This window comes from Leifsonia sp. KNZ13-11D (genome assembly GCF_056754895.1).
In genome coordinates, this window is sequence record NZ_JBPGWU010000001.1 from 1,117,060 (window position 1) to 1,226,364 (window position 109,305).

General features: G+C 69.5%; 113 protein-coding genes, 2 tRNA genes and 1 pseudogene (2 of these 116 cut by a window edge). 61 read left to right on the plus strand and 55 right to left on the minus strand.

The features are described from left to right. Nucleotides 1-67 carry the start of a YciI family protein gene (locus ACR9Y5_RS05660; RefSeq protein ID WP_481297043.1) on the minus strand. The gene continues 278 nt to the left of window position 1, outside the view, so only the first 67 of its 345 coding nucleotides appear in the window; the start codon lies at nucleotides 65-67; its stop codon lies off the left edge, out of view. A 222-nt stretch (nucleotides 68-289) separates the two neighbouring features. Here ACR9Y5_RS05660 and ACR9Y5_RS05665 point away from each other — a divergent pair, with 222 nt between their 5' ends. Then, nucleotides 290-1,249 (plus strand): siderophore-interacting protein, encoded by a 960-nt coding sequence (locus ACR9Y5_RS05665; protein ID WP_481297044.1) that lies wholly within the window; start codon nucleotides 290-292, stop codon nucleotides 1,247-1,249. Nucleotides 1,250-1,279: 30 nt separating this feature from the next. On the opposite strand, the gene lepB is transcribed toward ACR9Y5_RS05665, so the two are convergent. After that, on the minus strand, nucleotides 1,280-2,014 hold the full coding sequence (gene lepB, locus ACR9Y5_RS05670; RefSeq protein ID WP_481297045.1) for a signal peptidase I: 735 nt from the start codon (nucleotides 2,012-2,014) through the stop codon (nucleotides 1,280-1,282). A gap of 277 nt (nucleotides 2,015-2,291) precedes the next feature. Between lepB and ACR9Y5_RS05675 the strand changes: the two genes are divergently transcribed. Together ACR9Y5_RS05675 and ACR9Y5_RS05680 are read left to right on the plus strand one after the other, a co-directional pair. Further along, nucleotides 2,292-3,611 carry a M23 family metallopeptidase gene (locus ACR9Y5_RS05675; protein ID WP_481297046.1) on the plus strand — a complete coding sequence of 440 codons (1,320 nt, stop codon included), beginning with the start codon at nucleotides 2,292-2,294 and terminating at the stop codon, nucleotides 3,609-3,611. Nucleotides 3,612-3,699: 88 nt separating this feature from the next. Further along, nucleotides 3,700-5,037 (plus strand): maltokinase N-terminal cap-like domain-containing protein, encoded by a 1,338-nt coding sequence (locus ACR9Y5_RS05680; protein ID WP_481297047.1) that lies wholly within the window; start codon nucleotides 3,700-3,702, stop codon nucleotides 5,035-5,037. Nucleotides 5,038-5,064: 27 nt separating this feature from the next. Here ACR9Y5_RS05680 and ACR9Y5_RS05685 read toward each other — a convergent pair whose 3' ends face one another. The 6 genes from ACR9Y5_RS05685 to paaA are packed head-to-tail and all read right to left on the minus strand — an operon-like array spanning nucleotide 5,065 to nucleotide 9,572. Beyond that, nucleotides 5,065-5,835 carry an enoyl-CoA hydratase/isomerase family protein gene (locus ACR9Y5_RS05685; protein ID WP_481297048.1) on the minus strand — a complete coding sequence of 257 codons (771 nt, stop codon included), beginning with the start codon at nucleotides 5,833-5,835 and terminating at the stop codon, nucleotides 5,065-5,067. A gap of 13 nt (nucleotides 5,836-5,848) precedes the next feature. Next, nucleotides 5,849-6,937 (minus strand): 1,2-phenylacetyl-CoA epoxidase subunit PaaE, encoded by a 1,089-nt coding sequence (gene paaE, locus ACR9Y5_RS05690; RefSeq protein ID WP_481297049.1) that lies wholly within the window; start codon nucleotides 6,935-6,937, stop codon nucleotides 5,849-5,851. A gap of 10 nt (nucleotides 6,938-6,947) precedes the next feature. Continuing rightward, nucleotides 6,948-7,430 carry a 1,2-phenylacetyl-CoA epoxidase subunit PaaD gene (paaD, locus tag ACR9Y5_RS05695; RefSeq protein ID WP_481297050.1) on the minus strand — a complete coding sequence of 161 codons (483 nt, stop codon included), beginning with the start codon at nucleotides 7,428-7,430 and terminating at the stop codon, nucleotides 6,948-6,950. Beyond that, the gene (paaC, locus tag ACR9Y5_RS05700) at nucleotides 7,424-8,293 is read right to left on the minus strand and encodes a 1,2-phenylacetyl-CoA epoxidase subunit PaaC (RefSeq protein ID WP_481297051.1); all 870 of its coding nucleotides are present in this window, start codon (nucleotides 8,291-8,293) and stop codon (nucleotides 7,424-7,426) included. Before paaC ends, paaD begins: the two co-directional genes overlap by 7 nt. Continuing rightward, on the minus strand, nucleotides 8,290-8,577 hold the full coding sequence (gene paaB / locus ACR9Y5_RS05705) for a 1,2-phenylacetyl-CoA epoxidase subunit PaaB (RefSeq protein ID WP_481297052.1): 288 nt from the start codon (nucleotides 8,575-8,577) through the stop codon (nucleotides 8,290-8,292). The genes paaC and paaB overlap by 4 nt, the downstream gene beginning before the upstream one ends. After that, nucleotides 8,574-9,572 carry a 1,2-phenylacetyl-CoA epoxidase subunit PaaA gene (gene paaA / locus ACR9Y5_RS05710; protein ID WP_481297053.1) on the minus strand — a complete coding sequence of 333 codons (999 nt, stop codon included), beginning with the start codon at nucleotides 9,570-9,572 and terminating at the stop codon, nucleotides 8,574-8,576. Before paaA ends, paaB begins: the two co-directional genes overlap by 4 nt. 87 nt (nucleotides 9,573-9,659) lie before the next feature. Between paaA and ACR9Y5_RS05715 the strand changes: the two genes are divergently transcribed. Next, entirely contained in the window at nucleotides 9,660-10,253 is a 594-nt protein-coding gene (locus ACR9Y5_RS05715) for a TetR/AcrR family transcriptional regulator (RefSeq protein WP_481297054.1), read from the plus strand. Nucleotides 10,254-10,384: 131 nt separating this feature from the next. On the opposite strand, the gene ACR9Y5_RS05720 is transcribed toward ACR9Y5_RS05715, so the two are convergent. Continuing rightward, nucleotides 10,385-11,143, minus strand: a complete 759-nt coding sequence (locus ACR9Y5_RS05720) for a hypothetical protein (protein WP_481297055.1) — start codon at nucleotides 11,141-11,143, stop codon at nucleotides 10,385-10,387. Nucleotides 11,144-11,543: 400 nt separating this feature from the next. Between ACR9Y5_RS05720 and ACR9Y5_RS05725 the strand changes: the two genes are divergently transcribed. The 4 genes from ACR9Y5_RS05725 (at nucleotide 11,544) to ACR9Y5_RS05740 (ending at nucleotide 15,264) form a co-directional block, all read left to right on the plus strand. Beyond that, complete coding sequence (locus ACR9Y5_RS05725) at nucleotides 11,544-11,831, plus strand: hypothetical protein (protein WP_481297056.1); 288 nt, start codon at nucleotides 11,544-11,546, stop codon at nucleotides 11,829-11,831. Beyond that, nucleotides 11,821-13,836, plus strand: a complete 2,016-nt coding sequence (locus ACR9Y5_RS05730; protein ID WP_481297057.1) for an alpha/beta hydrolase — start codon at nucleotides 11,821-11,823, stop codon at nucleotides 13,834-13,836. The genes ACR9Y5_RS05725 and ACR9Y5_RS05730 overlap by 11 nt, the downstream gene beginning before the upstream one ends. A 128-nt stretch (nucleotides 13,837-13,964) precedes the next feature. Then, nucleotides 13,965-14,453, plus strand: coding sequence for a hypothetical protein (locus ACR9Y5_RS05735; protein ID WP_481297058.1), 489 nt, complete (start codon nucleotides 13,965-13,967; stop codon nucleotides 14,451-14,453). A gap of 214 nt (nucleotides 14,454-14,667) precedes the next feature. After that, nucleotides 14,668-15,264, plus strand: coding sequence for a hypothetical protein (locus ACR9Y5_RS05740; protein ID WP_481297059.1), 597 nt, complete (start codon nucleotides 14,668-14,670; stop codon nucleotides 15,262-15,264). 1 nt (nucleotide 15,265) lies between these two features. On the opposite strand, the gene paaZ is transcribed toward ACR9Y5_RS05740, so the two are convergent. Further along, nucleotides 15,266-17,353, minus strand: coding sequence for a phenylacetic acid degradation bifunctional protein PaaZ (paaZ, locus tag ACR9Y5_RS05745; RefSeq protein WP_481297060.1), 2,088 nt, complete (start codon nucleotides 17,351-17,353; stop codon nucleotides 15,266-15,268). 36 nt (nucleotides 17,354-17,389) lie between these two features. Between paaZ and ACR9Y5_RS05750 the strand changes: the two genes are divergently transcribed. Then, a complete protein-coding gene (locus tag ACR9Y5_RS05750) occupies nucleotides 17,390-17,791 on the plus strand; it encodes a PaaI family thioesterase (protein ID WP_089876846.1) in 402 nt (133 codons plus the stop codon). Here ACR9Y5_RS05750 and ACR9Y5_RS05755 read toward each other — a convergent pair. From ACR9Y5_RS05755 to ACR9Y5_RS05770, 4 genes are all read right to left on the minus strand, one after another. Continuing rightward, a complete protein-coding gene (locus ACR9Y5_RS05755) occupies nucleotides 17,766-18,653 on the minus strand; it encodes a 3-hydroxyacyl-CoA dehydrogenase family protein (RefSeq protein WP_481297061.1) in 888 nt (295 codons plus the stop codon). The two genes, ACR9Y5_RS05750 and ACR9Y5_RS05755, sit on opposite strands and share 26 nt — an antisense overlap. Then, nucleotides 18,650-19,390, minus strand: coding sequence for an enoyl-CoA hydratase/isomerase family protein (locus ACR9Y5_RS05760; protein WP_481297062.1), 741 nt, complete (start codon nucleotides 19,388-19,390; stop codon nucleotides 18,650-18,652). Before ACR9Y5_RS05760 ends, ACR9Y5_RS05755 begins: the two co-directional genes overlap by 4 nt. Continuing rightward, on the minus strand, nucleotides 19,387-20,571 hold the full coding sequence (locus ACR9Y5_RS05765) for a thiolase family protein (protein WP_481297063.1): 1,185 nt from the start codon (nucleotides 20,569-20,571) through the stop codon (nucleotides 19,387-19,389). The genes ACR9Y5_RS05760 and ACR9Y5_RS05765 overlap by 4 nt, the downstream gene beginning before the upstream one ends. 547 nt (nucleotides 20,572-21,118) lie before the next feature. Further along, nucleotides 21,119-21,547 carry an Lrp/AsnC family transcriptional regulator gene (locus ACR9Y5_RS05770; RefSeq protein ID WP_481297064.1) on the minus strand — a complete coding sequence of 143 codons (429 nt, stop codon included), beginning with the start codon at nucleotides 21,545-21,547 and terminating at the stop codon, nucleotides 21,119-21,121. A gap of 127 nt (nucleotides 21,548-21,674) precedes the next feature. On the opposite strand from ACR9Y5_RS05770, the gene pdhA reads away from it, so the two are divergent. The 4 genes from pdhA to ACR9Y5_RS05790 all read left to right on the plus strand — a co-directional run bounded on the left by pdhA (nucleotide 21,675) and on the right by ACR9Y5_RS05790 (nucleotide 26,533). Next, nucleotides 21,675-22,952, plus strand: a complete 1,278-nt coding sequence (gene pdhA, locus ACR9Y5_RS05775) for a pyruvate dehydrogenase (acetyl-transferring) E1 component subunit alpha (RefSeq protein WP_481297065.1) — start codon at nucleotides 21,675-21,677, stop codon at nucleotides 22,950-22,952. Next, nucleotides 22,949-24,001 (plus strand): alpha-ketoacid dehydrogenase subunit beta, encoded by a 1,053-nt coding sequence (locus ACR9Y5_RS05780; protein ID WP_481297066.1) that lies wholly within the window; start codon nucleotides 22,949-22,951, stop codon nucleotides 23,999-24,001. Before pdhA ends, ACR9Y5_RS05780 begins: the two co-directional genes overlap by 4 nt. Then, nucleotides 23,998-25,368, plus strand: a complete 1,371-nt coding sequence (locus ACR9Y5_RS05785; protein WP_481297067.1) for a dihydrolipoamide acetyltransferase family protein — start codon at nucleotides 23,998-24,000, stop codon at nucleotides 25,366-25,368. Before ACR9Y5_RS05780 ends, ACR9Y5_RS05785 begins: the two co-directional genes overlap by 4 nt. A 214-nt stretch (nucleotides 25,369-25,582) precedes the next feature. After that, nucleotides 25,583-26,533, plus strand: coding sequence for a DMT family transporter (locus ACR9Y5_RS05790; RefSeq protein ID WP_481297068.1), 951 nt, complete (start codon nucleotides 25,583-25,585; stop codon nucleotides 26,531-26,533). A 21-nt stretch (nucleotides 26,534-26,554) separates the two neighbouring features. Here ACR9Y5_RS05790 and ACR9Y5_RS05795 read toward each other — a convergent pair whose 3' ends face one another. Both ACR9Y5_RS05795 and msrB read right to left on the minus strand, forming a co-directional pair. After that, nucleotides 26,555-27,157, minus strand: coding sequence for a nitroreductase family protein (locus ACR9Y5_RS05795; protein WP_481297069.1), 603 nt, complete (start codon nucleotides 27,155-27,157; stop codon nucleotides 26,555-26,557). Continuing rightward, complete coding sequence (msrB, locus tag ACR9Y5_RS05800) at nucleotides 27,157-27,582, minus strand: peptide-methionine (R)-S-oxide reductase MsrB (RefSeq protein WP_481297070.1); 426 nt, start codon at nucleotides 27,580-27,582, stop codon at nucleotides 27,157-27,159. Before msrB ends, ACR9Y5_RS05795 begins: the two co-directional genes overlap by 1 nt. 193 nt (nucleotides 27,583-27,775) lie before the next feature. Here msrB and ACR9Y5_RS05805 point away from each other — a divergent pair, with 193 nt between their 5' ends. The 4 genes from ACR9Y5_RS05805 to groL all read left to right on the plus strand — a co-directional run bounded on the left by ACR9Y5_RS05805 (nucleotide 27,776) and on the right by groL (nucleotide 30,842). After that, nucleotides 27,776-28,087: a DUF3263 domain-containing protein gene (locus tag ACR9Y5_RS05805; protein ID WP_481297071.1), complete on the plus strand. Its 312-nt coding sequence runs from the start codon at nucleotides 27,776-27,778 to the stop codon at nucleotides 28,085-28,087. 22 nt (nucleotides 28,088-28,109) lie between these two features. After that, nucleotides 28,110-28,670: a LytR C-terminal domain-containing protein gene (locus ACR9Y5_RS05810; protein ID WP_481297072.1), complete on the plus strand. Its 561-nt coding sequence runs from the start codon at nucleotides 28,110-28,112 to the stop codon at nucleotides 28,668-28,670. Between the two features lie 168 nt (nucleotides 28,671-28,838). Further along, entirely contained in the window at nucleotides 28,839-29,042 is a 204-nt protein-coding gene (locus tag ACR9Y5_RS05815) for a cold-shock protein (protein WP_115695343.1), read from the plus strand. 180 nt (nucleotides 29,043-29,222) lie between these two features. Continuing rightward, nucleotides 29,223-30,842 carry a chaperonin GroEL gene (gene groL, locus ACR9Y5_RS05820; RefSeq protein ID WP_481297073.1) on the plus strand — a complete coding sequence of 540 codons (1,620 nt, stop codon included), beginning with the start codon at nucleotides 29,223-29,225 and terminating at the stop codon, nucleotides 30,840-30,842. Nucleotides 30,843-30,930: 88 nt separating this feature from the next. Here the strand turns inward: groL and ACR9Y5_RS05825 are convergent, their stop codons facing one another. The 3 genes from ACR9Y5_RS05825 to ACR9Y5_RS05835 form a co-directional block, all read right to left on the minus strand. Beyond that, nucleotides 30,931-32,196 (minus strand): MFS transporter, encoded by a 1,266-nt coding sequence (locus ACR9Y5_RS05825; protein ID WP_481297074.1) that lies wholly within the window; start codon nucleotides 32,194-32,196, stop codon nucleotides 30,931-30,933. A gap of 84 nt (nucleotides 32,197-32,280) precedes the next feature. Next, nucleotides 32,281-33,984, minus strand: coding sequence for a sensor histidine kinase (locus tag ACR9Y5_RS05830; RefSeq protein ID WP_481297075.1), 1,704 nt, complete (start codon nucleotides 33,982-33,984; stop codon nucleotides 32,281-32,283). 81 nt (nucleotides 33,985-34,065) lie between these two features. Then, a complete protein-coding gene (locus tag ACR9Y5_RS05835; protein WP_018191755.1) occupies nucleotides 34,066-34,758 on the minus strand; it encodes a response regulator transcription factor in 693 nt (230 codons plus the stop codon). A gap of 104 nt (nucleotides 34,759-34,862) precedes the next feature. Between ACR9Y5_RS05835 and ACR9Y5_RS05840 the strand changes: the two genes are divergently transcribed. From ACR9Y5_RS05840 to ACR9Y5_RS05855, 4 genes are read left to right on the plus strand one after another with little or no spacing between them, the layout of a single operon-like run. Next, nucleotides 34,863-36,086 carry an NAD(P)/FAD-dependent oxidoreductase gene (locus ACR9Y5_RS05840; RefSeq protein ID WP_481297076.1) on the plus strand — a complete coding sequence of 408 codons (1,224 nt, stop codon included), beginning with the start codon at nucleotides 34,863-34,865 and terminating at the stop codon, nucleotides 36,084-36,086. Further along, a complete protein-coding gene (folP, locus tag ACR9Y5_RS05845; protein WP_481297077.1) occupies nucleotides 36,040-36,984 on the plus strand; it encodes a dihydropteroate synthase in 945 nt (314 codons plus the stop codon). Before ACR9Y5_RS05840 ends, folP begins: the two co-directional genes overlap by 47 nt. Continuing rightward, complete coding sequence (locus tag ACR9Y5_RS05850) at nucleotides 36,977-37,729, plus strand: pyrimidine reductase family protein (RefSeq protein ID WP_481297078.1); 753 nt, start codon at nucleotides 36,977-36,979, stop codon at nucleotides 37,727-37,729. Before folP ends, ACR9Y5_RS05850 begins: the two co-directional genes overlap by 8 nt. Then, nucleotides 37,716-38,588: an aminoglycoside phosphotransferase family protein gene (locus tag ACR9Y5_RS05855; protein WP_481297079.1), complete on the plus strand. Its 873-nt coding sequence runs from the start codon at nucleotides 37,716-37,718 to the stop codon at nucleotides 38,586-38,588. The genes ACR9Y5_RS05850 and ACR9Y5_RS05855 overlap by 14 nt, the downstream gene beginning before the upstream one ends. A gap of 531 nt (nucleotides 38,589-39,119) precedes the next feature. Here the strand turns inward: ACR9Y5_RS05855 and ACR9Y5_RS05860 are convergent. The 3 genes from ACR9Y5_RS05860 to ACR9Y5_RS05870 form a co-directional block, all read right to left on the minus strand. Continuing rightward, nucleotides 39,120-40,763: a DNA repair helicase XPB gene (locus ACR9Y5_RS05860; RefSeq protein WP_481297080.1), complete on the minus strand. Its 1,644-nt coding sequence runs from the start codon at nucleotides 40,761-40,763 to the stop codon at nucleotides 39,120-39,122. Between the two features lie 78 nt (nucleotides 40,764-40,841). Then, entirely contained in the window at nucleotides 40,842-42,725 is a 1,884-nt protein-coding gene (locus ACR9Y5_RS05865) for a helicase-associated domain-containing protein (RefSeq protein ID WP_481297081.1), read from the minus strand. A 24-nt stretch (nucleotides 42,726-42,749) separates the two neighbouring features. Continuing rightward, nucleotides 42,750-43,061 carry a hypothetical protein gene (locus tag ACR9Y5_RS05870; protein ID WP_481297082.1) on the minus strand — a complete coding sequence of 104 codons (312 nt, stop codon included), beginning with the start codon at nucleotides 43,059-43,061 and terminating at the stop codon, nucleotides 42,750-42,752. A gap of 56 nt (nucleotides 43,062-43,117) precedes the next feature. Between ACR9Y5_RS05870 and ACR9Y5_RS05875 the strand changes: the two genes are divergently transcribed. Both ACR9Y5_RS05875 and ACR9Y5_RS05880 read left to right on the plus strand, forming a co-directional pair. Next, a complete protein-coding gene (locus ACR9Y5_RS05875; protein WP_020077081.1) occupies nucleotides 43,118-43,498 on the plus strand; it encodes a cold-shock protein in 381 nt (126 codons plus the stop codon). Next, nucleotides 43,491-44,204: a DUF3027 domain-containing protein gene (locus tag ACR9Y5_RS05880; protein WP_481297083.1), complete on the plus strand. Its 714-nt coding sequence runs from the start codon at nucleotides 43,491-43,493 to the stop codon at nucleotides 44,202-44,204. Before ACR9Y5_RS05875 ends, ACR9Y5_RS05880 begins: the two co-directional genes overlap by 8 nt. Here ACR9Y5_RS05880 and ACR9Y5_RS05885 read toward each other — a convergent pair. Together ACR9Y5_RS05885 and serC are read right to left on the minus strand one after the other, a co-directional pair. Next, the gene (locus ACR9Y5_RS05885; protein ID WP_481297084.1) at nucleotides 44,157-44,378 is read right to left on the minus strand and encodes a DUF2530 domain-containing protein; all 222 of its coding nucleotides are present in this window, start codon (nucleotides 44,376-44,378) and stop codon (nucleotides 44,157-44,159) included. The genes ACR9Y5_RS05880 and ACR9Y5_RS05885 overlap by 48 nt on opposite strands. Nucleotides 44,379-44,386: 8 nt before the next feature. After that, on the minus strand, nucleotides 44,387-45,502 hold the full coding sequence (gene serC / locus ACR9Y5_RS05890) for a phosphoserine transaminase (protein ID WP_481297085.1): 1,116 nt from the start codon (nucleotides 45,500-45,502) through the stop codon (nucleotides 44,387-44,389). 131 nt (nucleotides 45,503-45,633) lie between these two features. On the opposite strand from serC, the gene ACR9Y5_RS05895 reads away from it, so the two are divergent. The 4 genes from ACR9Y5_RS05895 (at nucleotide 45,634) to ACR9Y5_RS05910 (ending at nucleotide 48,438) form a co-directional block, all read left to right on the plus strand. Continuing rightward, nucleotides 45,634-46,326 (plus strand): iron-dependent transcriptional repressor DtxR, encoded by a 693-nt coding sequence (locus ACR9Y5_RS05895; protein ID WP_481297086.1) that lies wholly within the window; start codon nucleotides 45,634-45,636, stop codon nucleotides 46,324-46,326. Between the two features lie 309 nt (nucleotides 46,327-46,635). After that, complete coding sequence (locus ACR9Y5_RS05900) at nucleotides 46,636-47,448, plus strand: C40 family peptidase (RefSeq protein WP_481297087.1); 813 nt, start codon at nucleotides 46,636-46,638, stop codon at nucleotides 47,446-47,448. Between the two features lie 372 nt (nucleotides 47,449-47,820). After that, nucleotides 47,821-48,336 (plus strand): HNH endonuclease, encoded by a 516-nt coding sequence (locus tag ACR9Y5_RS05905; protein WP_310130575.1) that lies wholly within the window; start codon nucleotides 47,821-47,823, stop codon nucleotides 48,334-48,336. Nucleotides 48,337-48,366: 30 nt separating this feature from the next. After that, a tRNA-Arg gene (locus ACR9Y5_RS05910) sits at nucleotides 48,367-48,438 on the plus strand. Between the two features lie 200 nt (nucleotides 48,439-48,638). Here ACR9Y5_RS05910 and ACR9Y5_RS05915 read toward each other — a convergent pair. The 3 genes from ACR9Y5_RS05915 to ACR9Y5_RS05925 form a co-directional block, all read right to left on the minus strand. After that, nucleotides 48,639-49,235 (minus strand): hypothetical protein, encoded by a 597-nt coding sequence (locus ACR9Y5_RS05915; RefSeq protein WP_481297088.1) that lies wholly within the window; start codon nucleotides 49,233-49,235, stop codon nucleotides 48,639-48,641. A gap of 30 nt (nucleotides 49,236-49,265) precedes the next feature. Then, entirely contained in the window at nucleotides 49,266-49,583 is a 318-nt protein-coding gene (locus ACR9Y5_RS05920; protein ID WP_481297089.1) for a GNAT family N-acetyltransferase, read from the minus strand. Nucleotides 49,584-49,665: 82 nt separating this feature from the next. Further along, nucleotides 49,666-50,250, minus strand: coding sequence for a hypothetical protein (locus ACR9Y5_RS05925; RefSeq protein ID WP_481297090.1), 585 nt, complete (start codon nucleotides 50,248-50,250; stop codon nucleotides 49,666-49,668). Nucleotides 50,251-50,788: 538 nt separating this feature from the next. On the opposite strand from ACR9Y5_RS05925, the gene ACR9Y5_RS05930 reads away from it, so the two are divergent. The 8 genes and pseudogenes from ACR9Y5_RS05930 (at nucleotide 50,789) to ACR9Y5_RS05965 (ending at nucleotide 59,508) form a co-directional block, all read left to right on the plus strand. Next, nucleotides 50,789-51,109: a transposase gene (locus ACR9Y5_RS05930; RefSeq protein ID WP_481297091.1), complete on the plus strand. Its 321-nt coding sequence runs from the start codon at nucleotides 50,789-50,791 to the stop codon at nucleotides 51,107-51,109. Between the two features lie 8 nt (nucleotides 51,110-51,117). Continuing rightward, nucleotides 51,118-51,648: an IS3 family transposase gene (locus ACR9Y5_RS05935; protein ID WP_481299524.1), complete on the plus strand. Its 531-nt coding sequence runs from the start codon at nucleotides 51,118-51,120 to the stop codon at nucleotides 51,646-51,648. Then, nucleotides 51,645-51,983 carry a transposase gene (locus ACR9Y5_RS05940; protein ID WP_481297092.1) on the plus strand — a complete coding sequence of 113 codons (339 nt, stop codon included), beginning with the start codon at nucleotides 51,645-51,647 and terminating at the stop codon, nucleotides 51,981-51,983. Before ACR9Y5_RS05935 ends, ACR9Y5_RS05940 begins: the two co-directional genes overlap by 4 nt. A 318-nt stretch (nucleotides 51,984-52,301) precedes the next feature. After that, a pseudogene (locus ACR9Y5_RS05945) lies at nucleotides 52,302-52,610 on the plus strand (integrase core domain-containing protein); the annotation flags it as partial. Nucleotides 52,611-52,873: 263 nt separating this feature from the next. After that, complete coding sequence (locus ACR9Y5_RS05950) at nucleotides 52,874-54,454, plus strand: type I restriction-modification system subunit M (RefSeq protein ID WP_481297093.1); 1,581 nt, start codon at nucleotides 52,874-52,876, stop codon at nucleotides 54,452-54,454. Further along, nucleotides 54,441-55,247 (plus strand): hypothetical protein, encoded by an 807-nt coding sequence (locus ACR9Y5_RS05955; RefSeq protein WP_481297094.1) that lies wholly within the window; start codon nucleotides 54,441-54,443, stop codon nucleotides 55,245-55,247. The genes ACR9Y5_RS05950 and ACR9Y5_RS05955 overlap by 14 nt, the downstream gene beginning before the upstream one ends. Beyond that, a complete protein-coding gene (locus ACR9Y5_RS05960; protein WP_481297095.1) occupies nucleotides 55,244-56,458 on the plus strand; it encodes a restriction endonuclease subunit S in 1,215 nt (404 codons plus the stop codon). The genes ACR9Y5_RS05955 and ACR9Y5_RS05960 overlap by 4 nt, the downstream gene beginning before the upstream one ends. A 2-nt stretch (nucleotides 56,459-56,460) precedes the next feature. Beyond that, nucleotides 56,461-59,508, plus strand: coding sequence for a type I restriction endonuclease subunit R (locus ACR9Y5_RS05965; protein WP_481297096.1), 3,048 nt, complete (start codon nucleotides 56,461-56,463; stop codon nucleotides 59,506-59,508). Between the two features lie 839 nt (nucleotides 59,509-60,347). On the opposite strand, the gene ACR9Y5_RS05970 is transcribed toward ACR9Y5_RS05965, so the two are convergent. Further along, nucleotides 60,348-61,394, minus strand: coding sequence for a hypothetical protein (locus tag ACR9Y5_RS05970; protein WP_481297097.1), 1,047 nt, complete (start codon nucleotides 61,392-61,394; stop codon nucleotides 60,348-60,350). Nucleotides 61,395-61,707: 313 nt separating this feature from the next. Here ACR9Y5_RS05970 and ACR9Y5_RS05975 point away from each other — a divergent pair, with 313 nt between their 5' ends. Then, complete coding sequence (locus tag ACR9Y5_RS05975; RefSeq protein WP_481297098.1) at nucleotides 61,708-62,931, plus strand: integrase core domain-containing protein; 1,224 nt, start codon at nucleotides 61,708-61,710, stop codon at nucleotides 62,929-62,931. A 315-nt stretch (nucleotides 62,932-63,246) separates the two neighbouring features. Here ACR9Y5_RS05975 and ACR9Y5_RS05980 read toward each other — a convergent pair whose 3' ends face one another. After that, nucleotides 63,247-64,380, minus strand: coding sequence for a hypothetical protein (locus ACR9Y5_RS05980; RefSeq protein WP_481297099.1), 1,134 nt, complete (start codon nucleotides 64,378-64,380; stop codon nucleotides 63,247-63,249). Nucleotides 64,381-64,607: 227 nt separating this feature from the next. Here ACR9Y5_RS05980 and ACR9Y5_RS05985 point away from each other — a divergent pair, with 227 nt between their 5' ends. Then, nucleotides 64,608-65,102, plus strand: coding sequence for a peptidoglycan-binding domain-containing protein (locus tag ACR9Y5_RS05985; protein ID WP_481297100.1), 495 nt, complete (start codon nucleotides 64,608-64,610; stop codon nucleotides 65,100-65,102). A gap of 14 nt (nucleotides 65,103-65,116) precedes the next feature. Here ACR9Y5_RS05985 and ACR9Y5_RS05990 read toward each other — a convergent pair whose 3' ends face one another. Further along, a complete protein-coding gene (locus ACR9Y5_RS05990) occupies nucleotides 65,117-65,797 on the minus strand; it encodes a response regulator transcription factor (protein ID WP_481297101.1) in 681 nt (226 codons plus the stop codon). Between the two features lie 91 nt (nucleotides 65,798-65,888). On the opposite strand from ACR9Y5_RS05990, the gene ACR9Y5_RS05995 reads away from it, so the two are divergent. Beyond that, nucleotides 65,889-66,053 (plus strand): hypothetical protein, encoded by a 165-nt coding sequence (locus ACR9Y5_RS05995; protein WP_481297102.1) that lies wholly within the window; start codon nucleotides 65,889-65,891, stop codon nucleotides 66,051-66,053. Between the two features lie 57 nt (nucleotides 66,054-66,110). Here the strand turns inward: ACR9Y5_RS05995 and ACR9Y5_RS06000 are convergent, their stop codons facing one another. Both ACR9Y5_RS06000 and arfB read right to left on the minus strand, forming a co-directional pair. Further along, complete coding sequence (locus tag ACR9Y5_RS06000) at nucleotides 66,111-66,308, minus strand: hypothetical protein (protein WP_481299525.1); 198 nt, start codon at nucleotides 66,306-66,308, stop codon at nucleotides 66,111-66,113. A 73-nt stretch (nucleotides 66,309-66,381) separates the two neighbouring features. Beyond that, a complete protein-coding gene (arfB, locus tag ACR9Y5_RS06005) occupies nucleotides 66,382-66,819 on the minus strand; it encodes an alternative ribosome rescue aminoacyl-tRNA hydrolase ArfB (RefSeq protein ID WP_481297103.1) in 438 nt (145 codons plus the stop codon). Nucleotides 66,820-66,876: 57 nt separating this feature from the next. Here arfB and ACR9Y5_RS06010 point away from each other — a divergent pair, with 57 nt between their 5' ends. Beyond that, nucleotides 66,877-67,104: an RNA-binding S4 domain-containing protein gene (locus ACR9Y5_RS06010; protein WP_481297104.1), complete on the plus strand. Its 228-nt coding sequence runs from the start codon at nucleotides 66,877-66,879 to the stop codon at nucleotides 67,102-67,104. Between the two features lie 24 nt (nucleotides 67,105-67,128). On the opposite strand, the gene ACR9Y5_RS06015 is transcribed toward ACR9Y5_RS06010, so the two are convergent. Further along, complete coding sequence (locus tag ACR9Y5_RS06015) at nucleotides 67,129-67,707, minus strand: TetR/AcrR family transcriptional regulator (protein ID WP_481297105.1); 579 nt, start codon at nucleotides 67,705-67,707, stop codon at nucleotides 67,129-67,131. Between the two features lie 77 nt (nucleotides 67,708-67,784). Here ACR9Y5_RS06015 and ACR9Y5_RS06020 point away from each other — a divergent pair, with 77 nt between their 5' ends. The 4 genes from ACR9Y5_RS06020 to ACR9Y5_RS06035 all read left to right on the plus strand — a co-directional run bounded on the left by ACR9Y5_RS06020 (nucleotide 67,785) and on the right by ACR9Y5_RS06035 (nucleotide 70,475). Beyond that, on the plus strand, nucleotides 67,785-68,084 hold the full coding sequence (locus tag ACR9Y5_RS06020) for a hypothetical protein (RefSeq protein WP_481297106.1): 300 nt from the start codon (nucleotides 67,785-67,787) through the stop codon (nucleotides 68,082-68,084). Between the two features lie 193 nt (nucleotides 68,085-68,277). Then, a complete protein-coding gene (locus ACR9Y5_RS06025) occupies nucleotides 68,278-68,715 on the plus strand; it encodes a hypothetical protein (RefSeq protein ID WP_481297107.1) in 438 nt (145 codons plus the stop codon). Between the two features lie 9 nt (nucleotides 68,716-68,724). Then, nucleotides 68,725-69,831 (plus strand): sensor histidine kinase, encoded by a 1,107-nt coding sequence (locus ACR9Y5_RS06030; protein WP_481297108.1) that lies wholly within the window; start codon nucleotides 68,725-68,727, stop codon nucleotides 69,829-69,831. Beyond that, complete coding sequence (locus ACR9Y5_RS06035) at nucleotides 69,828-70,475, plus strand: response regulator (RefSeq protein WP_481297109.1); 648 nt, start codon at nucleotides 69,828-69,830, stop codon at nucleotides 70,473-70,475. The genes ACR9Y5_RS06030 and ACR9Y5_RS06035 overlap by 4 nt, the downstream gene beginning before the upstream one ends. An 85-nt stretch (nucleotides 70,476-70,560) precedes the next feature. Here the strand turns inward: ACR9Y5_RS06035 and ACR9Y5_RS06040 are convergent, their stop codons facing one another. Further along, a complete protein-coding gene (locus ACR9Y5_RS06040; protein ID WP_481297110.1) occupies nucleotides 70,561-71,196 on the minus strand; it encodes a class I SAM-dependent methyltransferase in 636 nt (211 codons plus the stop codon). Between the two features lie 143 nt (nucleotides 71,197-71,339). Continuing rightward, nucleotides 71,340-72,023 (minus strand): DUF2510 domain-containing protein, encoded by a 684-nt coding sequence (locus ACR9Y5_RS06045; RefSeq protein WP_481297111.1) that lies wholly within the window; start codon nucleotides 72,021-72,023, stop codon nucleotides 71,340-71,342. 175 nt (nucleotides 72,024-72,198) lie between these two features. Between ACR9Y5_RS06045 and ACR9Y5_RS06050 the strand changes: the two genes are divergently transcribed. After that, nucleotides 72,199-73,314, plus strand: coding sequence for a nuclease-related domain-containing protein (locus tag ACR9Y5_RS06050; RefSeq protein WP_481297112.1), 1,116 nt, complete (start codon nucleotides 72,199-72,201; stop codon nucleotides 73,312-73,314). A gap of 28 nt (nucleotides 73,315-73,342) precedes the next feature. Here the strand turns inward: ACR9Y5_RS06050 and ACR9Y5_RS06055 are convergent, their stop codons facing one another. Further along, nucleotides 73,343-73,693, minus strand: a complete 351-nt coding sequence (locus ACR9Y5_RS06055; protein WP_481297113.1) for a hypothetical protein — start codon at nucleotides 73,691-73,693, stop codon at nucleotides 73,343-73,345. Between the two features lie 129 nt (nucleotides 73,694-73,822). Between ACR9Y5_RS06055 and ACR9Y5_RS06060 the strand changes: the two genes are divergently transcribed. Next, complete coding sequence (locus ACR9Y5_RS06060) at nucleotides 73,823-74,566, plus strand: DUF4190 domain-containing protein (RefSeq protein ID WP_481297114.1); 744 nt, start codon at nucleotides 73,823-73,825, stop codon at nucleotides 74,564-74,566. A 28-nt stretch (nucleotides 74,567-74,594) separates the two neighbouring features. On the opposite strand, the gene ACR9Y5_RS06065 is transcribed toward ACR9Y5_RS06060, so the two are convergent. The 4 genes from ACR9Y5_RS06065 to ACR9Y5_RS06080 form a co-directional block, all read right to left on the minus strand. Continuing rightward, nucleotides 74,595-75,062: a DUF2510 domain-containing protein gene (locus tag ACR9Y5_RS06065; protein ID WP_481297115.1), complete on the minus strand. Its 468-nt coding sequence runs from the start codon at nucleotides 75,060-75,062 to the stop codon at nucleotides 74,595-74,597. Nucleotides 75,063-75,152: 90 nt separating this feature from the next. Beyond that, nucleotides 75,153-75,692 (minus strand): GNAT family N-acetyltransferase, encoded by a 540-nt coding sequence (locus ACR9Y5_RS06070; RefSeq protein WP_481297116.1) that lies wholly within the window; start codon nucleotides 75,690-75,692, stop codon nucleotides 75,153-75,155. A gap of 53 nt (nucleotides 75,693-75,745) precedes the next feature. Then, complete coding sequence (locus tag ACR9Y5_RS06075) at nucleotides 75,746-76,360, minus strand: class I SAM-dependent methyltransferase (RefSeq protein WP_481297117.1); 615 nt, start codon at nucleotides 76,358-76,360, stop codon at nucleotides 75,746-75,748. 243 nt (nucleotides 76,361-76,603) lie between these two features. Then, nucleotides 76,604-77,686 (minus strand): epoxide hydrolase family protein, encoded by a 1,083-nt coding sequence (locus ACR9Y5_RS06080; protein WP_481297118.1) that lies wholly within the window; start codon nucleotides 77,684-77,686, stop codon nucleotides 76,604-76,606. A gap of 67 nt (nucleotides 77,687-77,753) precedes the next feature. Here ACR9Y5_RS06080 and ACR9Y5_RS06085 point away from each other — a divergent pair, with 67 nt between their 5' ends. Beyond that, a complete protein-coding gene (locus ACR9Y5_RS06085; RefSeq protein ID WP_481297119.1) occupies nucleotides 77,754-78,374 on the plus strand; it encodes a DnaJ family domain-containing protein in 621 nt (206 codons plus the stop codon). A 3-nt stretch (nucleotides 78,375-78,377) separates the two neighbouring features. Here ACR9Y5_RS06085 and ACR9Y5_RS06090 read toward each other — a convergent pair whose 3' ends face one another. The 3 genes from ACR9Y5_RS06090 to ACR9Y5_RS06100 are packed head-to-tail and all read right to left on the minus strand — an operon-like array spanning nucleotide 78,378 to nucleotide 80,136. Continuing rightward, on the minus strand, nucleotides 78,378-79,088 hold the full coding sequence (locus ACR9Y5_RS06090; RefSeq protein ID WP_481297120.1) for a hypothetical protein: 711 nt from the start codon (nucleotides 79,086-79,088) through the stop codon (nucleotides 78,378-78,380). Further along, nucleotides 79,085-79,537: a DUF6114 domain-containing protein gene (locus ACR9Y5_RS06095; RefSeq protein ID WP_481297121.1), complete on the minus strand. Its 453-nt coding sequence runs from the start codon at nucleotides 79,535-79,537 to the stop codon at nucleotides 79,085-79,087. The genes ACR9Y5_RS06090 and ACR9Y5_RS06095 overlap by 4 nt, the downstream gene beginning before the upstream one ends. A gap of 2 nt (nucleotides 79,538-79,539) precedes the next feature. Further along, a complete protein-coding gene (locus ACR9Y5_RS06100) occupies nucleotides 79,540-80,136 on the minus strand; it encodes a DUF6230 family protein (protein WP_481297122.1) in 597 nt (198 codons plus the stop codon). Nucleotides 80,137-80,268: 132 nt separating this feature from the next. On the opposite strand from ACR9Y5_RS06100, the gene ACR9Y5_RS06105 reads away from it, so the two are divergent. Continuing rightward, on the plus strand, nucleotides 80,269-80,871 hold the full coding sequence (locus tag ACR9Y5_RS06105) for a TetR/AcrR family transcriptional regulator (protein ID WP_481297123.1): 603 nt from the start codon (nucleotides 80,269-80,271) through the stop codon (nucleotides 80,869-80,871). A gap of 61 nt (nucleotides 80,872-80,932) precedes the next feature. On the opposite strand, the gene ACR9Y5_RS06110 is transcribed toward ACR9Y5_RS06105, so the two are convergent. Further along, nucleotides 80,933-81,256, minus strand: coding sequence for a hypothetical protein (locus ACR9Y5_RS06110; RefSeq protein ID WP_481297124.1), 324 nt, complete (start codon nucleotides 81,254-81,256; stop codon nucleotides 80,933-80,935). A 121-nt stretch (nucleotides 81,257-81,377) separates the two neighbouring features. Beyond that, the gene (locus tag ACR9Y5_RS06115; RefSeq protein ID WP_481297125.1) at nucleotides 81,378-82,283 is read right to left on the minus strand and encodes a DsbA family protein; all 906 of its coding nucleotides are present in this window, start codon (nucleotides 82,281-82,283) and stop codon (nucleotides 81,378-81,380) included. Nucleotides 82,284-82,410: 127 nt separating this feature from the next. Between ACR9Y5_RS06115 and ACR9Y5_RS06120 the strand changes: the two genes are divergently transcribed. After that, nucleotides 82,411-83,049, plus strand: a complete 639-nt coding sequence (locus ACR9Y5_RS06120) for a class I SAM-dependent methyltransferase (protein ID WP_481297126.1) — start codon at nucleotides 82,411-82,413, stop codon at nucleotides 83,047-83,049. A 19-nt stretch (nucleotides 83,050-83,068) separates the two neighbouring features. Here ACR9Y5_RS06120 and ACR9Y5_RS06125 read toward each other — a convergent pair whose 3' ends face one another. Then, nucleotides 83,069-84,514: an MFS transporter gene (locus tag ACR9Y5_RS06125; protein WP_481297127.1), complete on the minus strand. Its 1,446-nt coding sequence runs from the start codon at nucleotides 84,512-84,514 to the stop codon at nucleotides 83,069-83,071. Nucleotides 84,515-84,588: 74 nt separating this feature from the next. Here ACR9Y5_RS06125 and ACR9Y5_RS06130 point away from each other — a divergent pair, with 74 nt between their 5' ends. The 5 genes from ACR9Y5_RS06130 to ACR9Y5_RS06150 all read left to right on the plus strand — a co-directional run bounded on the left by ACR9Y5_RS06130 (nucleotide 84,589) and on the right by ACR9Y5_RS06150 (nucleotide 91,171). Further along, a complete protein-coding gene (locus ACR9Y5_RS06130; RefSeq protein WP_481297128.1) occupies nucleotides 84,589-85,212 on the plus strand; it encodes a helix-turn-helix domain-containing protein in 624 nt (207 codons plus the stop codon). Beyond that, nucleotides 85,209-86,477: an MFS transporter gene (locus ACR9Y5_RS06135; protein ID WP_481297129.1), complete on the plus strand. Its 1,269-nt coding sequence runs from the start codon at nucleotides 85,209-85,211 to the stop codon at nucleotides 86,475-86,477. The genes ACR9Y5_RS06130 and ACR9Y5_RS06135 overlap by 4 nt, the downstream gene beginning before the upstream one ends. A gap of 52 nt (nucleotides 86,478-86,529) precedes the next feature. Then, entirely contained in the window at nucleotides 86,530-87,090 is a 561-nt protein-coding gene (locus ACR9Y5_RS06140) for a hypothetical protein (RefSeq protein WP_481297130.1), read from the plus strand. A 106-nt stretch (nucleotides 87,091-87,196) separates the two neighbouring features. Beyond that, nucleotides 87,197-90,955 carry an AAA family ATPase gene (locus ACR9Y5_RS06145; protein ID WP_481297131.1) on the plus strand — a complete coding sequence of 1,253 codons (3,759 nt, stop codon included), beginning with the start codon at nucleotides 87,197-87,199 and terminating at the stop codon, nucleotides 90,953-90,955. A 30-nt stretch (nucleotides 90,956-90,985) separates the two neighbouring features. Next, nucleotides 90,986-91,171 (plus strand): hypothetical protein, encoded by a 186-nt coding sequence (locus ACR9Y5_RS06150; RefSeq protein WP_481297132.1) that lies wholly within the window; start codon nucleotides 90,986-90,988, stop codon nucleotides 91,169-91,171. 518 nt (nucleotides 91,172-91,689) lie between these two features. Here the strand turns inward: ACR9Y5_RS06150 and mscL are convergent. From mscL to ACR9Y5_RS06165, 3 genes are read right to left on the minus strand one after another with little or no spacing between them, the layout of a single operon-like run. After that, nucleotides 91,690-92,127: a large-conductance mechanosensitive channel protein MscL gene (gene mscL / locus ACR9Y5_RS06155; protein ID WP_481297133.1), complete on the minus strand. Its 438-nt coding sequence runs from the start codon at nucleotides 92,125-92,127 to the stop codon at nucleotides 91,690-91,692. A 16-nt stretch (nucleotides 92,128-92,143) separates the two neighbouring features. After that, the gene (locus tag ACR9Y5_RS06160; protein WP_481297134.1) at nucleotides 92,144-92,461 is read right to left on the minus strand and encodes an FmdB family zinc ribbon protein; all 318 of its coding nucleotides are present in this window, start codon (nucleotides 92,459-92,461) and stop codon (nucleotides 92,144-92,146) included. Between the two features lie 45 nt (nucleotides 92,462-92,506). Continuing rightward, the gene (locus ACR9Y5_RS06165; protein ID WP_481297135.1) at nucleotides 92,507-93,091 is read right to left on the minus strand and encodes a 5-formyltetrahydrofolate cyclo-ligase; all 585 of its coding nucleotides are present in this window, start codon (nucleotides 93,089-93,091) and stop codon (nucleotides 92,507-92,509) included. Between the two features lie 59 nt (nucleotides 93,092-93,150). On the opposite strand from ACR9Y5_RS06165, the gene galU reads away from it, so the two are divergent. From galU to ACR9Y5_RS06185, 4 genes are all read left to right on the plus strand, one after another. Continuing rightward, nucleotides 93,151-94,128: a UTP--glucose-1-phosphate uridylyltransferase GalU gene (gene galU, locus ACR9Y5_RS06170; protein WP_481297136.1), complete on the plus strand. Its 978-nt coding sequence runs from the start codon at nucleotides 93,151-93,153 to the stop codon at nucleotides 94,126-94,128. Nucleotides 94,129-94,150: 22 nt separating this feature from the next. Further along, entirely contained in the window at nucleotides 94,151-94,813 is a 663-nt protein-coding gene (locus tag ACR9Y5_RS06175) for a GNAT family N-acetyltransferase (protein ID WP_310130479.1), read from the plus strand. 95 nt (nucleotides 94,814-94,908) lie between these two features. Continuing rightward, entirely contained in the window at nucleotides 94,909-96,021 is a 1,113-nt protein-coding gene (locus tag ACR9Y5_RS06180) for a hypothetical protein (protein ID WP_481297137.1), read from the plus strand. Between the two features lie 58 nt (nucleotides 96,022-96,079). Beyond that, nucleotides 96,080-96,155 (plus strand) — tRNA-Ala (locus tag ACR9Y5_RS06185). Between the two features lie 182 nt (nucleotides 96,156-96,337). Here ACR9Y5_RS06185 and ACR9Y5_RS06190 read toward each other — a convergent pair. Continuing rightward, nucleotides 96,338-96,937 carry a LysE/ArgO family amino acid transporter gene (locus ACR9Y5_RS06190; RefSeq protein ID WP_481297138.1) on the minus strand — a complete coding sequence of 200 codons (600 nt, stop codon included), beginning with the start codon at nucleotides 96,935-96,937 and terminating at the stop codon, nucleotides 96,338-96,340. 69 nt (nucleotides 96,938-97,006) lie between these two features. On the opposite strand from ACR9Y5_RS06190, the gene ACR9Y5_RS06195 reads away from it, so the two are divergent. After that, a complete protein-coding gene (locus tag ACR9Y5_RS06195; RefSeq protein ID WP_481297139.1) occupies nucleotides 97,007-97,984 on the plus strand; it encodes a LysR family transcriptional regulator ArgP in 978 nt (325 codons plus the stop codon). Here the strand turns inward: ACR9Y5_RS06195 and ACR9Y5_RS06200 are convergent. After that, complete coding sequence (locus ACR9Y5_RS06200; protein WP_481297140.1) at nucleotides 97,908-100,805, minus strand: aminotransferase; 2,898 nt, start codon at nucleotides 100,803-100,805, stop codon at nucleotides 97,908-97,910. The two genes, ACR9Y5_RS06195 and ACR9Y5_RS06200, sit on opposite strands and share 77 nt — an antisense overlap. A gap of 229 nt (nucleotides 100,806-101,034) precedes the next feature. Here ACR9Y5_RS06200 and ACR9Y5_RS06205 point away from each other — a divergent pair, with 229 nt between their 5' ends. Then, nucleotides 101,035-101,451, plus strand: coding sequence for a DUF3054 domain-containing protein (locus ACR9Y5_RS06205; RefSeq protein ID WP_481297141.1), 417 nt, complete (start codon nucleotides 101,035-101,037; stop codon nucleotides 101,449-101,451). A gap of 54 nt (nucleotides 101,452-101,505) precedes the next feature. Here the strand turns inward: ACR9Y5_RS06205 and ACR9Y5_RS06210 are convergent, their stop codons facing one another. Then, entirely contained in the window at nucleotides 101,506-102,618 is a 1,113-nt protein-coding gene (locus ACR9Y5_RS06210; protein WP_481297142.1) for a M24 family metallopeptidase, read from the minus strand. 34 nt (nucleotides 102,619-102,652) lie between these two features. Then, nucleotides 102,653-103,819, minus strand: coding sequence for an acyl-CoA dehydrogenase family protein (locus tag ACR9Y5_RS06215; protein WP_481297143.1), 1,167 nt, complete (start codon nucleotides 103,817-103,819; stop codon nucleotides 102,653-102,655). Between the two features lie 106 nt (nucleotides 103,820-103,925). On the opposite strand from ACR9Y5_RS06215, the gene ACR9Y5_RS06220 reads away from it, so the two are divergent. Beyond that, nucleotides 103,926-104,888 (plus strand): aldo/keto reductase, encoded by a 963-nt coding sequence (locus ACR9Y5_RS06220; protein WP_481299526.1) that lies wholly within the window; start codon nucleotides 103,926-103,928, stop codon nucleotides 104,886-104,888. A gap of 53 nt (nucleotides 104,889-104,941) precedes the next feature. Here ACR9Y5_RS06220 and ACR9Y5_RS06225 read toward each other — a convergent pair whose 3' ends face one another. Both ACR9Y5_RS06225 and ACR9Y5_RS06230 read right to left on the minus strand, forming a co-directional pair. Beyond that, a complete protein-coding gene (locus ACR9Y5_RS06225) occupies nucleotides 104,942-105,877 on the minus strand; it encodes a hypothetical protein (protein WP_481297144.1) in 936 nt (311 codons plus the stop codon). A gap of 153 nt (nucleotides 105,878-106,030) precedes the next feature. Next, a complete protein-coding gene (locus ACR9Y5_RS06230; protein WP_481297145.1) occupies nucleotides 106,031-107,242 on the minus strand; it encodes an MFS transporter in 1,212 nt (403 codons plus the stop codon). Between the two features lie 264 nt (nucleotides 107,243-107,506). Between ACR9Y5_RS06230 and ACR9Y5_RS06235 the strand changes: the two genes are divergently transcribed. Further along, nucleotides 107,507-109,305 carry the 5' portion of a ribonucleoside-diphosphate reductase subunit alpha gene (locus tag ACR9Y5_RS06235; RefSeq protein ID WP_481297146.1) on the plus strand. 697 nt of this gene lie beyond the right edge of the window, so 1,799 of the gene's 2,496 nt are visible here — the first part of the coding sequence; the start codon lies at nucleotides 107,507-107,509; its stop codon lies beyond the right edge, outside the window.

A 109,305-nucleotide genomic window follows, 5' to 3' on the forward strand; every position in this document is an offset into this window, starting at 1 on the left:
CGACGTCCGACTCGTCCCGCTCGGTATCGGGCGAGCTGTCGGTGATCACGAACATCATGTACTTCATCGTTGTGTCCTCTCGAGAGCGAATGCTTCACCGGGGCGTCGAACGGGTGGACCGTCGATCGACATTCTGGACCGGTGAGCCGGGAACCGGCAGAGGCAGCAGCTCTCGGTCCCAGGGGATCACCAGGGGAGCGTCGGCCGGGTTAGTGTAGCCTTACCTTAGTTCCGCTCCTCCGCGCGTCCTGCGCCGCCCGTCCTCCGCCGCCCGTCCACCGGAGACTCCGTGACCATCCTCGCCCCGACCCGCACCGGGCGTCCGCGCCCCGCGTACCGGCCGTACCCTGCCCGGGTGGCGGCGATCGACCGGCTGAGCCCGCACTTCACGCGGGTCCGTTTCGAGTGCGGCGACTTCGAGCACTTCGGCACCGAATGCCTGGACCAGCGGATCAAGCTCCTCTTCCCCCTGGCCGACGGCAGCTTCGCCGACCTCGGTGTGGACGACGAGGAGGCGCACTTCGCCGGCGACTGGTACGAGCGCTGGCGCGCACTCCCCGAGCATCGGCGCAACCCGTTCCGCACCTACACGGTCCGAGCGATCGACACCGAGGGATGCTGTCTCGACATCGACTTCGTCGTGCACGGCGACGGCGGACCGGCGGCACAGTGGCTGCTCGCCGCCCGCCCGGGCGACGAGCTGGTGGTGATCGGTCCGGATGCGCGCAGCCCGCACCGGGGCGTCGGGATCGACTGGCGTCCGGGGTCCGCGCGCGAGCTGCTGCTCGCCGGCGACGAGACGGCGGCGCCCGCCATCGCGTCCATTCTCGAATCCCTCCCGGCCGGGCGCCGGGCCCAGGCGTTCATCGAGGTGCCGTCGCCGGACGACGCGCTCGCGCTGCGCCTCCCGGCGCAGGTCGAGGTGATCTGGCTGCCGCGCGGCTCCGCCGTCACCGGCACCGCGCTGGTGCCGGCCGTGCAGGGGTGGCTGGCCGCGCATCCCGGGGTCGTCGCTGCGGCCGCCGCCGGACGGGTGCAGAGCCTGGACGACGTGGATGTGGACCGCGACATCCTCTGGGAGAGCCCGCTCGACGACGCCGACGCCACGCATGCCGGGTTCTACGCGTGGATCGCGGGCGAGTCGGGCGCGGTCAAGACGCTTCGCCGGATGCTCGTGCGCGACCACGGGATCGACCGCTCGCGCGTGGCGTTCATGGGGTACTGGCGGCTCGGCCGCTCGGAGAACTAGCGAGCTACCGGTCTGCGCTACCGGTCTGCGCTACTGGTCCTCGCGCTCGACGCCGCGGAACGTGTCCGGGTAGTCGTCGAGCCAGGACCAGTGGCTCACCGGCCAGCTGATCACGAACGCCTTGCCGACGACATCCGACATCGGGACGAAGCCCTTGCCCGGGTCGTCCATGTGGTACCGCGAGTCGGCCGAGTTGTAGCGGTTGTCGCCCATCACCCAGACCGTGTCCTTGGGCACGGTCACGTCGAACGACTTCTCCGAGACGGCCTGCACGCCGGCGGGGAGCAGCACGTACGGCTCCTTCAACGGCACCCCGTTGACGCTCATCTGCCCGAGGGCGTTGCAGCAGCTCACGTGGTCGCCGGGGAGGCCGATGAGCCGCTTCACCAGGTGCTGGTCCGAGTCGGAGGCGCCCAGACCGACGAAGTCGAGGACGGCGCCGACACCCTGCTGCACCGCGTTGCCCGTCGGCGGCGGAGCGGGAGGGAGCCATCCACCCGGGTCCTTGAACACGACGACGTCGCCGCGCTGGAGTCCGAACACCTTGGGCTGCAGCTCGTTGACGATGATCCGGTCGTTGATCTGGAGAGTGTTCTCCATCGAACCTGAGGGAATGTAGAAGGAGCGGGCCACGAACGTCTTGATCAGGAACGACACCAGCACCGCGACGACGAAGATGACCACCACATCCCGCAGCAGGGTCTTCCAGCTGGACGTGCGCCGCGTGGAGCGGCGCGGGCGCGCGGTGGCAGTACTGTCGGTCACAACCCCCCACCGTAACGTGCCGATGCTGTGAGCCGCATCACACCCTGTTCGGGTGGGTTGTCCCCGCCGGGAGGGAGTGAGAACATCTCACTACGGGCTTGCGGCGCGTGCCGCCGGCCCGTTCCCACTCATGCGGCGAACGTTCGAACGGCACAGGACAGCGACGCGGTTCGGGGGACCGCGCCTCCTTCACGCATGTGCCGTGCTCGTCCTCGTGACGGGCGGCCTCCTGGCGGTCCCTCAAGCGGCATCGGCCGATGAATGCGGGGCCGGATGCGTGCCCGCGCCGACCGAGACCGCGGCGCCGACGCCGGATCCCGGGACGGACCAGCACGACGGCCAGGACCCCACCGGCACGCCCACCCCGACACCCGATCCGAGCGGTACACCGACGCCGACACCGACGCCGGAGCCGACCGGGACGCCGGACCCGACGGGTACGCCGACACCCACTCCGACGCCCGACCCGACGGGCACGCCGACGCCCACGCCCACTCCGACGCCCGACCCGACCGGCACGCCGACCCCCACCCCGACACCGACTCCCGGCCCGGCCACCACCCCTCCGCCGAGCGACGACATCCAGCTCGAGGCCCCCGACCTGCCGCAGTTCGACAGCGTCGACCCGCAGGAGCTCGCGCAGGCGGCGCAGCTCGCCAGTGACCTCGCCGCCGCGCAGCAGCAGCTCGCCGACGCGACCGAGCAGTCCGAGAGCGCGCAACGCGAGCACGACCAGGCTCAGTCGGTCGCCGACGCCGTCGAGAAGCGTGCGGCGGCGGCGACGAAGCAGGCGAAGGCGGCAGCGGCGTTCGCGACAGCGCTCATCCGCTCCTCCGGAACCCACCTGCTCACCCAGGACCCGGTGAGCGCGGCGCTGCACGGGCCAGGAGACCTCCTGACGAAGCTCGGCGCTGCCGACCGGCTGGCGAAGCTGTCCGCCGACCGCGATGCGGCCATCCGTGCCGCCTCGAGCGCCAAGAAGGCCGCGCAGAAGCTCACGCAACAGGCGCAGGGCGCCGCGGACGCCGTCGCCGCGGTCGACGTCGACACGCCCCAGCAGGCGGTCGCAAAGGCGCAGTCCCAGGTGGACGCGGCGTCGGCGGCGCTCGCTGCGGCGCCCACCATCCTCCAGGCGGGCTCAGGCTGGCAGGTCCTCACCTCCGACCCGTCGCTCGTCGCGAGCGGCTGGGCGCTGCCGGTGCATGGTGCCCTGACCGATGTGTTCGGTCCACGGCCCTCGCGTCCCCTCGGCACGGCGCTGTTCCACCCGGGCGACGACATCGGCGCCTCCTGCGGCACCACCATCGACGCCGCGGCGGCCGGAACCGTCGAGCGGGCCGGACCGTTCAGCGGGTACGGCAACTACATCCTGATCGACCACGGCGGCGGGGTGGAGACGGCGTACGGTCACATCCGGGACGGCGGCATCGGTGTCACCGTCGGCGAGCACGTGGCGGCGGGCCAGCCGATCGCGCAGGTCGGCTCCACGGGGCTCTCCACCGGCTGCCACCTGCATTTCGAGGTGCACGTCAACGGGCTGCCGATCGACCCGCAGCCGTTCATGGCGGCGCGCGGCGTGGTGCTCGGAACCCGCTGAGCCGGGGGCAGGCAGGGCCGGCTGCCCGTTCCTGCCGATCGCCTGACCACCCCGCGCGCAAACCCCGGTGCGGGCGTACGGTTCAGGCATGACCGAACTCACCGAGCTGGTCGGAACGTGGATGCGGCGCCAGCGCTGGTACTCGACCAAGAACGTCGAGCCGCGCCTGCGCCTGCTCGCCTCGTTCGACACCGAACCCGCGGCCGGGGACGTCCGCATCGTCACCCACTTCTTCGCCGACGACGCCCCGCGGACGCCGCGCGTCTACCAGGTGCCCGTCGTCGCCCGCCCCGAGCGCGACGGCGACGAGGCGGCGCTGATCGGGGAGGCCGGCGGCCGCTTCCTGTACGACGGACCCACCGAGGAGGCGTACGTCACCGCGCTCGTCCAACTGATGACGGGGGAGGAGCGCGCGGAGGGACGCGACGCGCACGCCCAAGGACACACGCTCGGCGAGCGGATCGCCCTGCGCTCGTCGCGGAGGCTCACCGGTGAGCAGTCCAACACGTCGATCGTCGGTGAGCTCGACGACGGCCGGCGGGCGCTCATCAAGGTGTTCAGGGTCGTGCAGGACGGCGAGAACCCGGACGTGTCGACGCTCGCGGCGCTCACCGCCGGCGGCTCGCGGCGCACGCCGTCGCTCCTCGGCTGGCTGACCGGCCGGTGGCCCACCGCGGACGGCCGCGCCGCATCCGGCGAGCTCGCGCTGATGCAGGACTTCGTGCCGGGCGCCGAGGACGGTTGGGAGCTCGCCGTCAGCGCGGCGGAGCGCGGGGAGGACTTCGCCGACCGGGCGTACCAGCTGGGCGGGGGCACCGCCGAACTGCACCGCCTCATGGCGCAGGTGCTGCCGACCACGCGGGCGACCACCGATGATGTGGCGCGCGCGCTCGACGGGATGTTCCGCAGGCTGACGGTCACCACGACCGAGGTGCCGGAGGTGGAGCAGCTGCGGGCCGGCATCGCAGCCGTGTACGAGGATGCCGCCGCGGCTCCGCTGCCGACGCTGCAGCGCATCCACGGCGACCTGCACCTCGGTCAGGTGCTGTACTCGCCGGAGCGCGGCTGGCAGTTCATCGACTTCGAGGGCGAGCCGCTGCGGCCGCTCGCCGAGCGTGCCCTCCCCGACGCGACCATGCGCGACGTCGCCGGGATGCTGCGGTCGTTCGACTACGTCGCCGGCTCGCTGGCCCGCCGCGACACCCCGATCGACGCCGCCGGATGGGCCGGCGACGCCCGGCAGTCGTACCTCGACGGCTACGCCTCCGTCGCGGGCGGCGAGGTGGAGGAGTTCCGCCTGCTGCTCGACGCGTTCGAGCTCGACAAGGCGGTCTACGAAATCGCCTACGAGGCGCGGCACCGGCCCGCGTGGATCCCGATCCCGCTCTCGGCCGTGCAGCGCCTGCTCGCCAGCCGCGTCTCCTGAGCCGCGCAGGCTGGACGGACCGGCCGCTCAGCGGCCGGTGAAGCGGGGGGAGCGTTTCTCCTGGAAGGCGCGGAAGCCCTCTCGGTAGTCCGCCGTGTCGCGGAGCCGCGCCTGCGCGGCGTTCTCGGCGGCGACCGAGCCCCAGAAGTCGAGGGTGCCGTCGCGGAGGCCCGCGACGATGCGTTTGCCCGCGAGGAACGCCTCGGTCGCGCCGTCGGCGGCTGCCGCGGCCGCGGCATCCACCGCATCCGGCAGCTCTGCGGCCGGGAGCGCGCGTGAGAACAGTCCGCCCGCGACGGCCTCGGCGCCCGAGATCAGCCGGCCGCTCACGATCAGGTCCATCGCCCGGTGCGGCCCGAGGCGGGAGACCAGCAGCCAGTGCCCGCCGGAGTCGAGGGCCGCGCCGAGCGCGGCGAACGGGGAGCCCACCTTCGCGTCGTCCGCGACGTAGACGATATCCGTCGCGACCAGCAGCCCGAGGCCCACGCCGAGACACGCGCCCTGGGCGGCCGCGAACGTGGGCGCCCGGAAGGCGGCGATGCGCCGCAGCAGCGGGGTCACCAGTCCGTCCAGGTAACCGCTGACGTCATCCGTCGCCGGGTCGACGCCCGCGATGTCGCGCCCGGCGCAGAAGGCGCGCCCCTCGCCGCGCAGCACAAGGGCGCGGACGGAGGCCGCCTCCGCCTCGGCGTAGGCGGCGTCGAGGGCGCGCAGGTCGTCGGGGCCGAGCGCGTTCAGCCGCTCCGGGGCGTTCAGGGTCACCCGGGCGACGCCGTCGGCGATGTCGAGTTCGATCACGGGGCTCCTCGTTTCAGACGTCGTAGTCGACGACGACGCGGTCGGTGAGGGGATGCGACTGGCAGGTGAGCACGTAGCCACGCTCGAGCTCCTCCGGCTCCAGGGCGTAGTTCTCCGTCATCCGCACGTCGCCCGAGATCAACCGCGCCCGGCAGGTGCCGCAGACGCCGCCGGTGCAGGCGAACGGCACGTCCGGACGCACCCGCAGCGCCGCGTTCAGCACGGACTCGTTGGCGTCGATCGGGGTGGTGACGGTCGAGCTCAGGCCGTCGAGCGTGAACTCGATCTCGGCCGTGCGCTCACCCTCGTGCACGACGACCGGGCGCCCGCTGTCGCCGCGCACGTCCCCCGGCTCGCCCGTGGTGAACAGCTCGAAGTGGATGCGCTCCCGCGGCACCCCGTAGCTCTCCAGCACGTCGCGGCACAGCTGCACCAGCTCGAACGGCCCGCAGAGGAACCACTCGTCGACCGTGTCGGGCGGGAGCAGTGCGTCGAGCATCCTGCGCAGCCGGTCCTCGTCGATCCGGCCCGACAGCAGCGGCGCGGACCGCTGCTCTCGCGACAGCACGTGGTGCAGCGCCAGGCGGGACGGGTAGCGGTCCTTCAGGTCGGCGAGCTCCTCGAGGAACATGACGTCGATCGCGGTCCGGTTCGTGTAGACCAGGGTGAACCGGGAGGTGTCGGAGCCTGCGAGGATGCTGCCGGCGAGGGCCATCAGCGGCGTGATGCCCGAGCCTGCCGCGATGCCGACGATGTGCTTGCCCGCCGCGCCAGCGGCATCCACCGTGAACGTGCCCTGCGGGCTCATGACGTCGATGGTGTCGCCGGGGCGCAGCTCGCTCGTCGCCCAGGTCGAGAACGCGCCGCCCAGGTCGCGCTTGATCGCGACGCTGATCCGGCCGGGCGACGGCGGACGGCAGAGCGAGTAGCTGCGCCGCAGCTCCCGGCCGTCGACGTGCGCGCGCAGCGCCACGTGCTGGCCGGGCAGGTAGTCGTACTCGCCGTGCAGGTCCTCCGGCACGGCGAAGGTGACCTCGACGCTGGCGGCGGTGAGCGGGCGCACCTCGGCGACCGCGAGCGAGTGGAAACGGGCCCGCGCCATCAGTCGGCCCTCACAGCGCCTTGAAGTGGTCGAACGGCTCGCTGCACGCGTTGCAGACGTACAGTGCCTTGCACGAGGTCGAGCCGAAGTGCGCCACCTCGCGAGTGTCCAGCGAGCCGCAGTGCGGGCACTTCACCGACATACGGACACGCACGGGCCCTGCCGCCGAGGGCGGGGCGATGCCGTAGTCCTTCAGCGCGGCCCGGCCGGCCGCGCTGATCCAATCGGTGGTCCACGCCGGCGACAGCGCGAGCCGCACCCGCACATCGCCGAAGCCGGCGGACGACAGGGCGCGCACCACATCCTCGCGGATCGCATCCATCGCCGGGCAGCCGGAGTAGGTGGGCGTGATGACCACCTCGACCCCGTCGTCGGAGACCGTCACCTCGCGCAGCACCCCGAGGTCGTCGATGCTGAGCACCGGAACCTCCGGGTCGACCACGGAGGCCGCCGCCGACCACGCCCGCGCGGCGTCCGCGTGATGCGTCACCACGATGCCCCCGGATGCTGACGGGCGAGCACCTGCAGCTCGGCCAGGAGCGGGGCCAGGTGCTCCGAGTGCCGGCCGCGGCGTCCGCCGCCGGCCGCATGGAAAGCGTCCGGCGGGGAGAGCTCGGCCTCGGCGAGGACGGGCGCGACGTCCCCGTCGAATGCGGCGCGCAGCGACGACGGGCGCACGGCGACGCCCTCCAGAGCGTCGAACAGGTCGCCGTCCAGGGCCGACGTGTCGGAGAACAGCTCGTCGACGTAGGGCCAGACGTCCTCCATCGCGCGCAGCGTGCGGCGGCGGGACTCCTCCGTGCCGAGAGCCAGGCGCAGCATCCACTGGTCGGCGTGGTCGCGGTGGTAGTCGACCTCCTTGACCGCCTTCGCGGCGACACCCGCCAGCACCGGGTCGGTGGAGGCGCGGAGCCGCTCGTACAGGGTGTAGAGGTAGTGCGCGGCGGCGAACTGGCGAACGATCGTGTGCGCGAAGTCGCCGTTCGGCTGCTCGAACAGGTGGGCCGAGCGGAAGTCGCCCTCCTCGCGCCAGTACGCGAGGTCGTCCTCGGTGCGTCCGGTGGCGGCGCCCGCGTAGCGGAGCAGTGAGCGCGCGTGGCCGAGCAGGTCGAGAGCGATGTTGGCGAGCGCGACATCCTCCTCCAGCTCCGGGGCGCGCGTGATCCAGGCGCCGAGACGCTGAGCGAGCACCAGGGCGTCGTCGCCCAGCCAGAGGGCGTACTCGGCGACCTCGGGGGACGGCGGGACGTCGGAGGTGACGAACTCGTCGGAGAGGGTCACGGCGCTGAGTTGGATGTGGCCGGGCTCGGCGGGGTCGTGGTCGGTGTGGCCGGGCTCGGTGCGGGCGTCCGTCACAGGTGCTTCACCCCCTCGGCGGCCGTGTAGTAGGTGGCGTGGCGGAAGTTCTTGCCCTCGGGAGAGGAGAAGAAGGCGTCCTTGGCGTCCGGGTCGCTCGCGGTGATCGCGTCCGAGCGGACCACCCAGATCGAGACGCCCTCGCCGCGGCGGGTGTACAGGTCGCGGGCGTTGCGGACGGCGAGTACCTCATCCGGCGCGTGCAGCGAACCGACGTGCACGTGGCTGAGGCCGCGGGACGCGCGCACGAAGACCTCCCAGAGGGGCCACGGCTCGGCGGTCACGCGACGGCCTCCGCGGTCTCGGGGGCGGCGCGCTGCTGCTCCGCGTGCTGCTTCTGGGCGTACGCGGCTGCGGCCTCCCGCACCCAGCGGCCCTCCTCGTGCGCTTCGCGGCGGCGCTGCAGCCGCTGCGCGTTGCAGACACCGCGGCCCGCGATGACCTCCTGCAGCTCGGTCCAGTCGATGGGTCCGAGGTCGTAGGCCTGGCGCTCCTCGTTCCAGCGGAGATCGGGGTCGGGCAGGGTGACGCCCAGCGCCTCCGCCTGCGGCACGAGCATCGCGACGAACCGCTGCCGCAGTTCGTCGTTCGAGAACCGCTTGATCTTCCACGCCATGGAGCGCGCCGAGTTGGGCGAGTCGCCGTCCGGCGGCCCGAACATCATCAGCGACGGCCAGTACCAGCGATCCACCGCATCCTGTGCCATGCGCTGCTGCTCGGGGGTGCCGCGCATGAGCGACAGGAGGATTTCGAAGCCCTGCCGCTGGTGGAACGACTCCTCCTTGCAGATCCGGACCATCGCGCGGCCGTACGGCGCGTACGAGCAGCGGCACAGCGGCACCTGGTTGCAGATGGCGGCGCCGTCGACGAGCCAGCCGATCGCTCCGATGTCGGCCCAGCTGAGCGTCGGGTAGTTGAAGATCGACGAGTACTTGGCGCGGCCGGAGATCAGCTGGTCAGTGAGCTCGTCGCGGGTGATGCCGAGCGTCTCGGTCGCGGAGTAGAGATACAAGCCGTGGCCCGCCTCGTCCTGCACCTTCGCCATGAGGATCGCCTTGCGCTTCAGGCTCGGTGCGCGCGTGATCCAGTTGGCCTCCGGCTGCATCCCGATGATCTCGGAGTGTGCGTGCTGCGACATCTGACGGATGAGTGTGCGGCGGTAGTCGTCGGGCATCCAGTCCCGCGGCTCCACGCGGGAGTCGGAGGCGATGAGCTGGTCGAAGGCGGCCTGCTCGGCGGCGTGCTCGGCGGCGCCTCGCTCTGTGGTGGTGGTCTCCATCGACGCCCCTTTGCGCACGGATCGGTTTACTGACTGATCGTTCGGTCAGTATATCCTTGTCGGTGGGCGACATGCCAGACTGAGCGGGTGACCGAGACGGCGGATACCGAGACCCTCAGGCGCGGACGCCCCGGGTACGACCAGCGCGGCATCCTCGAGGTCGCCGTGGCGGCGTTCAACGAGCACGGCTACGACGCCACCTCCATCGGGATGCTCGCCGACCGGCTCGGGCTGTCGAAGTCGGCGATCTACCACCACGTCGCCTCCAAGGACGAGCTGCTGCGGCTGGCCCTGGACGAGGCGCTGGACGGACTTGAAGGTGTGCTGCGTGCGCCCGAGGCTGCGTCGGGCGCGGCCGCCGACCGCCTGGCCTTCGTGCTGCGCGGAGCCGTCCGCGTGCTGGCGGACCGGCTGCCCTACGTCACGCTGCTGCTGCGGGTGCGCGGCAACACCGAGATCGAGCGCGCCGCCCTCGCCCGCCGGCGTGCCTTCGACCACGCGGTCGCCGACCTCGTCGCGGAAGCCCGGGCCGAGGGCTCGCTGCGCACCGACGCCGACCCGGCGGTCGTCGCCCGCCTCCTCTTCGGCATGATCAACTCCCTCACCGAGTGGTACACCCCCACCGGCCCCCTGACCCCCGACGACCTCGCCACCACCATCCTCGCCCTAGCCCTGCGCTGACCCCCCGACGCTCGCCTCCGCCCTCCGTCCTCCGTCGAGTACACGATTAGTGCACGCTCGAACGGCGTGTTGCGTGTAGAAATCGTGTACTCGACGGGGGGCGGAGGGGGACGGGGAGGGGGACGGGAGCGTCAGCGGGCCACGGTGATCGAGGGGGTGCCGGCGGAGATGGTGGCTTTGACGGAGAAGTGGAAGGTTCCGACGATGTCTTCGGTGACGACTTCCTCGCGGTAGTCGTATCCGCTGGCGCTGACGATGACGCGGGCCTGGGAGACGGTGAACGTCTGGTACTCCTCGTCGCCGATCGTGACGACGGGTGGTTCGAGTACGGCGACCGAGGTGACTCGAGCATCGGCGGGCACCGACACGTTGTAGGAGCCTCGCATTCCGGCGTTGCGGAGCGCCTCGAGCGTTCCTGCGCTCGTCGCCTCGGCGAACGTCTCGTCGACGGCGCGCTGAGCGCGCGTCAGGTATGCATCGTTAGGGGCTAGGGCGAAGCCGCTGTCCGCGAAGAAGGAGCGAGTACGTGAGATGACGACCGTGCTCGTGTCGCCGGTGGCGGTATAGAACTCGTTCGGCGGCAGGGCCCGATAGACGCCGACATGCGCCAGCGCGCCGCGCGCGCTTTCGACTCCGACGGTCGCACCGGGCAGTGAATAGTGACGGGTCGGATCGCTGCGGTAGCCGTCTCCTCGCGGCAGCGCGCACACGAGCCCGTCGGAAACCCACCAGTCGTCTCCGTCTCTCGTGACCCGGATCAGCTCGCGCACGGTTTCCCCCGCGAGATGGTAGGTGACGGTGTAGCGCACCTCGCCGTGCGGCGCCTCGAGTTCCGCCAGCTCGGGAGAGACGAGCAGCGGCTCCGTCAGATGCTCGGCGTGTTCGTACACCTCCTGGCGGAGGAAGCCGTTCGGCGACCACTGCGTGTTGATCCGGCTGAGCCGATTGGCTGTCGACGCGTCACCCGCAGCGAGGGCATGCAGCTATTCTTCGGCGACGGATCGCGCTCCCTCGCCGTATGGGCGGGCTTCGGCGCGGCGGTCAGCCGCTGGATCGCGAGCGGGGTGCGCCCGATCGAGGATCTCGACCACGTGTGCGAGCTTGTCCCGGATGTCGAGAAGGATGTCGCGTTCGGAAGCAGGGACGACATCGTTCACGAGTGGCCACCGGCTCTGGGGCCGGCGCCCGGCGCATCGACCGCGTGCCGATTGCGGCCATCTGAAATGATGCATCGAAGTTGTGTGTTCACCATCCGGTTATTCTTCATGAACAGTACGAGGACGGAGAACAATGGCCGGCACGATCTCGGTAGACGTAGCGACGTTGCGGGAGGGCGCGCGCGCCCTGGATGGAGCGCCCGAGGCCCTGGCGAATCCGACGGTCCAGCGGGGCGACCTGGGGAGCGCCCGCGCCGATGCGGCGTTCGAACGGTACTACCCGACGTGGTCGTCGGAGCGCGCAGCGGCAGCACGGAGCGTCCAGAAGCTGGCCGCAATGCTGCGCTCGTCTGCGGATACGTACGCACATCGCGACGTGGAGGCGGCGGAGAGGTTCGCCGGGGGTCCTCGTGCGTTCTAGGCTCACGGACTGGTCGCCGGTCGGCTTCGCCGACGATCCCACTCCCGGGAATATCGACGTGGTGGCTGCGCTGATGGACGACCTGCGCGTCCGTGGCGAGTGGTTCCAGCACGTCGCGAGCCTGTTGGGTGACGTCGGTGGGCAGGTGGAGGCCCCGACGTGGTCGGGTCTCGCCGGCCAGGCCTTCTGCGCTCGGCTGCGCACCCTCCAGACCGCGACCGAGAAGGCGTCGACCCGGAACCGCGAGGCCGGCGATGCCAGCCAGGCGTGGGCGGAGGCGATGTTCTCCACGCAGTTCGACGCCGACCGGGCGCTGCACGCGGCGGAGGAGGCGCAGCAGGCGATCGCGAAGGCCGAGGCGTCCATCCACGCGTTGACCGGGTCCTACGATCAGGCGCTCGCCGCGGTGACGGGAATGGCGGACCTCGCCACGAAGTATGCGAGCACGCCGCCGCCACCGAAGACGCACGTTCCGTCTCTCGTCGACGTGGCCGCGGCGAAGCGCCGAGCGGAGGCGATCCGGTCCGAGCGCGACCGCGCCACGAAGACGCTGGCGGAGGCGCAGCAGCGGCTCGAGCAGGCGTGCGCGGACGCGCGCGCGGCGCACGACGATTTCACCCGCGCGGAGGCCCGCTTCGCCGCCGCGATCGAGCACGCTGCGGAAGCGTCGCCCGACTCGGTGTTCGGGGACCTGCGGGACTTCACGACCGCCTTCGGAACGCTGACCACGATCGAGAAGGTCACGGGGACGACGGGCACCACGACGATGTCCCTCCTCAGCCGCCTCCCGCTCGACCAGCTGACGGTGCTCCTCGCCGACGACCCGGAGCTGGCGCAGCAGTTCTGGGACCACCCGCCCGCGCCGGAGGCCGTCGCGGGGTGGTGGCACCGCTTGGATGCGGAGACACGAGAGGCGTACATCCACGGGGCGCCCGGGATCATCGGGAACCTTCCCGGCGTGCCCTACGCGGACCGCGACACCGCGAACCGGATAAGCTACGAGGCGGCGAAGAAGAACCCCCATTTGACCGACGCGCAGCGCAGTGTGATGGACGCGATGGGGGCGGCGCTCACCGCTCCCGCCAGGGGCGTTCCGGTCCAGCTGGTCGCGTTCAACTTCTTCGCCGAGCCGCCGATGCTCGCGGTCGGCTATGGGGACCTCGACACCTGCTCGCCGACGACCTGGTGCGCCGGAGGGATGGGGTTCGGCGCGAAAGACGCGTTGAAGGACTGGAGTACCGCGGGCAAGAACCTGTGGACGGCGCAAAAGGGGCTCGATGCTGCTGCGAGCCCCGGGGTGGTGGCGTGTTTCGAGTACGACAACCCCGACGGTGTCAGCGTCAACTTCAGCGACTCGGCGAAGAAGGGCGCCGCCCGGTTCGCGGCGGAGCTCGACGGAAACGCCGAGGTGCGCAACGGGTTCTCGTCCTCGTACTCGCCGATCTCGGTGACCGCGCACTCGTACGGCACGACGATGGCGTCGATCGCTCTGACGCAGGTGAAGACGAAGATCGACTCGTTCGTCATGGTGGGTTCTGCGGGCATCGACACCGCTCTGGTGCCGTCGCTGTCGGCGATCCGGGCTGCTCATGTCTACACGACCGCGGCGACCCCGGACCAGATCGCCCCGTTCGGGGCCGCCTTCTCCGGGCGCGCCAACCCCAACCCGGGCGTCGCGGCGCCGTTCGGACAGTCGATCGGCGGCGCCCAATCCTTCAGCGCAGACGGCGACGGGAAGGGCCTGCTCGCCGTGGACGGGCACAACCCTGTCGGCAAGCCCGGCGGTTCCCCCAGCCCGTGGAACGGGAACGCCGAGCCGTCCGAAGGACACGGCTATTACGACCTGAAGACCCAGTCCTTGTACAACATGGCTGTCTTAACGACGGGTTTGCACGCTGAGCTCAGCGGCCGCCTGACAGAAACCGGTTCGGCCACGGCAGAACACAACAGGCAAGCCTTGGAAGACCTCGATCGGCTGACCCGCGAGACAGGACTGAGCCGTTGACCCGCGTCGTCCGCGCGACCCTACTCGTGGTGGCCGCCACACTCGTTCTTGGAGGTTGTACAATGACGTCCCACTATCCCGATTCGCGTAAGACCGGGCAGCAATTGCGCTTGGAGACAATCGCGTCAATGGATGCCGCCATCGCTGCGTCGGGGCTTCCCGATGGGTGGGCTTTCGACCTCAAGCCCGGTGCCGAGTTGTGGAGTCCGCCCGCGGAAGAGTTCATCGGGGCTGGCTGCACCACGCAACCTGGCAATAAAGGTCACCGCTTCCAACTCGATCTCTACCATGAGCCGGTCGGTGATCCGGTGGCGTTCGCCAAGAAGGTGGGAGCATTCTGGGAGGGCAAGGGGTACACGGTCAGTGTTGTCGCGGGCGTCGACCTTGGAGATCGGCACCTCACAGACCTTCGTGCAGACCGCCCCGACGGGAGCCTTGCTGCTGGCGTCACGAGCCACACAGTCTCGTTCAACCTCAGCATCTATTCCGAATGCTCGACCGATCCCACTCTGCGCATGTTCGCCGGTCCGAACGGGTACCGCACCTTCGACGACATGGATCCGGACCCTTACCACCCGACCAACAGCCCCAGCGTTACCCCCTACCCCCGAAAGTGAGAGGGAGGCTTCACGTGTTGGCGCCCCCCGTAACCGCCGACAGCAGTGCGTCGTCCGGAGCTGGATTGTGCTGCTCCACGGTTTACCCCGGTGATTGGATGTCATCTGCTCCGTTGCTCAGCGCCGCCGACGAGCCCACCCCCACCGGTGACTGCAGGGTGCGGATCCCCCGGCAGATGGGGCTTGGCTGTTGAGGCGCGCAGTCGGTTGCGTCGTGCTCACGCTCGCCACGGTCCTCAGCCTGGGAGCCTGCGCCACGACATCCCACTATCCCGATTCCCGGAAGACCGGGGAGCAGTTGCGCACGGAGACAATCGTGGCGATGGATGCCGCTATCGCTGCGTCGGGGCTTCCCGATGGGTGGGGGTTCCACTGGGAGCCCGGTGCCGAGCAGTGGAGTCCGCCAACGGAAGAGTTCATCGGAGCGGGCTGCACTACCGAACCCGGCCACGATGGTCAACGCTTCCAACTCGACCTCTTCCACGAGCCAGCCGGCGATCCGGTTGCATTCGCGGAAAAGATGGGTGCGTTCTGGGACAGCCAGGGGTACATAGTGACGGCTGTCGGGGACGTTGATCGTGGGTCGGAGCACGATACAGAGCTGCGTGCCGATCGTCGGGACGGCAGCCTCGCTGCGAGTGTCACCAGCCATACGATCGCGTTCGTCCTCAGCATCTATTCCGAATGCTCAACCGACCCCACTCTGCGCATGTTCGCGGGCCCCAACGGCTACCGCACCTTCGACGACATGGACCCAGACCCCTACCACCCCACGAACAGCCCGACCGTCACCCCGTACCCGCGCGACTGACCTACTTGGCGACGAGGGTGAGGACGTCGTAGGTGGCGACGAGCTCGTCGCGCTGGTTCAGGATGCGGGCGTCCCAGCGCACCTCGCCGTAGTCGTCGGTCTCGCGCGGGGTGATCTGCTTCGCCGTCAGGGCGACGCGGATGCTGTCGCCGGGGACGACCGGGGTCAGAAAGCGCAGGTCCTCCAGGCCGTAGTTCGCGAGCACGGGGCCGGGCGCGGGGTCGACGAACATCCCGGCCGCCCACGACACGAGCAGGTAGCCGTGCGCCACCCGGCCGGGGAAGAACGGGTTCGCCGCCGCGGCCGCCTCGTCCATGTGGGCGTAGAACGTGTCGCCGGTCGACGTCGCGAAGTCCTCGATGTCGTCGAGCGTCACCTGGCGCGGGCCGGCCTGCACCTGGTCGCCGATCCGCAGGGTCGCGAGTGACTTGCGGAAGGGATGCTGCGCATCCGACGACACCGCCGCCCCCGGATGCCACACCCCGGTGATCGCGGTCAGCAGGTCGGGCGACCCCTGCAGCGCGGTCCGCTGCATGTGGTGCAGCACCGCGCGGATTCCGCCCAGCTCCTCGCCGCCACCCGCCCGGCCGGGTCCGCCGTGCACCAGGTGCGGCATCGGCGAGCCGTGCCCGGTCGAGGTGCGGGCGTCGTCCCGGTCGAGCACCAGGATGCGGCCGTTGTAGGCGCCGGAGCCGAGCACGACGGTCCGCGCGAAGTCCGGGTCGTGCGTCGCGACGCTGGTCACGAGCGACCCGCCGCCGCGCGCGACGAGGGCCACCGCCTCCTCCGCGGTCGAGTACGGGAGGATGCTCGCCACCGGCCCGAACGCCTCCACCGTGTGCGCCTCGGGCGTCCAGGCGTCCGCGAAGCGGAGCAGCACCGGAGCGACGAACGCGCCCTCCGGCGCCACGCCGGTCGTGCCGTCGGCGTGGCGGACGGTCGGCTGGTCGAGCCCGCCGAGCACGAGTTCGCCGCCGGCGGCCACCAGCCGCGCCACCTGGCGCAGCACCTCCTCGCGCTGGGTGCGCGACGCGAGCGGACCCATCGTCACGCCCTCCGCCCGCGGGTCGCCGAGGACCACCCGTGACGCGATGCGTTCCCGGACGGCCGCGATCACGTCGTCCTGCAGCGGCGCGGGCACGATCGCCCGGCGGATGGCCGTGCACTTCTGCCCGGACTTGGCGGTCAGCTCGACGACGAGTCCCTTGACGTACGCGTCGAACTCCGGCGTGCCGGTCACCGCATCCGGTCCCAGCACCGACGCGTTGATCGAGTCGGTCTCGCTGGTGAACCGCACGCCGCCGGTCTGCACCGAGTCGTGGGCGCGCAGCCGTTCCGCGGTCGAGGCGGATCCGGTGAAGGCCACGAGGTCGCCGAGCCGCAGGTGCTCGAACAGGTCGGGCACCCCGCCGCTCACCAGCTGCAGCGATCCCGTCGGGAGCAGGCCGGACTCGACCATGATCCGCACCGCCGCCTCGGCGACGAACGCGGTCGGGGTCGCCGGCTTCACCAGGGTGGGCATGCCGGCCAGGAACGACGGCCCGAGCTTCTCGAGCATCCCCCAGACGGGGAAGTTGAACGCGTTGATCTGCACCGCCACGCCCGGCAGTCGGGTGTACACATGGCGGCCGAGGAAGCTGCCGTCCTTCGACAGCTGCTCCGCCGGCCCGTCGAGCACGACCTGCGCGTTGGGCAGCTCGCGGCGCCCCTTGGAGCCGTAGGTGAACAGCGCGCCGATCCCGCCATCCACGTCGATCCACGCGTCCGCGCGCGTCGCGCCGGACTGCGCGGACAGCGCGTACAGCTCGTCCTTGCGCTCGGTCAGCGCCTGCGCAAGCTGCTTCAGCACGAGGGCGCGCTGGTGGAAGGTCAGCTCGCCGAGCGACCGCTGCCCGACCGTGCGGGCGTGCTCCAGCGCGCCGGCCAGGTCGAGCCCGGCCGCGCTCACCTCGGCGATCGGCTCGCCGGTGGAGGCGTCGAGCACCTCCGCGGGCCGCGGCGCCTCGTCGGCCGATCCCGAGCCGAGGACGCCGGCCGCGGCGTCGTCGGGCGTCCACCATCTGTCGCGGATGTAGCTGGGCACGATCATGAGAGGCCTCCTCGAGTGGATGCGTATGCTGGCGGCATGGCCGACGGCGACTGGACGATCGAACTGGGTGAGCTCGACGTGAAGATGGGGGTGCGCATCCTGGAGCAGTCCGCCGAGCGGGTCGTCGCGACCATGCCGGTCGAGGGCAACCGCCAGTCGTTCGGGCTGCTGCACGGGGGCGCATCGGTCGCGTTCGCGGAGGCGCTGGGCTCGTGGGCCGCGGTCATCCACGCGGGTCCCGGTCGCAGTGCGGTCGGCGTCGACATCAATGCGACGCACCACCGCGCGGCACGCTCCGGCGTGGTGACCGGGGTCGCGACCGCGATCCGGCTGGGCCGCACCATCGCGTCGCACGAGATCGTCATCACCGACGAGGACGGCAACCGGCTCTGCACGGCGCGCATCACCAACCTCATCGTCGACGCTCCCGGGCGGTAGGGACCGCGGTCCCGTCCTCGTCCCAGAAGAAGAACCCCTGGCCGCTCTTGCGGCCGAGCATCCCCTCGGCGACCATCGTCCGCAGCAGCTCGGGAGGCTCGTAGCGCGGCCCGAGCTCGCGGGCGAGGTACTCGGCGATGTCGAGCCGCACATCCAGCCCCACCAGGTCGGTGAGGCGCAGTGGGCCGACAGGATGCTTGTAGCCGAGCTCCATCGCCGTGTCGATGTCGTCGGGGGTGGCGACGCCCTGCTCGACCATGCGGATCGCCTCCAGCCCGAGCAGCACGCCGAGGCGCGAGGAGGCGAAGCCGGGGGAGTCGCGGACGGTGATCGCTGTCTTGCCGAGCGCGCGCACCCAGCCGGTGGCCGCGTCGGCGGCGCTCGGCGCGGTGGCCGAGCCGAGCACGACCTCCACGAGCGCGGATGCGGGCACCGGGTTGAAGAAGTGCAGCCCGAGGAAGGCGCCGGGACGGGCCAGTCCCTCCGCGAGCACGTCGATCGACAGCGACGACGTGTTCGTGGCGAGCACGGCATCCACGGGCAGCAGGTCTTCGGCGCGGCGTAGCGCCTCGCGCTTCAGGCCGACCAGCTCGGGCACGGCTTCGATCGCCAGCGCGGCGGCGCCGAGCGCCTCCCAGGTGACCGTCACGACCAGCCGGTCGGGGTCGGGAGCCGTGGCTCCGCGGCGGACGCTGCCCTCGACGGCGGCCAGGATGCGGTCCCGCGCCTCGGATGCGGCGGTCGCGTTCTGCTCGACCACGGCCACCTCGGCGCCCGCCATGAGGAACGCGTGCGCGATCCCAGAGCCCATCCGTCCGCCGCCGATCACGGCGACCCGCTCGGGCAACCCTGTCGCGCTCATCGCCTGCTCCTCCGCTCCAGGAACTCGGTCATCCTCCGCCGCTTCTCCGGCGACTCGAACAGCACGGCCTGCGCCTCGCGCTCGGCGACGGGATGCCGCTCGGCCGGCTCGCGCAGTACCTGCTTGGTGAGCCGGGTCGCCAGCGGGTCGTTCGCGGCGATGCGGTCGGCGAGGGCGTGCGCCCCGGCGAGCAGCTCGCCCGGCTCGAACAGGTCGCTGACGAGTCCGGCGTCCAGCGCCTCCTCTCCGGTGAGGATGCGCCCGGTCAGCACCAGCTCGGTGGCGAGCGGCAGGCCCACCAGCTGGGGCAGTCGCCACAGCGCGCCGGCCGCCGCGATGATGCCCAGCCCGGTCTCCGGGTTGCCGATGCGCAGCCGCGGGGTGCCGACGCGCAGGTCGGCCGCATACGCGAGCTCGGCGCCGCCGCCCAGCGCGTACCCGTCGAGGGCGGCGATCACCGGCATCGGGAGGGCCGCGATGCGGGAGAAGATCGTGTCGTTGATGCCGCGCTCGGCGTCGGCGGCGGTGCGTTCACGCAGCTCTGCGATGTCGGCGCCGGACGCGAAGACGCCGTTCGCGCCGGCGAGAATCAGGATGCGCGGCTCGCGCTCCAGCAGCTCGCACACCGCGTGCAGCGCATCCACCATCGCCTGGTCGATCGCGTTGCGCCGCTCAGGGCGGTCGAGGGTCACGACCATCCGGTCGCCCTGCTCCTCGATGCGCAGGCTGTCGCTCATACGGCCTCCACGATCAGCGAGGTGCCCTGGCCGACGCCGACGCACATCGTCGCGAGCCCGCGGCGGGCGCCCTCCCGCTCCATCCGGCCGAGCAGGGTGACCAGGATGCGCGTGCCGCTGGAGCCCAGCGCGTGGCCGAGTGCGATCGCGCCGCCGTCCGCGTTCACCGTCGCCGGGTCGAAGCCCAGGCGGCGGATGCACGCGAGCGCCTGGCTGGCGAACGCCTCGTTGAGCTCGACGGCGCCGAGGTCGGAGACGTCGAGGCCGGCGCGGGCGAGGGCCTTCCGCGTCGCGGGCACGGGGCCCAGCCCCATCACCTCCGGGGCGACCCCGGCGCTCGCCGCGGCGATCACCCGGGCGCGCGGGCGCAGGCCGTAGCGCTCGACCGCGGCGGCGCTCGCCACGAGGATCGCGGACGCTCCGTCGTTGAGCGGGGAGGCGTTGCCTGCGGTGACCACGCTGCCGCCCGCGACGACGGGCTTCAGGCGCGCCAGCGCATCCAGGTCGGTGTCGCGGCGGATTCCCTCGTCGGCGGTGAGCGTTCCGCTCGGCGTCTCGACGGGCAGCAGTTCGTCGTCGAATCGGCCGGCGTCGGCGGCCGCGGCGGCGCGGCGGTGGCTCTGCAGGGCGAAGGCGTCGGCCTCCTCGCGCGTGATCGCGTCGATCCGGGCGACCTCCTCGGCCGTCTCGGGCATCGTGTAGGTGGCCTTGTCGCGGGCGAGCAGTCGTGGGTTGGCGAAGCGCCAGCCGATCGACGTGTCGAACTGCGGCCCGGGCTTCGCCCACGGCCGCTCGGGCTTCGCCTGCACCCAGGGCGCGCGGGTCATCGACTCGACGCCGCCCGCGACGACGAGGTCGGCATCCCCGGCGCGGATCGCCTGCGCGGCCTGGATGACGGCGGTGAGCCCGGAGGCGCACAGCCGGTTGACGGTCACCGCCGGAACCTCGTCGGGCAGCCCGGCGAGGAGGACGGCCATCCGGGCGACGTTTCGGTTGTCCTCGCCGGCCTGGTTCGCGGCGCCGAGGATCACCTCGTCGAGGGCGTCCGCCGGGGCCGCGGCGCGTCGCACCGCCTCGGCGACGACGAGCGCGGCGAGGTCGTCGGGCCGGACGCCCGCCAAGGCGCCGCCGTAGCGGCCGACGGGCGTGCGCACTCCGCCGACGAGGTAGGCCTCCGCCATCGCGCTCTCCCTCGAACCCGAATTACCGAACGAGCGTTCAGCAATTGCATCGTCGCAGAATCGCCGCCCCCGGGCAACCCGGGCGACGGCTCGGGCCGTCGAGGGGTCGCAACACGCCGTTATCCGGCGCGCTTAGCGGCGTGTTGCGACCCCTGGGTGGGGCGTTGTGCGGGCGGGCGCAGCCCGCGCCGGAACGCGGGAGTGGCCGCCGGCGCGGAGGGATGCGGCCTGGCCGGAGCGCGGGGGAGGTGGGTGACAGCTGGGGCGGCTCGCGATCGTAGGTGTGAAACGTTCAAATCTCCGACGCAAGGCGTTGTAGATGGAGCTCCGACCACGGTCGGCTGGAATCTCCTACGGTGGCAGGCGGATCTCCGACGATGGCATGAGGGTCGGGCGCGGAGAGCGCGCCGCAGGCGGACGCGGCTGCGCCATCCTGTGTCGCCCGCCGCCCGCCGGCGTCACCCGGCGCAGCGGGGGTCGCAACACGCCGTTATCCGGCGCGCATAACGGCGTGTTGCGACCCCTCGATGCCGCCGCGGCGGGGACGTCAGCGCAGGTCGTGGTCTTCGAAGACCAGCGACGTCTTCGTGTCCCGGACGGACGGGATGCTCGTCAGCTCCTCCAGCACCACCCGGCGCAGGTCCTCGTTGTCGCGCGCCCGCACCAGCAGGATCACGTCGAAGTCGCCGCCCACGAGCGCGAAATGCTCCACCTCGGGGATGCGCTGCAACCGCTCGCGCAGGTCGTGCCAGTCGGCCTGCTCCACCCGCAGGGTCACGTACGCCGACGACGCGCGGCCGGACCGGCGCGGGTCGACCTTCGCGGTGAAGCCCGTGATCACCCCGTCGGAGACCAGCCGCGACACCCGGGCGTAGGCGTTGGCGCGCGACACGTGCGCCGTCTCCGCCACGGCGGTGATGGAGGCGCGGCCGTCGGCGCGCAGAGCGTCCAGGATGCGTACGTCGATGTCGTCCATGGTGCTGGACAGTCTGTCACTCCCGGCGCCCGGGCGCATCCATTCGTCTCGACTCCGGGTGACCCATAGCGTTCGCCGTCCTGCGAAGTCACCATGAGAGTGAGCGACGTCTTTCGAAGGAGAACAGATGCACGCGGACGATCTGCTGCCCGGCGACACCCCGCTGCGGCTCATCGACCAGGATGGCGCGTCCCACCCGGACGACCGCCACCGGATCCCGTCCACCGACACGATGCTGAACGGCTACCGCCGGCTCGTGCTCGCCCGGCGACTCAACGACCAGGCCGACGCTCTGGTGCGCCAGGGCCGCCTCGCGGTCTATCCGTCGTCGCACGGGCAAGAGGCCTGCCAGGTCGCCGCGGCGATGGTGCTGGATGAGCAGGACTGGCTGTTCCCGACCTACCGCGACACCGTCGCCGTGATCGGCCGCGGCGTCGACCCGTTCGAGGCCTTCGTGCTGCTGCGCGGCGACTGGCACTCCGGGTACGACCCGACCGTGCACCACGTCGCGCCGCAATCCACCCCGCTCGCCACCCAGTTGCTGCACGCCGTCGGTTTCGCGCACGCGGCCCGGCTGCGCGGCGAGGACACGGTGGTACTGGCCATGTGCGGCGACGGCGCGACCAGCGAGGGCGACTTCCACGAGGCGCTCAACTTCGCCGCGGTGTTCCACCTGCCCGTCGTCTTCCTGGTGCAGAACAACGGCTACGCGATCTCGGTGCCGCTCAGCCGGCAGACCGCCGCCCCGAGCATCGCCCACAAGGGCATCGGCTACGGGATGCGCGGCCGCCTGGTCGACGGCAACGACCTGGCCGCCCTGCTTGCGGTGCTCGGCGAGGCGGTGGCGGAGGCGCGCGACGGCGGCGGCCCGACCCTGGTGGAGGCGCTGACGTACCGCATCAAGTCCCACACCAACGCGGACGACGCCACGCGGTACCGCACCGCCGACGAGGTCGAGCCGTGGCTGGCCCGCGACCCGCTGCTCCGGCTGCGGACCTGGCTGACCGCGGAGGGAGCGCTCGGCGAGGGCGACGACGCGGAGGCGCACGCGCACGCCGAACGGGTCGCCGCCGACCTGCGTGCGGCCATCATGACGGATGCGGACCTCCACCCCGAGGACCTCTTCGCCCACGTCTACGCCGCCCTCACCCCGCAGCTGCGGGAGCAGGCGGAGCAGCTGGCCGCCGAGCTCGCGGCCGCCGACGCCACCCACGGCACGGCGGTCGACACCGCCGGCCAGGCCGGCCCGGCCGCCGCATCCACCCCGGCCACCGCATCCACGGCCACCGCATCCACCCCGGCCACCGCATCCACCCCGGCCACCGCATCCACCCCGGCCACCGCATCCACCCCGGCCACCGCATCCACCGCATCCACCCCAGAGACAGCGGAGGTCCCCCGATGACCCTCATGCACGACGCCCCCGCCGAACGGGCAGGATCCGCCACCCCGCCGAACGCCCATCCCGACGCCCCGGTCACCATGACCATGGCGCAGGCCCTTAACCGCGCATTGGCGGACGCCCTGGCCGCCGACCCGTCCGTGCTCGTCTTCGGTGAGGACGTCGGCACCCTCGGCGGCGTCTTCCGGATCACCGACGGCCTCACCGCCCGCTTCGGCGAGAGCCGCTGCTTCGACACCCCGCTCGCCGAGTCCGGCATCGTCGGCACGGCGGTCGGCATGGCGATGAACGGCATGCGCCCGGTCGTGGAGATGCAGTTCGACGCGTTCGCGTATCCCGCGTTCGAGCAGATCGTCGACCACGTCGCCAAGATGGGCAACCGCACCCGCGGGGCCGTCCGGCTGCCGATGGTGATCCGCATCCCGTACGCGGGAGGGATCGGCGGGGTCGAGCACCACTCCGACTCCTCCGAGGCGTACTACGTGCACACGCCGGGGCTGACGGTCGTGTCCCCGGCGACCCCGCAGGACGCGTACGGGATGCTGCGCGCTGCGATCGCGCATCCCGACCCGGTCGTGTTCCTGGAGCCGAAGAAGCTGTACTGGACCACCGGCGAGGTGGACGTGACCGCGCCGCTCCCGGAGCTCGGCCGCGCCCGCGTCGCCCGGGAGGGCGGCGACGCCACCCTGATCGCGTACGGTCCGTCTGTGCCCGTAGCGCTCGCCGCGGCGGAGGCGGCGGCCGAGGAGGGACGCGAGCTCGGCGTCATCGACCTCCGCTCCCTGTCGCCGTTCGACGACGAGACCGTCTGCGCCGCCGTCCGTGCGACCGGCCGGGCCGTCGTCATCGCGGAGGCCCCCGGCTTCGCCGGCGTCGCCGCCGAGGTCGCGGCGCGCGTCTCGGAGCGCTGCTTCCACCACCTGCTCGCGCCCGTCCGGCGGGTGACCGGCTTCGACACCCCGTTCGCGCCGCCGAAGCTCGAGAAGTTCTACCTGCCCGACGTGGACCGCGTGCTGGACGCGGTGGATGCGCTGCAGTGGGAGGACGCGTGACCGCCCGGGTGTTCACCCTCCCTGACCTGGGGGAGGGGCTGACCGACGCCGAGCTGGTGCGCTGGCTGGTCGCCGTCGGGGACACCGTCACCACCGACCAGCCGATCGCCGAGGTCGAGACCGCCAAGTCCGTGGTGGAGGTACCGTCGCCCTACGCCGGGACCGTCGCGGCGCTCCACGGGGAGGAGGGGGAGACCATTCTGGTCGGCGCCCCGCTGATCGAGGTGGAGGAGGCCGCGGCGCCGCAGGAGCGCGCGTCCGGCGGCTCCGGCCAGGTGCTCGTCGGCTACGGCACCACCGCGCACAACGGCCGCCGCAACCGCATCGCGCGCTTCGGGACCATCGCCGCCGACCGTCCGGCAGCGACCGCCGGCCTCGGCGTCGCGTCCCGACCGGCGGGCGTCGTGCCCGTCGTCTCGCCCGTCGTGCGGGCGCTGGCGCGCGCCCACGGGATCGATCTGGCGACGCTCCGTCCGAGCCGTCCCGACGGCGTGGTCACGCGCCGTGATGTGGAGGCCGCTTTCGCGACAGCGCCCGAGACCGCCCGGACGCGTCCGAGCCTCGCCGCCGCGTCGGCGGCGGACGCGCCGCGGCCCGGCGCTGCCGCGCCCGCCGCTGCCGCGCCCGGCGCCACCGACCCGCGCACCGGCCTCGCCGTGCGCAGCACGACTCCGTTCTCCCGGCTCCGCCGCACGGTCGCCGAGACCATGTCCCGCAGCCGCTCCGAGATCCCCGAGGCGACCGTCTGGGTCGACGTGGATGCGACCGAGCTGTGGGAGGGCCGCCGCCGGCTGGTGCGCGGCGGCCGCGCACCCTCGTTCCTCTCGTTCGTGGCGCGCTTCGCCCTGTCGGCGCTCGCACGGCATCCCGAACTCGGCGGACGTGTCGCGCCGGACGGCCAGAGTCTGGTCACCTTCGATGGGGTCAACCTCGGCTTCGCCGCGAACACGGATCGCGGCCTTCTGGTCCCGGTCGTCCGCCGTGCCGACCGCCTGTCGGTACGCGAACTGGACGCCGAGCTGGACCGCCTCGCCCGGGCCGCCCGCGACGGCTCGCTGCCGCCCGCCGACCTCACCGGGTCGACGTTCACGATCAACAATTACGGCAGCCTGGGCGTCGACGGCAGTGCCGCCATCATCAACCACCCCGAGGTGGCGATCCTGGGCCTCGGCCGGGCGATCGAGAGGCCGTGGGTGGTCGACGGCGCGATCGTGCCGCGCCGCATCCTGCAGCTGTCGCTCGTCTTCGACCACCGGGTGACCGACGGCGGAGTGGCCGCGGGGTTCCTGCGCGAGGTGGCGGACGCGATCGAGTCGCCGCTCGGCGCGCTCGCCGACGCTCCCGGACCGGCGGGCGGCCCGGCGTAAGGTGACGGCATGAGCGACAAGAAGAACGACGACCGAGACCTCACAGAGGAGAAGGAGGTCGCGCCCGAGGAGAACATCGACTGGCTGCCGCAGCCGGAGCCGACCGACGGCGAGGCGCCCGCCCCCTGAGCGGACCCCCGGCGACAGACCCGGCGACAGACCCCGGCCCCAGGCCTCCGGGCCCGGCCAAGTCCCCGGGCTTAGGGTAGGAGGAGTGACCCCTCGCTCCCTCCCGCTGTGGCTCGCTCTCGTCTTCGCGGTGCTGTGCGGTGGTCTCGTCGCGGTGCAGTCGCGGATCAACGGCGAACTCGGCAGCCGGCTCGGCGACGGGTTCACGGCCGCCGCCATCTCGTTCGGGTCGGGCCTCGTCATCCTCACCGTCGGACTGGCCGTCGCTCCCGCGGGCCGTCGCGGCCTCGCCCGGGTGCGGGACGCGCTGCGAGCCCACCGCATCCGCTGGTGGTACGTGTGCGGCGGTGCGGCGGGGTCGTTCCTGGTGCTCTCGCAGGGACTCGCGGCCGCCGCCCTCGGCGTCGCGCTGTTCACCGTCGCGGTGGTCGCCGGTCAGACGATCAGCGGCCTGGTGCTCGACCGCGTGGGCATCGGCCCCGGCGGCCGTCGCCCGCTGACCGCCGCACGCCTGGTCGGCGCCGTGCTCGCGCTGGGAGCGGTGACCTGGGCGGTCTCCGCGCAGTTCGGCGGTAGTGCGCCCGTCTGGCTGATGATCCTGCCGTTCATCGCGGGCCTTGGAACCGGCTGGCAGCAGGCGGTCAACGGCCAGGTGCGCCACGTCGCCGACAGCGCCCTCAGCGCCACCTTCATCAACTTCGCCGTCGGGACGACCGTGCTGCTCGTCCTGATGCTCGGGCACTGGGCGATGGTCGGGCTGCCGAAGCAGGTGCCGACCGAGCCGTGGCTCTACATCGGCGGCGCGATCGGCTGCGTCTTCATCGGTGTCACCGCGCTGCTCGTGCGGCAGACCGGTGTGCTGCTGCTGGGACTCGCGACCGTCGCCGGTCAGCTGGTGGCCGCGCTCCTGCTCGATCTGCTGCTCCCGACGAGCACGCACGCGCTGGCGTTCTCGACCATCGGCGGAACACTTCTCGCGATCGTCGCCGTCGCGATCGCCAGCATCCGCTGGGGCTGGCGGCGGACGCCGGCCTGACCGGCCGGGACGCCCGCCCACTCAGTCCAGGACGGAGAGGAACCGCTCCGGGTCGAGCGAGGTGCGGTGCCCCTCCTTGCTGTCCGCGGGGATGCCGCCCACGTACAGCCAGCCGAGCAGCCGCTCGTTCTTCGCGAGCCCGTGCATCCGGTGCACCGCCTTCGAGCGGGTGTGGTGGCCGGTGCGCCACATCACGCCCCATCCGGCGTCGTGCAGCAGCAGGCTCAGGATGTGCGCGACGCCCGAGGCGACTGCGTCCTGCTCCCAGCCGGGCACCTTCTCGCTCTTCGTCCGCACCGCCACGATGGCCAGCAGAAGAGAGGAGCGCAACGGCTTGGCGGCCAGCTTCTCGGCCTCGTGACCGGTGGCCTTCGCATCCCGGACGAACGCCTCGCCCAGCCGCTGCCGGGCCTCGCCGCGCACCTCGATGATGCGCCAGGGGTGCAGCGCGCTGTGATCGGCGACGCGTCCCGCCGCAGCCACCAGCGGCAGCAGCTCCTCGTGCGTCGGGGCGTCGGGAGTCACCCGCGAGTAGGAGCGGCGGGCCGCCACCCGGCGGGGCAGGTCTGCGCCACCGGCATCGAGGGCGTCGCCGCCCGCCGTGACGGTCGCGCCTTCGCTCATCAGGCTTCCGGGGTGAAGTTCAGCGAGATCGAGTTCATGCAGTAGCGGTCGCCGGTCGGCGTGCCGAAGCCGTCCGGGAAGACGTGTCCGAGGTGAGAGCCGCAGTCGGCGCAGCGCACCTCGGTGCGCACCATCCCGAGGCTGGTGTCCTCGAGCAGCTCCACCGCCTCCGGGCGGACCGACTCGTAGAAGCTCGGCCAGCCGCAGCCGGAGTCGAACTTGGTGCCGGCGGCGAAGAGCTCGGCGCCGCACGCCGCGCAGGTGTAGAGGCCTGCCCGGCTCTCGTCCAGCAGCTCGCCGGTCCAGGGACGCTCGGTGCCCGCCTCGCGCAGCACCGCGTACTGCTCCGGGGTCAGCTCCCGACGCCAGTCGTCCTCGCTCTTCGTGACCTGATAGCCGTCCTGCCTCGTGCCGTCGTGTGCCATGCCACTCCCTTTCGTCGTCACCAGGGTAAACGGCGTTCCTGAACCGGCTGTTCCCGATCCGGCGGCCCGGCGCGCGAACCGCGACGTGCCGAGCGGGAACGGGAAAACCACAGGACCAGCGCCCTAGGATGACGTGCGAGCGCGGGGCGCGCCGGCACGCCGGTGGGCCCGGCATCCGTGACGAGGGAAGGCGGTGAGCGTGGCCCGGTCAGCCGACGGGCGGCCCGCCGCCGACCGCGATCCCGCGGACACGGAACAGCTGAGCGATCGGGATGCCGCGATCCTCGCGTTCGAACGCCAATGGTGGCGGCACGCCGGAGCCAAGGAGCAGGCCATCCGCGAGGAGTTCGGTCTCTCGGCGGCTCGGTATTATCAGTTGCTCGGTGCGCTGATCGACCGTCCGGCGGCGCTGCGCCACGACCCCATGCTCGTCAAGAGGCTGCTGCGGCTCCGCGAGGCGAGGCTGGCCGCACGCCACGCACGGACCCTCCCGTCCGGCGACTGACCCCCAAGGACCACACTCCCCGATGGCAGAGAAGTTCCCCCGCGACCGGTTCGACGAGATCCCGGACGACTTGACGCGCGTCGGCGCGCACCGGGCACCCCGTCCCCGCGGGCGTGGCTGGGTGGCCGTCGGCTGGGCCGCCCTGGCCACCGTCGTCCTCGTCGGCGCCGGCATCTTCGGCCTGTCGCTCGTCAACGGCAGCATCTCGTTCCACGGTGGGGGCGCCTCCGCGTCCCGCACCGCGTCCACGACGCCGACACCGACCGCGTCGCCGACACCGACCATCGTCCCGACGGTGAACCCCGCGCTGACGGTCAACGTGTTGAACGGCACCACCCGGGAGGGACTGGCCGGCACGGTCGGCGACGTGCTCACCAAGGCGGGCTGGAAGGTCGGCGCCCTCGCGAACGCCGACAAGACCGACCTGGCGGAGACCATCGTCTACTACGGCGACCCTGCGAACCAGGCCGCCGCTCTCGGCGTCGCGCAGGCGCTCCCCGGCGCGACCATCCAGCAGAGCACGGCGTTCTCCGACACGGGCGCCGATATCACCGTCGTGGTGGGCGCGAACTACGCCGGCTGAGCGGCCGCGAGCGCCGTCCGCTCCTCTTTGTTACGCACGTGTTTAACTTTGGCGGCTTTTCGATACGGATTCGCGAAAACGCTGGCGCCGCCCCGTATTGCACGCATTAGGATCGCACTCAACGTGCGGCGATGGACCGTGCGAGCGACACAGCAATGGGAGTAATGCATGGCGAACGGGACCGTGAAGTGGTTCAACGCTGAGAAGGGCTACGGCTTCATCACCGTCGAAGGTGGGGGACAGGACGTTTTCGTTCATTACTCCGCGATTGACATGGCGGGATACAAGGTTCTCGAAGAGGGCCAGCAGGTCGTATTCGAGGTCGGCTCCGGGCAAAAGGGCCCGCAGGCCGAATCGGTCCGACTGGCCTGACACCGATCCAGCAGTAAAAGGAGCGCCGTCCCGCGAGGGGCGGCGCTCCGCCGTTCCCCTGGCTCCACCGCGCGCGCCTTGCACTCGACCGCCACGAGTGCCAGAATCTGTTTAGCACTCCATCTGTCTGAGTGCTAAACACGGAATCTTTCGCAGACGTCCGGGAGGGACGAGAAACACATGGCAAAGATCATTGCTTTCGACGAGGACGCGCGTCGCGGCCTCGAGCGCGGCCTGAACACCCTGGCCGACACGGTCAAGGTGACCCTGGGCCCGCGTGGTCGCAACGTCGTCCTCGAGAAGAAGTGGGGCGCCCCGACCATCACGAACGACGGCGTCTCCATCGCGAAGGAGATCGAGCTCGACGACCCGTACGAGAAGATCGGCGCGGAGCTCGTCAAGGAGGTCGCGAAGAAGACCGACGACGTCGCGGGTGACGGAACCACCACCGCGACCGTGCTCGCTCAGGCCCTGGTCAAGGAGGGCCTGCGCAACGTCGCGGCCGGCGCCGACCCCATCACGCTGAAGCGCGGCATCGAGAAGGCCGTCGCGGCTGTGACCGAGGAGCTCATCGCCTCCGCCAAGGAGGTCGAGACCAAGGAGGAGATCGCGGCCACCGCGTCCATCTCCGCCGGCGACACCACCATCGGCGAGATCATCGCCGAGGCGATCGACAAGGTCGGCAAGGAGGGCGTCGTCACCGTCGAGGAGTCGAACACCTTCGGCACCGAGCTCGAGCTCACCGAGGGCATGCGCTTCGACAAGGGCTTCCTGTCGCAGTACTTCGTGACCGACCAGGACCGCCAGGAGGCAGTCTTCGAAGACCCGTACATCCTCATCGCGAACCAGAAGATCAGCAACATCAAGGACCTTCTGCCGATCGTCGACAAGGTCATCCAGGCCAACAAGCCGCTCCTCATCATCGCTGAGGACGTCGACGGCGAGGCCCTGGCGACCCTGATCGTCAACAAGATCCGCGGCATCTTCAAGTCCGTCGCCGTCAAGGCCCCGGGCTTCGGCGACCGCCGCAAGGCCATGCTGCAGGACATCGCGATCCTGACCGGCGGCCAGGTCATCTCCGAGGAGGTCGGTCTCAAGCTGGAGAACGTCACCCTCGACCTGCTCGGCCAGGCCCGCAAGGTCGTCATCACCAAGGACGAGACCACGATCGTCGAGGGCGCGGGCGACCCCGAGGCCATCGCCGGCCGCGTGCAGCAGATCCGCAACGAGATCGAGTCGACCGACTCGGACTACGACCGCGAGAAGCTGCAGGAGCGTCTCGCCAAGCTCGCCGGCGGCGTCGCCGTCATCAAGGCGGGTGCGGCCACCGAGGTCGAGCTGAAGGAGCGCAAGCACCGCATCGAGGACGCCGTGCGCAACGCGAAGGCCGCCGTCGAGGAGGGCATCGTCGCCGGTGGTGGCGTCGCCCTCATCCAGGCCGGCAAGACCGCCTTCGAGAAGCTCCAGCTGACCGGTGACGAGGCGACGGGTGCGAACATCGTCAAGGTCGCCATCGAGGCTCCGCTGAAGCAGATCGCGATCAACGCGGGCCTCGAGGCCGGCGTCGTCGTCGAGAAGGTCCGCAACCTCCCGGTGGGCCACGGCCTCAACGCCGCCACCGGCGAGTACGTCGACATGCTCGCCTCGGGCATCAACGACCCGGTGAAGGTCACCCGCTCGGCGCTGCAGAACGCCGCATCCATCGCGGGCCTGTTCCTCACCACCGAGGCCGTCGTCGCCGACAAGCCGGAGAAGAACCCGGCGCCGGTCGGCGACCCGGGCGCCGGCATGGACTTCTGAGTCCGGTCCGACCGACTGACAGAGGGCGTCTCCCTTCGGGGAGGCGCCCTCTTCTGTTTTCCGCGGGAAGCCGTCGACGGTATCCGGGTCAGCTCTCGTCCGCGAGCTCTCCGATCGGGTGCCGCGCCTTGCGAAACGGACTGACCGCCAGGAAGCCTGTCACCACCACGATCCCGACGATGGCGATCCACATCGTCGGCCGGAACCCGATCCAGGTCGCGAGCAGACCGCCGATCGGGGCGCCGATCACGATCATCGCGCGGTTGCCGGACCGCATCGTCGTGTTCGTCCTGGCCTGCAGCTCGTCGGGCGTCACGGCCTGGCGGTAGCCCATCTCGTTGGCGTTGCTCAGGCCCAGGCCGAGGCCGTAGAAGCTCTGACCGGCGGTGAGCACGACGACGATGAGCCACGGATCGATGGACGCCGGCGAGAGGGCGATGACGCACCAGCCGATCGCCATGATCAGGTTGCTCGCGATCACGGCGTAGCCTGCTCCCCACCGGATCCCGGCCCGCTGCGAGAGGGCGCTTCCGATGAGAGCCGCCACCCCGGCGCCTGCGAGAGCGATCCCGAGCTGGAACGGGTTGAGATGCAGCCCGATCAGCACGAAGGGGGTGAACGCGGTGGTGAGGATCCCGGTGAACAGGAACCAGCCATGCGAGCCGAAGGCCATCGGGCCGAGCATGCGGTGGCGGTACACCCAGCGGAGGCCTTCGGCGATCTCCGCACGCAGCCGTCGCGGGGGAGCGTCCGGCGGGACGGGTTCCTCGACGCGCATGCGCCAGATCGCGACGGCGGAGAAGAGATAGGAGGCGGCATCGATGAGGATCGCGAAGGCCGCTCCGACCGCGGCGACCAGAGCGCCGGCGACCACCGGACCGCTCGTCTGGGCGATCGCGTCGCTCTGATCGGTTCGGGCGTGGGCGGCGACGAGGGCGCGACGCGGCACGATCCGGGGGAGCAGGGACTGGGAGGCGGCGTCGCCGACCAGCGAGAGCACGCCCACTCCGACGACCACCACCAGCAACGCAGGGATGCTCAGCCGGCCCAGCACGAAGAGAAGCGGGACACCGGCGAGCAGGACCGCTCGCCCGAGATCGGCGCCGATGAGCAGGGGCTTCCGCCGGCGCCGGTCGACGAGCGCCCCGGCGACCAGGCCGAGCGCGAGGTACGGCAGCCACCGGGCGGCGTTGAGCAGTCCGACGTCGAACGCGTTGCCGGCCAGATCGACGAGCACGAGCACCTGGAGCGCGACCATCGTGATGGCGGTGCCGAAGCCCGAGACCGTGTACGAGGCCCAGTAGTCGAGGAACCCGCGGAGCCGGAAGACGTCACGCCTTTGCGGATCCGACATCACGCTCCTTCGCTGGTCCGACCCAGGCTAGCCGACGACCAGCAATCGCAACCGGCGCCGCTGAGGCAGGAGCGGCGTCGCGCGCTACGGCGTGCCCGGGTTCGGCGCCGCGGCGGAGGCCGCCAGCGGGAGGGAGACGCGGAAGGTCGCGCCGCCGCCCTCGGTGTCGACCACGTCGACCGTGCCGTTGTGGGCCGCGACGATCGACGAGACGATCGCCAGCCCGAGTCCGCTTCCGCCGGTCTCACGGGCGCGCGAGGTGTCGGCGCGCCAGAAGCGCTGGAAGATCTTTTCGCGGATTTGCGGAGGGATGCCCTCGCCGTGGTCGCGCACCTCCAGCGTCGCGCGCTCGGTGCGGTGGTCGACGCGCACGGCGATCTCGATCGGGCTCCCCTCCGGCGTGTAGCGGAGCGCGTTGCCCATCAGGTTGGTGACCACCTGGCGGAGCTTGTTCTCCTCGGCCATGACGATCGCCGGCTCCGAGGGCGCAGGGCGCGTCAGCACGACGCGCTCGCTGGTCGTGATCGGCAGGGGCTCGGTCACGGTGCCGCGCCGGGGGCGTCCGCGGCGCAGGCGGGCGAGAGCCGACCCCGCGAAGGCGATCGGACCCGTGGCGTTCGACGGGCGGCCGTTGGCGTCCGCGAACGTCATCGGCACGGTGTCGACGCCCGGCTCCTCCAGCTCGTCCTCGTCCGGGACGGCGGGCTCGGGCACGAGCACGGTCACGACCCGGCCCGGGGAGCCGGCCATCGCATCCATCGCCGCGTCCTGCGCGATCTTCACCAGATCGACCCGGTGCAGGTCGAGCGGCTTCGTCTCGTCGAGGCGGGCGAGCTCCAGGAGGTCCTCCACCAGGATGCCCATGCGGATCGCCTCCTTCTCGATGCGGTCCATCGCCTGGGCGACATCCTCCGGCGTCTGCAGGGCGCCCATCCGGTACAGCTCGGCGTAGCCGCGCACCGACACCAGCGGTGTGCGCAACTCGTGGGACGCGTCGCCGACGAACCGCCGCATCTGCTCGATCGTGCGGGCGCGGTCCGTGAAGGCCCGGTCGATCCGGTTCAGCATGGTGTTGAGGGAGCGGTTGAGGCGGCCGACCTCGGTGTTCGGCGTCGCCCCGCCGAGGCGCTGGCTGAAGTCGCCGTCCGCGATCGCCGCCGCCGTCTGCTCCACTTCGCGCAGCGGCGAGAACGTCGTGGTCACGAGCATCCGGGTGAGCCCGGCGCCGACGACGATGACGATGACTCCGAAGCCGAGGAAGATCGCGAGGAAGCTCGCCATCACGGTGTCGATCTGGGAGGTCGTCGTCGCCACGATCGCGGTCGCCAGCTCGCCGCTTCCCAACGTCTGCGTGGTGGCGAGTGCCCGGTACGTGATGCGGCCGTCGTTGCTCGGGAGGTAGAAGCCTCCCGGAGCCATGTTCTTGGCCTCCGCGACGGTCAGGCTGTTGGGGATGGTGGGACGGTGCGCGTACGGGATGTTGTTCCAGTTGTGCGTGACGAGGTGGCCGTCCGAGTCGTAGAGGGCGGCGAAGTAGTCCGACGGGCTCGCGTCGGTGGCGATCTGGTCGGCGCTTGACGACGTCTTGAACAGGTACGTGTTCAGGTACGACGCGCCCGAGGCCGCCGAGAGCTGTGCATCCAGCTGGTCGAGCAGCACCGGCTTGAGCATCGACATCGTGCCGATGCCTGTCACGAGCAGTCCCAGCGTCAGCATGAGCACGGTCACGCCCGTGATCTTCGTGCGGAGGGAGATCGCGTTCCAGCGGTCGAGCAGGCGTGAGTGCATCAGGCCGTCAGTCTATGCAGGGGATGCTGTGCCGGGCATGTGTGCGGGCGGTGCCCCGCCCGCGCACCCGCCAGGAGCATCTCAGGCCTTGGCGGCCTTCAGCATGTAGCCGAAACCTCGCTTGGTCTGGATGAGCGGCTCGCTGGAGTGCGCATCCACCTTGCGGCGCAGGTACGAGATGTAGGACTCGACGATGCCGGCGTCGCCGTTGAAGTCGTACTCCCACACGTGGTCGAGGATCTGCGCCTTCGACAGCACGCGGTTGGGGTTGAGCATCAGGTAGCGCAGCAGCTTGAACTCGGTCGGGCTGAGCTCGATCGGGGTGTCGCCGACGAAGACCTCGTGCGTGTCCTGGTCCATGGTCAGCTCACCGGCGCGGATGACCGCATCCTCGTCGGCCTGCATGGTGCGGCGCAGGATGGCCTTGATGCGGGCGACGATCTCGTCGAGGCTGAACGGCTTGGTGACGTAGTCGTCGCCGCCGACGGTGAGGCCGGTGATCTTGTCCTCGGTGTCGTCCTTGGCGGTGAGGAACAGGATGGGCGCGGTATAGCCGGCGCCGCGGAGGCGCTTGGTGACGCCGAAGCCGTTCATGTCCGGCAGCATGACGTCGAGGATGATCAGGTCGGGCTCCTCTTCGAGGACCGCGGAGATCGCCTGGGCCCCGTTGCCGACCGCCCGCACGGCGAACCCGGCGAAACGAAGGCTGGTGGTGAGGAGGTCGCGGATGTTGGGCTCGTCATCGACGATGAGAATGCGGGGTCCTGCGTTCATGGCCAACATTATCTGCGCGTCAGCTGACTCTTACCTGTGAGCCATCGGTGCGCGCCGGGTGCGGAGGTCTGGCGCCCGCAGTGGGAAGAGTGGATGCTGGAAACATGAGCGAACCCACCGTCGTCATCGCGGGCGCCGGCCTCGCCGGGGCGAGCGTCGCGACCGAGCTGCGAGAACGTGGCTTCGGAGGGCGCATCCTGCTGCTCGGGATGGAGGAGCACCGCCCCTACATCCGCCCGCCGCTGTCGAAGGAGTTCCTGAAGGGCGAAGGGGGACTGGAGGACGCGGCCGTCCATCCGGACGACTGGTACGCGCAGAACGCGGTCGAGTTCGTGCCCGGCGTCGAGGCCGGTTCTTTCGAGGCGGATGCGCACGAGCTGTTCCTCACCGACGACGGCGGCCGCATCACCTACGACAGCCTCGTGATCGCGACCGGCGCGCGGGCGCGGCAGCTCGGCGTGCCGGGCGGCGGGCACGGCGCCGTGTTCCCGCTGCGGACCCGGGAGGACTCGGTCCGGCTGCGGGACGCGCTGAGGGCCGGCGGTCGGCGCGTGGTCGTGATCGGCTCCGGCTGGATCGGCATGGAAGTCGCGGCCGCCGCCCGCGGTTATGGCAACGAGGTGACGGTGGTCGGCCACTCGGCCGTGCCGCTCTCCGGCGCGATCGGACGGGAGCTGGGTGCCGTTTTCGAGCGGCTGCACCGCGACAACGGGGTCGAGTTCCGCAACGACGCCGTGGTGGTCGGGGTCGACGGCGGCGCGCAGCAGTACGTCGTGCTCGCGACGGGCGAGCGCATCCCGTCGGATGTCGTGGTCGCCGGGGTCGGCGCCTCGCCGAACAGCCTGGTCGCGGAGCGCTCCGGCCTCGCGGTGGCGGACGGCGTGCTGACCGACAAGGGGATGCGGACCAGCATCGAGGACGTCTACGCCGTCGGCGACGTGGCGAAGCCGTTCCTGCCGGCGATCGGGCGCCACCTGCGCAGCGAGCACTGGGCGAACGCGATCGCGAGCGGGAAGGTCGCCGCGCAGGCGATCCTGGGCGAGCGCGCGTCGTACGACGACATCCCGTACTTCTACTCCGACCAATACGATCTCGGCATGGAGTATTCGGGCTACGTGCCCCTGACCGTCGGAGCCCGGGTGGTGTTCCGTGGCGACGTCGAAGCCCGCGAGTTCATCGCCTTCTGGCTGCGCAACGACCGGGTCGTCGCCGGGATGAACGTCAACGTGTGGGACGTGCAGGACGACATCCAGCGCCTGATCCGGTCGGCGGAGCGGGTGGATGCGGACCGGTTGGCCGACCAGGGCGTCGATCTTGCCGCGCTCTGAGCCGTACCTGCCGCCGCTGCGCGTGCCGGTCCGGCGGATCGGTGCGCGCACGTTCGACTTCTCGCGGCAGGTCGCCGTGATGGCCGTGGTGAACCGCACGCCCGACTCGTTCTTCGACCAGGGCCGCACCTACGCCTTCGACCGTGCCGTCGACGCGTGCTTCGAGGCGGTCGCGCTCGGCGCCGATTGGGTGGACATCGGCGGTGCGCCGTTCGCGCCCGGCGAGCCGGTGCCGGTCGAGGAGGAGATGGAGCGGGTCGTGCCGGTCGTCGCCGCCCTGCGCGCCGGGTCCGACGTGGTCATCTCGGTGGACACGTTCCACGCCGCGGTGGCCCGCGAGGCGATCGCGGCGGGGGCGACGGTCATCAACGACACGACCGGGCTGCGCGACCCGGAGCTCGCGCCGGTCGTCGCCGTGAGCGAGGCGACTCTGGTCATCACGCACAGCCTGGCCGAGCCGCGGAAGCCGTTTCCGCGGCCGCAGTACGACGACGTCGTCGCGGACGTGTCGGCGTTCCTCCTCGATCGCGTCGAGCGCGCCAGGGCCGCCGGCGTCCCCGAGGAGCGCATCATCATCGACCCGGGCCACGACCTCAACAAGAACACGCTGCACTCGCTGGAGCTGACCCGCCGCCTCAGCGAGCTGGCGGACCTCGGATATCCGGTGCTCGCGGCCGTCTCGAACAAGGACTTCATCGGCGAGACCCTCGACGCCCCGCGCGCGGAGCGGCTCGAAGGCTCCCTCGCCGCCGCGGTCATCAGCGTGATGAACGGCGCCCGTATCGTCCGGATGCACGACGTGCGCGCCTCCGTCGCCGCCATGCGGATGACGGAGGCCGTGCTCGGCCTGCGCGAGCCCGCCTACCTCAAGCACAACATGGGAGACGTGAATGACTGAGCCGCCCATCCACCGCCTGTCGCCGCTACCGTCGCAGACCGCGCTGAGCGACGACGACATCACCGCGCTCTACCTGCAGGATGCGGGCGACCCGTGGCTGCGGGTCAACTTCGTCAGCAGCGTGGACGGTGCCGCGACGCACCAGGGCCTGTCGGGCGGCCTGTCGAACGACGTCGACAGCCGCGTGTTCGAACTGCTGCGGCGCCTCTGCGATGTGGTGCTCGTAGGAGCCGGCACCGTGCGCGCCGAGGGGTACGGCGCGATGCGGGTGGGCGCGGAGTCCGCTCGGGCGCGCAGCGGGGCGGGGATGACGCCGCATCCGGTGTTCGCCATCGTCTCGGCGGGCCTCGACCTCGACCCGCGCAGCTCGATCTTCGCGGACGCCCCCGAGCGTCCCATCGTGCTGACCACGGAGCTGTCGCGGCCCGAGTCGCGCGAAGCGCTCTCCGAGGTGGCCGACGTCGTCGTCTGCGGGCGCGAGCGCGTGCAGGCCGAGCGCGGGCTCGCGGTGCTGCACGAGCGCGGGCTCACGCGCATCCACTGCGAAGGGGGCCCGCACCTGTTCGCCGACCTGATCGCCGCGCGCGCCGTCGACGAGCTGTGCCTGACGATCAGCCCGCGGCTCGAGGCCGGAACCTCGTCGCGCATCGCCACCGGCGCCGCCCCGATCGCTCCGCTCGGTCTGCGCCTCGCGCACACGCTGGCGGGAGACGACACCCTGCTGCTGCGGTATGTCCGCGGCTGAGCTCCGGCCGCACATCGACGCCGCGCTGGTCCGCATGCTGGTGGACGCGCAGTTTCCCGAGTGGCGCGCTCTCGGCATCCGGCCGGTCGAGCATGACGGCTGGGACAACCGCACGTTCCGGCTCGGCGACGAGCTGAGCGTCCGCCTGCCGAGCGCTGCCGGATACCGGGAGCAGGTCGCGAAAGAGCAGGAGTGGCTGCCGCGGCTCGCCTCGCTGCTGCCGCTGCCCATCCCGCAGCCGGTCGCGCAGGGCGAGCCGACGGACGAGTACCCGCTGCCGTGGTCGGTGTACCGCTGGCTGCCGGGCACGCCGGTCGTGCTGCGCGGCGACGTGACGCGGGATGCGGCGCTCGCCGAGGCGATCGGACGCTTCCTCGTCGCACTGCGTTCAGCGCCGGTCGAGGGCGCGCCGGGGCCCGGGACGCACAACTTCTTCCGCGGTGCGCCGCCCGGCGTGTACGGCGAGGAGGCGCTGGCCGCGTTCCCGGTGCTGGGCGGCGACGCCTCGGCGCGTGCGCATGAGGTCTGGGCCGAGGCGACCGCAACCCGCTTTGAGGGGGCGCCGGTGTGGTTCCACGGCGACGTCGCGCCGGGCAACCTGCTGGTGGATGCGGCGGGCGCGCTGTCGGCGGTGATCGACTTCGGCACCTCCGGCGTCGGCGACCCGGCCTGCGACCTCGTCCCCGCCTGGACGATGTTCGAGGGAGCGGCGCGCGACGCCTTCGTCGACGTGGTAGGGCTCGACGACGAGACGTGGGCGCGGGCGCGCGGCTGGGCGCTCTGGAAGGCGGCGATCACGGCGCGCGACCGCCCGGCGGACGCCGAGGCGCGGGCGACGCTCGCGCGCATCCTGGGCTGACGCCAGCGTCGCTCCCCGCTCCCGTGTGGGCGCGAGACTTGTGCCGAATCGTGGTCATGCCGCGTCCAGAACCACGATTTGTGCCGAATCGCGCACGACCGGCGAACCCGTGGGCGGTGAGCGTGGCGAACAATCGTGCCGAATAGCGATTGTGCCGCCGCGGAAGCGGCGATTCGTGCCGAATCGTGCGCGTTAGACGCGGCGTGCGCGTCGGCAACGATCTGACGCGCCACCAGCTGGCCGACATTCGTGCCGAATCGCCGCTATGGCGTGACGAGAACCGCGATTCGTGCCGAATGGTGCGGGTTGCGGGCCGCGCGAGGGCGACGGCGAACGTCTGACCGGCGAAAGACGGGCCGACATTCGTGCCGAATCGCCGCTATGGCGTGACGAGAACCGCGATTCGTGCCGAATGTCGGCCTAGGGCGCGCACGACGCGAAGCGGGCGCGCACGACGCGAAGCGGGCGCGCACGACGCCAAGCGGCCGCGCACGACGCGAAGCGCCGCGCGCGACAACGAAGCGCCGCGCGCTACGCCGCCTGCAGCGCGTGCGCGTCGAGGATCGTGTACGAGTAGCCCTGCTCGGCGAGGAAGCGCTGGCGGTTCTGGGCGAAGTCCTGGTCGACCGTGTCGCGCGCGACCAGCGTGTAGAAGTTCGCCGACAGGCCCGACTCTTTGGGGCGCAGCAGGCGTCCGAGGCGCTGCGCCTCCTCCTGGCGGCTGCCGTACGAGCCGGACACCTGGATGGCGACCGTCGCCTCGGGCAGGTCGACCGAGAAGTTCGCGACCTTGCTGACCACGAGAACTTTCGTGCGGCCGTCGCGGAACTCCTGGTAGAGCCGTTCCCGCTCATCCACCGGGGTCGCACCCGTCAGCTGCGGCGCATCCAGGGCCTCCGCCAGCTCGTCGATCTGGTCGAGGTACTGCCCGATCACGAGGATGCGCTCGCCCTCGTGCCGCGCGACGAGCTGCCGCACGATGTCGAGCTTCGCCGGCGCCGTGGCGGCCAGCCGGTAGCGCTCGTCGTCGGGGGCGGCGGCGTAGCTGAGCCGGTCCGACGGCGGCAGGTCGACGCGCACCTCGTAGCAGGCGGCGGGGGAGATGAAGCCCTGCGCCTCGATCTCCTTCCAGGGGGCGTCGAAGCGCTTCGGCCCGATGAGGCTGAACACGTCGCCCTCCCGGCCGTCTTCGCGCACGAGCGTCGCGGTCAGCCCGAGGCGACGGCGCGCCTGCAGCTCGGCGGTCAGCTTGAACACGGGCGCGGGCAGTAGGTGCACCTCGTCGTAGACCACGAGGCCCCAGTCCAGTGCGTCGAGCAGCGCCAGGTGCGCGTACTCGCCCTTCCGTTTGGCGGTGAGGATCTGGTAGGTCGCGATCGTGACCGGCTTGACCTCCTTCACCTGGCCCGAGTACTCGCCGATCTCCTCCGCCGTCAGAGTGGTGCGGCGCAGCAGCTCGTCGCGCCACTGCCTGGCCGAGACCGTGTTGGTGACCAGGATGAGCGTGGTCGTCTTCGCCGTCGCCATCGCCCCGGCGCCCACCAGCGTCTTGCCGGCGCCGCAGGGGAGCACGACGACGCCCGAGCCGCCGTCGAAGAAGTTGGTGACCGCCTTGCGCTGGTAGTCGCGCAGCGCCCAGCCGTCCTCTTTCAGCCCGATCTCGTGCGGGGTGCCGGGCGTGTAACCGGCGAGGTCCTCCGCGGGCCAGCCGAGCTTCACGAGCTCCTGCTTGAGCTGCCCGCGCGCCCACGCCTCCACGACGAACGTCTCGTCGTCGCGGCGCTCCAGCAGCAGCGGGGCGATGCGCTTGGCGCCCGCCACCTCCGTCAGCACCGGCAGGTCGGCGGACCGCAGCAGCAGCGTCCCCTCGTCGTCGCGCTCGATGACCAGCCGGCCGTACCGCGCGACCGTCTCGGTCATATCGACCGACACCGTCTGCGGGATCGGGAACTTGGAGTACCGCTCCAGCGTGCCCAGCATGTCCTCGGCGGTGTGCCCGGCGGCCCGCGCGTTCCACAGCCCCAGCCGCGTGATGCGGTACGTGTGGATGTGCTCGGGCGCGCGCTCCAGTTCGGCGAAGACCGCGAGGTCGTGACGCGCGTCCTCCGCGTCCGGGTGTGCGACTTCGAGCAGCACCGTGCGGTCGCTCTGGACGATCAGGGGGCCATCCGACATAGCTGCCCAGCCTACGCCCTCACGGGGTGAGCAGGCTTCAGGATGCGCTCCCGGCGAAAGCGCGGAGCCGGACGGCCGTCAGTCCGCCTGGTCGGGCGCCGGGCGCATCCCCCGCACGCTGGACAGCGGCAGCGTCCGCTCGATGTCGGCCGCGCGGTCGCGTCCGCGCAACCGGCCGCCGCCGACGCCGGTCGGTTCGAGCAGATAGTCCACGACCTGGCCGTCCGGCATCGCGACCTCGATCACGATCGGCTGCCGTGCGCGCACCGCCAGGTCGAGCTGACGGGCCAGCCAGCGCTCGCCGGTGTCGTCGCCCGCGTCCGCTTCGGCGAGCCGCAGGCGCTCGACCAGGTCGAGGTCGCGATCGTGCTCGGGGGCGGCCGCGGGATGCGCGACCCGCTGCCGCCGCAGCGTCACCTCGGCGCCGTCCGCGTCCTCGGCGACCACCGGGTAGCGGGCGTCGCTCAGCGCCCAGAACACGACGTCGCGCGGGAAGCGGCTGATCAGCTCTCCGGCGCGCCCGGACGCGAGCCGCAGGGAGGCGAGCGCCTGGTCGACGTGGATGGTGCGCAGCAGCGTCGCGTCCTCCGACCGCACCGCCGAGCGCACGCCCTCGCCGACCGCCTCGCGCACCCGGACGCGGCCGTGCCGCTCCGCCGCATCGGCGATCAGGTAGTCGACCGGCTGCGGCAGTCCCGTCAGCGAGATCGCGCTCAGGAACTCGCGGATGCCGTCCGCTGTCTCGCCGGCCGTGAGCGCTCGGTCCACCGACGCTGCCGAGATCCGGAACGTGGACGCGAGCGCGCGCGACTCCAGCTCGGCGATGCCGCGCAGCCGCGACTCGATCTCCGGTGCCAGGGGCCCCGGTGACACGATGGTCAGGTCGTGCTGCAGGTAGACGCGGTCGACCTCCGCCGGGAACTGCGCGGCCATCACGGCGGTCGCCGCCTCCGGTCCCCCCTCGACGAGCGCCGCGCCCGCCGAGCTCGGAGCCTGGTGCGCCGTCACGCCGAGCCACTCCGCGAGCCGTGTGTGCGCATCCACCCGTTGCTGAGCCTCTTCGATGGATGCGGGATACAGCCATGCGACGTGCTCGCGCAGGCTCTCGCCCCAGGCGGCCCGGCTGCGCAGCGCGAGCAGGGTGCGCAGGTCTTCGGGCAGCGCGGTCAGCCAGGCCGCCGCGAGGGCGCGCCAGCGGTCGGCCGTGGGGGAGTGCGACCAGGCGGCCGCGTCGTCCGTCGGGAGCCACATCCCGTCGTCCACCGCGACGAGCCCGGCGCGCTCGGCGGCCGACAGCGCCACCGGCACCAGGTCGGCGTCGAGCGACAGCGCCTCGGCGAGACGCTTCACAGCCGGCAGCGCCAGGCCGCCCTTCTGCAGACGTCTCGCGCCTTCGCGGCCCAGCTCCGCGAGGAGCTCCGACACCGCCGCGACGGCCTCGAAGGCCCGCTCGGCGGCGAGCCGGTCGGTGAAGCGGCGCTCGGTGTCCGGCACCGGCGCGAGCGCGGGAGGCGGGGGAGTGCCGAGCAGATCGTCGCTCGACGGCAGACCCTGCGCCGGCCAGGCGGCGAGCTGCGACGCCACGCCGTCGTACACGGCGAATGCGGGTCCGTCGGCGCTGTCGGCGGGATGCGCCAGCAGCAGGCCCATGAGGTCGTCGAGGGCCGCGGCGACGGCGTCCCGGTCGATGCCCGCGGTGGACGGTGCGTCCGCGAGTGCCGCGGCGACCGCATCCACCGTCAAGGCCCGTGCCGCCCGGCCGAGCACGACCAGAGCCGCGAGGCGCGGACGGTCGAGGGGAGCGAGGGCGCGCTGCACCGAGTCGGCGTCGAGCAGGGCGTCGGCGAGATCGAAGAAGTCGGCGACGCCGGTCCGCCGGTAGGTGCGGCGCTGCAGGGCCGCGAGGAGCGCGGCGTCGTCCAGCTCTCGCAGCCGGGCTGCGAGGGCGAGGGTGGTCGTCATCCGCCGAACCGCCGGCCGTGCGGCCTAGCGCCGGCCTTTGGGTCCGTTGGGCGCAGCGCCGGGCGCGCCGTTCGCGCGGTTGAGCGCACGGTTGCGTCGCGCGCTGACGATCAGCAGCACGATGATCAGCACGAAGGCGATCGGGAGGGCGGCGTAGGGGAAGAGGAACACGGTCGGCCAGAGGCCCTGACCCGATCCCTGGGCGGCGAACTGGCCCGCTGCGGTGCCGATGAGGATGGCCGCGATGCAGACCAGGGACACGATGACGAGCGCGGCGATGATGTAGGCGAGGATGCGCTGGAGCCGCGAAGCCGGCGGCGGGGTCTGCTGGGTCACGAAATCAAGGATAATTGAGGTTGGTCATACGATCCCCCATGCGAAGTGAGGTTCCCATGCCAACCGGCAAGGTCAAGTTCTACGACGAGGAGAAAGGCTTCGGCTTCATCAGCTCCGATGACGGCCAGGAAGTCTTCCTGCACGCCTCGGCGCTCCCCGCCGGTGCCGTCGTCAAATCGGGAACCCGTCTGGAGTTCGGCATCGCGGACGGCAAGCGCGGCGCGCAGGCCCTCTCGGTGCGTGTGCTGGAGGCTCCGCCGAGCCTCGTGAAGATGAAGCGCAAGTCGGCCGACGACATGGCGATCATCGTCGAAGACCTCGTCAAGCTGCTCGACGGCATCGGCGCGAACCTGCGCCGCGGCAAGTACCCGGACAAGGCGCACGGCGCGAAGATCGCGGCCGTGCTGCGCAAGGTCGCGGACGACCTGGATGCCTGAGCAGGGCGAGCCCGCCGCCGACGAGGAGCTGCTCGCAGCCCTCCCGCTGGCCCGCGCCGCGCTGGCCGAGATCACGCCGGAGGCGACGATCGGCGAGCCGCTCGGCCACGTCGTCGAGGGCCCGGGCGTGCTGTCCCTGCTGTTCGAGACGCGCCTCTCCGGTTACCCGGGCTGGCACTGGACGGTCACGGTCGGCCGCGCCGACGACGACAGCGAGGCCACCGTGCTCGAGGCGGAGCTGATGCCCGGCGAGGGCGCGCTGCTCGCGCCCGACTGGGTGCCGTGGTCCGAGCGCCTCGCCGAGTACCAGGCGGCCCAGGAGGCGCTCGCCGCACAGCAGGCGGAGGACGCGGACGAGTCGGACGACGACGAGGATGCGGACGAGTCCGACGACGACTTCGAGGACGAGGACGAGGACGCGGACGACCACGACGTCAACGACCTCCACGAGGACGACGACCTGGACGGGGTGGACATCGACAGCGTCGACGTCGGCTTCGACGAGGAGACCGACATCGACTCCGGCCTCGACCTGGAGGCGGAGGAGGCGGCGGCCCTCGCGGACGAGGATGACGACGACGTGTCGGAGGACGACGCGGACGAGGATGACGACGACGACGCGTTGGATGACGACTCGGACGACGCCGCCGCGGCGCCCTCAGCGCCGCCGGGTGACCGTGAGATAGCCGAGCCCGAGGACGCCTAGGACGAGTCCGACGACGATGGTCCAGATCCAGGTGCCCTCGGGGGCCCCGGCGATGAGGACGACGACGAGGGCGACCAGCCACAGGCCTAGCCCGACGAGCACGGCCCGCCGGTCGTCCGTCTTCACGGGGACCGGGTCGGGCCGACGCTCGTCGTCGCGGAGCCAGAGGCGCATGGCGCTTGTCAGCCCAGCCGCTCGACCACGTACTCGATGCAGCCGATCAGGGCCCGCACATCCGCCGGCTCGATGGCCGTGAACGTGGCGACGCGCAGCTGGTTGCGCCCGAGCTTGCGGTAGGGCTCCGTGTCGACCACGCCGTTGGCGCGCAGCGTCTTCGCGACCGCGGCCGCGTCGATCCTGTCGTCGAAGTCGATCGTCACGACCACCTGCGAGCGGTGCGCCGGGTTGGTCACGAACGGCGTCGCGTACTCCGCCTTCTCGGCCCACTCGTAGAGCGCGCCGGACGACTCGCGCGTGCGCGCATCCGCCCACGAGAGACCGCCGTTGCCGTTCATCCACGCGACCTGGTTCTCCAGCAGCACGAGTGTCGCGATGGCCGGGGTGTTGAGCGTCTGGTTGAGGCGGGAGTTGTCGACCGCGTTCTTGAGGCTCAGGAACTCGGGGATGTAGCGCCCGCTCGCCGCGACACGCTCGACGCGCTCCAGGGCGGCGGGGGAGAAGAGGGCCAGCCAGAGGCCGCCGTCGGAGGCGAAGTTCTTCTGGGGCGCGAAGTAGTAGACGTCCGACTCGCTGACATCCAGGTCCACGCCGCCTGCGGCGCTCGTCGCGTCGATGACCGTCAGCGCTCCGTCGTCGCCGTGGACGCGGCGCACGGGCGCCATCACGCCGGTCGACGTCTCGTTGTGCGGCCAGGCGTACACGTCGACGCCTGCCGTGACCTCGACCTCGCTGCGGGAGCCGCCGGGCGCCTCGATGACGTGCGGAGCATCCAGCCACGGGGTCGTCGCCGCCTTGGCGAACTTGCCGCCGAATTCGCCGAAGACCAGATTCTCGCTGCGCTTCTCGATGAGGCCGAATGCGGCAGCATCCCAGAACGCCGTCGAGCCGCCGTTGCCGACGACGACCTCGTAGCCCTCGGGCAGTCGGAACAGGTCGCCGATGCCCTCGCGCACCCGGCCGACCAGGTTCTTGACCGGAGCCTGGCGGTGGGAGGTGCCGAGCAGCTCGGCGCCGGGGCCGGACAGGTAGGCGACCTGCTCGGGGCGGACCTTGGAGGGTCCGCATCCGAAGCGACCGTCGGCGGGCAGGAGCTCAGAGGGGATCGTGACGTCCGGCATAACTGAAGTGTATTGGCTGTTGTAGAGCGGGGACGGCGCGCCCGGCGACCCCGTCCCGGCCTGCGCCGGCCTGTCAGCCGCACCAAGTAGGCTGATATCCGGCGTTCGCGCGCCGTCACGTGGAGGGGTTCATGACCGATCTGATCGATACGACCGAGATGTATCTCCGCACCATCCTGGAGCTGGAGGAGGACAACATCGTCCCCCTGCGTGCGCGCATCTCGGAGCGTCTCGGGCACTCCGGTCCGACCGTCTCGCAGACCGTCGGCCGCATGGAGCGCGACGGCCTGGTCGTCGTCTCCGGCGACCGCCACCTCGAGCTGACCGACGAGGGCCGCCGCAAGGCCGTGCACGTGATGCGCAAGCACCGCCTGGCCGAGCGCCTGCTCAGCGACGTGATCGAGCTGGAGTGGGAGTATGTGCACGAGGAGGCGTGCCGCTGGGAGCATGTGATGAGCGAGCAGGTCGAGCGCAAGCTGCTGACCATGCTCGGTCACCCCACCGAGTCGCCGTACGGCAACCCGATCCCCGGTCTGGGGGAGCTCGGCGTCGCCGACACCTCCGCATCCACCGAGAGCCTGATCAACCTGGTGGATGTTGTGCGCGGCAACAATTCCGGCGTCACCGCGAAGATCCGCCGGCTCGGCGAGCCCGCGCAGGTCGACCCCGAACTGCTGCTCCAGCTGAAGCAGGCCGGTGTTTTTCCCGGCTCCACCGGCACTTTCTCTCCGGCTGGATCGTATGTCGCCGTGCAGATCGACGGCTTCGAGCCGGGCCTCGAACTGCCCAACGAGCTGGCTGCCCACATCTTCGTCGACGCCTGAATCTCGTTACCGATTCGTTAAAAGTCGTCCGAAAGATGTGACAAACGGCATAACGTCCCGTAGTCTCTTACGAGTCCGAACGGGCCACAAACGGCCCATCAGGACCCCGGATCGTGACGCTCCACCCCCCTATCAACCCGTCTCGCGATCCGTGAAGCCGAAGCCACCCAGCTTGGGACGGGGGCAGCTCCCTAGTGCTGCCGGAGCGCTGGAGGTCACACTTTGGCACAGTCGAGCACGCCCGGTCCCGCCGAGGACCGCACGAACCCGAACCAGAGCCTTTCTTCTTCCGCCGTCTCCCGTCGCGCCGTGCGCACGACGACCGCGGCCACCGCATCCACACGCCCGGCAGGGTCGCCGGCGCGCGCTGGTGGCGCCACGTCCGGTGAGCAGCCGAAGAAGAAGCGGAAGGGCGGCTGGATCGTGAACGCCGGTGTCATCACCGTCGCCACCGGTCTCATCGCCACCATGTCGCTCCCCGCTTTCGCGTTCAACCCGAACGGCGCCGACAGCGCCGCGTTCGGCCCGAGCGCCGCCGACTCCATGAAGAAGGCGCAGTCGCAGACCGTCGAGGTCGGCGGCGTCGCCTCCGCGTCCGTCACCCGTGACGCCGCGTCGGCCACCACCCAGGAGCAGCTGAACGCTCAGAAGGCCGCGGCCGCCGCCGCTGCGGCCGCCGAGGCCGCCCGCCGCGAGGCCGCCGTGCAGTTCGCGAGCTACGCCAGCCGGGCGTCGACCGGCCCGTCGGTCTCCGACTTCCTGGCCAACCCGCCGTACCCGAACTTCAGCCTCTCGCAGGTGTTCTCGGTCGCGCAGCAGTACATCGGCACCCCGTACGTGTACGGCGGCGCCAGCCCCGCGGGCTTCGACTGCTCCGGCTACGTGATGTACGTGTACGCCCAGTTCGGCATCAACCTGCCGCACTCGGTCTCCGGCCAGGCCGCCATGGGCAAGCGCATCTCGATCGCGGACGCCCAGCCCGGCGACATCGTCATCATGGCCGGCCATGACGGCTTCTACGCCGGCAACGGCAACATCATGGATGCGCCCGACAGCGGCCGCTCCATCTCCATCCGCCCGATCTGGACGAGCGACTACTACATCGTCCGGCTGGGCATCTGACTCACCACCGGGCCTGACCGACCGGTTTCCGGGCGGTGAACACTCCGCACCACAGCACCCGAGCGGCGCGCCACGAATAGGTGGCGCGCCGTTTCTGGGTTACCCTGTCGTTCTGAGCTGCCTCGCCGCAGCCGCAGATTCGGAGGATCCGATGGCCGGAATACGTTCCGCCGGGTCGCTGAGGGCGACCGGGTGGGACGAGTGCGGCCTCGACTTCCTCGCCTGCCGCCACCACGTGGAGGCCTGCCAGCGCCACCATGTGGCCTGCCACCACCATGCCGCCGCAACCTTGGGCGCTGTCCGCACGGACAGTGCCCTTTTTGTTTGCCTCCGCACGCCCACGGGCCGTCGCCTTTTCCCGGAAGGTCGCAGATGAAGACTCTGGTTCTGAACGCCAGCTACGAACCGCTCGGCGTGATCTCGACGCGGCGGGCCGTGATGCTCGTGCTCGCCGGCAAAGCATCCACCGTCGCAGGGAGCGGGGCGCAACTCCACAGCCGCTCCCTGGTGCTGGATGCGCCGAGCGTCGTGCTCCTGAACCAGTACATCCGCGTGCCGCACCGCCGCATCCCGCTCACCCGCAAGTCGGCGCTGGAGCGCTACGGCCACGTGTGCGCGTACTGCGGCAAGTTCGGCGACACCCTCGACCACGTCATCCCGCGCGCCCGCGGCGGCACGCACACCTGGGACAACGTGGTGATCGCCTGCTTCCGCTGCAACAACGTCAAGAGCGACCGCCTCCTGTCGGAGCTCGGCTGGAAGCTGCCCTTCGAACTGAAGGAGCCCCACCTCAACATGGCGTCGCTGATCAGCATGCGCTGGAACGACCCCAACTGGGACGAGTACACGGAGCCCTGGCGGCGGCACGAGCTGCAGCTCGCCGGCTGAGGGGTCGCGTTCGCTAGGATTGGTGGGCCAGCCTCTGTAGCTCAATGGAAGAGCAGTTCCGTCCTAAGGAAACGGTTGGGGGTTCGAGTCCCTCCAGGGGCACTTCAAGTGTGCAATAAAATAGCTGGTCAGGATCGATTTTCGATGATACGAAAATCGCCAATTATTGGTTTTGCCCACAATTTGCCCCCAGGGATGCCGAAAAACTCTAAGAAACTCTAAGAGATCTTCGGTGATCTCAATGACCCGCAAACGATCGTTCGAGTACGAGTGACGACGAAGCACCTTCGAGCTTCCGTCGCTCAGAACAGCCCCGTCGCGCCCGGTCGCAGTCGAGTCGCGAAGCCGAAGACGAGGGGCCCAATGATTCGCCCTGTGATGGCTAGCGTGATCAGCGGTATGGAGTCCAGAATTCGTGCGACCGGGAGTAGGAAGAGGCCGATGACCGCGACGGCGGCGGCAATGATCGCGACGCGCTGCCAGCGGCGTCTGGGCATGATCGTGCGCAGCAGCCGGAGTGGCCGCCACCTCCGGTCGGCGGCCATGCGTCCCACTAGCGCCAGCAAAATCCAGCCGACATAGCCAAGCGACATCAGAGCGCCGGCCAGGAAGAGTGAGGCCATCACTACTGTGAGGTATTGCTCGGCGGCCCGAGCTGTGAGATCGCGATACGCGCGGTAACCGAAAATCGTGAGGACGCCGGCAGCGACGATGCAGATGGAGACCGCGAACGCCGAGAACAGCGGCACACCGCGAGCGCCGGCGCTGAGCGCAGCCCACGACTCAATTGCAGCAAGGCCAAGGAGGAACAGAGGTGGAATCACCCATTCCCGAACTCGGATGGGCGTACCGGCAGGCAGAGCCGCCCACTCGGGCTTGGGAGCAGCCTCGTTTTCCACGTAGTGCAGAGTACTAGGTGCGCAGATCTGTCAGGAGCTCGCGTTGAGGAACCCGAGCTTCCGGATGACACGCAGCGACGCCTCGTTCGCGAGCTGAGTCGAGACGACGAGCGGCTCCTCCGGAACGGCAGCACGGAACCCCACCATCGCCGCCGCACAGGCTTCGGTCGCGTAGCCGCGTCCCCAGGCATGTGACAGGAACATGTAACCGGGCTCGGCTTCGCCGCCTTCGTCTCGGACATGACCCCGCCGCTCGACCTCGCGCGCGTCGAACGTGACAATGCCGCACGTCCTGACGTCGAGCTCGACGACGCGCGAGCGTATCGGACGGGTTGGCCGACAGACCATCCGAAGTGACGTTCAACCCGACGGAAGGTGCACCCTAGGAGGAAGTCTTGGGGGCCGATCGGCCCCCAAGGCTTCGCTGGGCTCAGTGAATGAAGAGGTCAGACTTGTCGCCGCCGAAGCCCTCCAGAGGATGCGCGGTCTCTTCGTCGTCCATTACCCAGACGCGAGCATCGGGCGGAAAAGCCGCGAGCATCTCCATGAGATCGGCGACCGTCCAGTGCATGTACTCCTCGGATTCGAGAATGTAGCGATCGGTTGTTGCGGCGAGCTTGTAGCAGGCAGGGACCTTGGACATGAGGTGTCTCCACTTCGGTACAACGCGAACTAGCGTTGGAATCGGTCCCTGTTCACGCTCGCCATTGTCGCAGAGCCGTGGCCCCGTTGGCAGTGCTCGCACGGATGCGGACTGCAGTGCGGGCTCCTTCCTAACGAGGCGGGTGAGGTTGACGAAGGGCACGCATTCCGTCTCCGCGATGAGTGCGGCGAGCCAACCGATAGCAGTGTGCGGGTCGGCCGCGATCGCCCACCCGTCCATCACGTAAGTGCTGACTGTCTCAACGCATTCCTGCTTCTCCGCTGCGGTCGGGTTGGAGGACCCTTCCACGCCGAGCAGTCCGCCCCCCGGCTCCGGTGCCATGTTGTTGGTGCCGATGATGTATACCCGCATCCCACTCACTCCCAAGGTCGATCGTTTTGAGCGCCTTTCCGGCGAGTGATCGAGAGCGAGTGGGAGGCGTGTAGTGCCGGGACCGTGGAGTACCGGGGGAGCACAGCGGAGGAGGCTACGCCGCGAAAGCCCGGCACGGAGCACCGGACACGAGCTACGATCGGGCGACGGAAAGGTCCTCAACCTCAGCAAGGCAGCGCCGCGGGCGGCGTCTTCGATCGGAATCCAGGGGGCCGAAACGGATGTGGCACCGGGGTCGGCACGGAGGTCGGTGACCGCCGTCGGGCGTGAGTCTGCGGCCGCAAGCCGACGCTTCGTCGCGCAGGTTGTCTCTTTGAGTCGCAAAATTGAGCGCCGAGAATCCCGCAGATCGCTGCAACCAGGTTGACAGGGGATTCCTCCGGAACCGGGACCGCACGGGCCCTTCCACTTAAGTGCCTACGTGCATTGGACGTCTAGTTTTTCTCATCTGTCTGGTGTTCCCCCGTTTCTTCGGTCACTTATCATCGGCCTTGTTTGGTTCGGGAGGTTTGTCTTTATGGCTAGACGTTTCCCTCGGGAGTTCCGTGTTCGTGCGATCGAGTTAGTCAGGATCAGCGACCGCTCGTTGTCGCAGGTCGCCCGCGAGCTCGGTATCTCGAACTCCGCGTTGTATCGGTGGGTGGCCGAGGACGACTTCGCCAAAGCCGAGGCGGAGAAAGCCGCCGGTGTGGTCCCGGTCCTCGATGCTGATGAGCAGGCCGAGCTGGTCCGGCTCCGTCGGGAGGTGCGCCGGTTGGAGACGGAGAACGAGATCCTGAAGCGCGCGGCGGCGTATTTCGCGAAGGAGAACGTGCTCCCAAAACATCTTTCCGACTGATCGAGCAGCTGACGGCTGAGAACCCGAAACGGTTCAAAGTCGCGACGGTCAGCCGGCTGTTGGGGGTCTCCCGCTCCGGCTACTACACCTGGGCCAAACACCGAATCTCCGCTCGCAAGGCGAGGGATGAGGAGATCGCCGCGGTGATCGCCCGGCTCCGATCAGAGAAGGGGGCGTTCTTCCACACCTACGGGTCACCCAGGATGCACGCCGAGCTGCGGATGGGCCACGGGTTCCGCATCGGGCGGAAACGGGTGGAGCGGATCATGCGTGAGCGCGGCTGGGCCGGCGCCGTGAAACGCAAGTTCCGGTTCCGCACCAACCCGGCCACCAGCGAGGACAAGGTCAACCGCAACTTCCGTGTTCCTGGTCCGAACCGGCTCTGGTTGGGTGACATCACCGAGCACCACACCGCCGAAGGGAAGGTCTACTGCGCCGTCGTCCTCGACGCTTACAGCCGGCTGGCGATCGGGTGGTCGATCGGATCCCGGATGACCGCAGACCTCGTCGTCGACGCTCTTCAGATGGCCCGCTGGTGAGGTTCGGGGTCCGCGGGGCGATCATGCACTCCGACCACGGTTCCCAATACACCTCCTGGGCCTTCACCTCCCGCGTCCACGAAGCCGGCCTGATCGCCTCCATGGGCTCGGTCGGCGACTGCTACGACAACGCGATGATGGAATCCTTCTGGTCCGGTATGCAGATCGAACTCCTCGACAGTCAACCCTGGGCCACCAGACGGCAGTTGGGGACCGCGATGTTCTCCTGGATCGAAGCCTGGTACAACCCCCGCCGCCGGCACTCCTCGTTGGGCTACCACTCACCGGCGGACTACGAGAAAATCGTCCCGACGACAGTCACCCTGGCTGCCTAAGACGACACATCAAACTGTCCGAGGAACCGGGGGAAGATCACCTTGCATCCTTGTCTCGTCTGATCCGTTCCTTCTCGCTCTCTCTGCGTCGCTTCATCCCCGAGCCCTTCTCATTTGGGGATGCACCCCGCTTGTTGCCGGTCCAACCGCAGTCGAAAGCTCTTCTTTAGCGCCCATTCGTATTCAGCAAGGCGCGGGGGTGGCAGTCTGTGAGCGAAGGTCCATCCCGAGCTGCCCCGCGACGATGCCCGAGACGGTTTAGTCGCGCAGACTGGTGGCGCAAACGCAATGGCACTGAAAAACCCCATCGGCACGACGCTGCAATCAGATCGAGGATCTCAATTTCGTTCGCGGAAATACGTCGAATTTCTGCGAGCGAGCGGTATCACCGGGTCGATGGGACGAGACGGCGCATGCGCGGACAACGCCGCAATGGAGTCGTTCTTCTCGCTGCTGAAGAAGAACGTCCTGAACAATAAGCAATGGCCGACACGACAAGAGTTGCGACTGGACATTGTCACCTGGCTCGAGCGCACCTACCTTCGCCGACGCCGGTAACGACGACTCGGACGACTAACGCCGATCGAGTTCGAGATAATCAACTCAACGGCCACTCGAGCGGCCTGAGAACCCCAAATGAGACGTGTCACCGGATCTACAGCAGTCCCAGTTACCATTCGCCAACCTCAAGCAGGAGCGTAGCTGAGTCCAGCCGCTCTCCATGCCATGGGCAACTGGTTCGGCGGCGTTCACCTTGACGGTTAATGCTCCCGACAGCATCCAACGCGGCACACCTGCGTCGCGGCGCAGCATGGCACAGACCAAACTCGCCGCTACCTTTGGGACAGAAGTATTACAGCAACTTGAGGCGCACGCGCAGGAGACACAACATGGCACCGACGACCAAGGAAGCTCAGCGTACCGAGCTACACAAGACGATATGGAAGATCGCGAACGAGCTTCGCGGCTCAGTCGATGGCTGGGACTTCAAGAGCTACGTGCTCGGCATGCTCTTCTATCGATTCATCTCCGAGAATCTCACTGCGTATCTGAATGACCTGGAGCGCAAGGCTGGCGACTCTGATTTCGACTACGCAAGCATCTCTGACGCCGAGGCTGAGTCTGGGCGTGAGGATACTGTGCAGGAGAAGGGCTTCTACATTCTGCCTTCGGAGTTGTTTGTCAACGTCCGACGGAGCGCGTCCGAGAACGAGAACCTGAACGAGACGCTGGAGCAGGTCTTCCGCAACATCGAAGGTTCAGCCGTCGGAGCCGACAGTGAAGACGACATCAAGGGTTTGTTTGACGACCTCGATGTGAACTCGGCGAAGCTCGGCAACACGGTCACGCGCCGCAATCTCAAGCTCGTCATGCTGCTCGACCAGATCGGCAACCTCAACCTCGGTGACTTCACCACGCACGAGATTGATGCGTTTGGGGACGCCTACGAGTACCTCATGCAGATGTACGCCTCGGACGCGGGCAAGTCAGGTGGCGAGTACTACACACCCCAAGAGGTGTCCGAGCTTCTCGCTCGTCTCACGGTTGTCGGCAAGACCGAGGTTAACAAGGTCTATGACCCGGCTGTCGGCTCCGGTTCGCTCCTTCTGAAGTTCCAGAAGGTGCTCGGGCCGCACGGCGTTCGGCGTGGCTACTTCGGCCAGGAGATTAATCTGACCACGTACAACCTTGCCCGTATCAACATGTTCCTGCACGACATCCCTTACGAGCAGTTCAACATCGCTCACGGCGACACGCTCACCGAGCCGGCGCACTGGGATGACGAGCCGTTCGAGGCGATCGTCTCCAACCCGCCTTACTCGATCAACTGGGAGGGCGATTCAAATCACCTCCTGTTGGGCGACGACCGGTTCGCGCCGGCGGGAGTCCTCGCGCCGAAATCCAAGGCAGACCTCGCCTTCACGATGCACATCCTGTCGTGGCTCGCGGTGAACGGAACAGCTGCGATCGTCGAGTTCCCGGGCGTGCTGTACCGCGGCGGAGCTGAGCAGCGGATTCGTAAATACCTTGTCGACAACAACTTCGTGGATGCGGTCATACAGTTGCCGCCAGACCTATTCTTTGGTACTTCTATCGCGACGTGCATCGTCGTACTCAAGAAGTCGAAGAAGACCAACGACGTGCTCTTCATCGATGCGACGAGCAAGGCGGATCGGGTGGGCAACAAGAACAAGCTCAGCCCGGATCACCAGCGAGACATCCTTGAAGCATTCGCCGACCGCGTGCCAATCGATCACTTCGCGGTGCTCGTTACAAACAGCGATATCGAAGCGAACGCCTACAACATAGCGGTCTCCTCCTACGTCCGGCAGGCGAACACTCGCGAGCACGTTGACATCCACGCGCTCAATGCTGAAATCGCGCAGATCGTTGCCCGCCAGGTTGCCCTTCGCGCATCGATCGATGAGATCGTCGCTGGGCTTGAAGGAAACTCGCATGCGACTGTCTGAGGTGCTGAACAAGGCACCCGACACCGCGACGGCGCAGGTTGAGGGATTCCTTGGGTTCCGGAAGATCGGCTGGGGTCAGCATCGCAACATCGAAGTCGGCAAGATCGTTCGGAACTACTTTTGTCTGGGATGCGGGGATCTGCGCTCTTTCTACTCAGGGGAGAAGCTCTCTTGCCTGATTACTGGCGAGCGATCGATCAGCGTGGATGCGACCTTGCGCTGCTACGCCTGCGACTCAACTGCTGAGGCATGGTTCCTAGTTGGGTGCGAGGATGACCTGTTCTCTCAGTCACCGTCCGTCTTTCTTGAGCGTTACACCGAGAATCGGCGCGACTCCGCTGGCATCGGTGGAGCTGAGCATGTCGACGACCTATTGGAGCGCGCCCAGATCGCCTACGACGATCACCTCGGCGCTGGAGCGATGATCTACCTGCGAAAGATCTTTGAGTCAGTCACGATCCAAGCTGCCCAGGCGGTTGGCATATCGACGACCCAGAAGAACGGGTGGCGCAAGAAGTTTCGTCCGCTCCTGAAGGAGGTCGACGAAAAGAGCCGCATCATCCCGCACGAGTTCACAGCAAATGGGTACACGCTCTTTAGCGAGCTCAGCGAAGTTATCCACGGTGACTCGGATGAGGATGAGGCGCTGAGTAAGTACGCCCCATGCCGTCGTCTCGTCATTGGGATCGTGAGCAACATCCGGAACAATCAGGAAATGACTCAGGCAGTCGCCTCCCTCGGCTGGTCGGATTCGGGAACCTCCGTGACGATCGTTGAAGGAGGTGCGGCATGAGTCAGATCGAAGACCTCGTGGGGCGTCTGGCGACAGGGGTGGAGGGCAAGAACCTCGGGGATGTCGGGGATTTCATCCGAGGCACCGGCCTCCAGAAGGCGGATCTGACCACGGCGGGAACGCCGGCCATCCACTACGGGCAGGTTCATACGCTGTATGGAATTTGGACGGAATCTACGCAGTCATTTACGGATCCCGAGTATGCGAAGAAGCTCCGCCGAGCCCGACCTGGCGACTTGGTGATCGCGACCACGAGCGAGGACGATCAGGCGGTAGGGAAGGCGACTGCCTGGCTGGGCGAGTCAGAGGCTGCTGTGAGCGGAGACGCATACATCTTCCGGCACTCGCTTGATCCGCGATACGTTGCCTACTTCTTCCAATCGGACTCCTTCCAGTCCCAGAAGGCGCGGCACATCACCGGCACCAAGGTGCGTCGGATCTCAGGAACTTCCCTCGCGAAGCTCCGTATTCCTGTGCCGCCTCTGGACGTTCAGCGAGAGATCGTCCATGTCCTGGATCGATTCACAGAACTCGGCGCGACCCTCATCGAGGAGCTTGAGGCGCGGCAAATCCAGTACGGGCACCTGGCCAGCATCCTGCTCCAGAATGATGACGTTCCACGTGCGCGACTTGGCGACGTCGCGACGATTGTTCGAGGTGCCTCACCTCGGCCGATCCAGAGCTTCATCACCGATGCAGATGACGGCGTCCCTTGGATCAAGATCGGTGATGTGTCGGCGAGTGGCAAGTTCATCACTCGAACGGCCCAGCGCGTAACACCCGAGGGTGCCGCAAAGTCGCGACGCGTGCGTCCTGGGGACTTCGTGCTGTCCAACTCTATGAGCTTTGGGCGGCCGTATATATCAAAGATAGACGGGGCAATTCATGACGGTTGGCTCGCCATCAGCGAGTTCGACGACGCGTTCGTGCCCGACTACCTCTACCACCTGCTGCGCTCCGCCCCACTGCAAGAAGAGTTCGCACGCCGTGCGGGGGCAGGCACCGTCAAGAATCTCAACGCAGAGATCGTACGGGCGGTGGAGGTGCCGCTTCCAACGCGAAAGGTTCAGGAACGGGTCGTGGCTCTTCTCGACAAGTTTGACGCGCTCGTCAACGATCCAGAGATCGGGCTTCCGGCCGAGATCGCCGCGCGTCAGAAGCAGTATGAGTACTACCGCGACCGACTCTTCACGTTTGAGGAGCGTTCGTAGTCATGAGCGACTCAACCCTCCGCCACTACGAACCCATCGCCGTCAGCACCGACAGCACGGTCGTCGCCGAGTTCATCCCTGATGAAGTCGGAGCGGGGAGCTACCAGTCCGAGGCGGATCTTGAGCGCGAGCTCGTAAAGGTGCTCGAAGGGCAGGCTTACGAGTATCTCGGGATCACCTCAGAAGCGCAGCTCATCGCTAACTTGCGGACACAACTTGAACAGCTCAACAGCATCACGTTCTCCGACGCCGAGTGGCAGCGCTTCTTCACACAGCGGGTCGCCAGTGCCAATGACACGGCCGCCGACAAGACGGTTCGCATCCAAGAAGACCCGATCCAAGTCCTGACGCGCGACGACGGCAGCACGAAGAACGTCGCGCTCATCGACAAGCGCAATATCCACAACAACCGTCTCCAGGTCATCAATCAGTACGAGATCGGCGCAGGAGATGGTGGTGCTGCCCGGTCGAACCGCTACGACGTGACGGTGCTCGTCAACGGTCTCCCGCTCGTGCACATCGAGCTGAAGCGGCGCGGGGTCGACATCCGCGAAGCCTTCAATCAGATCGATCGGTACCAGCGCGACAGCTTCTGGGCTGGTTCGGGTCTCTTCGACTACGTCCAGATCTTCGTTATCAGCAACGGCACGCTCACCAAGTACTACTCCAACACCACGCGCCGCCAGCACATCGAAGACGCCGTTGGGCGCAAACGCGTCCGCAGGACTTCTAACTCCTACGAGTTCACATCCTGGTGGGCTGATGCGACGAACCGCCCAATCCAGGATCTGACGAGCTTCACCAAAACCTTCTTCGCTAAGCACACGTTGCTCGCCGTTTTGACGCGCTACTGTGTATTGACTGCCGACAAGCTCCTGCTAGTGATGCGTCCGTACCAGATCGTCGCGACTGAGCGGATTCTTCAGAAGATCGACATCTCCACCACCTACAAGCAGCTCGGGACAGCTGCTGCGGGTGGGTATGTCTGGCACACCACCGGCTCCGGCAAGACGTTGACGTCGTTCAAGACCGCGCAACTTGCGTCGCGCCTGCCAAGCGTCGACAAGGTACTGTTCGTCGTCGACCGCAAAGACCTGGACTGGCAGACCCAACGCGAGTACGACCGCTTCGAGAAGGGCGCGGCAAACGCCTCGACCTCTACGAGTCAGCTCTCCAAGCACCTGGCGGATCCCAGCAGGAAAATCGTCATCACCACGATCCAGAAGCTGGCTCGCGTCGTGCAGTCGGAGAAGGGCCACACCATCTACGACGGCCACGTCGTGCTGATCTTCGATGAGTGCCACCGCTCGCAGTTCGGCGACATGCATACGGCGATCACAAAGGCCTTCCGGCGCTACAACCTCTTTGGCTTCACCGGGACGCCGATCTTTGCTGAGAACGCCGGATCAGCTGGCAACCCGCAGCTCCGGACGACGGAACAAGCATTCGGCGACAAGCTCCACACGTACACGATCGTGGATGCCATCACCGACAAGAACGTCCTGCCCTTCCGCATCGACTTCGTCAACACGATCAAGCTGCCGGAGGGCATCACAGACAAGGAGGTCGCTGGAATCGCCGCCGAGGAAGCTCTCCTCGATCCCAAGCGTGTCAGCGACGTCACCAACTACGTCCTTGATCACTTCGACCAGAAGACCCGTCGGAGCGAGCACTACGCACTCGGCGAGCGTCGCGTTCACGGATTCAACGCGCTCTTCGCGACGGCGTCCATCGAGGCGGCGAAGCGGTACTACAGCGCCTTCGCCGAAGCCCAGGAGACGCTTCCGCTCGGGCAGCGCCTGAAGATCGGGCTCATCTACTCGTTCGCTACGAACGAGGCGCAAGGCGACGACTACCTCGACGAAGAGGGCTTCGACACAGCCGCGCTCGACGGGTCGTCTCGCGACTTTCTTGATGCCGCGATTCAGGACTACAACCGCTTGTTCGGCACCCGGTGGGATACCGGCTCGGATGGGTTCGCCGGCTATTACACCGATCTTTCAAAGCGACTGAAGAATCGTGAGATCGATTTGGTGATCGTGGTCAACATGTTCCTGACCGGGTTCGATGCCACAACGCTCAACACGCTTTGGGTCGACAAGAATCTCCGTTCACATGGCCTCATTCAGGCCTACTCGCGCACCAACCGCATCCTCAACTCGGTGAAGACTTACGGCAATATCGTCAGCTTCCGTAACCTGGAGCAGGCAACCAACGACGCCATCGCGCTCTTCGGCAACAAGAACGCCCAGGGTGTGGTCTTGCTGAAGCCGTACGGCGATTACTACGGCGATTACGCGGAGAAGGTCACCGAACTCCTGAGTCGTTTCCCGCTTGGCTACCCGATCGTGGGGGAGCAGGCGCAGAAGGACTTCATCGCACTGTTTGGCGCGATCCTGCGGCTCCAGAACATCCTCACGTCCTTCGACGAGTTCGAAGGCAACGAGATTCTCACTGAGCGCCAAGCGCAGGACTACCGCTCGATCTATCTCGACCTCTACGCCGAGTTCCGCAAGGAGAAGAAGGCGGACAAGGAGCTGATCAACGACGACATCGTCTTCGAGATCGAGCTGATCAAGCAGGTTGAGATCAACGTCGACTACATCCTGATGCTGGTTGACAAGTATCGGGCCGAGCGTGGCGAGGGCAGCGACAAGGAGATCCGCGCCGAGATTACGCGCGCAATCGATGCGAGCCCGAGCCTGCGCAACAAAAAAGATCTGATCGAGGCGTTTGTGGAACGCGTCTCTACGTCGGGCGCAATCGACAACGAGTGGAATCGCTTCGTCGTTGCACGACGCGCGGCTGAGCTCGAGCGGATCATCGAGGAAGAGGAGCTCAAGCCGGGGGAGACCCGTGAGTTTATTTCTCGTGCCTTCCGGGACGGCGCCATCCAGGGCGCTGGGACGGCGATCACACGGATCCTGCCGCCGGCATCGCGGTTCAGTGGGAGCGGTGGCCATGGGGAACGTAAGCGTCGCGTACTTGACAAGCTCGGCGACTTCTTCGAGCGATTCTTCGGACTGAGCTCGAACGGAAACGGTGAATGAATCGCACCCGGATCAAACTCGAGAACTACGAGTCTCGAGGACTCGGAGATTAAGGTTCGAGATCACCTTGTCCTCGTGGGTGCCAACGACGTTGGCGAGTCCTCTCTTCCTCGGGAGCTCGATCTCACTCTTGGTGCCAGTGGAAGGACTGGTCGAACTAGCTGCCTTTGTCGGTCAGGACCTACTCGACCTTGAAGGGCAGCTTGGAGAGCACGTGATCGATGAACTGGATTGCGGTCTTCTGATCGTGCGTCGGGTAGGCGCGGGGCACACGCAGCCGGGTGCAGTCGTCGATGGCGGTGTATGGTCCGTCAGTTTCTAGTCACAAAACCCTTGTGATCACATTCCGTGCCCACATTTTGCCCACACTTGAGGAAGGTCCAACGAGGTCGTAGCGGGTTCTACTCATTCGAAAAGCCCGGAATTCCGCGGATTTTATCTCGCCTGAACAGGCATTGAACCCTTATGTTAGTTTTCGGGCCGAACCGGTTGGCAGACTCTGACTCCAGGCGACGAGTGCGAGGGTTGCCTTTGCCAGGCCGGCCTCGATGTGGGTCCTCGACCTGTTCCAGTCAAATTGGTCGCTGCCCAGAGTCGAGATATCGAGCACGTTACGCGTCGGCACATCCAAAAGGTTGACAATTATGGTGCGATCGCACCCCAAGATAGAAGCAGCCAATTCCACTCGCGATCGGCTTCTATCGCCGCTGGTGGTTGAAGGCGGCGTCGCGAGGATGGCTACTAAGACTCGAGAAGTCGGCTGCCTGCTGATGTGGACTCCGATCAGGATGGTAGGTGGCCCGAATGGAATCGATTCGGCCGGCGATGGGAGTGCCCGACTACTCGATTGTCCAGTCAGCCTCAAACTCAAGTGGGTCAAGGTCGACAGCCAACTCGTAATCGTCGCTCGCAGCTGTCAACCCTATGGAAATTTCGAAAGAGCCCTCGGCGTGGACAGATGTCTGGCCGTCACGCAAGCCTTCGTCAGAGCTCACAACGAAGGATCCGAAGTAAACCCCACTTATTCGACCCTGCACTGACAACCCTGCCGAACCATCGCCGTTGAGATCGGCGACAAGGGGCTTGAGCCTTATCGTGACGCCTTCACACGAGAAGTGACCATCAGTCGCGCGTCCCTTCGTCCCTTCGTTCTCGGCCCGCGCGCTGAGCTCCTCGAAAACCCGCTCGATCGCTTCTTCGATAATGGGTTTGATCTCGAATCCCATAACCGCCTTGACCGCGTGGACGGCGGCGCGGCCGTCGCGGTCTAGCGGAAGATCTACGCGGTCCGATCCGCCGCTCGCAAACGGCGGGTCATGAGAGAACGATGGCAGCGGGATATCGGGATCGAGGGCAAGCTGCGTCATGTACTGCTCAGGGAGATCCGTCCGAACAGCAGCAAGACGTTGCGCGATTTGTCCGCCGTATAGGGCGAACGCGCGCTCCGCCTCCTGGATATCAACTGAGAGGAGCTCGACGATCTTGCTTTCCAGGCCCTTCGCGCTCTTCATGCGGCTCACCGAGGCAATGACTGTCTCAGCCTTCTGATCGGCCCGAACAAGTGCGGTTGCAATGGATCCGGCCGCCGCGTTCACAGCGTTGCCTTTCCTCTGATTGCATCGGGCGCCACCAGAGCAGATAGGGGCCAAGTTACTGACACCGTGCAACTCGAAGTCACTTCTCACTCCGAATGCCTTACACGCCGCCTCGAAGCCTCGCTGCGGAAGAATGTGATCGATCTCGATCGCGGTAGCATCCTGATGGAAAGCCGTGCACCAGTAACATTGACCGTCCCAAGCGTCGTAGAGCGCGAGTCGGAGCCTTCCGTAGGCGGGCCATTTCGTCGTGTAGCCGATCCCCCCTGGGAGATCCTTGGCGCCAGTCATACAACGAGCCTAGCTGGGCGATATCACTCTGGGTCGTAAAGCGGTGACTCGGCCGCGGGCTCTGTCGGCTCGGCGAGAGAAGCGAGAACGCGCAGATCTCGCGACCGACGAAGCAGCTTCACCTCCTAACATTGGCGTAGGCCGGGCTCAAGATACTTCACCAGCGGCAGTGGGAGTGTTGCCGATATCGTGCGATATCACGCAGCGGCGTTGCTCCTGTCATGTCTCAGGACATCGGTGACACTGCTGTCTCAATAGATCGGTGACGCTTCGGGCTGTGTTGGTGGTGACACTTCTCTCCATTGTTTGAGGGATGAGCGCTGTTGATCCTGTTGATCCTCGTGTCCGTCTCGCGATTGTCCAGTGGCCTGATGATGCGCCGCGGGGAGCGGTGACGACGTTTTGCCTGGAACACGGGATCGCGCGCAAGACGTTCTATGCGATCCGGAAGAGAGCGCGGCTTGAGGGGCAGGCGGCAGCCCTTGAGCCGCGGACTCGTCGACCGGCGGCAAGCCCGAACAGGCTGTCGGATGAGGTGAAGGCTCAGGCGGTCGCCGTCCGCGCGGCGTTGGAGGCCTCCGGTCTGGATCATGGGCCGATCAGTGTTCACGAGAAGATGCGGGCGCTGGGGATGGAGCCGGTGCCGGCGGTGTCATCGTTGGCGCGGATCTTCCGTGATGCGGGTGTTGCCCGGTTGGAGCCGAGGAAGAAGCCGCGGGCGGCGTTTCGTCGGTTCGTCTATCCAGCTCCGAACGCGTGCTGGCAGCTCGACGCGACCGAATACGTGCTCACCGGGGGTCGCAAGTGCGTGATCTTCCAGCTGATCGACGATCACTCCCGGCTCGCGGTCGCCTCCCATGTCTCCTGGGGCGAGACCTCCGAGGGCGCGATCGCTGTGGTGAGTAAAGGGATCGCGGCGCATGGTGTTCCGCAGCGGCTGCTGTCGGATAACGGGTTGGCGTTGAACCCATCCCGTCGCGGGATCCTGGGCCAGCTGGTCGCCTATCTGCGTTCGCTCGGGGTCGAGCCGATCACCGGGAAGCCCTATAAGCCGACCACGCAGGGCAAGAACGAGCGCTTCCACCAGACGTTATTCCGGTGGCTGGATAAGCAACCGTTGGCGGAGACGCTCGAGCAGCTCCAGGCCCAGGTCGACGCGTTCGATCTGATCTATAACACCGAGCGGCCGCACCAGGGGCTGCCCGGGAGGGTGACTCCGGCGTTGGCGTGGGCGGCGACACCGGTGGTCGAACCACCCCGTCCGCCTGCTCAACCGGCGGCGCCGATCGGGGACAAGGAGGGCCCGTGGGAGACGCGGATCCAGACCAACGGCACCGTCTATGCTCGCGGCACCAAGTTCCAAGTCAGCCGCACCCTCGCCGGCCAGATCGCTTATCGGGTCGAGGAAGACGACCGGTTATTGATCTTCGACGCCCAGGGCACCCTTCTAGCCGAATATCCATGGCCGGCATCCGGGACCAAGTACGTCGGCAGCGGCAACCCCCGAGGACCCCGTGGGCCACGCACAATCCGCTAACTGTTACCGATGTCCTGAGACATGAACTGTTACCGATGTCCTGAGGCAGAACTGTTACCGATGTCTTGAGACATCACACAGCGGCGTTGCTCCGTGGTTGCCAAATTTGCCCACAATTTGCCCACAATCGGGTGAGTTCGTACGTGATTGCAGTCATCTCCAGGAGGCCACAAAGCGCGGAATTCCGCGGATTTTGCGCCATCGCCAGCGATGGTTAAAGGGTGGTCGCAGTTTTCGAGTCCCTCCAGGGGGCGCCCCTGAAATGCGGCGAAATTACCGGAAGCGCAACCGCGCCGAGGAACACCCCCACCCGCCTCACGGCAGCCACCGCAGCTCGATGATCTCGTGCGCGTCGCTCAGGTAGAAGATGTTCTGGCTGCCGTTGTCCACCTCCACGAAGCCAGCCGGGTCGCCCACCGCGGCCGGGGCGCCGACGCGGCTGCCGATGTCGTTGACGTGCCAGGCGCCGGCGCTCCACCACAGCTCGTGGACCATCGAGTCGGTGCCGGTGTAGAAGACGTGCTGAGTCGCCACCGGCTGGAAGAGTCCTGCCTCGAACGCGTAGCAGGCGAGGCCGCCGCCGAGTTGTGCGGGCGTCGTTGCTCCGGCGGCGGCGCTCAGGTCGTTGTGGTGCCAGCCGTCGAGGCTCCACCACAGCTCGTGGACGTGCCCGTCGACCCCGACGTAGTCCACGTGCTGGCTGCCCTCGCCGCGGAACACGTAGCCGCGCACGGTCTCCGAGTCTGAGATGCCGGGCGCGCCGGTCGCCGCCATGAGGTCGCCCCAGTGCCACCCCGCCGCGTCGGCCCAGTATTCGAGGATGCGGCCGCCTCCGGGAACCTCGCTGTCGGTATGGACGAGGACGTGGGCCGTGCGCTGGTCCTCGAACGAGTAGCCGGTCGGCGCGGAGACGACCGCGCAGAGCGGTGCACCGGTGACGGCGCTGAGGTCGGTGTCATGCCAGCCGCTCCCGGCATTGCGGAGCTCGTGGACGTGGCGGTCGCGGCCCTGGTAGACGACCCGCTGTGAGCCGTCGTAGTAGGTCTCGTACCCGAACGGCTGCGTCAGCGTGAGCGGTGCGCTCGCCGCGCGGGTGAGATCGTTGGCGTTCCAGCCGTCGTCCTCGGTGTACCAGAGTTCGTGCACGTGACCGTCGAACTGAAGGCCTTGATAGACGACATGCTGGGAGCCCTGATGGGCCCAGATGTAGCCGGATGCGGTGGTCGCGACCTCCGCGCCGCCGGCCTCGGCGACGAGGTCCTTGACATGCCAGTCGTCGCTCTGGCTGCAGTACAGCTCGTACAGGCGGCCGTCATCACCGCCGCTGTACGAGAAGCCCTGGTAGACGACGTGCCGGGTGTACTGCGCGAACAGCCAGGCGGTCGGCCGATACACCGCGAGTCCCGCACCCGCGGTCGACGTCGTCAGATTGGTGAGTCTCCATCCCATGGTGCCGTTCCCCTCGATCGACGCCTTCAGGGTACGGCCCGGAACGCCTCCGGTGGCCCCCCGAAACTCGCGACCCTCGGTGGGCGGCGAACTGCCCCCTCCATCCCGATCATCGGGCGGTCATTGCCGTAGACAACCCCGTCTGGGACACTTCCCGTAGAACGCCGGTGCACCGACATCTCGCCCGGACTTCCCGGGACCTGCGCTGGTCGGGAAGGGACGCGATCATGTCGAATCCAGGACGGCCGACGGTGCAGCAGGGGGACACCGGCACCACCGTGAGGCGCGTGCAGCGCGCGCTGCGGCGGACGCCGAACCTGAGCGTCGTCGTGGACGGCATCTTCGGCCCGGCGACGCACGCGGCGGTCGTCGAGTTCCAGCAGGGGGCCGGCCTGGTGCCCGACGGGATCGTCGGGCCGCTGACCTGGGCGGCGCTGCCCGACGGGGGGCCCATGCCGTTGCTGCAGGAGGGCACGCACGGGCCCGTCGTGTCGAGCCTGCAGACGGTTCTGACCAACGGCGCCGACCAGTGGGGCGGGGTCACGCCCGGGCCCATCGACGGGATCTTCGGCCCGCGCACGCGGGAAGCGGTGGAGGCGTTCCAGGGCTGGGCGCTCATCACCGTGGATGGGGTGGTGGGGGACCAGACGTGGAGCGTCCCGCTGCACGCGGCGAGCGCGACGTTGGAATCCGCGGTCGGGCTGGAGTACGTGGTGTCATAGGAGCCGCCGCCGGCTCAGCGCCCCTCCGTCACCCACCGCTCGATCCGCCGGTGGTCCGGCGTGAACCCGTGCTCCACGCCCCACAGCACCGCCTGCGTCCGGCTGTCGGCGCCGATCTTGCGGTACACGCTGCGGATGTGCGACTTGACGGTGTTGGGGCTGAGGTAGGTGAGCTCGGCGACCGCCGCGTTGCTTTTTCCTTGGGTGATCAGGGCCAGGATCTCGGACTCGCGGTCCGTGATCCCCTCCTGCTTGCCGGGCCAATCCAGCTCCTCGGCGCTGCGGGCCCGCGGCGGCGGTTCGCTCAGCACGATCTCGCCGCCATTCACCGCCTCCAGAGCCGCGACCAGCTCTGGGGCGGAGAGCGTCTTCGAAAGGTAGCCGTGGACGCCCTGCGCGCGGGCGCTCTCGATGAGTTCGGGATGGAAGTTCCACGTGTAGACCACGACGTGGCGGGCGCGCGGGTTCTTCACGAGCTCGCCGATCTGGGCGTGGCCGGACTCGGGCTGGGCGAAGGCGTCGTAGAGGACGACGTCGATCGACTCGCTCAGCGGGGCGTTGGCGTCGATCTCGACGACCTCCAGGGTGTCGCGGTAGGCGTCGAACATGTGCGCCAGGCCGAGCAGCACGACGTCGTAGTCGTCCACGAGCGCGATCGTGAACGGCCTCTTCTTCGCCGTAGCGGCCGCCGACATGGCGCGAGATTACACCCCTAGGGGTGAGGCGACCCTCCTGCGCCGGTGGTTGGTTGGGACCATCAGCCCAACTACCAGAAAGGGTCCCCTGATGAACATCCTCCTGATCGTCGTTGCCGTGATCGCCATCATCCTCCTCCTCACGGGAGGCTTCGTCTCGTCCCTGAACTTCCTGCTCTGGGTCGGGATCGTCCTGCTCGTGCTGGCCGTGATCGTGTGGCTCGTGCGACTGCTCACCGGAAGCCGGCGCGTCTGACACGCACCGCACGACCCCCGTCGTCGGGCGCTGGCGCGCCGTCGACCAGCGCGGCCGTCAGGCGCCCGAGCGCCGGCGGCGGCGCACCAACCCGACGATGATCAGCACGACGCCGGCGATGAGAACGATGGGGCCGATCGTGCCCCACACCGGGGAACCGCTCATGACGGAACCGCCGAGCACGTTCAGCCCCTGAAGCGTCCAGAGCAGTCCGATGAGGACGAGCACGATGCCGACGACGACCAGCAACCACATGGTTTTCACGGTGTGAGGCTACGTCCGATCGCGCGATCCGTGTGTGCTCCGCTTCGGGCCGCCGCCAACGTCATCAGTCGGCGGGAGGGCGGCGCAGCCGCTTGATGTCCGTGCGCCGCTTCTTCGCATCCAGCCGCCGCTCGCGGGCGCCGCGGCTGGGCTTCGTCGGTCTGCGCGGTGCCGCGGGCGGACGGAGGGCGTCGGCCACGATGTGGGCCAGTCGCCCGCGCGCGGCGTCCCGGTTGCGCAGCTGGGCGCGGTGTTCGGATGCTGCGATCGTCAGCTTTCCGTCGACGATGCGGCCGCTCAGGCGCTCGAGGATCCGCTCCCGCTGAACGGGCGTGAGCACGGCGGATGCGGCAACATCCCACACGAGCTCCACCCGGGAGTCGGCGGTGTTCACGCCCTGCCCGCCGGGACCGGACGACCGCGAGAACCGCCACGACAGCTCGGACTCGGGGATCGTGAGCCCGCCGTCGACCTGGAGGCCGGGACGGTGTGCAGCAGGCATGGGTCCATCATCCTCTCGCGCGCGTCCCCGTGACGCCCGGTCGGTTAGCCTGTGGATATGGCCGCTTCCGCTCCGATCGAAGACGTCCCCATCGGTGGTGACGGCATCCGCCTCGGGCAGTTCCTCAAGTTCGCCGGGCTTCTCGACTCCGGGGGGAACGTCAAAGAGGCCATCATCGACGGCTACGTGACCGTGAACGGCGAGGTCGACCGCCGTCGCGGACGGCAGCTGCAGGTCGGGGACGTCGTCACGTTCGAAGGGCGCAGTGTCCGCGTCAGCCCGTGAGGGTGACAGCAGACCGGGGGAGGGTCACCGCGTGACCATGGCCTTCGCCGTCGCCACGACGTGGCGGCGGTAGCGGCGCATGGCCTCCGCGTCGGAGACGTCGCCGAACACCATCCGGACCAGCTGCGGCGCCGCCACGAACCAGTACGCCATCGAGATGATGGAGAAGAAGATCGCCTCCGCGTCACCGTCGCTGTCGCCGCCGAGGGCGGCTCGCACCGCGGCGACCCTGGACTGGAAGTAGTCGGACCGCTCCTCGAGCGCGGGGACGTCGTCCGCGCCGTAGTGCAGCCCCTCCTGCTCGAACAGCCACGCCACAGACGGGTCCGCGGTGAGGAAGTCTAACAGGTCGCCGGCGTACGCAGCGAGGTCGTCGGACTGGATCGCGACCGTCTTGGCGAGCTCACCGAGCTTGGACTGCAGGGTCGCCTCGAACAGGTCGTCCTTGTTGCCGATGTAGGAGTAGATCGACGCCTTGTTGACCTCGGCCCGGTCGGCGATCCGATCGACGCGCGCGCCGCCGACGCCGTGACGCGCGAACTCCTCCACGCTCGCCTCCAGGAGCAGGCGGATGCTCTCATCCCGGTTGTACCGTCTCGCCATGGTCGCGCCTCCCGATTTTCTTCTGCCCCGACATGGTCTACTATACAACTAAACGTTTAGTTATATTGGAGATGAAGATGAACGTCGAACTCACCGCACGCACCATCACCGAGGCCCGGCTCGACGCCGCGCAGGTGGCAGAACTCAGCAGCCGCCCGCAGGCGGCCGGCCGCCCGCAGATCGTGCTCCAGGGCGAGGGTCTGGCATCGCCCCGCCAGTGGACTGCCCAGCTCCCCACCGCCGCGGACCGCATCGTCGTCGAGTACGACTCGGCCGCCGGACGCTTCGAGCGCGCCTGGGCCCTCTCGGCCGAGACCCGCAGCACCCGCTACTACACGCTGGAGCACGGCACCGACGGCGAATACATCAGCCGCTGACCGCAGCGAGCGCGTCAGCCGGACGGTAACAGCCTGACGAAAAGGGGCGCAGCATCCGCTGCGCCCCTTTCGCTGTGCCGGCTCCTCGGCGTCGCGGAGTCCGGACACCACGTGCGGCCCGCTCAACCGATCGGTGACGGAACAGAGCCGACCGGTCGATCCCTCGGGTCTCGCGCCGCGCGACGCTGAAGACATGACAGAGAACTCCATCCCCACGACCGTCCCCGCACGTACCGACGAGGCACGTCGTACGGCTTTCCGCCCGATCCTCATCCTCCTCGCCGGCTTCGTCGTGGTCAGCGCCGCGATGGAGGCCGTGCTCATCGTGCAGAGCGTGACGGGCACGGCCGTCGCCACCGCGATCTGGATCCGCTGCTCCCTGGTGCTCGCGAGCTCGATCATCCTGCTCCTGATCGGCCGGTCCGCCGCGCGGGGCTCGCGCTCCGCCCTGGTGCGCCTGCGCATCATCACCCCGATCGTGCTCGCCGCCATCGTGGTGATCGTCGCGATCCCCGGCTTCCTGCCGGGCTGGGTGCGCATCGAGCAGGTCGTCTGCGGACTCCTGGTGCTGCCGGTGACGATCCTGGTCAACCTCCCGCGCATCCGCTCCCACGTCCGCAAGGACAAGTAGGGTCTGCTTATGGTCGATCCGCGCTGGCGGACCGTGCTCACGGTCACGCCCTACCTGGTGCTGGCGGCGATGTCCGCGTTCGCACTCGGCACCCGCTGGGGCGACAGCGCGCGACTCGTTCCCGAGCTCGTGCTCTGCGCGCTCTTTGCGCTGTGGGTGGTCGTGTTCCGCGATCTCCCCTTCCGCTGGTACCGGCGCCCGGCCGCGATCGCGGTGCTGATGACCGGTCTCGTCGTGATCAACCTGGTGCTCGTGCAGTTGGACAGCTGGTTCGCGTTTCTGACCATCGCAACCTTCTCGATGGCCTACTCCTTGGTCTCCTGGCCCTGGGAACTCCTCGCTGTCGCAGCCACCGCCGTGGTCGCCGGTCTCGCCCAGGCGTCGAGCTTCGGGCTCGATCCGGCCGGGATCGCCGACCGGGCGGTCGTGGTGGCCCTGAACATCGTGGTCATGTGGGGCCTGTCCTGGGGAGTCCGACTGGCGCGCCGGCAGGCTGACCAGGAGGCGACCGAGGCGGAGCGGGCGCGGCTGGCCCGCGAGATCCACGACACCCTCGCACAAGGCTTCGCCGGGATCGTGACCCAGCTCCAGGCGGCCGAGCATGCTCCGGACGAGACGACGCGCGCCCGGCATACCGACGCTGCACTCTCCCTGGCCCGGGACGGGCTCGCCGAGGCTCGACGCTCGGTTCAGGCGCTGCGTCCCGTCGCGCTGGATGCGGCCGGTCTGCCGGACGCGATCGCGGCGGCCGCCCGACGCTGGTCGGACCGCACGGGCATCCCGGTCGAGCTGCGGACCGGCCACGCGCCGGGGGCGCTTCCGACGGATGTCGAGGTTGCGCTGCTGCGCACCGCCCAGGAAGCCCTCGCCAACGTCGAGCGCCACGCGCAGGCGCGGCAGGTCAACGTGACGTTGCGGCAGGACACCAGGACCGTGCAGCTCGAGGTCCGCGACGACGGCCGCGGCTTCCGGCCCGGCGAGCCGCCGGCAGACAGCTCCGCCGGCGGCTACGGCCTGATCGCCATGCGGGAGCGCATCGAAGCGCTCGCCGGCCACCTGGTGATCGAGTCCAGCCCCGGCGGGGGCACGGCCATCCGGGCGGAGGTGCCCGGATGAGTCCCGTGCGCCTGCTCGTCGTCGACGATCACCCGGTGGTCCGGGACGGGATCGTCGGCATGGTCGCTTCCGACCCGGACATCGAGGTCGTGGGCGAGGCCTCCGACGGCGCCGAAGCGGTGGGCCTGGCGCGGGCGCTCCTGCCGGATGTCGTCCTCATGGACCTCCGCATGCCGGGCACCGACGGCGTGAGCGCGATCCGCGAACTCCAACGGCTCGGCGAGCCGTGCCGCATCCTCGTGCTCACCACCTACGACGCCGACGCCGACGTCCTGCCCGCGATCGAAGCCGGGGCGACCGGCTATCTGCTCAAGGATGCGCCGCGCGACGAACTCGTACGCGCCGTGCACGCGGCCGCGAAGGGACACAGCACCCTGGCGCCGTCCGTGGCGTCGCGGCTGGTCGGCCGGGTGCGTTCGTCCGAGGCGTCGCTGCTGAGCGCACGAGAACTCCAGATCCTCGCCCTGGTGGCGGACGGCGCCACCAATCGCGAGGCGGGTGCCCGGCTCCACCTCAGCGAGGCGACCGTGAAGACGCACCTGCTCAACATCTACTCGAAGCTCGGTGTCGGAGACCGCGCGGCAGCCGTCGCGGAGGGGTTCCGCCGGGGGCTGCTCGGCGGACTCTCGTCCCCGCCGACCTAGGTCGCCACCTCGTTCATGCGACCTCAACCCATCGAGCGCAGGCGCCTGTTTGGCGGGAGTTGAGACACGTCCGGGCGAACGCAGCTCATACGACGCGCATCGCGCGGATGCGCTCCACCGAGCCGGAGTGCAGGCGCTCGTCCTCGACGACCTCGAGGCCGGCCGCCTCGACCTCGCCGCGGTGGCGGCGCGTCAGGTGCTCGCCCTGGAGCGGGATGGTGAAGCGTTCGAGCATCCACTGGCCGGCGAAGAGGACGGCGCGGTCGCTGCGGACGTGGTCCACGATCACCACCGACCCGCCCGGTGCGACCACTCGTGCCATCTCCGCGACCGCGACGCCGGGACGGGGGATGGAGCACAGCGCCAGCGCGCACACCACCGTGTCGAACGACCCGTCCGCGAACGCGAGGGCTTCCGCGTTGCCCTCGCGGAGATCCACCGGCCGGCCGAGCTCCGAGGCCCGTCGCCGAGCGATGGCCAGCATCTCGGGACTGAGGTCGACGCCGACCAGCGACACATCCTTCGGGTAGTACGGGAGGCTGCGGCCGCTGCCGATCGCGACCTCCAGCACGCGGCCGGTCGCGCGCTCGCCGATCCATTCGCGCGTTCCGGCGAGCATCGACCGTTCGGCCTTCGCGACCTTCGTGTCGTAGCTCTTCGCATGCCGACCCCAGTGGCGCTGCTGGCGGCGCAACTCGCGGGACTCGTCCGCATCCTCCATGGGGCCATTCTGTCCGTAATAGGACGACGTGGACACCGGTTCCTGGACAGCGCGCTCTTCGCCCCGCTATGCTCGCACAGCTGCGCCGATCGGCCAGCGAAGTACGCCCCGTTGATCTGGAGAGCTACTTCTTGTCGGCTCGCTCATTTCGGGTAGTACACCTCCTGACGCCTCATTGCCGGAATCAGAGCGGCCAGAATTCCGCATACTACGCCGGCGCTGAGGAGCCATAGTCCGATTCCGGCAGTGAGATCCCACGCGGTCCCGCGGGTCTGGTCGGCTAGGAAGGCGAAGCCCTTCTCCAAAAGGTTGTCGTTCGAGGCTTGCTTCAGTGTTGCGGTCGGATCGTTGATGAACATCCACTGCGCGTATGCGAGGACCGCGGGCAATGCGATCGCCAGTAGCCCGCCGATCCGCCAAAGCACACCCAGATATCTGATATGCGTGATGAGTAAGAGTAGACCCAGCACCACTAGGCAGACGGCCAAGCCCAGCCACAGACCGATCGTCGACTCGTCGAGCCCGTAGCCGTGGGAAGGTGTCACGGTCAAATTGACCGCCCTCAGTACGCTCACGTCGAGATTCGGTCCGGTGAAGGTTTCGAGAGGAAGCAATACACCGATGCCGATCAGGAACCCGGCGAGGATGAACCCCAGACCTGCCACCGCGTGATTGCGGCGGTTTCTGACCACTGGAGTCTCGGCTGGTACGGCGGCTGGGGGAGCGGCGGGCGGTAGGCCGGGCGCGACGTGCTCGGTCCACTGCATTCCGTCCCAGTACCGTTGCTGACCATCGGGCTGCGGGTACCAGCCGGGTGCAGATGTCATGACGGTTCCCTACGTTGGGTCCTCGTGTGAAGCTGGTTCCGCGCGGTTCACGGCGCGTTGTTGGCTGGATGGTACATCTCGGCCGCCTGCTGAGGCGACTGGTGAGTGCGAATCCCGTCCTCGTCCCCACCTCGGGGGCGAGACCGCCAGCGGCCCGGCGGATAGCGTCGTCCTTGTGCCTGATGATCCCTCAGCGCCGACGACGGCGGAACGCGTCGACTTCGCGGGCATCAACGCGCTGTCCTCACGGCCGGCAGGATACGCCGTCGCTCTCAAGTGCCTGCAGGTTCAAGCGGCCGAGGAGGAGCGCGACCCGAGCTTGAAGTCCGACGAGCGGGTGGTTCTGCATCGTGACGCGTGGTCCTGGTATCAGGGTGCGGTCGGTGAGATGGCCGTGGGTCGGATGCTCGCCCAGCTGGGGCCAGAGTGGTTCGTCCGGCATTCGGTCCCCATCGGCGCGGGGACCAAGGATGTCGACCACCTGGTGATCGGGCCGGCCGGCGTGTTCGCCGTTAACACCAAGCACCACGCGGCGGCTTCCGTCTGGGTGGGCGATCACGTCCTGAAGGTCAACAACGTGAAGAAGCGTCACCTCCCCTCGGCCGCGGGGGATGCACAGGACGTGTCCCGCAGGCTGCAGACCAAGACCGGCTTTCCTGTGCCGGTTCGGCCGGTGATCGCGGTGCTCGGGGCTCGGTCGCTCAAGGACAGCCGCGCACTGCGGAATCGACCGGTCGCGGTGGTGGACGCGATGGCCCTGGTGTCGTGGTTGCAGTCGCAGCCCGCGCAGCTGAGTGCAGCAGAGGTCGGCATGCTGAAGCTCGCCGCCGAAGAGCCGCAGACGTGGCACATCGATCCGCGGGCCGCCGACACGTACCGAGTGATGCAACGGTTCGAGCGACTGGTCGCCCGCGTGGGGCCGCAGACGCCTCCCCTTCACGTGGCAACGGCTGTCGTCGGGCAGGCGAAGCCACGGCCTTCCGCGAGAGCGCCCAAAACGTCTGTGCGAGCGATCGACATCCTGCGGCCCTGGGGGATCGTCGTCGCAGCCATCGTCGCCTTCCTCGTGTACCGCGCACTGGCCGATCAGCCCTGTACGTCCGGGGCGACCTGCATCCTTCCGCCGATATACCTCGCGACGAAGCCCTTGCTTGCGTTCGCCGGTTTCGTCCTCGTCGCATCGGCCCTGGTACAGAACGCGATCTGGATCCTCCGACGCGGCACGGCAACGGCTGCGAAAAGAACGCCCGGGTCGGCCGGAGCCAACCGGCCAGGACGTCGGAGAGGATGAAGACGACCTGGATGTGACACGGGAACCTTCAGCGGCGCGGCGGCGCCGCTTCGCCTGCCCTCGTGAAGGCGTACGCCTCCTCCGCAAGGGACTCCCACAATCCCGGGGCCGCATCCGTCACCACCAGCCACTGCCGCATCGGGCTCTTCTTGCCCGCGCGGAACGGCTCGCCGATGGAGGCTGCGATGAGCTCGTCGACGCGCGCCGCGGGCAGCTTCACGACGAAGCGGTCGCCGCTGGAGACCATGCAGAAGACGGAGCCGTTGACGCGTAACGCGTCCGACCCGAAGCGCCGGGGCCCGCCGGAGTTCGGCGGCGTCACCCCGGTGCGGCCCACGAAGGCCGTGACGATGTCATCGAAGCGGTCACGCGTGTTCACGAACCCTCCCTCGCCGCTTTCCCCTCTGCGGGCACACGAAATGGCTGTCCGGGTCACCATTGTGTCCGGCCGAACGGGGGTACGCCACGATTGTCCGGGCGCGTCGGGAGACAGCACAATGGGAGACCTATGGACCCCGACGTCGTCACCGCTTCTGGCAGCATCCAGGACCCGCAGCTTCCGCCTCCGGCGCCGTGGACGCGGTTCGATCCGAGCGTGCAGCCGTACCCGACCGCTCCGCCGTACGCGCCCGAGACCCGGACGAACGTGCTGGCGATCGTCGCGCTCGCGGGCACCTTCGTCACGGGCCTGATCGGCGTCGTGTGCGGTCACATCGCGCTCTCCCAGATCCGGCGGACCCGCGAGTACGGCCGGGGACTCGCGCTCGCCGCCGTGATCATCGGCTACGCGCAGCTGGCTTTCGTCGCTGCCTGGATCCTCTTCGCCGTCCTCGCCTCCGTCTCCATCGCCGTCACGCACGCATCGGCGGTACCCCGCGATGACCCGCAGACATCGTCCCAGGCCGCTGACTGCGCGACCGTCGAGAAGGCATCCGGCGCTCTCTCCGGCACTTTGAGGGACATCGAGGAGTCCCCGTGGACCGACGTCGCCGGCGCCGCAGCCGCGAAAGCCAAGCTGGTCACGGCGATGAACGATTTCGGCGGAGCAACCGAGACGATCTCCGACGACGCTCTGGCGGGAGCGGCCGCCGCTGAGGAGGACGACCTGGACGACCTCAGCACCGCCCTCGTCGACTACCAAGCAGCCGCACCCGGACAGCAGGACGAGACCAGGGTCACGGCGGCGCTCGCCCGGGCCGCCGCCGACCTCGAACGGCTCACCTCCCGCTGCGGTCAGACGACCGGCGGCTAAGGCCTCCGTCCGGCGCGCTGCGAGGTGCTCAGTTCCGGGTGAAGTAGAAGATCACCCAGACGACGAAAAGGGCCGCACCGACGATCCCTACGACCATGCCGGACGTCGCGCGGCCGCGGCCGGTGTCGACCAGCCCCGCCCGCTCCATGTCGTCGGCGACCCGGCGAGCCTGGGCGCCGAAGACGATCGCCAGGATCGAGGGGAGAGCGAACGGGTTGATGAAGATGCTGACCAGTCCCCAGACGAGCGCGCGGGTCGCCTTGCTGTTCTTCGCCGGCACCGCGACGACGTACTGGGGCTGCGATCGATAGATCGGCTGCGAGTGCATCGGGGAGTACGTGGGCTCGGGCTGCACGGCATGCGTGGACGGCTCGGGCGCCGACACGGGAGCGGGCGCCGAGACGGGCGCGGTGTGCGTGGTCCAGGCGTTGCCGTCCCAGTACCGAACGGTGTCGGCCTCCGCGGGATCGGTGTACCAGCCGGCGACAGGGTTCATGGGAATCCTTTCAGGTGAGCCACTCAAGTCTGGACGGTCGCCATCGAGACTCTGTACCCCCAGTGCGGGGAGGGATGGATGCGCCGAGCCCTAGGCCTCCCGCCCGACCCACTCCTCCGCCAGCACGCCCATCACCACCTCGTCCATGAACTCCCCGAGCACCCACGCCGACCGGCGCAGCAGGCCTTCCCGGACGAACCCGTTGCGCTCGGCGGCCTTGAGCATGGCGTGGTTGTCGGCGAGGGTTTCGATCTGAAGGCGGTTGAGGCCGCGGACGATGAAGCCGTAGTGGCAGAGAACGGCGACCACGTCGGTGCCGTAACCGTTGCCGCGGGCGGCGGGGATGAGGCCGAGACCGAGGTGCGCGAAACGGTTGTGGGTGTCGATGCCCCACATGTTCGCGGAGCCGATCAGGGTCTCGTCGGCGAGGGAGACGATGGAGAAGGAGACCACGTCCTCCTTCGAGTCGTCCGTGATCAGGCGCGCGTCGCGGGAGCCGGGACGGATCGGGCGCCACGGGGAGCCCTCCGCCCGGGAGCCGTTGACCACGTCGTCGTAGAGCTCGGTCAGCAGGATCGGGATGTCGTCCTCATAGCGGGCCCGCAGGCCCACGGTGGTGCCTGTCAGCATCCACCCTTCCTAGCCGAAGGGTCCGGGTGCCCGCAACGCAGTTCCGTGTGTGCTCAGCCCGCCAGCACCAACTCGGCGATCAGCAGTTCGTCGGCGCCGTCCGTCCACGTGTCCGTGCGGGCGACGCCGAAGCCGGCCGGCGCGACGGTCCCGGCGAGGTGCTCGACCGAGTCGAACGGGCTGTGGTCCAGGTACCCGGGCGGGGGAGCGGCACGGTGCCGGGACGGGTCGAACTGCAGGAACGTCGCGGTGAGCGCCCGGCCGCCGCGGCGCAGCACCCGCGACCACTCCCGGATTGCAGCGTCGGGATGCGGGAACAGCTGCAGCCCGGTGACACACGTCACGAGGTCGAACGCGTCGTCCGGCAGCGGCAGACGAGTCGCATCCGCCACCAGCAGCTCCGCGTCGGGCAGGTGGTGGCGCGCCTCGTCGATCATGCGTGGGGAGAGGTCCACCCCGGTCGCGGCGCCGGTGCAGCCGCGGTCGCGGAGGGCGCGGAGCACCAGGCCGGTGCCGGTCGCGATGTCGAGCACGGCATGCACACCGTCCAGGTCGGCGAACGCCGCCACCGCGGCGGCGAGACCGCGGTGCATGGGACTCTCGTCGTAGGTGGGGGCGCGGTCGTCGAAGCGCTCGCGCACCATCCGCAGGTGTTCGTCGACGGTCACCAGGCCAGCGTAACCAGCGGCCCGGCGCGGCGGGAGGACCGCATTGAACGTTGCGGCGGTCGGCCCACCCGAGCCGACCGCCGCGCACCGGGAATGCAGTACAGCTGCCCGCCCCCTGCGGTCCAGCCTGCCATCCGGTTGCTTAGTGCACACAATAAAGGGCTTTCGCGGAATGTCAACCGGTCTGAGCCGAACGTATGCCGGTCGTTCATCGCGCGTTCACTCCGGGGGGCTCGGCGACGCTCAGAGCCGCGCCTCCAGATCGCGGACTGCGGCGGCGACCGCGTCCGGCGCCTCCCAGGCGGTGAAGTGGCCTCCTCGCTCCAACCGCTCGAACGACCGGATGTCGGCGTAGCTCTTCTCGGCGAGCGAGCGCGGGTAGGCCGCCTCGTGCCGCTGCACCAGGATCGACGCCGGGACGGTGATGACGGGATGCAGCTCGTCGTCGTCGGGCGACTCGCGGTACGGGCGGAAGCTCGTGCCGATCGACCGCGTCACCCAGTACAGGGTGACGTCGGTCAGTACGTCGTCGGGGTCGAACCGCTCCAGCGCGTCGCCGTCGCTCCAGGCGGCGACCTTCTCGGCGATCCAGGCCAGCAGACCGCTGGGCGAGTCGATCAGCGCGGCGGCGAGCGTGTCCGGACGGGTGCCCTGCTCGTGCGCGTAGCCCGACTCCGCGGGGGAGGCGACAGAGGCCAGGAACGTCCGTTCCGCATCGGTCAGCTCGACGCCGGGGCGCGAGCGTCCCGCGAACGAGGCGTGGCTCGCGACGATGCCCGCGACGGCGTCGGGATACGAACCCGCCAGCCAGTCGCTCACGCCGGCACCGACATCCTCGCCGTACGTCAGAAAGCGGTCGTACCCGAGTTCTCGCGTCATGAGCGCGTGCCAGCGACGGGCGGTGCCGGCCGACGAGTACGGCTCCGGAAGCGGGGCCGAGTAGCCGTAACCCGGGAGGGAAGGGATGACGACGTCCCGCTCCTCGCTCAGCAGATCGGCGAGGTCGAGCATCGACGCGAACGAGTACGGCCAGCCGTGGGTCAGCACGATGGGCAGGGCGCTGCCGGCCGTGCGGGCCGGGGCGCGCACGACGTGCACGGCGCACCCGTCGATCTCGAGCATCCACTGGTCGTAGCGGTCGAGGCGGCGCTCGAAGGCGCGCCAGTCGTAGCCGTCGCGCCAGCGGTCGATCAGCTCCGCGAGCACGTGCGGCGGGATGCCGTTGGACCAGTCCGGGCCGGGCGTCTGCTCCGGCAGGATGGCCACCTCCAGCCGGCGCCGGAGGTCGTCGAGCACGGGCTGGGGGACGTCGATGCGGAACTCCATGGGGCGACGGTAGCGGAGGCCGCCGACACCCGTACGCGACGTCGGAGGCCGGGCGTACAGTGAAAACATGGCCCGCAACCGTGACGAAACCCGTCGCCCGGCTCGCGAGTCCGACCCGCTCGTGGAGGCCGCGCGCTACCGGGTGAGACGCGACGCGGAGGCCCGCGGCGAGCAGGTGGAGGAGGCGAACGCCGGTCAGCCGTCGATGGAGCAGCGTGCGCAGATCGTCGAGACGGCGATCCAGCAGGCGATGCGGCGCGGCGACTTCGACGACCTCCCGGGGGCGGGCAAGCCGCTGCCCGGGCTCACCGGGACGCACGACCCGGACTGGTGGATCCGCCGCAAGATCGAGCGCGAGCAGCTCACCGGGCTCGGTCCTCCCGCGCTGCTGCTGCGCACCGAGGACAAGGAGCTCGACGCCAAGCTCGACCGGCTCGCGTCCGAGGGCGCGGTGCGCGAGCACCTCGAGACGTTCAACCGGCGGATCGTCGAGGCGAGGCGACAGCTGCAGGGCGGGCCGCCCGTCGTCACGCCGACGCGCGACGTCGACGCGGAGGTGCGGCGCTGGCGCGAGCGGCGCGAGCAGCGCATCCGGGAGGCGGACGCCCGCCGCCGCGCCGAACGCGAGGAGTGGGAGTCGCTCACCTGGCGCGAACGGCGCAGGCGGAGGCGCTCGCCTGGCCGCTGACCGCTACTCGGTCAGGTGCTGGTGCGGTGCGGTGAAGTGGATGCTGTCCGCGGTCACGCCGACGAGCCCGAGCGTCACGCGCAGCAGCTGCGGCGGCAGACCGTCGGCGGGCGGCGGGGTGGCGGCGCCCAGCGTGATGCTCTTGCCGTCCTGGCCGGTCGCGGTCACCGAATCCACGTAGACCTGCACGGTGCCGCGCAGCGCCATCTGATCGGCGGTCGTCGCGAGCTTCGGCCCGGTGGCCTTGCGCACGGTCAGGCTGAAGCCGTCGATGGTGATGCTGTCGGCGGAGATCTTCAGCACCGGGATGCGACTGCCGTCCGCGAGCGGAACGGTCACCACGCTGATGCCCTTCAGCCCCGAGAACGACAGGGACCGGCTGCCCAGCTGCGCGGGCGGCTGGGTGAAGACGGGAGCGCCGGCGTCCGGTCCGGCGGCCGCCGGGGGAGCGGTCGGGCCGGGTGTCGTGCCGGGCACGGCCGGGGTTCCGGGTGCGCCGGGCAGCGGCAGGTCCGGGATGCCGGGGGCGGCCGGGGCGGTCGAACCCGGCGACGGCGTAGGGGTCGGGCTCGGGGAGCTGCACGACGTGAAGAGGGGGATGCACAGGGCGGCCGGCGCGGACGACGGAACGCGTGCCGCGCCCAGACCGGCGAGCGCCGCGGCGACGCACGCGATCAGCGCGCCGGCGACGACGCCCGAGCCGCGGCGCCTCATGCGGTCGTGCCTTCGCGGGAGGTGGGCGCGGGGTGCTCGTCGGACGCATCCACCGCATCCACCGCGTCCTCCTCATCCGCCGCATCCTTCTTCGGCATCCACGCCACCGTGAGGATGCCGCCCACCGTGCTCAGCAGCATCCCGACGAAGAAGCCGCCCAGGTTCACCCCGACGAGCGAGTACACGGCGACCGCCAGCGCGATGACGCCGTAGAAGATGCGGTGCGCGGGCATCGCGATGACGAGCACGCCGAGCAGCACCAGCAGGATCGGGATGATCGTCGCCTGCAGCCCCTCGATGCCGAGCTGCACATGGATCTTGCCGATGTCGAGCTGGCCCGAGAAGAACAGCTCGATTCCGCCGAGGGCGGTGAGGACGCCGCCCACGAACGGGCGACGGCGCCGCCAGGCGCGGAAGCGCGCCCTGTTGCCTGTCGCGTGCTCTGCCACGATCAGAAGCATCCCTTCGAGCCGTCGGTCAGCTGCACGTGCATGCCCGTCAGGGTGAACACCGAGGCCTGCGTGCTCCACGCGGTCTGCTGGAGGTTCGTGATGGTGACGGTGTCGGCGTCCTGCGCGAAGTCGCCGGCGGCGCCCTTGGCGGTCGTGTTGACGGTGGAGGCGTCGACGCCGATGCGGATGTTGTGGAACTCCGAGTCGCCCTTCAGATCCGTCATCCCGATCTGCAGGTCGGACGCGCTGGCGGGGGAGCCGCCGCCGCCCGCGGTGATGAGCATGCCGACCTTGCCGAGCGGGGTGTCGGTGACGACCGACTGGCAGAGATCGGAGAGGGTGGCCGACTTGATGTTCGCGATCGCGACCTGGTGCTCCTTGCCGGCGGTGTCCGGGGCGACGCCCGCGTACTGCGAGAAGCCGGTTCCGTCGAGCTTGGAGGCGCTGATCTGGAACTGGCTGCCGGAGACGGCGAACGAGACGGGCACGGCGCCCTGTGCGACACCGGCCATCAGCAGGGTGGAGACCACGGCGACGGGGACGGCGGCGAGAGCGATCCGTCCGGCGTGCGACCCAGCGAGCTTTCGGAACTTCATCGATCCTCCTGTTCGGGGGACTTGACAGCCACGGCGCGGTCAGGTCCACGAGCGAGCTTAGACGTTATTGACCGCGTGTCAATAGTCGAGGTCGCCACTCTCGCGCCGGGAGGCGGCGGATAGGCTCGACGCATGGACACGGACCGGCGGACGCGACTGACGCCGGACGAGCGGCGGGCGCAGCTCGTCGCCCTGGGGGTGGCGTTCCTCGCCGACAACCCGCTGGACCAGCTGACCATCGAGGAGCTGTCGGCCCAGGCCGGGGTCTCGCGCGGGCTGCTGTTCCACTACTTCGGGTCGAAGCAGGGCCTCCACCGGGAGGTGGTACGGACGGCGCGCGACAGCATGCTGCACGCGACGGAGCCGGTCGCCGGGCTGCCGCCGCTGGAGCGCCTCCACGACACCCTCACGCGGATCGTCGCGTTCGTGCGCGAGCACAGCGGCACGTTCTACTCGCTGGTGCGCGGCGTCGCCTCCGGGGACACGGAGGTGCGGTCGGTGGTCGAGGAGGCGCGCGGCGAGCAGGCCGAGCGCGTGCACGCCGTGTTCCTCGAACTCGGGGTGCCGGACACGGAGCTGCTGCGCATCGCGCTGCGGTCGTGGATCGCGTTCGCCGAGGAGGCGCTCGTCGAGAGCGCGATCGGCACCGACCTGCCGTCCGAGCGGATCGTCGGGTTCCTCGAGCGCAGCGCGCGCGGGGTGGTGGATGCGCTGGAGCCGGGCGCAGAGGGCTAGCGCAGACGGCTAGCGCAGACGGGTAGCGCAGACGGGTAGCGCAGACGGGTAGCGCAGCGGGCTAGATGCCCTCCTCCTCGACGTCCTCCTCGGTGAGCACGCCCGCATCCACGTCGTCGTCGCCGTGCTCGTCGTACTCCGGCTCGGCCTCGCGGGGCTGACCGCCGGTGGGGCCGTCGTTGCCGTCGCCGGGTCCGGACCAGATGGTCTCGCCGGCGACCGCGTCGTTGGTGACCAGCTCGTCGGCGAAGTCGGCCTCCGCCTCCCGGTCGTTCAGCGCGTAGTCGACGTCGCCGTCGGCCGGGTCGGCCCACCCCGGCGTCTCGCCCGCATCACCTTCGCCGATCTCGACGCCCTCGACACCGTCCTCCGGTACTCGCTCCATGCCCGCACCGTACACCCGCTCAACGCCACCGCCCCACCGTCGAGTACACACTTTCTGCACGCGACACGCCGTGGGGGCGTGTAGAAATCGTGTACTCGATGGTGGGGCGGGAGCGGAGCGCTCAGGAGGCGGTGGGGAAGGTGATCGTTTTTCCAGAGCCGGCGTCCTTGACGGCGGCGTCCTTGAAGGCGGCGAACTGGGCGGCGTCGGTGAAGCCGCCCTGGTAGCGCTCGCCGTTCACGAACACGGTCGGGGTGCCGAAGCTGCCCGAGGTCGGGTTCCTCAGCTGCGAGTTGCCGGTCGCGTCCGACGTCATCGTGGTGATGAACGACGCGAAGGTCTGGTTGTTCACGCAGTCGGTGATCGCCTTCGACGACACGCCCGCATCCTTGAAGATCGACAGGATCTGCGCGTTGCTCAGGCCCCCGCCGGTCTGCTCGTCCGGCTGCTTCGCGAAGAGCGCGGCGTTGATGTCGAAGAACTTGCCGGGGTCGGAGTTCGCGACGCAGGATGCGGCGGCCGCCGCCCGGGTCGAGTACTGCTTGTTCTGGCTGCTGTCGAGGATCGCGACCGGGTGCACCTCGAGCGTCGCCGAGCCCTCCTGCAGCCACTGCTTGATCTGCGGGTTGTTCGTTGTCTCGAACTGGTCGCAGTAGGGGCACTGGTAGTCGAGCCAGATCTGGATGTGCGCGGTCTTGCCGTTCAGCTCCATCTTGGTGGGCGTCGGCTTGCCGCCGGCCGGGATGGCGGGCGTGCTCGTGGCCTGCGTGGGCGAGGTGAGCAGGATGCCGCCGCTCGCCATGTTCTTCGGGTTCGCGGCGCTGGCGCCCGGTCCCATGCTGGTGAAGACGACCACGCCGATGATGGCCAGCACCGCGACGATGCCGACGATGACGGAGCTCTGGACGACGATCTTGCGACGGCGCGCCTTCTTGGCGGCCTCCTCGCGCATCCTCCTGGCGGTCTCGCGCGCCTCCTCGCGGCGGTCGCGTTTCGTGGGACCCGTGGTTCCCCTGCCAGTTGCCATTCAGCTCATCCCATCGAACGGTGGACAGTTCCTCCACGATCGTAGGGGTGTTTTGCTTTGAAGGCGCTGTGCCGGGCGGCGTCGTGGCCTAGCGTGGAGGCATGCTGTTCACGGATCGAGCCCGCTGATGTCCGACGATGCCGCCGGCGCCTCGGGGCGCGAGCCGAAGGACGGCCGCGACACCGCCGGCGCCGACTACGCCGAGCGGCTGCACCGCCTCGACACGTCGTGGTGGCGCCGCACCCTCAACGTGCAGGCGCCCTACCGCTGGAACATCCGACGCCTCCACCTGGGCCGGGTGCTGGATGTGGGGAGCGGCCTGGGCCGCAACCTCGCGCACCTGGGCAACAACGGGGTCGGAGTCGACCACAACCCGGAGTCGGTCGCGATCGCGCGGGCGCGCGGGCTGACGTCGTTCACGAGCGACGAGTTCCCGGCGACCGAGTACGCGAAGCCGGGCACGTTCGACTCGATGCTGCTGGCGCACGTGGTCGAGCACGTCGACCCGGACTTCGCGGTCGAGCTGGTGCGGATGTACCTGCCGTATGTGAAGCCCGGCGGTCACGTCCTCTTCATCACACCCCAGGAGCGCGGCTACGCGAGCGACGCGACGCACGTCGCGTTCACGGACTTCGAGGGCCTGCACCGGCTCGCCGACCGGCTGGGGCTCGTGGTCGAGCGGGAGTACTCGTTCCCGCTGCCGCGGTTCGCCGGGAAGGCGTTCACCTACAACGAGTTCGTGGTGCTCACGCGCATCCCCGGGTGAGCCGGTCGGACGGGCGGCGCTACTCCGCCGTCGCCGGCGTGCGGCCCAGTTCGACGTCCTCCACGCGCGAGCGCGGCATCGCCAGGCCCGCGGCGATCGTGAGAACGGTGGCGATCGCGACGGCCACGAAGACCGCGGTCGACGCCGACTGGATGGTCTCGGGCGACTTCGCGCCGCCGGCCGAGCCCGCGATGATCGAGTTCGCGATCGCGCCGAACACGGCGACGCCGACAGCGCTGCCGATGGAGCGAGCGAACATGTTGCTGCCGGTCACGACCCCGCGCTCGTTCCACGCGACGCTCGACTGCGCGGCGATCAGGGTCGGGGTCGCGATGAGCCCCATCCCGAGTCCGACCACGAAGCAGCTGACCGCGACGAACAGCACCGACGGGGTCAGCGAGGTCAGCGCGAGCGAGATCGCGCCGACGATGGCGATGCTCATCCCGAGCAGTGCCGTGTTGCGGAAGCCGATGCGCAGGTAGAACCGTCCGGACACACTGGCCGCGATCGGCCAGCCGAGCGTCAGTGCGGCGACGGCGAGACCGGACACGATGGGCGCGACGCCGATCGTGCCCTCCAGGTAGGTCGGCACGTACGACGTGAGGCCGATCAGGATGGCGCCGACACCCAGCGAGATCAGGGTGGTCGTCACGAGCAGCCGCCGGGAGAACACCCACAGCGGCAGCACCGGCTCGGTGGCCCGCCGCTCGACCAGTACGAACGCGACGAGCAGCAGCCCGCCGAGCACGAACGCGCCGATGCTCCAGATCGAGTCCCACGCCCAGGCCTGGCCGCCCTCGAGCACCGCGAGGATGAGGAGGGTCGTGCCGGCGGTCAGCAGCACCGCGCCCGCGTAGTCGATGCGGTGCCTGCGGCGCTCGATGCTCTCGTGGAAGCTGCGGATCAGCATCCAGGCAGCCAGGATGCAGAGCGGCACGTTGACGAAGAAGATCCCGCGCCACGACAGGAACTGCGAGAACACGCCGCCGAGTGTCGGCCCCACGACCGAGGAGATCGCCCAGACGCTGGCGAGGTAGCCCTGCGTCTTGGCGCGCTCGGCGATCGTGTAGATGTCGCCCGCGATGGTGATGGACATCGGCTGGATGGCGCCCGCGCCGAGCCCCTGCAGCGCGCGGAACGCGATGAGCGCCGGCATGCTCCAGGCGAACCCGCAGAGCACCGAGCCGAGCAGGAACAGGCCGATCCCGATGAGCACGATCGGCTTGCGGCCGACGGTGTCGGAGAGCTTCGCGTAGACGGGGACGGAGACGGCCTGCGCGAGCAGGTAGACGGAGAACAGCCACGGGAACTGGGCGAAGCCGCCGAGGTCCTGAACGATCGAGGGGACGGCCGTCGCGAGGATCGTCGAGTCGATCGCCACCAGCCCCGTCGTCAGCATGAGGGCGATGAGGATGGGGCCGCGTTCCGATCGGAAGCCGACGCTCGCTCGGGTGGGTTCGTTCATACCGGTCAACAACGTAGCCCTGGTACCTGCATTCCCGCTTGACGTGAAAGAAACCGCGCGCGACAATCTGAAACATGTCTTTCACATCGGGACGGCCGGAGCGTCGCACCACTGTCACCGACGCCCGCGCGCTGCGGGCGCTCGCGCATCCGCTCCGTCTCGCGCTGCTGGACCACCTGATGTCGTTCGGTCCGCGGACGGCCAGCGAATGCGCGGCGGTGGTCGGCTCGACCGCGTCCAACTGCAGCTACCACCTCCGCGCCCTCGCGAAGGTCGGCCTGGTCGAGCCGGTGGATGCGGAGGACGGCCGCGAGCGTCCCTGGCGGTCGGCGTCGACCGGGCTGAGCTTCGGGCGGTCGGAAGACCCCGAGTTCGAGATCGGGGCCGACACCGTCGAGCGCGCCCTCGCCGACCGGCAGGTCGACGACGAGGCGGCTCTGGTGCACCGGGCCGTCGCGCAGCGCGACGAGCAGCCGGTGGAGTGGCGTGAGGCCAGCATGCTGAGCGGCTACGCCTTGAAGCTGACCCCGGCCGAGCTGCGCGAGCTGGGGGAGCGGCTGGATGCGCTCATCCGCCCGTACATCGGGCTCACCCGCACGGATGCTCCCGAGGGGAGCGACGTCGTGGCGCTGCACCTCAACGCCTTCCGTCACCCGGATGCGATCGCGGCGGCACGGGTCGCGGAGGAGGACCCATGACCACGGTCCCGGCACTGAAGCGCTCGCCGTCCCCGCTGCTCCGCCGCGACTTCGCGCTGGTCTGGTCGGCCGGGCTCGTCTCGGACACCGGCGACTGGCTGCTGCGGATCGCCCTGCCGCTGTTCGCCCTCTCGGCGACCGGCTCGGCGCTCGGCGCGTCCACCGTGTTCCTGGTCGAACTGGTGCCGATGCTGCTCGTCGGCAGCTTCCTCGGGGTGCTCGTCGACCGCTGGGACCACCGCCGCACGATCGTCGTCGTCGCCGTGCTTCAGGGGCTGTTCCTGCTCCCGCTGCTGGCGGCGAGCGCGGACCGGATGGGCATCGTCTACGCGGTCGCTGCGGTGGAGGCGGTGCTCGGCGCGGTCATCAACCCGGCCCGGCAGGCGATGACTCCGCAGCTCGTCGGCGCCGACCAGCTCGCGCGCGCCAACGCGCTGATCGCGGTCAGCGACAACCTGGCCCGGCTGATCGGGTCGCCGCTCGGCGGGCTCGCGTTCGCCTTGTGGGGGCTGCCGGGCGTGGTGGTGGCGGATGCGGCGTCGTACGTGATCACGGCGGCGCTGGTGGCGCTGAGCCGGCCGCATCCACTCGGCGTGTACGGCGACGACAGGAGCGCCGCGGACGGCGAGCCCGCAGTGGCGGTCGAGCGGCGCATCCTGCGCGAGTGGGCGGAGGGGATCGCACTGATCGCCCGCTCGGGCACCCTCCGCATCCTCGCGCTCATCGCTGCGCTCGGCGGGGTCGCCCAGGGCCTCTTCCTCGTGCTGTTCCTCGTCTACGTCACGCAGAACCTGGGCGCGGGCGACACCGGCGCCGGGGTGATCCGCGGCGTGCAGGCCATCGGCGGCGTGCTCGGCGGCCTGGTCACGGGACTGCTCGCCCGCCGGCTCGGACCGCGCTCGCTGATCGGCGGCGGCTACCTGGTGTTCGGGATGCTGTCCCTCCTCACCTGGAACCTCGCCCCGTTCACCACCGCGCTCTGGGTGTATTGCGGGCTGTTCATCGCGATGGGGCTCCCGGCCGTCACCACGGCGACCGGCGAGATCACGCTCGTGCAGACCGCCGTCCCGCCGCGGGCGCTGGGCCGGGTGATCGCGGCAGTGACGACGCTCGACGGCGCGGCGCAGGCGCTCGGGCTGCTGCTCGGCGGGCTGCTCGCGGGGTCGGGCGACATCGTTCCGCTGCTCGACGTGCAGGCGTCCCTCTATCTGCTCTGCGGAGTGATCGGCATCGTCGCGCTGCGGGGGGCCAAGCGTCTTCCATAACGGCCCGCCGCGAGGATAGTGTGGCGCCACGCTGGTCTCCCGGAGGTGGATGATGTCGTTCCGATCACCGCTGCTTCGCCGCACGGCGCTCCGCCGCACGGCGCTCCGCCGCACGATCGCCGCAGGCGCCGTCGCCGTCTGCGCGCTCACCGGGCTCACCGCGTGCGACCTGTTCGCGCCCCAGGACACGCTCTACATCCAGTCGGCCATCGTCGGCGCGAGCGCTACGGTCGGGCAGGTCTACGTCGGCAACGCGGTGCTGGTCACCGGCGACGACGACAGCGCGAACCTCGTGATGACGCTGGTCAACCAGAGCCAGACGGACGCGCAGGAGATCACGATCATCCCGACCGGCGGCCAGACCATCCAGGTGTCGCTGCCGGCACGCGCGACCAAGAAGCTCGGCGATCCGCCGTCCGAGACCACGCTGGTCACCGGGCTCGACGCGAAGCCGGGTTCGCTGACAACGGTCTCGGTCACCAGCAGCGGCAACTCGGTCGGGCTGCAGGTGCCGGTCGTCACGCAAGCGCTGCAGCCGTACGGGACGCTGACGCCCGTCCCGGTGCCCACGCCGACCTCCACCTCGACGCCGTCCTCGACGCCGTCGCCCTGAGCGCGCCTCCGCGCCGGGACTCGCGCTCGCGCATCCCGGCGTGATATTGACACGAAACCCCCGCGATTTCCCGCTGATTCCGCGGAAGTGAACGTAGGGTGTCCGTGTGTGGCGACTGGACAGGAAGACCGACGATGACGACGCGACGTCGGACATCGCAGACGACGACGCCCTGAACCCGCGCACGACCACCTCCCCGCACACCCTCAGCCTGGGCGACCCGGCCCTCGTGGCCGGCAACATCGCCGAGCCCGTGTGGCGGCGCTGGCGGGAGGAGATCGCGGCGATCGGGGGAGACTCCCCGCTGCTCCACTTCGAGGACAGCCCGCGCACCCGCATCGAGCTGAGCACCACGCATCCCGGCGGCCTGCCGCAGTTCATCACCGGTCAGAGCACGCTGCTGTCGAGCCTCATCCGCGACGAGCTGGCGCTGCGCACCGCGCGCGCCGCCGCGAACGCGATCACCCAGAAAGGCATCGAGCTGCGCTCGGTGCGGGGCATCGAGTCGGTTCACCTGGCGATCGGCCTGGCCCAGTGGCGGCACGGCGCCGAGGAGTACTTCGCGCCGATCCTGCTGCGTCCGCTCGCCATCCGCCGCTACGGCCGCGACTTCGAGCTGAAGCTCAAGGGGCAGACGTTCCTCAACCCCGAGCTCGCGCGCGCCCTGAACGAGCAATTCCAGATCACGCTCGACGCCGACGCGTTCGTGGCGCTCGCCGTCTCCAACGGCGTGTTCAAGCCGCAGCCGGTGATCGACCGGCTGCGCGGCCTCACCTCGCACCTGCCGTGGTTCAACGTGCAGCCGCGCCTGGTGGCCTCGTCCTTCGCGGATGTGGCACCCGCGCTCAGCGAGGAGGCCCGCGACCTCGACACTGTGCTGCTGGACGCGCTGGCCGGCAACCCCACAGCGCGCACCACCGTCGAGGGCGCGTTCAACCCGGTGGAGCCCATCCGCCAGGACGAGCGCCCGCCCGCGACCGACACCCTGCTGCTCGACGCCGACGAGACGCAGGAGAACGTGGTCGCGCAGATCGCCGCGGGCAACTCGCTGGTCGTGAAGACCCTCCCGGGCACCGGCGGCACGCAGACGATCGTCAACGCGATCGGAGCCCTGGTGTCGCAGCACAAGCGCGTGCTCGTGGTGAGCCCGCGCCGCTCCAGCCTCGACGACATCGCGCAGCGGCTGACCAAGGCCGGCCTGCCCGGGCTCGCGGTCACCCCGCGCACCCTGCGCCGCGACCTGGTGCAGTCGATCGCCCGCAACGAGAAGGCGACCCAGCCGAAGGTCACGGACGTCGACGAGGCGCTGGTGCGGCTCCGCAAGGTGCTCGTCGACTACCGCGGGGCACTCACCCGCCGCGACGCCGTGCTCCGCGTGTCGGTGCTGGATGCGCTGCGCGAGCTGTCGCGCCTGTCGCTGCTGCCGTCGCCGCCGTCCACCACCGCCCGCCTCGGCCGGCACGCCATCGAGGCCCTCGCGCGCGACCGCGCCTCCTCCGCCGACGCGCTGATCCGCGCCGCGCGGCTGGGCGAGTTCCGCTACGGCCCCGACGACTCGCCCTGGTACGGCGCCTCCTTCACCACCACGGAGGAGGGCAAGGCCGCCCACGAACTCGCCAAGAAGCTGAACCGCGCCGAGCTGCCGCGCCTCATCGACCGCGCGCAGGCGCTCATCGGCCAGACCCGGATGCGCCCGTTCGCCTCCATCGCCGAGCTGGGAGTGTACCTGCGGCTGCTGCTCGACATCCGCGAGACGCTCGACAAGTTCACGCCGTCGGTGTTCGACCGGTCGCTCACCGAGCTGATCGCGGCCACCGCATCCCGCCGCGAGTCGCCGTCGATGTCGAGCGCCAACCGGCGCCGCCTGCGCAAGCACGCACTGGAGTACGTGCGCCCGGGCGTTCACGTGACCGACCTCAACGAGAGCCTGCGGCGCATCCAGCAGCAGCGCATCCTGTGGAACCGCTTCGCCGTCGCCGGCGTCGTGCCCGAGGTGCCGGTGGGCATCGCTGATGTGCAGGTCGCCTACCAGCGCGTCGCCGAAGACCTGGCGCGCCTCGACATCCCGCTGCGCCGCACCGGCACCCCGCAGTCCCTCGCCGCGCTGCCGGTGGAGGAGCTGACCCGCCAGGTCGCCGGTCTCGCCGCCGAGTCGGAGGTGCTCGCCAACCTGCAGGAGCGCACCGCGCTGCTCACGCAGCTCCGCGACCTGGAGCTCGACCCGCTGATCTCCGACCTCTCCATCCGGCACGTGCCAGAGAGCCAGGTCAGCGCCGAGCTGGAGCTGGCCTGGTGGCAGTCGGTCCTGGAGTCGCTGCTCGCCTCCGACCGCGCGCTGCTGAGCGCCAACACGGGCGTGCTCGACCGGCTGGAAGCCGACTTCCGGCTGGTGGACGAGGCGCACGCCTCGGCGACGGGCAAGCAGCTCGCGTGGATGCTCGCCGAGACCTGGAAGATCGGCATCGTCGACTGGCCCGACGAGGCGGCCGCGCTGAAGCGTCTGCTGAAGTCGAGCATCCCGACCGCGGCCACCCTCAACGAGGCGGCGCCGCACCTGGCGCGCCCGCTGGCGCCGGTGTGGCTGATCTCGCCCTACGAGGTTCCGTCGATCGGCCGCGAGGTCGGCTTCGACGCCGTTCTGCTCGTGGACGCGGGCGCGTCGAGCCTCGCCGAGAACGTGCCCGTCATCCGCCGCGCCAAGCAGGTCGTCGCATTCGGCGACCCGGTGACGCAGACGCCGTCGCGCTTCGACATCGGCGTGCACGAGTACGGCACGACGGTCGAGGACGTCGATGTGGATGCGCTGCACGCGGACTCCGCGCTCAGCCGCCTCTCCGAGCTTCTCCCGGTCTACACGCTCAGCCGCAGTTACCGCGCCGGCGGCGAGGACCTCGCCGAGCTCGTCAACCGCCGTTTCTACGGCGGCATGATCGACTCCCTCCCGTGGGCGGGAACCTACCTCGGGCACGGCAGCCTCGCGCTGCACTACGTGACCGGCGGCCAGGGCATGCCCGACAGCGACACCGGAGCCGTCGAGTCGACGGACGCCGAGGTCGCCAAGGTGGTCGAGCTGGTGCTGGCGCACGCGACCGAGCGGCCGCGCGAATCCCTCATGGTCATCACCGCGAGCGAACGGCACGCCGTGCGGGTCAACCAGGCGGTGCTGGCGGCGTTCGCGAAGCGGACCGAGCTGGCGGACTTCATCCTGGGCGAGCGCGCCGAGCCGTTCACCGTGGTGACCCTCGACCAGTCGGTCGGCCAGAGCCGCGACCGCGTCATCTTCTCCATCGGCTACGGGCGCACCCCGCACGGCCGCCTGCTGTCGAACTTCGGCGCCCTTGCGGAGCCGGGCGGCGACCGCCTGCTCGCGGTCGGGATGACCCGCGGACGCCGCGGGATGGACATCGTCTCGTGCTTCAAGCCGGACGACATCGACGAGTCCCGGATGCGCCACGGCATCGCCGCGCTCGCGCAGGTGCTGGGGGAGGCCGACCAGATCCAGGCGGCGGCGCCCGAGTACCTCAGCCCGGACGCCGACCCGATGGTGCAGGACCTCGCGAAGCGGCTCGCCCGCCGCGGCCTCGACGTGCAGCTCGGCTACCGCGGCAAGCTGACGCTGGTCGCCGCGCACGAGGGCCGCGCGGTGGTCGTCGAGACGGACCAGGATGTGTCGAAGGGCAGCCTCCGCGAGTCGCTGCGGCTGCGCCCGGACGTGCTCCGCCGCCTCGGCTGGCACTACCTGCGCGTGCACAGCTTCGAGCTGTTCGCCGACCCCGACGCTGTCGCCGGCCGCATCGCCGCGCTGATCGGCAAGGCGGAGCCGGACGCCCAGACGGCGCCGATCACGCTGCCGCCGCTGCCGTAGGGTCTGCTCCCCTCGTTCTAGGCTGGATGCGTGAGCGAGACACCCGGGAGGCGGCGCAACCGCCGAGTGCAGCGTCCCGGCGCGCCCGGAACCGACCCGGCGCCCCGCGTCGAGCCGCGCGACGAGCCCCCTCCCGCCGCCCCCGACTCCGACGACGCCCCCACCTGGGGTTCGAACGACGAGCGGCTCCGCCGCGACGTCCCGCCCCACTGGTAGCGCGCGCCCGCGCCCGCGTCGGCGCTGCGCCCTCCCCTCCCTCCTCCGTTCGTCGAGGTGCACGTAGTTGCGCACCTGCCCGGCGTGTCGCCCGCAACAAGGTGCACCTCAGCGAATGGAGGGTGGGTGGGGCCGCGGGTGTCCGGATCGCCGAGGTGCACGTAGTTGCGCATGTGGGCGGCGTGTCGACCGCAACAGGGTGCACCTCAGCGAATGGAGGGTGGGTGGGGCCGCGGGTGTCCGGATCGCCGAGGTGCACGTAGTTGCGCATGTGGGCGGCGTGTCGCCCGCAACAAGGTGCACCGCGGCGGGAGGCGCGGACGGGCGGATGGGCGGAAGCGCGGAGGCGCGGAGGGGCGGAGGGGCGGATGGGCGGATGGGTGGGATTCACGCGACGACGCACGTCTCGTCGCGTGGAGGTGCGCACGGATGCGGCGAGTGGTGAGGCGATGTCGCCGCTCGTGCGGAATGGGCGCGGCGAGTCGCCGGTCGGATGGGCGAAGGGCGAGATTCCTGCGTCAGGTGAGGGGGTCGGCGTGCTTACCGGAGGGCTGCGGCGGGGACTGCTGCGCCTGCAGGAGGTCGCGGATCTCGGAGAGGACGTCGAGTTCCGTGATCGGCTTGTCGGGCTGCACGACGCCCTTCTTCCGCAGCCGCTCCGCGCGCTGTTTGACCTGGTTCAGCGGGTACACGAACACGAAGTACACGACGACCGCGACGATCAGGAAGTTGATGACCGCCCCGAGCACGGCGCCGAACTTGATGTCCGAGCCATTGAGCGTCACGACCATCGCGCCGTCCAGGGTGCTCGACTTGAAGAACGCACCGATCAGCGGATTGATCAGGTTGTTGACGATGGACGTCACGACCGCCGTGAACGCCGCGCCGATGACGACCGCGACCGCGAGGTCGATCACGTTGCCGCGGAGGATGAACTCCTTGAACCCTTTGAGCATGACCGGACGAACCCTTCTACGCGGCGGAGCCCGACGACGGCGTCGACGGGCTCGAGGAGGTGGAGGAGCTGGAGGAGGAGCTGGAGGAGGAGCTGGATGAGGTGGGAGCGGAGGAGGAACCGGAACCGGAGGACGACGAGTCCGGCTTCTTCGCCCCACCGCGCGAATCCGTCCGGTAGAACCCGGACCCGTTGAACGTCACGCCGACCGTCCCGAACACTTTGCGCAGCGATCCGCCGCAGTTGGGGCAGACCGTGAGGGCGTCGTCGGTGAAGGCCTGCTGGATGTCGAAGGCGTGGCCGCAGTCGCGGCACGAGTAGGAGTAGGTGGGCATTCTTCTTCCGCTGCGCTTCAGGGTGGAGTCAGGTGGGCCGGCGGCTCAGGTGAACTGGACGATCCGGGTCGGGGTGACCGCGCCGTCCACCGGCTGGTCGTGGCGTTCGCGCGGCACCTCGTCCACGAGCTCGCCATCGAACAGCACCGCGTACACCGGGGGACATTTTTCCATGCTGCCGAGCGTCTTGTCGAAGTACCCGCGGCCCCAGCCCATCCGCATCCCCGTCGCGTCGACCGCGGCGGCCGGGACGACGATGAGGTCGACGTCGTTGATCGCGATGGGCCCGAGCAGCTCGCCGACCGCCTCCGGGAGGCCGTACAGGCCTTCCGTCTCGGTCTCGCCGTCGCCGGTGGTCCAGTCGAGGAGGCCGTCCTCGCGCGAGATCGGCAGCAGCACCCGCAGCCCCTGGGCGTGCGCCCAGTTGAGGAACGGCCGCGTGTCCGGCTCGATCGTGGTGGAGAGGTACGCGGCGACGGAGCGGGCGGAGAGGTCGGTCGCGAGGTCGACGAGGTTGCGGGTGATCCCTGCCGTCGCCGTCTGCCGCTCGGTCGTGGTGAGGTTCTGCCGGCGCTCGCGGAGCTCCGCGCGCAGGGCGCGCTTGCGATGAGCGGCAGTGTCCGGATCCATACGGCAATCCTAGGAGATGCCATCCTGTGCTCCGCTGAAATGCGGATACTGTAGGCGGCATGGCTAATCACGACCGCGTTACGAAAGCAGTGATCCCGGCAGCCGGTCTCGGAACCCGGTTCCTCCCGGCGACGAAGGCGATGCCCAAGGAGATGCTTCCGGTCGTGGACAAGCCCGCCATCCAGTACGTGGTGGAGGAGGCGGTGGATGCGGGCCTGCACGACGTCCTGATGATCACCGGCCGCAACAAGAACGCCCTGGAGAACCACTTCGACCGCAACGCCGAGCTCGAGGAGACGCTGACGAAGAAGGGTGACACCGACCGCCTGCAAAAGGTCCTGTATTCGACGGCTCTCGCCGACATGCACTACGTGCGCCAGGGCGACCCGAAGGGTCTCGGCCACGCGGTGCTGCGCGCCAAGATGCACGTCGGCCGCGAGCCCTTCGCCGTGCTGCTCGGCGACGACATCATCGACGCGCGCGACGACCTCCTCAAGCGGATGCTGACGGTCCAGGCGCGGCGCCACGCGACCGTCGTCGCCCTGCTCGAGGTCGACCCCGACTCCATCCACCTCTACGGCGCCGCAGCCGTCGAGAAGACCGACGAGGACGACGTGGTCCGGATCACCGGCCTGGTGGAGAAGCCCGACAAGGAGCACGCGCCGTCCAACTACGCGGTCATCGGCCGCTACATCCTGCGCCCGGAGGTCTTCGACGTGCTGGAGCGCACGGAGCCCGGACGCGGCGGCGAGATTCAGCTGACGGATGCGCTGCAGTCGATGGCCGAGGCCCCGGACTGGACCGGCGGCGTCTACGGCGTCGTCTTCCGCGGCCGCCGCTACGACACCGGCGACCGCCTCGACTACATCAAGGCCATCGTGCAGCTCGCCGTCGACCGCGAGGACCTCGGCCCCGACCTGCGCCCATGGCTGCGCGACTTCGCGTCCGGCCTGGAGGACGAGCCCGTCGAGATCGTCGAGGAGATGCCGGCCGACCCGACCGGCCCCATCCAGACGCTCTCCGCTCGGGACCTCTGACAGCCGGCCGAAGGAGGAGTCCGTGGCGATCGTGGTCCCCACCCTCACCGAGGGCCGCGTAGGGTTGCGCCCCATCCGCTTGCGGGATGCGCGTGCCCTCGAGCGCTCGCTGCTCGACAACCGCGGCTGGCTGCGCCAGTGGGAGGCGACGAGCCCGTACTCGCCGGGCTCCTTCGACACGCGGGCGAGCATCCGCTCGCTGCTCGGGAATGCGCGCGCCGGCCATGGCCTGCCGTTCATCGTGGAGTGGGACGGCCAGCTCGCCGGCCAGCTGAACGTCTCGTCGATCGCCTACGGTTCGCTGTCGAGCGCGACCATCGGCTACTGGATCGCGGAGGAGTTCGCCGGGCGCAACATCACGCCGACCGCCGTGGCGCTGGCGACCGACTACTGCTTCTACCAGCTGGGCCTGCACCGGATGGAGATCTGCATCCGCCCCGAGAACGGCCCGAGCCTGCGCGTGGTCGAGAAGCTCGGCTTCCGCTATGAGGGGCTGCGGCGCCGCTACATCCACATCAACGGAGACTGGCGCGACCACTTCTGCTTCGGTCTGGTGTCGGAGGAGCTGACCCAGGGCGTGCTGCGCCGCTGGCTCGACGGCAACGTGCCGGCGGATGCGGCCAGCATCCCCGCCGAGGACCGCGCGGCCGCGGCGATCCCGCTGCCGGTGGCACGTCATCGCTGAAGCCTCGCGCCGCGTCTCCTGAAAGAACTCTGGATCGCGTGACACACCCCTCCGCCTGACCGGGCGCGGGCGGCGGCCGCCCCTACCGTAGAGGCATGAACGGGGATGTGATGGGCGGTGGGGTCGTCGTCGCGCTCGCGGCCGCTCTCTGGCTGGCCTATCTCGTCCCGGTGTGGCTGCGCCGCCGCGAGTACATCGCTACCGAGCGCAACGCGGTGCGGCTGCAGCAGACGCTCCGTATCCTCGCCGAGACCAGCGAGCTTCCGGACGAGGTGCGCATGGAGGCCACGGCGCGGACGGTGGCGGAGCAGCAGCGCATCCTGCGTCGCGCCGAGCAGAAGTCCCTCGCCGCTGCCCGCGCGGAGGCCGCCGCGCACGCCCGACGCGAGCAGGCGATCGCGGAGGAGCGGCGCCGCGCGGCCGAAGAGGCCGAACGGGCCGCCGCCGAGGCGATCGCCATGGAGCGCGCCGCACGCGCGGCAGCGGCCCAGCGGGCCCGCGCGATGGCCACCGCAGCGGTGACCATCCCGATGTCTCCCCGGCGCCGGCGACGCGTGCGCCGTGCCCGGGCGATCTGCACCCTCGTGCTCGTCGCGGGGCTGACCGGCTTCGTCAGCGGAGCCGTAGTTCTCTTCGAGACCGGCGCGTGGCTGCTCGCGATGGCCTCCGCCGTCGCCGTGGTGCTCTCCGGCTGGCTGCTGGGCCGGCTCGCGCGCCCGCAGCGTCCGGTCGCATCCGCTCAGCCGCTCGTGCGGACGTCGCCGATCGCGCCGGAGCTGTACGACGACGCCCAGCACGACCTGCCGGTGCAGGAACGCCTCAAGCAGAGCTGGACGCCGCGCCCGCTCCCGAAGCCGCTGCACTTGTCGCCGGGCACGGTCGCGGCGTCGGCCATGGCCTCGGTGGATGCGGCGGCCGAGCTTCGGCGCGCCGCGGCCCGCGCGGAGTTCGAGCGGAAGGCGGCGGAGGTCGCGCCGCCGGCGCCGAAGCCGGTGCCGCTGCGGGCGGTGGGTGCTGCCCCGGCTGTGCCCGCTGCGGTCGCGCCTGTTGCCACGTCTGTCGCGGTCGCGCCGGTCGCTGCGGCGCCTGTTGCGGTCGCGCCGGAGGCCGTCCCGAGCCGCTACGCCAGCATGGGCGTGCTCGACGATGTGGACACCGGGAGCATGGATCTGGACGCCGTCCTGCGCCGTCGCCGGGCCGCCAGCTGAGCCGCGCTCGATTTCGACTCGACCCGCGTTGGGTGCTATTGTTTCTAAGCAGTTCCCCGGGGCTATGGCGCAGTTGGTAGCGCGCTTCGTTCGCATCGAAGAGGTCAGGAGTTCGAATCTCCTTAGCTCCACCACCACCGGAAAGGCCGCCCGAGTCGGGCGGCCTTTCCGTATGTCCGGGGTGGCATCCGGTGCGGGGCGCGGCACCATCCGGTTGAGGCCCAGGCGGGTTGAGGCCCAGGTGGGTTGAGGCCCAGGTGGGTTGAGGCCCAGGCCGGTTGAGACCCAGGCCGGTTGAGACCCAGGCCCGTGGGGCTCAGACGACGAGCAGCGCGGCCAGCACCAGCATCAGCACGGCGATGCCACCGTCGAGGATGCGCCAGGCGACCGGCTTGGCGAACACCGGCGCGGCGAAGCGCGCGCCGAAGCCGAGCAGCCCGAACCAGAGGAGGCTGGCGGTCGCTGCTCCCGCGCCGAACACCCAGCGGCCGGGATCCCCGTGCGACGCGGACAGCGAGCCCAGCAGGAGCACGGTGTCCAGGTACACGTGCGGGTTCAGCCAGGTGATCGCCAAGCACGTGCCGATGGCTGCGGCGAGCGAACCGGCGACGGCTCCCGAGGCGTTCAGAGATTCGGGTCTCAGGGCGCGGCGGGCGGCGAACACCGCGTAGCCGACGAGGAAGGCGAAGCCCGCCCAGCGCACGATCTGCAGGGCGATGGGCGCGTTCTCCACCAGCACGCCGATGCCGGCCACCCCTGCGGCGATGAGCAGCGCGTCGCTGACCACGCAGATCATCACGACGGGCAGCACGTGCTCGCGCCGCAGTCCTTGGCGCAGCACGAACGCGTTCTGGGCGCCGATGGCGACGATGAGGGAGGCGGCCGAACCGAGGCCGGTGAGGAACGTGGGCAGCACCCTTCGACGCTAGGAGGACGCTGCTCATAAGTACAGCTCAGGTTGCTTACGCAGGATTAGCATGACTTCATGGCGGAGATCGAACACCTGCGGACCCTGGCCGCGGTGGTGGACGGCGGCACGTTCGAGGCCGCCGCAGCATCCCTGCACATCACGCCGTCGGCCGTGAGCCAGCGGGTCAAGGCGCTGGAGGAGCGGAGCGGACGCGTGCTCGTGCGCCGCAGCCGGCCGGTCGAGGCGACCGAGCCGGGCCGGGTGCTCCTCCGGCTCGCCCGGCAGCTTGTGCTGCTCGAATCGGAAGCGGAACGAGCCCTCGCCGCGGACGATGCGGGGCGGGCGACGGCGATCCCGCTCGTCGTCAATGCCGATTCACTCGCCACCTGGGTGCTGCCGGCCCTGGCGCGGCTGGACGGGATAGCGTTCGAGCTCGTTCTCGACGATCAGGAGCACACGCTCGACCGGCTGCGCGACGGTACCGCCCTGGCGGCGATCGGTTCGGACCCCGAGCCTGTGCAGGGCTGCGTCGCGCGGCCGCTCGGGTCGATGGTCTACCGCGCCGCCGCCAGTGCGTCGTTCGCCGCCCGGTGGTGCCCGGACGGATGGACGCCGCAGGCCGCGGCCGCCGCGCCGATGCTGGTGTTCGACCGCAAGGACGCCCTGCAGCACCGCTACCTGCGCGCGTTCGCGCCGGACGCCCGCCCGCCGCAGCACTTCATCCCGGCCTCGACCCAGTTCGTGGAGGCGGCAGTGCTGGGCCTGGGCTGGGGGATGCTGCCCGACCTGCAGGTCGACGAGCTCGTGCGCGACGGTGTCCTCGTCGTGCTGGACGCGGAGCGGGTGGAGGAGGTGCCGCTGTTCTGGCACCAGTGGTCGCTGCGCTCGTCCACGATCGATGCGGTGGCGGCGGCGATCGCGGACGAGGCGGCGCGGGCGCTGCGGCCGGTCGCGTCGGGCGCTGCGGCGCCGGGCGTTACGGCGTCGGGCGCTGCAGCGTCGCGAGCACCAGGTCGAGGGCGTCCACGAAGCGGTCGGCGCTCTCCCGCGTGATGCAGAGCGGCGGCTTGATCTTCAGCACGTTCTTGTAGTCACCGGTCGGCTGCACGATGCATCCTTCGGCCAGCATCCGCTCGCACACCAGGGCGGCTTCGGCGGTCGCCGGAGCGAGCGTCTCCCGGTCGAGCACCAGCTCCATGCCGAGGTAGAGGCCCATGCCGTGGACCGCGCCGACGAGGGGATGCCGCTCGCCCAGGCCGCGCAGACGTTCGGCGAGGTGGTCGCCGACCGTCGCCGCGTTCTGCTGCAGGCCCTCGTCGCGCATCACATCCAGCACGGCGAGCCCGACGACCGCCGAGACGGGACTGCCGCCCGCAGACGAGAAGAAGCTGCCCTCGGCGGCGAACGACTCGGCGATCTCGCGCCGCGTGATGACGGCGCCGAGCGGCTGGCCGTTCCCCATCGCCTTGGCGATCGTGATGACGTCCGGAACGACGCCCTGCTGCTCGGAACCCCAGAAATAGTGCCCGAGCCGGCCGTAGCCGACCTGCACCTCGTCGGCGATGCAGACGCCGCCCCGGGCGCGGACGCGCTCGTATACGCCCGCCAGGTAGCCGTCGGGGAGCATCAGACCTCCCGCGTTCCCGAAGACGGGTTCCGCGATGTAGCCGGCGACCTGGATGCCCGCCGCGTCGAGCGCGGCGAGGTCCGCATCCAGGTCGGCCAGGTATGCCGGACCGGCGTCGGCTCCGGTGTGGATGCCGCGCAGGCAGTTGGGGGCGGCGACGAGCTTCACCCAGTCGGGCCGGGTCTCGAGGGCGCGCGGGTTGTCACCGAGGGAGGAGGAGACGGCGTCGGAGGCCATCGTCCACCCGTGGTAGGCCTCCGTCACGGCGAGGATGGTGCGCCGGCCGGTGTGGATCTGCGCGAGCCGCAGCGCGAGATCGACGGCCTCGCTGCCGCTGTTCACCAGGAAGACGGTGTCGAGTCCCTCCGGCGCGATCTCGGCCAGTCGTTCGGTGAAGCGCGACAGCTCGTCATAGTGGAAGCGCGAGTTCGTGTTGAGCCGCGCCCATTGGTCGCGCACGGCATCCACGAGCCGCGGATGCCCGTGCCCGATCTGCGTGACGTTGTTGACCATGTCGATGTATGACTGGGCGCGCGTGTCGACGAGGTGGTGGCGCCAGCCGCGCTCGATGAGCGGGGGATGCGCGAAGTAGTGCTCCTGCACGGTGGCGAAGGTGGCGTCCCGGCGCGCCAGCGACGCCTCCGGATCGGGTATCACGACGGCGAGCTCGAGGCCGAACAGGGCGGACGGGTCGGGCGACACCGCGAGCCACTCGGAGAACGGCAGGGTCGGCGTGACGAACGCGGGCGGACGGTGGCCCGTCAGGGTGCTCAGCTGCGCCGTCAGCCGGACCGCCGTTCCGATCACGTCGCCGGCTCGCGCCGTCGCCGTCGTGAGTGGGCGCGTCAGCCCGTCGAGCCAGAGCTCCAGCCCGTTGCCGCGAAGCAGCCACGACCCTCCGCTCAGCGACAGCTCTCCGTCGAACGGTGCGGTCACCTCGACGCCGGTGGGCGCCTCCAGCGTCACGGCGAGCGCCATCGTGCGGCTCGGCAGTGAACGGTCCGTGGACGCCCGCGTCAACCGCGCCTCGCCGAAGCGGGTGACGGCGTGGCCGTGCTCGCGGCAGATCCCGGCCAGGATCGCGTCCTCGGCGTTCGGCCGGAGCCAGGCGCCGGAGTCGAGGTCGCGGGCGGTGACGGAGAAGTCGGCGAGCTGAGCGGGGGTCGTGCTCAGCGAGACGAGCGGTTCGACGACGGGACGGCCGGCCGTCGCCGGCCGGTCGTCCGCGGCCAGGCGGGCGCGGATCAGAGTCTCGACCTCGTCGGCGTCGAGCCGCCGGGCGACATCGAACGCCACCCACTCGTGGGCGCGGTTCTCGGCGGCGTAGACGTTGTCCGCCTCCAGGGCGACCTGCTGCTCGCCGCTCACGACCAGAACGGCGCCCCGGAGCACCACCAGCGGCCACAGGGCGGCGAGGTCGCTGTCGTCGAGCGGCGCCTCCGCGTGGAACGCGGAGATCACCTCGAGCACCGCGAGCGGCTCATCGGGGACGTGGTGCAGGGCGCTCGTCACCGTGGCGGCGAGCTCGGCGACCAGCCACCCGTCCGACACGTCGCCGAAGTCGATGACGCCCGGGCCGCCGTCGCCGAGGACGATGTTGTCGTCCGTCACGTCGCCGTGCACCGCCTGAACACGCAGCCGGTCGCGCAGCGGCGCCAGGCGGTCGAGCGCGGCGTCGGTGGCCTCGCGCACGACGCGGCGCTTGACCGGCTGCTCGACGTGCTCCAGCAGGAGGTCGACGACCTCGCCGCCGATCCGCGCATCCCACTGGGTCGACCGGTCGAGTCCGGGGTGACGCAGCGCCGAGAGCCCGGAGGCGACGCGACCGGCGAGGGTTCCGAGGGTCCGCAGCTGCTCGGGTGTGGGGCGGCCGACGTCGGTGAGCGGGTCGCCGTCGAGGTAACGGAGGACGCGGGCGAGAAGGGTGACGCCCCGTACGTCGACCTCGACCAGCTCGTGGCCGTCGAGCGAGGCGATCACTTCGGGGATGCGGACGCCGGAGCCGGACAGCGCTGCGAGCGCCGCATTCTGCGCCCGCACCTCGTCGGCGGAGAACACCGGGTTGGCGAGCTTGAGCACGTAGCGGGCGTCGCCCGTGTCGACGCGGAAGTTGCGGTCCTGGTTGCTCCCGAGCTCGGTGATGCGGCCCTGCAAGCCGAATCGCTCTGCCGCGATCGCGACGGCGTCGTCGGCCGTCACGTCGGGCCGCGGAAGCGCGGGTTGTGTGAGGAAATCGAAGTTCGGCAACGGGGCTCCAGGGCTCGGCGGCGATCTGACGTCAGTCTATTGAGAGGGGTTCGACGTCTTGTCGACGGATGAGCGGATCTGTGGACAGCCTGCCGCTTGTGGATGGATGAGCCGCTGGATCCTGCTGACGCGGTGCGGCGTGATCTCATGTCGCCTGTACGCATAACGGCCAGCATCACCACGGGTTCTGTCCAGGCAACGCTCGGGCGGCGCCGCGTAGCCTGATGGCGTGAAGCCCTGGAGGACCGCGCTCGTCGCCTTCGTCATCGACGTGGCGTTCGTGGTCGTCTTCGTCCTGGTCGGGCGTCGGAGTCACGGTGAAGCCAACTCGGCCGCGGGCATCCTCGAGACGCTGTGGCCGTTCCTCGTCGGGCTCGTCGTCGGCTGGCTCGTCACGTGGGCCTGGCGCCGCCCGCTCGCGATCGTCTGGCCGGGCGTGCCCGTGTGGCTGATGACGGTGGCGGTCGGGATGCTGATCCGCACCTCCGCGGGTCAGGGCGTGCAGCCGACGTTCATCGCGGTGGCCGCTGTGGTGCTCGGCATCTTCTTCGTGGGCTGGCGGCTCCTCGCGCTGCCGTTCGCGCGGCGCCGGTCGGCGCGCCTGGCGGAGCAGGAGCGCCACGGGCACGCTCAGGCGCGCGCCTGAGCCGGTCCGGCGCGGCGAGCTGCCCGGCTCACTCCACGAGGTGCAGCGCGCGGCTCACTCCACGAGGTGCAGCGCGCGGCTCGAATTGTTGAGGCGGTGCGGACCGTCCTCCGCGGCGACTACGATGTCCTCGATGCGAACACCGAACCGGCCCGGCAGGTAGATTCCGGGCTCGATCGAGAAGCACATCCCCGCCTCGATGGGCCGTTCCTCGCCCTCCACCATGTACGGGGGCTCGTGCGTCGTCACGCCGATGCCGTGTCCCACCCGGTGGATGAAGAACTCGCCGTAGCCTGCGTCCCGGATCACGGCACGCGCAGCACGGTCGACCTCCTGGCAGGGGACGCCGACGGCGACCGTCTCGAAGGCGGCCTGCTGCGCCTGACGCACGATGTCGAAGACCTCGTGCTCCTCGTCGCTCGGCTCGCCGACGTGAACGGTGCGTGTCGTGTCGGACCCGTAGCCGTCGAGCAGACCGCCGAAGTCGAGCACCACCATGTCCCCGTCCGCGATGGGACGCTCATCCGGCTCGTGGTGCGGATCGGCGCCGTTCGGTCCGGATGCGACGATCGTGAAGTCGACCTGCTGGTGACCGTGCTCGCGAAGCAAGCGGTCGAGGTCGGCGGCGACCTGCTTTTCGGTGCGTCCCGCGAACGGCAGGCGCAGGACGTCCTCGAATGTCGCGTCGGCCGCCGCGCCGGCAGCGGCCAGCCGGTCGATCTCGTCGACGCCCTTGACGGCCCGGAGCATCGGCAGCGCGTGCGAGATGGCCTCGAATCGCGCGTGCGGCAGCTTCTGCTGGAGCGCGAGGAGGTGCATCGCCCACGTGGCGTCGGAGATCGCGTAGCGGCCCTCGGCGCGCAAGAGGCCGGCCGCGGGCACGTACTCGTCCTCGCCGTCCGACCAGTCCACGATGCGGATCGCCCCAGCGGCGCGGCTCTGCGCTGCTCCGCCGTGCTCGAGGGCCGGAACCAGCATGGCGGGCTCGCCCTCGGCCGGGACGACCAGCAGGGTGATCCGCTCGGTGGTCGCCACGGGGAGGTAGTCGGCGAAATACGCCAGGTCGGGACCGGGCGCGACGACCAGCCCGTCGAAGCCCGCCGCGGCCGCCTGCCTCGCTCCGCGTTCGAGTCGCTCGGCGAAGTGCCGGGCTGTGATCTCCTGCATCGTGCCTCCTTGTCGTCGCCACCCGTGCGGCGTGCTACTCCTCGATGGGCCCGAGCCACGCGTTGGCCACCGTGTTGTGGGCCGACTCCGCGTCGGACGGGTGGAAGATGCCGGCGAGCACATCCCGGTACAACCGGCCGAGCTCGTTGCCGGAGAAGAAGGTGGACCCTCCGGAGACCCGGATCGCCTGGTCCACGACGCGTCGCGCCGTCTCCGTTGCGCGGACCTTGAGGCCGACGAGCTTCGGGAACCACAGACGCCCGTGGTCCGCGCGCTCGTCGACGTCTCGCGCGAGCGCATCCAGCTGGGGGAGGAGCGCATCCTGGTCGATGGCCGCCTCGGCCACGCGCCAGCGGATGTCGGGATCGTTCGCGTAGCTGCGTCCGTCGTTCTTCAGGCTCGTCCGGCGGTGCGCCGCCGCGACCGCCAATTCCAGTGCTCGCTCCCCGATGCCGGTGTAGACCGCGGCGAGGAGGATCTCGAAGTTGGCGAAGATGGCGAACACCAGGGGATCCGGGTTGGGGCCGGGATCGAGCCGGCGCACGATGCGGTCGGCCGGGGCGGGCGCGCCGTCGAGCACCGTGGTGTTGCTCTGCGTCGCGCGCATCCCCAGCGTGTCCCAGTCTTGACGGATCTCGAAACCGCCCCCGGTGCGCTCGATGAACCCGTACACGATCTTGGGCGCATCCGGGCTGGTCGTGTCGAGGCCCATGGTGCCCAGCCGCGTCCACGCCGGGGAGAGGGAGGTGAAGATTTTGCGGCCGTGGAAGCGGTACGAGCCGTCGGGCTGCGGGCGAGCCTCCGTCGTGGACCCGAACAGCACGAGATCGTTGCCCGCTTCGCTCAGGCCGAAGGCGAACACCTCGCCCCCGCCGGCCTCGCGGAGCACGAATTCGAGGGAGTCGTCGCCACGGTCGCGCAGCGTCTTGGCGATGCCCGTCCACACCAGGTGCATGTTGACAGCCAGTGCCGTCGCGGGCGCGGCTCCCGCCAGCCGCACCTGCAGACGGGCCGTCTCCTCCAGGCTCAGTCCGAGGCCGCCGAACTCCGATGGGACGAGCGCGCGCAGATAGCCGGCGTCGGCGAGCTCGGCGAAGTCTTCCGTGAAGAAGCGGTTGTCGCGATCGTAGCCGTCGGCGCGCTGCCGGATGCGTTCCAGCAGCTCGTCGGTGAGGGGTTCAGGGGCGTCGTGCTCGGTCACGCTCCTCAGAGTAAGGGAGCGTGACCGGGCGCGGCAGGAGGCTCCGAACTCTGTGGAGAACGCGGCCGCTGTGGACTACCGGGCCGCGAACCTCGACGCCGGGGCCCTGCGACGACGGCGGAGCCGGGCGCCCGCTGAGGGCGGTACCTGGCAGCTCGGAGCGGACTGGGGCGACGTCTCCGAAGACGACGCCCTCGGCGTGCTGGAGGCGGCCGCCGAATCCGGTGTCACCTTCTTCGACACGGCCGACGTCTACGGCGACGGGCGCAGCGAGCAGATCATCGGGCGGTTCGTGACCGCGCATCCCGAACTCCCGCTCACCGTCGCCACCAAGATGGGTCGGCGGGAGGAGCAGGACCCGGCCAACTTCACCCTCCCGAAGTTCCGGGAGTGGACGGACCGCTCCCGCCGCAACCTCGGCGTCGACCGCCTCGACCTGGTGCAGCTGCACTGCCCGCCCACGCCCGTGTACTCGACCGAGGCGGTCTACGACGCGCTCGACACGCTGGTCGAGGAGGGCGCGATCGAGAACTACGGCGTGAGCGTCGAGACGGTGGATGAGGCGCTCGCCGCGATCGCGCATCCCGGGACGGCGACGGTGCAGATCATCCTGAACGCCTTCCGCCTGAAGCCGCTCGACCGCGTGCTGCCCGCTGCCCGCGAGGCGGGGGTCGGCATCATCGCGCGTGTGCCGCTGGCGTCCGGCCTGCTCAGCGGCCGGTACACGGAGCAGACGACGTTCGCCGCCGACGACCACCGCTCGTACAACCGCCACGGCGAGGCGTTCGACGTGGGCGAGACCTTCTCGGGCGTGGACTTCGAGGAGGGTGTGAAGGCGGCGCGCGAGTTCGCGGAGCTGGTGCCGGACGGGGCGACGCCCGCGCAGGCCGCGATCGCGTGGATCATCGCCCAGGACGGCGTCACCACGGTCATCCCGGGCGCCCGCTCGCCCGAGCAGGCGCGTGCGAACGCGGCCGCCGCGTCCGTCCGCCTGCCCGACGGCTTCGACACTGCGGTGCACCGCATCTACGACGACCACTTCCGCGCCTCCGTCCACCCGCGCTGGTAGCGCGCCCCGCGCCTCCCGTGCGGGCTCGGTGAGGTGCACGTTGTTGTGCGCTTCTACGGCGTGTCGGACGCAACGACGTGCACTTCGGCGGAGGGGCGCAGGGGGAGGCGCGTGCGGAGCAGGCGGCGGATGCGGGAGAGGAGCGCGGAGGGAGAGCGGAGGTCGTCGGCGGTGACGCGCACCATCCGCCAGCCGAGGTCCTCCACCCGCTCGCGGCGCCGGATGTCGCGGCGCCACACATCCTTGTCGAGCCGATGGACGTCGCCTTCGTACTCGATCGCGACGCGGGCACGGGCGTAGACCAGGTCGGCGCGGGCGACGAACGTCCCGTCGCGGTCGAGGATCCGGTGGTTGAGCTGCGGCTCGGGCAGCCCGGCGTCCACCAGGAGCAGGCGAAGCCGGGTCTCCCCAGGCGACTCCGAGCCCGCGCGGACCCGCTCGAGCGCAACCCGCGCCAGGCCGATGCCTCGGCGCCCCGAGGACGCCGAGATCGCCGCGCGAAGCGCCGGGCGGTCGGTGAGCGGCGGTTGGCCGGAGACCAGGAAATCGCCGGCGACGACCAGCGCTTCGTGGTCGAGGGCCGGAGCGAGGTCGAGCCAGGTCTGCTCGGGTGTGGTCACCGGGAAGCCCGCGACCTCCCGGACCGCCCAGCGCTTCAGCTTGTGCCCGACGTACCCGGCGATGTGCGGTGCGCGTCCCGGGTCGGGGACGCTCACATGGATGTCCTCCGGACGGTAGGAGGGCAGCGGTATCCCGTACAGGAGGGCGGCCGTCATGTGGCTGAAGGCGAAGTCGCGCTGGCGGTGGAGTGCATACGCGGCCAGGCGCTCGGCAAGCCCGGCGTGCTCGGTGGCCACGCGCACGCCGCGGATGGGGCGAGCCAGGTTGCGCTGGCGGAGGCGGTCGGTGGACAGCCCGCGGCGGCGCGCGTCCCGCACGAGGAACACGTCGCCGAGGAGTTCGGAGGGGGTCGGATGCTGTGGTGCCATCCGCACACCCTCGCACCCCGCATCCACTCACCAACACTTATCCACAGCCCCTCGCCTCGCCCTTTCGTCGAGGTGCACGTAGGTGTGGTCAACACGCCGTAGAAGTGCACAACAACGTGCACTTCGGCGAAAAAACGGAGAGCCGCGGGCGGGCTAGGAGGGCTGGACCGGGACGGGCTCCGTGTCGGGGATGGGGGAGGCGTCGCGGCCGCGGAGGTCGGGGTGGACGCGGTGGGCGAGCGCCGGGACGGCGAAGCCGACCAGCGCGAACGCGCCCGCGATCCAGAACGCGCCCACCGCGCCCACCCCGTCGATGAGGAAGCCGGCGAGGGCGGAGCCGAGCGCGGCGCCGATGAGCTGGCCGGTGCCGACCCAGCCGTAGGCCTCCGCGGTGTCCGAGAACTTGACGCTCGCGGACACGATCGCGAACAGCACGGCGAGTGCCGGCGCGATGCCGAGACCCGCGATCAGGAGGGTCAGCGACAGCCCCCACCACGACCACAGCATGAAGGTGGAGAGCACGATGCCGATGAAGACGATCAGCATGCGGCGGGCGGTCGCCCAGGGGCCGATCGGGACGTGGCCGAAGGCCAGGCCGCCGACCAGGGAGCCGAGCGACCAGATCGCGAGCACGATGCCAGCGAGCGGCGACCCCTCGCCGAAGGTCGCGACGACGCCCGCCTCGACCGCCGAGCACGAGCCGATCAGCAGGAAGCCCACGACCGTCGCGAGGAGCACCGGCGGGCGCGCCAGCACCGTCCCGAACCGCCGCTTGCTGCGGGGGATGCGCACCCGCCCGACCTCGGGCGACGCGATGAACCAGAAGCCCCCCGCGAGCATGATCGCCACCGACATGAGGATGCCCTCGGTGGTGCCGATCTGGGTGGAGACGAAGGTGATCGCGACAGGCCCGGCGATCCAGATGATCTCCTGCGCGGACGCGTCGAGCGAGAAGAGCGGCGTGAGCTGGCGCGAGTTGACCATCTTCGGGTAGATGGTGCGCACCGCGGGCTGGATGGGCGGCATGCTGAGCCCGGCGAAGAAGGCCACGGCCATCGTGACCGGGATCGGCATGACGACGAGGCCGATGACCGCGACAGCGGCCGAGCAGAAGAGGAGCGTCGTCCACAGCACCACGCGCATCCCGAGCACGCCCATCAGCCGGCTGGTCATCGGGCCGGCGATCGCCTGCCCGATGCTCATCGCGCCGAGCACCAGGCCGGCCGCGCCGTACGAGTCGTGGATGCGCTCGATGTGGAGCAGGAAGGCGAGCGAGAGCATCCCGAACGGGAAGCGCGCGGTGAGCTGAGCCGCGATGATGCGGGCGACGCCGGGCGTCTTCAGAAGGCTCGAGTAGCTGCTCACAATCGTCCACACTATCGGTCCGGATGGGCGTGAACGAGGTGTCCGCACGGGCGCCATCCCCCCTTCGCGGGGTGTGGAAACTGTGCATAACTTCTCCCCATCTGTGGACGACACGCCCACTAGATGTGGGGGAGTGGAAATGTCGGACCCCCGCTATATAGTGGTCGAGCACACAGAGCCGGTCAGCCTTCCCGGGATGGGAGAGGGCACGGTTCCGCGGGGATTTTGAGCCGCCACAGGCGGTATATCGAAGAGGGAGAGACAGTGGCAATCACAGTCGTCAAGCGCAACGGCGAGCGCGAGCCGTACGACGCCAACAAGATCAACCTGGCCATCGAGAACGCGGCCCAGGGACTGGACGAGAACATCACGTGGGTGACGCAGATCGCGAGCGAGCTCGAGCTCACGCTGTTCGACGGCATCACGACGCAGCAGCTCGACGAAGCGGTCATCCAGGTCGCCCTCCAGAACGTCAAGGACGACCCCGCGTTCGACACCGTCGCTGCACGCCTCCTCCTCAAGACGATCTACAAGCGCGTGCTCGGCGACTACGAGAGCCACGATGAGCTGGTCGAGCTGCACACCTCCCGCTTCCGCTCCTACATCGAGCGCGGCGTGGCCGAGACCCTCCTCGACGGCCGCTTCACCACCGCGTTTGACCTCGACCGCCTCGCCGGCTACCTCGACCCCTCCCGCGACGAGCTGCTCAAGTACATCGGCGTCGTCACGCTCAACAACCGCTACGGCATCAAGGCCCGCAACGGCGACTCGCTCGAGGTCCCGCAGTTCTTCTGGATGCGCATCGCGATGGGCCTCTCCCTCAACGAGGCCGACCCGACCAGCCACGCCATCGCGTTCTACGACAAGATGTCGAAGCTCGAGTACCTCGCGGCCGGCTCCACGCTGGTCAACGCGGGCACTGCGTACCCGCAGCTCTCCAACTGCTTCGTGATGGAGATGCAGGACGACATCGAGCACATCGCGAAGAGCGTCCGCGACGTCATGTGGCTGACCAAGGGAACCGGCGGCATCGGCCTCTCGGTCACCAAGCTGCGCGCCCAGGGCTCGCCCATCCGCTCGAACAACACCACCTCCACCGGTCCGATCCCGTTCATGCACACGATCGACTCGGTGCTGCGGGCGGTCAGCCGCGGCGGGAAGAAGTTCGGCGCCCTCTGCTTCTACATGGAGAACTGGCACATGGACTTCCCGGAGTTCCTCGACCTGCGCCAGAACTCCGGCGACCCCTACCGCCGCACCCGCACGGCCAACACCGCCGTGTGGATCAGCGACGAGTTCATGAAGCGCGTGCAGAACGACGAGGACTGGTACCTCTTCGACCCGCTGGAGGTCGCCGACCTCAACGAGCTGTACGGCAAGGCCTTCTCCGAGCGCTACGCCCACTACGTCGCCGAGGCCGAGGCCGGAAACCTGCGGATGTTCAAGAAGATCAGCGCCCGCGCGCAGTTCAAGGACATCCTGATGAGCCTCCAGACCACCAGCCACCCGTGGCTGACCTGGAAGGACACGATCAACAACCGCGCCCTCAACAACAACACGGGCACCATCCACCTCTCCAACCTGTGCACCGAGATCACGCTGCCGCAGGACCGCGACAACGTCTCGGTCTGCAACCTCGCGTCGATCAACCTGTCGCGCCATCTGGTCGACGGGCGGATGGACTGGGAGCGCATCGAGGCCAGCGCCCGCCAGGCGGTGCGCCAGCTCGACAACCTCATCGACATCACGGTGTCGAGCGTTCCCGAGGCCGACTACTCGAACCAGCAGAACCGTGCGATCGGCCTGGGCGTCATGGGCTTCACCGACGTCGTCGAGAAGCTGGGCCTCAGCTACGAGAGCGAAGAGGCCTACGCCCTGATCGACGAGATCATGGAGCACGTCTCGTACGCGGCGATCGACGAGAGCGCCGACCTGGCGCAGGAGCGCGGCGCGTACCCGAACTTCGAGGGATCGCGCTGGTCGCAGGGCCTGGTGCCCTACGACTCGATCGCGCTGACCGAGGCCGACCGCGGCACGCCGATCACGGTGGACCGCACCATCCG

Excerpts from the sequence above, each read along its gene's own strand:
- ACR9Y5_RS05680 (WP_481297047.1), top strand. The coding sequence starts at position 3,700 with ATGACCGAACTCACCGAGCTGGTCGGAACGTGGATGCGGCGCCAGCGC.
- paaE (WP_481297049.1), bottom strand. The coding sequence starts at position 6,937 with ATGGCGCGGGCCCGTTTCCACTCGCTCGCGGTCGCCGAGGTGCGCCCG.
- paaA (WP_481297053.1), bottom strand. The coding sequence starts at position 9,572 with ATGGAGACCACCACCACAGAGCGAGGCGCCGCCGAGCACGCCGCCGAG.
- ACR9Y5_RS05725 (WP_481297056.1), top strand. The coding sequence starts at position 11,544 with ATGGCCGGCACGATCTCGGTAGACGTAGCGACGTTGCGGGAGGGCGCG.
- ACR9Y5_RS05735 (WP_481297058.1), top strand. The coding sequence starts at position 13,965 with ATGGATGCCGCCATCGCTGCGTCGGGGCTTCCCGATGGGTGGGCTTTC.
- paaZ (WP_481297060.1), bottom strand. The coding sequence starts at position 17,353 with ATGATCGTGCCCAGCTACATCCGCGACAGATGGTGGACGCCCGACGAC.
- ACR9Y5_RS05750 (WP_089876846.1), top strand. The coding sequence starts at position 17,390 with ATGGCCGACGGCGACTGGACGATCGAACTGGGTGAGCTCGACGTGAAG.
- ACR9Y5_RS05755 (WP_481297061.1), bottom strand. The coding sequence starts at position 18,653 with ATGAGCGCGACAGGGTTGCCCGAGCGGGTCGCCGTGATCGGCGGCGGA.
- ACR9Y5_RS05760 (WP_481297062.1), bottom strand. The coding sequence starts at position 19,390 with ATGAGCGACAGCCTGCGCATCGAGGAGCAGGGCGACCGGATGGTCGTG.
- ACR9Y5_RS05765 (WP_481297063.1), bottom strand. The coding sequence starts at position 20,571 with ATGGCGGAGGCCTACCTCGTCGGCGGAGTGCGCACGCCCGTCGGCCGC.
- ACR9Y5_RS05770 (WP_481297064.1), bottom strand. The coding sequence starts at position 21,547 with ATGGACGACATCGACGTACGCATCCTGGACGCTCTGCGCGCCGACGGC.
- pdhA (WP_481297065.1), top strand. The coding sequence starts at position 21,675 with ATGCACGCGGACGATCTGCTGCCCGGCGACACCCCGCTGCGGCTCATC.
- ACR9Y5_RS05780 (WP_481297066.1), top strand. The coding sequence starts at position 22,949 with ATGACCCTCATGCACGACGCCCCCGCCGAACGGGCAGGATCCGCCACC.
- ACR9Y5_RS05795 (WP_481297069.1), bottom strand. The coding sequence starts at position 27,157 with ATGAGCGAAGGCGCGACCGTCACGGCGGGCGGCGACGCCCTCGATGCC.
- msrB (WP_481297070.1), bottom strand. The coding sequence starts at position 27,582 with ATGGCACACGACGGCACGAGGCAGGACGGCTATCAGGTCACGAAGAGC.
- ACR9Y5_RS05810 (WP_481297072.1), top strand. The coding sequence starts at position 28,110 with ATGGCAGAGAAGTTCCCCCGCGACCGGTTCGACGAGATCCCGGACGAC.
- ACR9Y5_RS05815 (WP_115695343.1), top strand. The coding sequence starts at position 28,839 with ATGGCGAACGGGACCGTGAAGTGGTTCAACGCTGAGAAGGGCTACGGC.
- groL (WP_481297073.1), top strand. The coding sequence starts at position 29,223 with ATGGCAAAGATCATTGCTTTCGACGAGGACGCGCGTCGCGGCCTCGAG.
- ACR9Y5_RS05825 (WP_481297074.1), bottom strand. The coding sequence starts at position 32,196 with ATGTCGGATCCGCAAAGGCGTGACGTCTTCCGGCTCCGCGGGTTCCTC.
- ACR9Y5_RS05830 (WP_481297075.1), bottom strand. The coding sequence starts at position 33,984 with ATGCACTCACGCCTGCTCGACCGCTGGAACGCGATCTCCCTCCGCACG.
- ACR9Y5_RS05835 (WP_018191755.1), bottom strand. The coding sequence starts at position 34,758 with ATGAACGCAGGACCCCGCATTCTCATCGTCGATGACGAGCCCAACATC.
- ACR9Y5_RS05840 (WP_481297076.1), top strand. The coding sequence starts at position 34,863 with ATGAGCGAACCCACCGTCGTCATCGCGGGCGCCGGCCTCGCCGGGGCG.
- folP (WP_481297077.1), top strand. The coding sequence starts at position 36,040 with ATGCGGACCGGTTGGCCGACCAGGGCGTCGATCTTGCCGCGCTCTGAG.
- ACR9Y5_RS05850 (WP_481297078.1), top strand. The coding sequence starts at position 36,977 with ATGACTGAGCCGCCCATCCACCGCCTGTCGCCGCTACCGTCGCAGACC.
- ACR9Y5_RS05855 (WP_481297079.1), top strand. The coding sequence starts at position 37,716 with ATGTCCGCGGCTGAGCTCCGGCCGCACATCGACGCCGCGCTGGTCCGC.
- ACR9Y5_RS05860 (WP_481297080.1), bottom strand. The coding sequence starts at position 40,763 with ATGTCGGATGGCCCCCTGATCGTCCAGAGCGACCGCACGGTGCTGCTC.
- ACR9Y5_RS05865 (WP_481297081.1), bottom strand. The coding sequence starts at position 42,725 with ATGACGACCACCCTCGCCCTCGCAGCCCGGCTGCGAGAGCTGGACGAC.
- ACR9Y5_RS05875 (WP_020077081.1), top strand. The coding sequence starts at position 43,118 with ATGCCAACCGGCAAGGTCAAGTTCTACGACGAGGAGAAAGGCTTCGGC.
- ACR9Y5_RS05880 (WP_481297083.1), top strand. The coding sequence starts at position 43,491 with ATGCCTGAGCAGGGCGAGCCCGCCGCCGACGAGGAGCTGCTCGCAGCC.
- ACR9Y5_RS05885 (WP_481297084.1), bottom strand. The coding sequence starts at position 44,378 with ATGCGCCTCTGGCTCCGCGACGACGAGCGTCGGCCCGACCCGGTCCCC.
- serC (WP_481297085.1), bottom strand. The coding sequence starts at position 45,502 with ATGCCGGACGTCACGATCCCCTCTGAGCTCCTGCCCGCCGACGGTCGC.
- ACR9Y5_RS05895 (WP_481297086.1), top strand. The coding sequence starts at position 45,634 with ATGACCGATCTGATCGATACGACCGAGATGTATCTCCGCACCATCCTG.
- ACR9Y5_RS05905 (WP_310130575.1), top strand. The coding sequence starts at position 47,821 with ATGAAGACTCTGGTTCTGAACGCCAGCTACGAACCGCTCGGCGTGATC.
- ACR9Y5_RS05920 (WP_481297089.1), bottom strand. The coding sequence starts at position 49,583 with ATGGTCTGTCGGCCAACCCGTCCGATACGCTCGCGCGTCGTCGAGCTC.
- ACR9Y5_RS05925 (WP_481297090.1), bottom strand. The coding sequence starts at position 50,250 with ATGCGGGTATACATCATCGGCACCAACAACATGGCACCGGAGCCGGGG.
- ACR9Y5_RS05930 (WP_481297091.1), top strand. The coding sequence starts at position 50,789 with ATGGCTAGACGTTTCCCTCGGGAGTTCCGTGTTCGTGCGATCGAGTTA.
- ACR9Y5_RS05950 (WP_481297093.1), top strand. The coding sequence starts at position 52,874 with ATGGCACCGACGACCAAGGAAGCTCAGCGTACCGAGCTACACAAGACG.
- ACR9Y5_RS05955 (WP_481297094.1), top strand. The coding sequence starts at position 54,441 with ATGCGACTGTCTGAGGTGCTGAACAAGGCACCCGACACCGCGACGGCG.
- ACR9Y5_RS05960 (WP_481297095.1), top strand. The coding sequence starts at position 55,244 with ATGAGTCAGATCGAAGACCTCGTGGGGCGTCTGGCGACAGGGGTGGAG.
- ACR9Y5_RS05965 (WP_481297096.1), top strand. The coding sequence starts at position 56,461 with ATGAGCGACTCAACCCTCCGCCACTACGAACCCATCGCCGTCAGCACC.
- ACR9Y5_RS05970 (WP_481297097.1), bottom strand. The coding sequence starts at position 61,394 with ATGACTGGCGCCAAGGATCTCCCAGGGGGGATCGGCTACACGACGAAA.
- ACR9Y5_RS05975 (WP_481297098.1), top strand. The coding sequence starts at position 61,708 with ATGAGCGCTGTTGATCCTGTTGATCCTCGTGTCCGTCTCGCGATTGTC.
- ACR9Y5_RS05980 (WP_481297099.1), bottom strand. The coding sequence starts at position 64,380 with ATGGGATGGAGACTCACCAATCTGACGACGTCGACCGCGGGTGCGGGA.
- ACR9Y5_RS05985 (WP_481297100.1), top strand. The coding sequence starts at position 64,608 with ATGTCGAATCCAGGACGGCCGACGGTGCAGCAGGGGGACACCGGCACC.
- ACR9Y5_RS05990 (WP_481297101.1), bottom strand. The coding sequence starts at position 65,797 with ATGTCGGCGGCCGCTACGGCGAAGAAGAGGCCGTTCACGATCGCGCTC.
- ACR9Y5_RS05995 (WP_481297102.1), top strand. The coding sequence starts at position 65,889 with ATGAACATCCTCCTGATCGTCGTTGCCGTGATCGCCATCATCCTCCTC.
- ACR9Y5_RS06000 (WP_481299525.1), bottom strand. The coding sequence starts at position 66,308 with ATGTGGTTGCTGGTCGTCGTCGGCATCGTGCTCGTCCTCATCGGACTG.
- arfB (WP_481297103.1), bottom strand. The coding sequence starts at position 66,819 with ATGCCTGCTGCACACCGTCCCGGCCTCCAGGTCGACGGCGGGCTCACG.
- ACR9Y5_RS06010 (WP_481297104.1), top strand. The coding sequence starts at position 66,877 with ATGGCCGCTTCCGCTCCGATCGAAGACGTCCCCATCGGTGGTGACGGC.
- ACR9Y5_RS06015 (WP_481297105.1), bottom strand. The coding sequence starts at position 67,707 with ATGGCGAGACGGTACAACCGGGATGAGAGCATCCGCCTGCTCCTGGAG.
- ACR9Y5_RS06020 (WP_481297106.1), top strand. The coding sequence starts at position 67,785 with ATGAACGTCGAACTCACCGCACGCACCATCACCGAGGCCCGGCTCGAC.
- ACR9Y5_RS06025 (WP_481297107.1), top strand. The coding sequence starts at position 68,278 with ATGACAGAGAACTCCATCCCCACGACCGTCCCCGCACGTACCGACGAG.
- ACR9Y5_RS06030 (WP_481297108.1), top strand. The coding sequence starts at position 68,725 with ATGGTCGATCCGCGCTGGCGGACCGTGCTCACGGTCACGCCCTACCTG.
- ACR9Y5_RS06035 (WP_481297109.1), top strand. The coding sequence starts at position 69,828 with ATGAGTCCCGTGCGCCTGCTCGTCGTCGACGATCACCCGGTGGTCCGG.
- ACR9Y5_RS06040 (WP_481297110.1), bottom strand. The coding sequence starts at position 71,196 with ATGGAGGATGCGGACGAGTCCCGCGAGTTGCGCCGCCAGCAGCGCCAC.
- ACR9Y5_RS06045 (WP_481297111.1), bottom strand. The coding sequence starts at position 72,023 with ATGACATCTGCACCCGGCTGGTACCCGCAGCCCGATGGTCAGCAACGG.
- ACR9Y5_RS06060 (WP_481297114.1), top strand. The coding sequence starts at position 73,823 with ATGGACCCCGACGTCGTCACCGCTTCTGGCAGCATCCAGGACCCGCAG.
- ACR9Y5_RS06065 (WP_481297115.1), bottom strand. The coding sequence starts at position 75,062 with ATGAACCCTGTCGCCGGCTGGTACACCGATCCCGCGGAGGCCGACACC.
- ACR9Y5_RS06070 (WP_481297116.1), bottom strand. The coding sequence starts at position 75,692 with ATGCTGACAGGCACCACCGTGGGCCTGCGGGCCCGCTATGAGGACGAC.
- ACR9Y5_RS06080 (WP_481297118.1), bottom strand. The coding sequence starts at position 77,686 with ATGGAGTTCCGCATCGACGTCCCCCAGCCCGTGCTCGACGACCTCCGG.
- ACR9Y5_RS06085 (WP_481297119.1), top strand. The coding sequence starts at position 77,754 with ATGGCCCGCAACCGTGACGAAACCCGTCGCCCGGCTCGCGAGTCCGAC.
- ACR9Y5_RS06090 (WP_481297120.1), bottom strand. The coding sequence starts at position 79,088 with ATGAGGCGCCGCGGCTCGGGCGTCGTCGCCGGCGCGCTGATCGCGTGC.
- ACR9Y5_RS06100 (WP_481297122.1), bottom strand. The coding sequence starts at position 80,136 with ATGAAGTTCCGAAAGCTCGCTGGGTCGCACGCCGGACGGATCGCTCTC.
- ACR9Y5_RS06105 (WP_481297123.1), top strand. The coding sequence starts at position 80,269 with ATGGACACGGACCGGCGGACGCGACTGACGCCGGACGAGCGGCGGGCG.
- ACR9Y5_RS06110 (WP_481297124.1), bottom strand. The coding sequence starts at position 81,256 with ATGGAGCGAGTACCGGAGGACGGTGTCGAGGGCGTCGAGATCGGCGAA.
- ACR9Y5_RS06115 (WP_481297125.1), bottom strand. The coding sequence starts at position 82,283 with ATGGCAACTGGCAGGGGAACCACGGGTCCCACGAAACGCGACCGCCGC.
- ACR9Y5_RS06120 (WP_481297126.1), top strand. The coding sequence starts at position 82,411 with ATGTCCGACGATGCCGCCGGCGCCTCGGGGCGCGAGCCGAAGGACGGC.
- ACR9Y5_RS06125 (WP_481297127.1), bottom strand. The coding sequence starts at position 84,514 with ATGAACGAACCCACCCGAGCGAGCGTCGGCTTCCGATCGGAACGCGGC.
- ACR9Y5_RS06130 (WP_481297128.1), top strand. The coding sequence starts at position 84,589 with ATGTCTTTCACATCGGGACGGCCGGAGCGTCGCACCACTGTCACCGAC.
- ACR9Y5_RS06135 (WP_481297129.1), top strand. The coding sequence starts at position 85,209 with ATGACCACGGTCCCGGCACTGAAGCGCTCGCCGTCCCCGCTGCTCCGC.
- ACR9Y5_RS06140 (WP_481297130.1), top strand. The coding sequence starts at position 86,530 with ATGTCGTTCCGATCACCGCTGCTTCGCCGCACGGCGCTCCGCCGCACG.
- mscL (WP_481297133.1), bottom strand. The coding sequence starts at position 92,127 with ATGCTCAAAGGGTTCAAGGAGTTCATCCTCCGCGGCAACGTGATCGAC.
- ACR9Y5_RS06160 (WP_481297134.1), bottom strand. The coding sequence starts at position 92,461 with ATGCCCACCTACTCCTACTCGTGCCGCGACTGCGGCCACGCCTTCGAC.
- ACR9Y5_RS06165 (WP_481297135.1), bottom strand. The coding sequence starts at position 93,091 with ATGGATCCGGACACTGCCGCTCATCGCAAGCGCGCCCTGCGCGCGGAG.
- galU (WP_481297136.1), top strand. The coding sequence starts at position 93,151 with ATGGCTAATCACGACCGCGTTACGAAAGCAGTGATCCCGGCAGCCGGT.
- ACR9Y5_RS06180 (WP_481297137.1), top strand. The coding sequence starts at position 94,909 with ATGAACGGGGATGTGATGGGCGGTGGGGTCGTCGTCGCGCTCGCGGCC.
- ACR9Y5_RS06195 (WP_481297139.1), top strand. The coding sequence starts at position 97,007 with ATGGCGGAGATCGAACACCTGCGGACCCTGGCCGCGGTGGTGGACGGC.
- ACR9Y5_RS06210 (WP_481297142.1), bottom strand. The coding sequence starts at position 102,618 with ATGCAGGAGATCACAGCCCGGCACTTCGCCGAGCGACTCGAACGCGGA.
- ACR9Y5_RS06225 (WP_481297144.1), bottom strand. The coding sequence starts at position 105,877 with ATGGCACCACAGCATCCGACCCCCTCCGAACTCCTCGGCGACGTGTTC.